99 protein-coding genes, 2 pseudogenes, 4 CRISPR repeat arrays and 1 other annotated feature (2 of these 106 only partly in view) are annotated in these 115,343 nt (G+C 46.0%); of the genes and pseudogenes, 86 read left to right on the top strand and 15 right to left on the bottom strand.

Annotated elements, in window-relative coordinates:
• From pgsA to QMK20_RS10705, 16 genes are all read left to right on the top strand, one after another.
• Nucleotides 1–215, top strand: the 3' end of a protein-coding gene (pgsA, locus tag QMK20_RS10630) for a CDP-diacylglycerol--glycerol-3-phosphate 3-phosphatidyltransferase (protein WP_283655670.1). 373 nt of this gene lie to the left of the window's left edge; only the last 215 of its 588 coding nucleotides appear in the window; its start codon lies beyond the left edge, outside the window; the stop codon is at nucleotides 213–215.
• A 95-nt stretch (nucleotides 216–310) separates the two neighbouring features.
• Nucleotides 311–1,579, top strand: a complete 1,269-nt coding sequence (locus QMK20_RS10635; protein ID WP_283655671.1) for a competence/damage-inducible protein A — start codon at nucleotides 311–313, stop codon at nucleotides 1,577–1,579.
• 247 nt (nucleotides 1,580–1,826) lie between these two features.
• On the top strand, nucleotides 1,827–2,888 hold the full coding sequence (recA, locus tag QMK20_RS10640; protein ID WP_283655672.1) for a recombinase RecA: 1,062 nt from the start codon (nucleotides 1,827–1,829) through the stop codon (nucleotides 2,886–2,888).
• Nucleotides 2,889–3,083: 195 nt separating this feature from the next.
• Nucleotides 3,084–3,833 (top strand): regulatory protein RecX, encoded by a 750-nt coding sequence (locus QMK20_RS10645; RefSeq protein ID WP_283655673.1) that lies wholly within the window; start codon nucleotides 3,084–3,086, stop codon nucleotides 3,831–3,833.
• Nucleotides 3,834–4,210: 377 nt separating this feature from the next.
• Nucleotides 4,211–5,755, top strand: a complete 1,545-nt coding sequence (gene rny / locus QMK20_RS10650; RefSeq protein ID WP_014281153.1) for a ribonuclease Y — start codon at nucleotides 4,211–4,213, stop codon at nucleotides 5,753–5,755.
• Nucleotides 5,756–5,830: 75 nt separating this feature from the next.
• The gene (locus QMK20_RS10655; RefSeq protein WP_283656248.1) at nucleotides 5,831–6,625 is read left to right on the top strand and encodes a TIGR00282 family metallophosphoesterase; all 795 of its coding nucleotides are present in this window, start codon (nucleotides 5,831–5,833) and stop codon (nucleotides 6,623–6,625) included.
• 129 nt (nucleotides 6,626–6,754) lie between these two features.
• Entirely contained in the window at nucleotides 6,755–7,015 is a 261-nt protein-coding gene (locus QMK20_RS10660; RefSeq protein WP_007430104.1) for a stage V sporulation protein S, read from the top strand.
• A gap of 126 nt (nucleotides 7,016–7,141) precedes the next feature.
• Nucleotides 7,142–8,155 (top strand): dipeptidase, encoded by a 1,014-nt coding sequence (locus QMK20_RS10665; protein ID WP_283655674.1) that lies wholly within the window; start codon nucleotides 7,142–7,144, stop codon nucleotides 8,153–8,155.
• A gap of 192 nt (nucleotides 8,156–8,347) precedes the next feature.
• Nucleotides 8,348–9,451, top strand: a complete 1,104-nt coding sequence (locus QMK20_RS10670) for a low temperature requirement protein A (RefSeq protein ID WP_283655675.1) — start codon at nucleotides 8,348–8,350, stop codon at nucleotides 9,449–9,451.
• Nucleotides 9,452–9,563: 112 nt separating this feature from the next.
• Complete coding sequence (gene pduL, locus QMK20_RS10675; RefSeq protein WP_013309962.1) at nucleotides 9,564–10,136, top strand: phosphate propanoyltransferase; 573 nt, start codon at nucleotides 9,564–9,566, stop codon at nucleotides 10,134–10,136.
• A 295-nt stretch (nucleotides 10,137–10,431) separates the two neighbouring features.
• Nucleotides 10,432–11,985, top strand: a complete 1,554-nt coding sequence (miaB, locus tag QMK20_RS10680) for a tRNA (N6-isopentenyl adenosine(37)-C2)-methylthiotransferase MiaB (RefSeq protein ID WP_283655676.1) — start codon at nucleotides 10,432–10,434, stop codon at nucleotides 11,983–11,985.
• Between the two features lie 84 nt (nucleotides 11,986–12,069).
• On the top strand, nucleotides 12,070–12,522 hold the full coding sequence (locus QMK20_RS10685; protein WP_283655677.1) for a YlbF/YmcA family competence regulator: 453 nt from the start codon (nucleotides 12,070–12,072) through the stop codon (nucleotides 12,520–12,522).
• A 121-nt stretch (nucleotides 12,523–12,643) separates the two neighbouring features.
• Nucleotides 12,644–13,066, top strand: a complete 423-nt coding sequence (locus QMK20_RS10690; RefSeq protein WP_283655678.1) for a PaaI family thioesterase — start codon at nucleotides 12,644–12,646, stop codon at nucleotides 13,064–13,066.
• A gap of 65 nt (nucleotides 13,067–13,131) precedes the next feature.
• The gene (locus tag QMK20_RS10695; RefSeq protein ID WP_134910030.1) at nucleotides 13,132–13,920 is read left to right on the top strand and encodes an NUDIX domain-containing protein; all 789 of its coding nucleotides are present in this window, start codon (nucleotides 13,132–13,134) and stop codon (nucleotides 13,918–13,920) included.
• 67 nt (nucleotides 13,921–13,987) lie between these two features.
• Entirely contained in the window at nucleotides 13,988–14,554 is a 567-nt protein-coding gene (locus QMK20_RS10700) for a cysteine hydrolase family protein (RefSeq protein ID WP_283655679.1), read from the top strand.
• Nucleotides 14,555–14,673: 119 nt separating this feature from the next.
• Nucleotides 14,674–16,137: a nicotinate phosphoribosyltransferase gene (locus QMK20_RS10705; protein WP_044644931.1), complete on the top strand. Its 1,464-nt coding sequence runs from the start codon at nucleotides 14,674–14,676 to the stop codon at nucleotides 16,135–16,137.
• A gap of 70 nt (nucleotides 16,138–16,207) precedes the next feature.
• Here QMK20_RS10705 and QMK20_RS10710 read toward each other — a convergent pair whose 3' ends face one another.
• On the bottom strand, nucleotides 16,208–16,723 hold the full coding sequence (locus QMK20_RS10710; RefSeq protein WP_283655680.1) for a MogA/MoaB family molybdenum cofactor biosynthesis protein: 516 nt from the start codon (nucleotides 16,721–16,723) through the stop codon (nucleotides 16,208–16,210).
• A 261-nt stretch (nucleotides 16,724–16,984) separates the two neighbouring features.
• Here QMK20_RS10710 and QMK20_RS10715 point away from each other — a divergent pair, with 261 nt between their 5' ends.
• The 3 genes from QMK20_RS10715 (at nucleotide 16,985) to QMK20_RS10725 (ending at nucleotide 20,606) form a co-directional block, all read left to right on the top strand.
• Complete coding sequence (locus QMK20_RS10715; RefSeq protein WP_283655681.1) at nucleotides 16,985–17,314, top strand: four-helix bundle copper-binding protein; 330 nt, start codon at nucleotides 16,985–16,987, stop codon at nucleotides 17,312–17,314.
• A gap of 78 nt (nucleotides 17,315–17,392) precedes the next feature.
• Nucleotides 17,393–17,647, top strand: a binding site (T-box leader).
• Nucleotides 17,648–17,707: 60 nt separating this feature from the next.
• The gene (gene argS, locus QMK20_RS10720; RefSeq protein ID WP_283655682.1) at nucleotides 17,708–19,432 is read left to right on the top strand and encodes an arginine--tRNA ligase; all 1,725 of its coding nucleotides are present in this window, start codon (nucleotides 17,708–17,710) and stop codon (nucleotides 19,430–19,432) included.
• Nucleotides 19,433–19,637: 205 nt separating this feature from the next.
• A complete protein-coding gene (locus QMK20_RS10725; RefSeq protein WP_283655683.1) occupies nucleotides 19,638–20,606 on the top strand; it encodes an S-layer homology domain-containing protein in 969 nt (322 codons plus the stop codon).
• Between the two features lie 110 nt (nucleotides 20,607–20,716).
• Here the strand turns inward: QMK20_RS10725 and QMK20_RS10730 are convergent, their stop codons facing one another.
• Both QMK20_RS10730 and QMK20_RS10735 read right to left on the bottom strand, forming a co-directional pair.
• Nucleotides 20,717–22,909, bottom strand: coding sequence for an ABC transporter ATP-binding protein (locus tag QMK20_RS10730; protein WP_283655684.1), 2,193 nt, complete (start codon nucleotides 22,907–22,909; stop codon nucleotides 20,717–20,719).
• Nucleotides 22,909–24,666, bottom strand: coding sequence for an ABC transporter ATP-binding protein (locus tag QMK20_RS10735; RefSeq protein ID WP_283655685.1), 1,758 nt, complete (start codon nucleotides 24,664–24,666; stop codon nucleotides 22,909–22,911). Before QMK20_RS10735 ends, QMK20_RS10730 begins: the two co-directional genes overlap by 1 nt.
• 588 nt (nucleotides 24,667–25,254) lie before the next feature.
• Here QMK20_RS10735 and QMK20_RS10740 point away from each other — a divergent pair.
• The gene (locus QMK20_RS10740) at nucleotides 25,255–25,557 is read left to right on the top strand and encodes a HesB/YadR/YfhF family protein (protein ID WP_014281172.1); all 303 of its coding nucleotides are present in this window, start codon (nucleotides 25,255–25,257) and stop codon (nucleotides 25,555–25,557) included.
• Between the two features lie 135 nt (nucleotides 25,558–25,692).
• Here the strand turns inward: QMK20_RS10740 and QMK20_RS10745 are convergent, their stop codons facing one another.
• From QMK20_RS10745 to QMK20_RS10755, 3 genes are all read right to left on the bottom strand, one after another.
• Entirely contained in the window at nucleotides 25,693–26,205 is a 513-nt protein-coding gene (locus tag QMK20_RS10745) for an ADP-heptose synthase (protein ID WP_283655686.1), read from the bottom strand.
• A gap of 203 nt (nucleotides 26,206–26,408) precedes the next feature.
• Complete coding sequence (locus QMK20_RS10750) at nucleotides 26,409–26,852, bottom strand: DUF441 domain-containing protein (protein WP_134910013.1); 444 nt, start codon at nucleotides 26,850–26,852, stop codon at nucleotides 26,409–26,411.
• A gap of 22 nt (nucleotides 26,853–26,874) precedes the next feature.
• Nucleotides 26,875–27,846, bottom strand: a complete 972-nt coding sequence (locus QMK20_RS10755) for a YpdA family putative bacillithiol disulfide reductase (protein ID WP_283655687.1) — start codon at nucleotides 27,844–27,846, stop codon at nucleotides 26,875–26,877.
• A 315-nt stretch (nucleotides 27,847–28,161) separates the two neighbouring features.
• Between QMK20_RS10755 and QMK20_RS10760 the strand changes: the two genes are divergently transcribed.
• The 3 genes from QMK20_RS10760 to QMK20_RS10770 all read left to right on the top strand — a co-directional run bounded on the left by QMK20_RS10760 (nucleotide 28,162) and on the right by QMK20_RS10770 (nucleotide 30,719).
• Entirely contained in the window at nucleotides 28,162–28,758 is a 597-nt protein-coding gene (locus QMK20_RS10760) for a DUF2087 domain-containing protein (protein WP_014281176.1), read from the top strand.
• Nucleotides 28,759–29,206: 448 nt separating this feature from the next.
• Nucleotides 29,207–30,304: a ribosome small subunit-dependent GTPase A gene (rsgA, locus tag QMK20_RS10765; RefSeq protein WP_283655688.1), complete on the top strand. Its 1,098-nt coding sequence runs from the start codon at nucleotides 29,207–29,209 to the stop codon at nucleotides 30,302–30,304.
• 76 nt (nucleotides 30,305–30,380) lie between these two features.
• Nucleotides 30,381–30,719, top strand: a complete 339-nt coding sequence (locus QMK20_RS10770; protein WP_044644795.1) for a L,D-transpeptidase — start codon at nucleotides 30,381–30,383, stop codon at nucleotides 30,717–30,719.
• A gap of 43 nt (nucleotides 30,720–30,762) precedes the next feature.
• Here QMK20_RS10770 and QMK20_RS10775 read toward each other — a convergent pair whose 3' ends face one another.
• Nucleotides 30,763–31,782 carry a flagellar motor protein MotB gene (locus tag QMK20_RS10775; RefSeq protein WP_283655689.1) on the bottom strand — a complete coding sequence of 340 codons (1,020 nt, stop codon included), beginning with the start codon at nucleotides 31,780–31,782 and terminating at the stop codon, nucleotides 30,763–30,765.
• A gap of 216 nt (nucleotides 31,783–31,998) precedes the next feature.
• Between QMK20_RS10775 and QMK20_RS10780 the strand changes: the two genes are divergently transcribed.
• Nucleotides 31,999–32,151, top strand: a complete 153-nt coding sequence (locus QMK20_RS10780; protein ID WP_283655690.1) for a hypothetical protein — start codon at nucleotides 31,999–32,001, stop codon at nucleotides 32,149–32,151.
• A gap of 126 nt (nucleotides 32,152–32,277) precedes the next feature.
• On the opposite strand, the gene QMK20_RS10785 is transcribed toward QMK20_RS10780, so the two are convergent.
• On the bottom strand, nucleotides 32,278–32,517 hold the full coding sequence (locus QMK20_RS10785; RefSeq protein ID WP_081473730.1) for a hypothetical protein: 240 nt from the start codon (nucleotides 32,515–32,517) through the stop codon (nucleotides 32,278–32,280).
• Nucleotides 32,518–32,910: 393 nt separating this feature from the next.
• Here QMK20_RS10785 and QMK20_RS10790 point away from each other — a divergent pair, with 393 nt between their 5' ends.
• The 26 genes and pseudogenes from QMK20_RS10790 to QMK20_RS10920 all read left to right on the top strand — a co-directional run bounded on the left by QMK20_RS10790 (nucleotide 32,911) and on the right by QMK20_RS10920 (nucleotide 73,572).
• On the top strand, nucleotides 32,911–33,231 hold the full coding sequence (locus QMK20_RS10790) for a hypothetical protein (RefSeq protein WP_025685030.1): 321 nt from the start codon (nucleotides 32,911–32,913) through the stop codon (nucleotides 33,229–33,231).
• 67 nt (nucleotides 33,232–33,298) lie between these two features.
• A pseudogene (gene essC / locus QMK20_RS27350) lies at nucleotides 33,299–37,295 on the top strand (type VII secretion protein EssC).
• A 16-nt stretch (nucleotides 37,296–37,311) separates the two neighbouring features.
• The gene (locus QMK20_RS10805; RefSeq protein ID WP_283655693.1) at nucleotides 37,312–38,154 is read left to right on the top strand and encodes a hypothetical protein; all 843 of its coding nucleotides are present in this window, start codon (nucleotides 37,312–37,314) and stop codon (nucleotides 38,152–38,154) included.
• 27 nt (nucleotides 38,155–38,181) lie between these two features.
• Nucleotides 38,182–38,697, top strand: coding sequence for a WXG100 family type VII secretion target (locus tag QMK20_RS10810; RefSeq protein ID WP_283655694.1), 516 nt, complete (start codon nucleotides 38,182–38,184; stop codon nucleotides 38,695–38,697).
• A gap of 244 nt (nucleotides 38,698–38,941) precedes the next feature.
• The gene (locus QMK20_RS10815; RefSeq protein WP_013309990.1) at nucleotides 38,942–39,217 is read left to right on the top strand and encodes a WXG100 family type VII secretion target; all 276 of its coding nucleotides are present in this window, start codon (nucleotides 38,942–38,944) and stop codon (nucleotides 39,215–39,217) included.
• A 207-nt stretch (nucleotides 39,218–39,424) separates the two neighbouring features.
• Nucleotides 39,425–41,449, top strand: coding sequence for a serine/threonine-protein kinase (locus QMK20_RS10820; RefSeq protein ID WP_283655695.1), 2,025 nt, complete (start codon nucleotides 39,425–39,427; stop codon nucleotides 41,447–41,449).
• Nucleotides 41,450–41,523: 74 nt separating this feature from the next.
• On the top strand, nucleotides 41,524–42,276 hold the full coding sequence (locus QMK20_RS10825; RefSeq protein ID WP_025685035.1) for a vWA domain-containing protein: 753 nt from the start codon (nucleotides 41,524–41,526) through the stop codon (nucleotides 42,274–42,276).
• 12 nt (nucleotides 42,277–42,288) lie between these two features.
• On the top strand, nucleotides 42,289–43,125 hold the full coding sequence (locus QMK20_RS10830; RefSeq protein WP_283655696.1) for a hypothetical protein: 837 nt from the start codon (nucleotides 42,289–42,291) through the stop codon (nucleotides 43,123–43,125).
• Nucleotides 43,126–43,372: 247 nt separating this feature from the next.
• A complete protein-coding gene (locus QMK20_RS10835; protein ID WP_283655697.1) occupies nucleotides 43,373–44,182 on the top strand; it encodes an SDR family oxidoreductase in 810 nt (269 codons plus the stop codon).
• Between the two features lie 245 nt (nucleotides 44,183–44,427).
• Nucleotides 44,428–45,874: a CRISPR direct-repeat array (repeat unit 32 nt; unit sequence GTCGCACTCTATATGAGTGCGTGGATTGAAAT).
• A gap of 445 nt (nucleotides 45,875–46,319) precedes the next feature.
• Nucleotides 46,320–48,809 carry a CRISPR-associated helicase Cas3' gene (gene cas3, locus QMK20_RS10840; protein ID WP_283655698.1) on the top strand — a complete coding sequence of 830 codons (2,490 nt, stop codon included), beginning with the start codon at nucleotides 46,320–46,322 and terminating at the stop codon, nucleotides 48,807–48,809.
• A gap of 113 nt (nucleotides 48,810–48,922) precedes the next feature.
• On the top strand, nucleotides 48,923–49,642 hold the full coding sequence (cas5c, locus tag QMK20_RS10845) for a type I-C CRISPR-associated protein Cas5c (protein WP_283655699.1): 720 nt from the start codon (nucleotides 48,923–48,925) through the stop codon (nucleotides 49,640–49,642).
• Nucleotides 49,639–51,591 (top strand): type I-C CRISPR-associated protein Cas8c/Csd1, encoded by a 1,953-nt coding sequence (gene cas8c / locus QMK20_RS10850; RefSeq protein ID WP_283655700.1) that lies wholly within the window; start codon nucleotides 49,639–49,641, stop codon nucleotides 51,589–51,591. The genes cas5c and cas8c overlap by 4 nt, the downstream gene beginning before the upstream one ends.
• A gap of 64 nt (nucleotides 51,592–51,655) precedes the next feature.
• Nucleotides 51,656–52,531 (top strand): type I-C CRISPR-associated protein Cas7/Csd2, encoded by an 876-nt coding sequence (gene cas7c / locus QMK20_RS10855; RefSeq protein ID WP_283655701.1) that lies wholly within the window; start codon nucleotides 51,656–51,658, stop codon nucleotides 52,529–52,531.
• Nucleotides 52,518–53,177 (top strand): CRISPR-associated protein Cas4, encoded by a 660-nt coding sequence (cas4, locus tag QMK20_RS10860; RefSeq protein ID WP_283655702.1) that lies wholly within the window; start codon nucleotides 52,518–52,520, stop codon nucleotides 53,175–53,177. The genes cas7c and cas4 overlap by 14 nt, the downstream gene beginning before the upstream one ends.
• Entirely contained in the window at nucleotides 53,174–54,205 is a 1,032-nt protein-coding gene (gene cas1c, locus QMK20_RS10865; RefSeq protein WP_283655703.1) for a type I-C CRISPR-associated endonuclease Cas1c, read from the top strand. The genes cas4 and cas1c overlap by 4 nt, the downstream gene beginning before the upstream one ends.
• A gap of 8 nt (nucleotides 54,206–54,213) precedes the next feature.
• Nucleotides 54,214–54,504, top strand: coding sequence for a CRISPR-associated endonuclease Cas2 (gene cas2, locus QMK20_RS10870; protein WP_014281197.1), 291 nt, complete (start codon nucleotides 54,214–54,216; stop codon nucleotides 54,502–54,504).
• A gap of 181 nt (nucleotides 54,505–54,685) precedes the next feature.
• Nucleotides 54,686–55,810: a CRISPR direct-repeat array (repeat unit 33 nt; unit sequence GTCGCACTCTGTATGGAGTGCGTGGATTGAAAT).
• A gap of 222 nt (nucleotides 55,811–56,032) precedes the next feature.
• A complete protein-coding gene (locus tag QMK20_RS10875) occupies nucleotides 56,033–58,582 on the top strand; it encodes a LamG-like jellyroll fold domain-containing protein (RefSeq protein WP_283655704.1) in 2,550 nt (849 codons plus the stop codon).
• A gap of 269 nt (nucleotides 58,583–58,851) precedes the next feature.
• A CRISPR array of direct repeats spans nucleotides 58,852–59,898; the repeat unit is 32 nt; unit sequence GTCGCACTCCATATGAGTGCGTGGATTGAAAT.
• Between the two features lie 647 nt (nucleotides 59,899–60,545).
• Nucleotides 60,546–61,448 (top strand): CRISPR system precrRNA processing endoribonuclease RAMP protein Cas6, encoded by a 903-nt coding sequence (gene cas6 / locus QMK20_RS10880; protein ID WP_283655705.1) that lies wholly within the window; start codon nucleotides 60,546–60,548, stop codon nucleotides 61,446–61,448.
• Between the two features lie 17 nt (nucleotides 61,449–61,465).
• Complete coding sequence (locus QMK20_RS10885) at nucleotides 61,466–62,446, top strand: DUF6602 domain-containing protein (RefSeq protein ID WP_283655706.1); 981 nt, start codon at nucleotides 61,466–61,468, stop codon at nucleotides 62,444–62,446.
• Nucleotides 62,447–62,467: 21 nt separating this feature from the next.
• The gene (locus tag QMK20_RS10890; RefSeq protein ID WP_283655707.1) at nucleotides 62,468–66,415 is read left to right on the top strand and encodes an RAMP superfamily CRISPR-associated protein; all 3,948 of its coding nucleotides are present in this window, start codon (nucleotides 62,468–62,470) and stop codon (nucleotides 66,413–66,415) included.
• Nucleotides 66,408–67,967: an RAMP superfamily CRISPR-associated protein gene (locus tag QMK20_RS10895; protein ID WP_283655708.1), complete on the top strand. Its 1,560-nt coding sequence runs from the start codon at nucleotides 66,408–66,410 to the stop codon at nucleotides 67,965–67,967. The genes QMK20_RS10890 and QMK20_RS10895 overlap by 8 nt, the downstream gene beginning before the upstream one ends.
• On the top strand, nucleotides 67,964–68,668 hold the full coding sequence (csx19, locus tag QMK20_RS10900; RefSeq protein ID WP_283655709.1) for a type III-D CRISPR-associated protein Csx19: 705 nt from the start codon (nucleotides 67,964–67,966) through the stop codon (nucleotides 68,666–68,668). The genes QMK20_RS10895 and csx19 overlap by 4 nt, the downstream gene beginning before the upstream one ends.
• A 15-nt stretch (nucleotides 68,669–68,683) precedes the next feature.
• The gene (locus QMK20_RS10905; RefSeq protein ID WP_283655710.1) at nucleotides 68,684–69,631 is read left to right on the top strand and encodes an RAMP superfamily CRISPR-associated protein; all 948 of its coding nucleotides are present in this window, start codon (nucleotides 68,684–68,686) and stop codon (nucleotides 69,629–69,631) included.
• Between the two features lie 20 nt (nucleotides 69,632–69,651).
• Nucleotides 69,652–70,746 (top strand): RAMP superfamily CRISPR-associated protein, encoded by a 1,095-nt coding sequence (locus QMK20_RS10910; RefSeq protein WP_283655711.1) that lies wholly within the window; start codon nucleotides 69,652–69,654, stop codon nucleotides 70,744–70,746.
• Nucleotides 70,747–71,254: 508 nt separating this feature from the next.
• A CRISPR array of direct repeats spans nucleotides 71,255–72,106; the repeat unit is 33 nt; unit sequence GTCGCACTCTGTATGGAGTGCGTGGATTGAAAT.
• 686 nt (nucleotides 72,107–72,792) lie between these two features.
• Nucleotides 72,793–73,368, top strand: a complete 576-nt coding sequence (locus QMK20_RS10915; protein WP_283655712.1) for a hypothetical protein — start codon at nucleotides 72,793–72,795, stop codon at nucleotides 73,366–73,368.
• 24 nt (nucleotides 73,369–73,392) lie between these two features.
• Nucleotides 73,393–73,572 (top strand): hypothetical protein, encoded by a 180-nt coding sequence (locus tag QMK20_RS10920; RefSeq protein ID WP_134912084.1) that lies wholly within the window; start codon nucleotides 73,393–73,395, stop codon nucleotides 73,570–73,572.
• A gap of 75 nt (nucleotides 73,573–73,647) precedes the next feature.
• Here the strand turns inward: QMK20_RS10920 and QMK20_RS10925 are convergent, their stop codons facing one another.
• Nucleotides 73,648–74,136 carry an ArpU family phage packaging/lysis transcriptional regulator gene (locus QMK20_RS10925; RefSeq protein ID WP_283655713.1) on the bottom strand — a complete coding sequence of 163 codons (489 nt, stop codon included), beginning with the start codon at nucleotides 74,134–74,136 and terminating at the stop codon, nucleotides 73,648–73,650.
• A gap of 272 nt (nucleotides 74,137–74,408) precedes the next feature.
• On the opposite strand from QMK20_RS10925, the gene QMK20_RS10930 reads away from it, so the two are divergent.
• The 4 genes from QMK20_RS10930 to QMK20_RS10945 all read left to right on the top strand — a co-directional run bounded on the left by QMK20_RS10930 (nucleotide 74,409) and on the right by QMK20_RS10945 (nucleotide 77,031).
• The gene (locus tag QMK20_RS10930) at nucleotides 74,409–75,827 is read left to right on the top strand and encodes a helix-turn-helix transcriptional regulator (RefSeq protein WP_283655714.1); all 1,419 of its coding nucleotides are present in this window, start codon (nucleotides 74,409–74,411) and stop codon (nucleotides 75,825–75,827) included.
• Nucleotides 75,828–76,124: 297 nt separating this feature from the next.
• Nucleotides 76,125–76,286, top strand: coding sequence for an aspartyl-phosphate phosphatase Spo0E family protein (locus QMK20_RS10935; protein ID WP_200893535.1), 162 nt, complete (start codon nucleotides 76,125–76,127; stop codon nucleotides 76,284–76,286).
• Nucleotides 76,287–76,329: 43 nt separating this feature from the next.
• Entirely contained in the window at nucleotides 76,330–76,524 is a 195-nt protein-coding gene (locus tag QMK20_RS10940) for a hypothetical protein (protein WP_044649082.1), read from the top strand.
• Between the two features lie 132 nt (nucleotides 76,525–76,656).
• Entirely contained in the window at nucleotides 76,657–77,031 is a 375-nt protein-coding gene (locus QMK20_RS10945) for a DnaJ family domain-containing protein (RefSeq protein WP_283655715.1), read from the top strand.
• 9 nt (nucleotides 77,032–77,040) lie between these two features.
• Here QMK20_RS10945 and gluQRS read toward each other — a convergent pair whose 3' ends face one another.
• Nucleotides 77,041–78,036 (bottom strand): tRNA glutamyl-Q(34) synthetase GluQRS, encoded by a 996-nt coding sequence (gluQRS, locus tag QMK20_RS10950; RefSeq protein ID WP_283655716.1) that lies wholly within the window; start codon nucleotides 78,034–78,036, stop codon nucleotides 77,041–77,043.
• 342 nt (nucleotides 78,037–78,378) lie between these two features.
• Between gluQRS and hrpB the strand changes: the two genes are divergently transcribed.
• The 15 genes and pseudogenes from hrpB to QMK20_RS11020 all read left to right on the top strand — a co-directional run bounded on the left by hrpB (nucleotide 78,379) and on the right by QMK20_RS11020 (nucleotide 91,336).
• On the top strand, nucleotides 78,379–80,913 hold the full coding sequence (gene hrpB / locus QMK20_RS10955; protein ID WP_283655717.1) for an ATP-dependent helicase HrpB: 2,535 nt from the start codon (nucleotides 78,379–78,381) through the stop codon (nucleotides 80,911–80,913).
• A 152-nt stretch (nucleotides 80,914–81,065) separates the two neighbouring features.
• Nucleotides 81,066–81,650, top strand: coding sequence for a general stress protein (locus QMK20_RS10960; RefSeq protein WP_283655718.1), 585 nt, complete (start codon nucleotides 81,066–81,068; stop codon nucleotides 81,648–81,650).
• Between the two features lie 189 nt (nucleotides 81,651–81,839).
• On the top strand, nucleotides 81,840–83,012 hold the full coding sequence (locus tag QMK20_RS10965) for an acyltransferase (protein ID WP_283655719.1): 1,173 nt from the start codon (nucleotides 81,840–81,842) through the stop codon (nucleotides 83,010–83,012).
• A gap of 168 nt (nucleotides 83,013–83,180) precedes the next feature.
• A complete protein-coding gene (locus QMK20_RS10970; RefSeq protein ID WP_283655720.1) occupies nucleotides 83,181–83,819 on the top strand; it encodes a CatB-related O-acetyltransferase in 639 nt (212 codons plus the stop codon).
• A gap of 249 nt (nucleotides 83,820–84,068) precedes the next feature.
• Nucleotides 84,069–84,431, top strand: a complete 363-nt coding sequence (locus QMK20_RS10975) for a replication termination protein (protein ID WP_014281229.1) — start codon at nucleotides 84,069–84,071, stop codon at nucleotides 84,429–84,431.
• A 19-nt stretch (nucleotides 84,432–84,450) separates the two neighbouring features.
• Nucleotides 84,451–85,464: a Gfo/Idh/MocA family protein gene (locus QMK20_RS10980; protein WP_283656249.1), complete on the top strand. Its 1,014-nt coding sequence runs from the start codon at nucleotides 84,451–84,453 to the stop codon at nucleotides 85,462–85,464.
• Between the two features lie 234 nt (nucleotides 85,465–85,698).
• Nucleotides 85,699–86,262 carry a DNA glycosylase AlkZ-like family protein gene (locus QMK20_RS27355; RefSeq protein ID WP_349362253.1) on the top strand — a complete coding sequence of 188 codons (564 nt, stop codon included), beginning with the start codon at nucleotides 85,699–85,701 and terminating at the stop codon, nucleotides 86,260–86,262.
• 11 nt (nucleotides 86,263–86,273) lie between these two features.
• Nucleotides 86,274–86,906: a DNA glycosylase AlkZ-like family protein gene (locus QMK20_RS27360; protein WP_349362254.1), complete on the top strand. Its 633-nt coding sequence runs from the start codon at nucleotides 86,274–86,276 to the stop codon at nucleotides 86,904–86,906.
• A 467-nt stretch (nucleotides 86,907–87,373) separates the two neighbouring features.
• Nucleotides 87,374–87,751 (top strand): DivIVA domain-containing protein, encoded by a 378-nt coding sequence (locus tag QMK20_RS10990; protein ID WP_044645601.1) that lies wholly within the window; start codon nucleotides 87,374–87,376, stop codon nucleotides 87,749–87,751.
• A gap of 100 nt (nucleotides 87,752–87,851) precedes the next feature.
• Complete coding sequence (locus tag QMK20_RS10995; RefSeq protein ID WP_283655721.1) at nucleotides 87,852–88,286, top strand: Rrf2 family transcriptional regulator; 435 nt, start codon at nucleotides 87,852–87,854, stop codon at nucleotides 88,284–88,286.
• 23 nt (nucleotides 88,287–88,309) lie between these two features.
• Nucleotides 88,310–88,813, top strand: a complete 504-nt coding sequence (locus tag QMK20_RS11000) for a metallophosphoesterase family protein (protein ID WP_283655722.1) — start codon at nucleotides 88,310–88,312, stop codon at nucleotides 88,811–88,813.
• A 29-nt stretch (nucleotides 88,814–88,842) separates the two neighbouring features.
• Entirely contained in the window at nucleotides 88,843–89,169 is a 327-nt protein-coding gene (locus QMK20_RS11005; RefSeq protein WP_283655723.1) for a (2Fe-2S) ferredoxin domain-containing protein, read from the top strand.
• Between the two features lie 132 nt (nucleotides 89,170–89,301).
• Nucleotides 89,302–89,486 (top strand): annotated as a pseudogene (locus tag QMK20_RS11010) (hypothetical protein); the annotation flags it as partial.
• 105 nt (nucleotides 89,487–89,591) lie between these two features.
• Nucleotides 89,592–90,194 carry a nitroreductase family protein gene (locus QMK20_RS11015; protein WP_283655724.1) on the top strand — a complete coding sequence of 201 codons (603 nt, stop codon included), beginning with the start codon at nucleotides 89,592–89,594 and terminating at the stop codon, nucleotides 90,192–90,194.
• 218 nt (nucleotides 90,195–90,412) lie between these two features.
• A complete protein-coding gene (locus tag QMK20_RS11020) occupies nucleotides 90,413–91,336 on the top strand; it encodes an NAD(P)/FAD-dependent oxidoreductase (protein WP_283655725.1) in 924 nt (307 codons plus the stop codon).
• Between the two features lie 10 nt (nucleotides 91,337–91,346).
• Here QMK20_RS11020 and QMK20_RS11025 read toward each other — a convergent pair whose 3' ends face one another.
• Together QMK20_RS11025 and QMK20_RS11030 are read right to left on the bottom strand one after the other, a co-directional pair.
• Nucleotides 91,347–91,676 carry a hypothetical protein gene (locus tag QMK20_RS11025; RefSeq protein ID WP_283655726.1) on the bottom strand — a complete coding sequence of 110 codons (330 nt, stop codon included), beginning with the start codon at nucleotides 91,674–91,676 and terminating at the stop codon, nucleotides 91,347–91,349.
• Nucleotides 91,677–91,818: 142 nt separating this feature from the next.
• Nucleotides 91,819–92,139 carry a winged helix-turn-helix transcriptional regulator gene (locus QMK20_RS11030; protein WP_044645595.1) on the bottom strand — a complete coding sequence of 107 codons (321 nt, stop codon included), beginning with the start codon at nucleotides 92,137–92,139 and terminating at the stop codon, nucleotides 91,819–91,821.
• A 292-nt stretch (nucleotides 92,140–92,431) separates the two neighbouring features.
• On the opposite strand from QMK20_RS11030, the gene zwf reads away from it, so the two are divergent.
• From zwf to QMK20_RS11080, 10 genes are all read left to right on the top strand, one after another.
• Nucleotides 92,432–93,934 (top strand): glucose-6-phosphate dehydrogenase, encoded by a 1,503-nt coding sequence (zwf, locus tag QMK20_RS11035; protein ID WP_283655727.1) that lies wholly within the window; start codon nucleotides 92,432–92,434, stop codon nucleotides 93,932–93,934.
• Between the two features lie 57 nt (nucleotides 93,935–93,991).
• Nucleotides 93,992–94,885 (top strand): phosphogluconate dehydrogenase (NAD(+)-dependent, decarboxylating), encoded by an 894-nt coding sequence (gene gnd, locus QMK20_RS11040; protein WP_192510466.1) that lies wholly within the window; start codon nucleotides 93,992–93,994, stop codon nucleotides 94,883–94,885.
• Nucleotides 94,886–95,034: 149 nt separating this feature from the next.
• On the top strand, nucleotides 95,035–95,709 hold the full coding sequence (locus QMK20_RS11045; protein ID WP_283655728.1) for an SOS response-associated peptidase: 675 nt from the start codon (nucleotides 95,035–95,037) through the stop codon (nucleotides 95,707–95,709).
• A 420-nt stretch (nucleotides 95,710–96,129) separates the two neighbouring features.
• Complete coding sequence (locus QMK20_RS11050; protein WP_283655729.1) at nucleotides 96,130–97,338, top strand: MFS transporter; 1,209 nt, start codon at nucleotides 96,130–96,132, stop codon at nucleotides 97,336–97,338.
• Nucleotides 97,339–97,393: 55 nt separating this feature from the next.
• On the top strand, nucleotides 97,394–97,840 hold the full coding sequence (locus tag QMK20_RS11055) for an OsmC family protein (protein WP_283655730.1): 447 nt from the start codon (nucleotides 97,394–97,396) through the stop codon (nucleotides 97,838–97,840).
• Nucleotides 97,841–97,907: 67 nt separating this feature from the next.
• Nucleotides 97,908–98,993, top strand: coding sequence for a lactonase family protein (locus QMK20_RS11060; protein WP_283655731.1), 1,086 nt, complete (start codon nucleotides 97,908–97,910; stop codon nucleotides 98,991–98,993).
• Nucleotides 98,994–99,464: 471 nt separating this feature from the next.
• A complete protein-coding gene (locus QMK20_RS11065) occupies nucleotides 99,465–99,830 on the top strand; it encodes a hypothetical protein (RefSeq protein ID WP_283655732.1) in 366 nt (121 codons plus the stop codon).
• Between the two features lie 531 nt (nucleotides 99,831–100,361).
• The gene (locus tag QMK20_RS11070; RefSeq protein WP_283655733.1) at nucleotides 100,362–100,517 is read left to right on the top strand and encodes a hypothetical protein; all 156 of its coding nucleotides are present in this window, start codon (nucleotides 100,362–100,364) and stop codon (nucleotides 100,515–100,517) included.
• 174 nt (nucleotides 100,518–100,691) lie between these two features.
• On the top strand, nucleotides 100,692–101,201 hold the full coding sequence (locus QMK20_RS11075) for a hypothetical protein (RefSeq protein WP_283655734.1): 510 nt from the start codon (nucleotides 100,692–100,694) through the stop codon (nucleotides 101,199–101,201).
• A 213-nt stretch (nucleotides 101,202–101,414) separates the two neighbouring features.
• Nucleotides 101,415–102,389 carry a quinone oxidoreductase family protein gene (locus QMK20_RS11080; RefSeq protein ID WP_283655735.1) on the top strand — a complete coding sequence of 325 codons (975 nt, stop codon included), beginning with the start codon at nucleotides 101,415–101,417 and terminating at the stop codon, nucleotides 102,387–102,389.
• Nucleotides 102,390–102,464: 75 nt separating this feature from the next.
• Here QMK20_RS11080 and QMK20_RS11085 read toward each other — a convergent pair whose 3' ends face one another.
• Nucleotides 102,465–103,091, bottom strand: coding sequence for an FMN-dependent NADH-azoreductase (locus QMK20_RS11085; RefSeq protein WP_283656250.1), 627 nt, complete (start codon nucleotides 103,089–103,091; stop codon nucleotides 102,465–102,467).
• Between the two features lie 273 nt (nucleotides 103,092–103,364).
• On the opposite strand from QMK20_RS11085, the gene murI reads away from it, so the two are divergent.
• From murI to QMK20_RS11105, 4 genes are all read left to right on the top strand, one after another.
• Complete coding sequence (gene murI / locus QMK20_RS11090; protein WP_283655736.1) at nucleotides 103,365–104,168, top strand: glutamate racemase; 804 nt, start codon at nucleotides 103,365–103,367, stop codon at nucleotides 104,166–104,168.
• 95 nt (nucleotides 104,169–104,263) lie between these two features.
• Nucleotides 104,264–105,112 (top strand): phosphotransferase, encoded by an 849-nt coding sequence (locus QMK20_RS11095; RefSeq protein ID WP_283655737.1) that lies wholly within the window; start codon nucleotides 104,264–104,266, stop codon nucleotides 105,110–105,112.
• A gap of 93 nt (nucleotides 105,113–105,205) precedes the next feature.
• The gene (locus QMK20_RS11100) at nucleotides 105,206–106,606 is read left to right on the top strand and encodes an MATE family efflux transporter (RefSeq protein ID WP_283655738.1); all 1,401 of its coding nucleotides are present in this window, start codon (nucleotides 105,206–105,208) and stop codon (nucleotides 106,604–106,606) included.
• 262 nt (nucleotides 106,607–106,868) lie between these two features.
• A complete protein-coding gene (locus QMK20_RS11105) occupies nucleotides 106,869–107,849 on the top strand; it encodes a S8 family peptidase (protein WP_283655739.1) in 981 nt (326 codons plus the stop codon).
• A gap of 363 nt (nucleotides 107,850–108,212) precedes the next feature.
• Here the strand turns inward: QMK20_RS11105 and budA are convergent, their stop codons facing one another.
• A complete protein-coding gene (gene budA, locus QMK20_RS11110) occupies nucleotides 108,213–108,959 on the bottom strand; it encodes an acetolactate decarboxylase (protein WP_283655740.1) in 747 nt (248 codons plus the stop codon).
• A 161-nt stretch (nucleotides 108,960–109,120) separates the two neighbouring features.
• Nucleotides 109,121–110,818 (bottom strand): acetolactate synthase AlsS, encoded by a 1,698-nt coding sequence (gene alsS, locus QMK20_RS11115; RefSeq protein ID WP_283655741.1) that lies wholly within the window; start codon nucleotides 110,816–110,818, stop codon nucleotides 109,121–109,123.
• A 614-nt stretch (nucleotides 110,819–111,432) separates the two neighbouring features.
• On the opposite strand from alsS, the gene uxaC reads away from it, so the two are divergent.
• The 3 genes from uxaC to QMK20_RS11130 all read left to right on the top strand — a co-directional run.
• Nucleotides 111,433–112,857 (top strand): glucuronate isomerase, encoded by a 1,425-nt coding sequence (gene uxaC, locus QMK20_RS11120; protein WP_283655742.1) that lies wholly within the window; start codon nucleotides 111,433–111,435, stop codon nucleotides 112,855–112,857.
• A gap of 150 nt (nucleotides 112,858–113,007) precedes the next feature.
• Nucleotides 113,008–114,408 carry an MFS transporter gene (locus QMK20_RS11125; protein ID WP_283655743.1) on the top strand — a complete coding sequence of 467 codons (1,401 nt, stop codon included), beginning with the start codon at nucleotides 113,008–113,010 and terminating at the stop codon, nucleotides 114,406–114,408.
• Nucleotides 114,409–114,494: 86 nt separating this feature from the next.
• Nucleotides 114,495–115,343: the 5' portion of a LacI family DNA-binding transcriptional regulator gene (locus QMK20_RS11130; RefSeq protein ID WP_283655744.1), read on the top strand. The gene runs 156 nt beyond the window's last position; 849 of the gene's 1,005 nt are visible here — the first part of the coding sequence; it begins with the start codon at nucleotides 114,495–114,497; the stop codon falls past the right edge of the window.

Here is a 115,343-nt window from a genome sequence, read left to right on the forward strand (position 1 = left end):
ATGGCTCTGTGGTCGCTGCAAGCAACTGGGGCAAATTAAAGACCATCATCCAGATCGTTGCCATTGTAGCGTTGCTCATTAATAATTTTCCGTTTGTCTTTCTGGGTATTCCGTTTGATTTAATAACGATATGGGCGGCTGCGTTTATTACTATTTACTCGGGAATTGACTATTTTGTAAAGAACAGCCATTTACTTCGCTCCTCCAAGGTTTAACAGGATAAGTTTCATGGGAACAGCGATAGGGAGTTTGCTTATTGCTGTTTCTTTGCATAATTCCCACAACATTCGCTCTACAGGAGGCAGAAACGATGAAAGCTGAAATCATCGCAGTAGGAACTGAATTATTGCTCGGACAAATTGTGAATACAAATGCCCAATATTTGTCACAAGAGTTGGCTACGGTTGGGATTGATGTATATTTTCAGACGGTTGTTGGCGATAACATGGATCGACTTCAGGAAGCGGTACGTCTGGCTCAGAAGCGTGCGGATATTATTTTGTTCTCCGGTGGTCTGGGACCGACTCAGGATGATTTGACGAAAGATGCAATCGCCGCTGTGCTGGGGCGTAAATTACATATAGACCGTCTCGCTATGGATAAGCTGGAACAGTTTTTCCATAATCGCGGGGTGGAAATGACCGAAAATAATCGGCGTCAGGCGCTTTCCATTGAAGGGGCTACTCCTCTTGAAAATGAGACAGGTCTGGCTGTGGGCGATGCGATTGCACAGGATGGTAAATATTATGTAGTTTTGCCTGGACCGCCGAAGGAACTCAAACCGATGTTTGAGAATCAGGCGAAACCTTGGTTGCTCCAGCAAGCACTGAGTGGTGAGGAACTGCCGATTTATTCGAAAATGCTAAAGTTTGCAGGAATCGGCGAGTCAGCTCTCGAAACCCGCTTATTGGATCTGATAAAATCACAGACAGACCCGACCATTGCTCCTTATGCCAAGGAGGGAGAGGTCACAATCCGTATATCCACCAAGGCGGCCAGCGAGAGCGAGGCACTGGTCAAGCTGGGGGCTACGGAAGCAGAAATTCAGCAGCGTCTTTCGGAATACATGTATGCGAGCGAGGACGTCACGCTGGAGAAGGTTATTGTGGATTTGATGTCCAATCGCGGACTGACTGTTAGCGCGGCAGAAAGCTGCACAGGTGGAATGCTGATGGAGCACATCACTTCCGTTCCGGGCAGCTCAGTTATGTTTCAGGGCGGTATCGTGTGTTATTCCAATGAAATGAAGAAGAAGCTGCTCAACGTGCCTCATGATTATTTGGAGGGGGACAATGCGCCCGGCGCAGTAAGCGAGGAAGTAGCCCTTGTGCTTGCAGAGCAGGCGAGAATGGTCACGGACAGTGATTTCGGACTCTCGGTTACAGGTGTAGCTGGACCCGGATATTCTGAGCGGAAGCCGGTTGGTCTGGTTTATATCGGTATTGCTGAGCGTGATAAGGAGACTGAGGTATACGAGCTGAAGCTGAGCGGGAATCGTGAAGCGATTCGTCTGCGGTCTGTTAAAGCAATCCTGTACAGATTATGGCGCAGACTGGTGGAAAATGAGAAGCTCTCTTAATGATCTGTATCCGACGCGAGTTTTCATAGAGTTGTTTTAGGTAAACGATTAATGATATAATCATACTATCGGAAGAACCGTTGCAAAAGCCTTTTTGCCTGCGGTTCTTTTTTGATTTAAGAGACAGATGGAAGTATAGAAGAGAACTGTCTAAACAAAAAAAACGAATGTATGTTCGAAAAAATGCTTGGCAAGCGTGTCAAAACAAGGTATTATTAAAGTACAAACAACGAAGGATGTGAGTTTATTGTCAGATCGTCGTGCTGCGCTGGATATGGCGCTCCGTCAAATAGAAAAGCAATTCGGTAAAGGTTCCATTATGAAGTTGGGTGAGTCCACCCACATGCAAGTGGAAACGATTCCCAGTGGTTCGATTGCTTTGGATATTGCGTTAGGAACGGGCGGCTTCCCGAGAGGCCGAATTATTGAAGTATATGGACCAGAATCATCTGGTAAAACAACAGTAGCTCTTCACGCTATAGCAGAGGTACAAAAAACAGGCGGACAAGCCGCTTTTATCGACGCCGAGCATGCGCTTGATCCATCGTATGCCAGCAAGCTGGGTGTCAATATTGATGAGTTGTTGCTATCGCAGCCAGATACAGGAGAGCAAGCACTTGAGATTGCCGAAGCGCTTGTACGTAGTGGAGCGGTAGACATTGTTGTTGTTGACTCTGTAGCGGCACTTGTGCCAAAAGCGGAGATTGAAGGTGAAATGGGGGATTCCCATGTTGGTCTTCAAGCCCGTTTAATGTCGCAGGCATTGCGTAAGCTGTCCGGTGCTATTAACAAGTCGAATACCATTGCTATCTTTATTAACCAATTACGTGAAAAAATAGGTGTTATGTTCGGTAACCCTGAAACTACACCAGGTGGACGTGCTCTGAAATTTTATTCTACAGTTCGTTTGGATGTCCGCCGCATTGAAAGCTTGAAAAGCGGTAATGACGTTGTAGGTAACCGCACACGTATTAAAGTGGTGAAGAACAAAGTCGCACCTCCTTTCCGTCAGGCGGAAGTGGACATTATGTACGGCGAAGGCATCTCCAAGGAAGGCAGTTTGATCGACATTGGTACGGAGTATGACATTGTCGATAAGAGCGGAGCCTGGTATTCCTATGAAGGTGAACGACTAGGTCAGGGACGTGAAAATGCGAAGCAATTTTTGAAGGAAAATCCGAACATTGCTAGTACGATCGAACAAAAAATTCGGGTGGCCAGCAATTTGATTACGACGGTAGCTCCGCCGACAGAAGAAGAGTTGGCACAGCAAGCCAAGGAAGAACAGGAATTGCTGGAGCTTGAATAAAGCTTGGTGAATCCTGGTTCGTGAACTGGAGCCAGGGGTTATGGCACAGCCGTTTGAATAGCATGATTCTGATGCCCTGCACAGTTGTGCAGGGTATTTTTGCATCGAATGTGGCCTGCGTGTCGGCTACATTTTACTTTTGCGTGGCGGGCGTTTTCAGCTTGCTTTCGTGAATATCAAAGTGAGGGAAGCACATTGCAATTGGAAGATGAAGGTGAACACACTTCGAAGGAAAATGAGCAGCAAGGAATTTCCCTTTTTCCTGATCATGAGGAATTGATGGTTACGAGGGTGGAACAGGGGCAGGGTAGGCAACGCGGAAGATACACGATTCATTTTGGCCTGTATTCATTGTCCGTACTGGAAGATGTAATGATCAAGTACAATATGTTCAAAGGAACGACTTTCGTCAAAAGGGAACTGGAAGAAATCGTTCTGGCGGACGAAAAGCAACAGGCATACGTGCACGCGCTTCGTTATTTGGGACTAAAGCCACGTACACGTCAGGAGATTGAGCAGCGTTTGACGCAAAAGGAAATGGGTCAAGCTGTTATTGATGAAGTGTTGAACCGTCTGGAGCGGGAGCAACTTGTGGATGACGATCTATACGCCCGTCAGTGGGCAAGGCAGCGCATAACGAGCCAGCGGAAGGGGAAGATGTGGGTAAGGCAGGAACTGCGTCAAAAGGGCATCTCTAAAGCCTCTATCGGGGAAGCTTTAGGTGAGGTCAGCGATCAGGAGGAATGGGAGAGCGCTTTGATAGTCGGACGCAGGAAATGGAATCAGGTGCGTGGAGATATAATGGAGAAGAAACGGAAAACGTACCCCTTTCTCATGAGACGCGGATATTCGGGGGATATGACACGCCGCGTAGTCAATCATCTCACGATGGCCGAGCAAGACGGGGCTTCCGATGACGAGGAATTATCGCTGTGGGATGAATAGCTGTTAAACAGCCGGGCATCCATTAGCTGGCATAAGCGAACAGGATGAGCTGGTTATCACATGGAAAGCCACATGGTAATCTACTAAAGTTTGCATTCCCTTGACAATGCCATTTGTCAAATAATAAAATATATATGAAACGATGCTTGTGGAACACCCTTTTTCCTTCCAAAAAAGTGGAGTCCATGGGTACGTTCTCATCGCCAAATAACAAGTGATGCCGCTATGCCAGGCGGAATTGTACATGTGAAAGCATGTGCATATGAAATGAAACGGCCGCGTGCCGTTATCTTAGTTTGACGATCAAAGCTAATGTGACAATTGCAAAAAGTCCCAAGGAATGCCTTGGAGGAACCAACGGGGAGGTGAACAGTATGATGATGACTGCGATCTGGTTCGTTCTCGTTGCTGTAGCCGCGTTATTCTTTGGGTTCGGGATTGGTTATTTTATTCGCAAATCTATTGCAGAAGCTAAAATCTCCAGTGCGGAAGAAGCTGCCGCGCAAATCGTGGAGAACGCGAAAAAAGAGGCAGAAGCGCTGAAGAAGGAAACGGTATTGGAAGCGAAAGATGAAATTCACCGCATCCGTGCCGAAGCTGAAAAAGAAACTCGTGAGCGTCGGAATGAAATTCAACGACAGGAACGAAGATTGCTGCAAAAAGAAGAATCGCTGGATAAAAAATTGGAATCGCTGGAACGTAAAGAAGAACAAGTGGCCAACAAAGAGAAACGAATCGATGAAACCCAGCAGCAGATTGATTTGATTTACAAGAGTCAGGTAACTGAGCTGGAGCGTATTTCCAATCTGACGACGGAAGATGCCAGAAGTATTATTCTGTCCAACGTAGAGCAGGAAGTTCGTCATGAAACCGCTCAGATGATTAAGGAAATTGAGCAACAGGCCAAAGAGGAAGCGGACAAAAAGTCTCGTGAAATTATCACACTGGCCATCCAACGCTGTGCGGCGGACCATGTGGCGGAAACGACGGTTTCCGTTGTCACGTTGCCGAACGAAGAAATGAAAGGCCGGATTATCGGACGTGAAGGCCGTAATATCCGTGCGCTTGAAACCCTTACGGGAATTGACCTCATTATTGATGATACGCCGGAAGCGGTTATTTTGTCCGGATTTGATCCGATTCGCAGAGAGATAGCGCGTACTGCGCTTGAGAAGCTCGTAGCGGACGGACGGATACATCCGGCTCGTATTGAAGAAATGGTGGAAAAATCCCGTAAAGAAGTGGATGAACGAATCCGCGAGTATGGCGAACAAGCCACCTTCGAGGTGGGCGTGCATAGCCTGCATCCGGATTTAATCAAGATCCTGGGACGTCTCAAGTTCCGTACAAGCTACGGACAGAACGTATTGAAGCACTCGATGGAAGTTGCATACTTGACAGGTCTGATGGCCGGAGAACTGGGCGAGGACGTTACACTGGCAAGACGGGCAGGGTTGCTGCATGACATCGGGAAGGCGCTGGATCACGAAGTGGAAGGATCACACGTTGAAATTGGCGTGGAACTGGCGAAGAAGTACAAGGAACACCCGGTCGTCATCAACAGTATTGCTTCACATCACGGCGACTGCGAAGCGACTTCAGTGATTGCTATGCTGGTTGGGGCGGCAGACGCCCTGTCGGCAGCAAGACCAGGAGCGCGGCGTGAAACACTGGAGACGTACATCCGTCGTCTTGAGAAGCTGGAACGCATTTCCGAGTCTTTTGAAGGCGTGGAAAAATCGTACGCTATTCAAGCTGGACGCGAAGTCCGCGTCATGGTGCAGCCAGAGAAAATTGATGATGCGGAAGCATTCCGACTGGCTCGTGATATAACGAAAACGATTGAGAATGAACTGGATTATCCGGGACATATCAAGGTTACCGTCATTCGTGAGACCCGCGCGGTAGAATACGCAAAATAAAGTAATTTAACGAAAAGTGGCCGCTGTTTGTAGGGCCACTTTTCATTATGTAAGGCATACCAGGGAGGGTTTTCTATCAACGTACTATTTATTGGAGATATTTTCGGTAGTGTAGGCAGAAAGGCATTAAGGGAAAATCTCCCTTCGCTAAAATCAAAATACAACCCGCATATCATTATCGTGAACGGGGAAAATTCAGCTTCAGGAAGAGGCATTACTCCAGCCATCGCCAGAGAATTTTTTGATTGGGGCGTACATGGTATTACAATGGGTAATCATACTTGGGACAATAAGGATATATTTGATTTTATAGATGATGAGCCGCGTATCATACGTCCGGCAAACTTCCCGCCAGGAACGCCGGGGCGAGGCTATACCGTGGTGAAAGGTGGAGGCAAGGAGCTGGCGATCGTTAACTTGCAGGGCAGAACCTTTCTGCCACCCATCGATTGCCCGTTCCGCGCAGCAGATGAGATCGTAGATGAATTGCGCAAGAAGCATAAGCACATTCTGGTTGATTTTCATGCCGAAGCGACATCGGAAAAAATCGCTATGGGTTGGCATCTAGATGGCCGTGCTTCAATTGTTGTTGGTACACACACCCACGTGCAGAGCAACGATGATACGATTTTACCGCAAGGAACTGCGTATCAGACAGATGTGGGCATGGTAGGTCCCTATGAAGGAGTACTTGGCATGCAGAGAGAAGCCGTGTTGCAGAAATTTCAGACTCAGCTTCCGGTACGTTTTCAACCGGACAACGGAAAATGGCATTTTCACGCAGTTAGCGTAGAGTTGAATGACAACGACGGTATGGCACGTAAAATTCAGAAAATTAGACTCAAAGAAGATGAATGGCGGATGGATTAACCTTTTTGGAAACTGCTTAAGGAAAGAATAAGGAAAACTGTCACCAAAAAGCAGGAATTTTTTGCTGACCCTCGAATAACATCTAATAGTGGAATCAAACCATCATCATTCCCAGGGGAGGTACTTACTATGGATGTATTAAAAGTATCAGCAAAATCCAATCCTAATTCAGTTGCAGGCGCACTCGCAGGAGTACTGCGTGAACGCGGAAATGCCGAATTGCAGGCGATTGGAGCGGGTGCACTGAACCAAGCCATTAAAGCTGTAGCCATTGCCCGGGGATTTGTCGCACCAAGCGGAGTGGATTTGATTTGTATTCCTGCTTTTACGGATATTGTTATTGACGGAGAAGACCGGACTGCAATCAAGTTGATTGTAGAGCCAAGATAATAAATGTTAGTTGTTGAGCCTGTTTACGATGGTGTAAACGGGCTTTTTTGCATGGAAGTCGCCCTTTATTACATAGATTGTAAGATAACTTCATCACGCTGTAATCTATGAATGGAGGTAAGATGCATGAACAGTAAACCACACATGAAATGGTCGGTTGCCGATTTGCATTGTGATGTGTTGTGTAAGATGCAGCTTAACCCGCAGGTGGATTTCAGTCATCCCTCGCTTGATGTTACAAGAGAGCGTTTGTTAGAAGGCCATGTGAACTTGCAGACATTCGCAATATATATTTCCCAGGTGCTGGGTACGCCAAGATTTGAGCATGTAATTCGTCAGGTTGAACTCTTCAGACAGCATATGATATCCCCATCTGTCGGGTTGAAGTCGCTATTGTGGAGAGAAGACTTGGAAGAACGTAAGGATACATCAGTGGGACATCTGGAAGGGAATGAAATAAAACAACATCAAGGATCACCGTGGGCTCTGCTATCGCTGGAGGGAGTGGAAGCGCTGGAAGGAAATCCGTTTTATGCTGAACTGTGCTATGCCTTGGGAATCCGATTGATCGGGCTGACGTGGAATTATGCAAATTGGGCGGCTGACGGCATTATGGAGCAGAGGGGTGGCGGGCTGACTCGCAAGGGGCATGAGTTGGTCAAGCGCTGTAATGAATTAGGTTTGCTACTAGATGTATCGCATTTGTCTGAACAAGGCTTCTGGGAGGTGTTGGAGGAGGCAGCTCAACCGCCGATTGCTTCGCACTCCAACGCCTTCGCGGTATGTCCTCACCCACGTAATCTTCGGGATGAACAGATTCGTGCGTTGATCGCGCGTAACGGACGGATTGGTTTGACTTTCGTCACGATGTTTCTCAAAGAGCAGGGTACGGTGACCGCTGAGGATTTGTTGCCACACATTGAACATATTTGTTCACTAGGTGGCGAACGTCATTTGATGTTCGGATCTGATTTTGACGGTATTGAGCATCATGTGCAGGGGCTGGAGCATTCAGGGAAATATCCACGTTTTGCGGAACTGCTGATGAAGCATTATCCTGAGGAACTGGTCAAGGGGTGGCTGGGAGGACATGCGCTGGAATATCTGCAAACGAATCTGCCTTCCAAAATGTCTTCTTAAATAGCTATTTAATAGCAGTTATTTTTGGTTACTTAATACCCTTGACAATGCGAGATATATTACGAAATAATTGGAGCATCCTAGAATGGTATGGTGCTAAAATAACGCTTGCTGAAATATGACAGACATTTGGAGCGAGCTTGACGAGTTACCATGCTGTACCGCCATATCAGAGGGGAGCTCCATTACATAATGTTGATAAAAAAGGTTACCTGGCTTGAACTCTTTTATGACTTATTGTTCGTAGCCGCTGTCTCCAAGGCCACTCATGTTTTACTACATGTTGAACATGATAGTATTTCTTTGGAGAATCTGGAAAAGTTTATTTTGATTTTTATTCCGATATGGTGGGCTTGGGTGGGACAAACTGTCTACAACAACCGTTTTGGTCAAGACAGTATGACGCATCGAATCTTTATGATCCTGCAATTGTTTTTCGTGTTAATTATGACCGCCAGCCTGAATATAGATTTTGACGCGTATTATGTATCCTTTTTTGCTGGCTATATTGGTTTAAGAGGCTTGACTGCCGTTCAATATTTACTTTCGGCACCCAAAGAAGCGGGTCATAAACAGGAAACAGCTCGTTTTTTCGGTACCTATTTTTGGATCGGAATAGTCATCTCCAGTTTCTCCCTCTTTTTTGAGTCCTGGGTTCGATATTTGATTTTATATGTCGGCATTGCTGTTGATATCCTCGTTCCTTTGATGGGTCGTAAAAAATTGGTGATCACACCTATCCATACGGAGCATTTATTAGAGCGCTTTGCACAGTTCACCTTAATCCTGCTTGGCGAATCGGTGATAAGTATGCTTTCTGTTTTACAATCTGATCATTTTACGGTCTCTTCCGTTGTATTTGCTGCCTTGGCTTTTGTATTAGTCATCGCAATCTGGTGGCAATACTTTGAGAATATGGAGAAGCACGTAGATAAATCAAAACAAACAGCAGGACAGACTATTATTTATGGTCATTTGTTTATTTATCTTTCACTTAGCATGCTAGCAGCTTCGATACAGCTCTTGTTTTTGGGACAAGTAGCCTATATCTTTGTTCTTTGCTTTACCTTTGCTTCTGTACTTATTTACTTTTTGTCGGTTTTGCTGGTATTCCATCGCTACAGATTAAGTCATCTTAAACCAAGCCTTAGAGTCATTTTTTTCTTAACTGGAGTCCTCTGTGTCTTGTTTATCCTTAACATATTTATTGTTGTTCCCTCTCATCTTATCGTAGCTGAAATCATGCTGTTCTTTATCCTGTTCGCTAAAATGACAGTTCACGATATTAAAGGCTGAATAGGGCGAAAAACGGAACTTTGTCCCGCTTTCCTTTTCTTTCTTGGCAAAGTAGGAGTATAATAGTATAGATGTGTAAAGTATTGTATAGAGAAAAAGGAGTGACCATACGATGAGTAAAATCGTACCTGTCGGCGTTTCCGCACGCCATATTCACCTGACTCAAGAGCATATTGAAATTTTGTTTGGAGCAGGATATCAACTGACTGAATTTAAACCATTGTCCCAACCAGGACAATTCGCCGCAAATGAAACGGTAGCTGTAATTGGTTCTAAGGGCCAATTTGATAAGGTTCGTATTTTGGGACCAGCTCGTCCAGCTTCCCAGCTTGAAATCTCTCGCACAGATTCCTTTGCCATCGGTGTAAAAGCGCCTGTACGCGAATCTGGCAGCATTGACGGAACACCAGGAATCACAGTAAAAGGACCAGCTGGAGAAGTGGAACTGCAAGAGGGTGTAATCGTAGCTGCCCGTCATATTCATTTCCATACGTCTGATGCAGCGAAATGGGACATTAAGGACAAGCAGTTGCTGAAAGTACGTGTCGGCGGCGAACGTGGTCTTGTATTTGAAAATGTTCTTGCGCGTGTGTCCGATTCTTTTGCTTTGGATATGCACATTGATACAGATGAAGCGAACGGAGCCGGCGTGAAAAACGGTGACAACGCTGAAATCGTTGACTAATATACGTATATAATGCCGAAAGGCAAAGGGTCCGATTCTTGCTAAAGAGTCGGGCTTTTTTACATACTAAGGATTCTCAAAATGGTCATCTATAAAAATATGGACATTAGATTCTCAGTGTACCCCTTTTGCGTTCACGGGGATATATGGCGATGGCTTATAAATCATGCTATAATTTAGTGTAATGCCTTTTTCAAAGGAGTTTTTACGGGCTAAAAAGAGATGTACCCATATGCAAAGATATAGTAAAAGCGTAATTGGCGTGAAATAGATGGTGTAAGGAGTGACCAAAGGAATGGCCAAGGAAACGAAAGATTACTCCAAATATTTTGATTTCTCGGATGCAAAGATCATTTCTCAGGATGAGCATAGCAAGAAGATCCGCATTCGCGGACGTGAAATCAATATTATGGCGGAGCCGAATCATAGAAAAGAAAAGCAACGCGGTAAAGAAGACGTACAGGTATTGTACGATAATGCAGTTCCGGATGAGCTGAAGCATATCGGCGAGGGAAAGTATTACATCGTGTACACATTCGGTTGCCAGATGAACGAGCATGATTCCGAAACGATTAAAGGATTGCTGGAGCAAATGGGTTATCAGGCGACAGAGGATCGTAAGGAAGCGGACATTATCTTGCTGAATACATGTGCGATCCGTGAAAATGCGGAGGACAAAGTATTTGGTGAGCTGGGTCACCTCAAGCATCTCAAGACAGAGAAGCCGGGCATGCTACTTGGCGTATGTGGTTGCATGTCGCAGGAAGAGAGTGTCGTCAACCGGATTTTGCAAAAGCACGGTTTTGTCGACATGATTTTTGGTACCCATAATATCCACCGCCTGCCGCAGCTTGTCAAGGAAGCACTCTTCAGCAAAGAAATGGTGGTCGAGGTGTGGTCCAAGGAAGGCGACATTATCGAGAACCTGCCGAAGAAGCGCGAGGGTATGCGGGCTTGGGTGAACATTATGTACGGCTGCGATAAATTTTGCACCTATTGCATTGTTCCCTTCACACGCGGTAAGGAAAGAAGCCGTCGTCCCGAGGATGTTATTGCTGAGGTACGGGATTTGGCACGTCAGGGCTTTAAGGAAATTACCTTGCTCGGTCAGAATGTCAATGCCTATGGCAAGGATTTGAAGGATATGAATTATAGATTCGGGGATCTGATGGACGATATGCGTAAGATAGATATCCCGCGTATACGTTTTACAACATCACATCCGCGTGATTTTGATGACCACTTGGTTGAAGTGCTTGGTAAGGGCGGCAATTTGGTGGAGCATATCCATCTGCCTGTTCAATCCGGCAATACGGATATATTGAAGAAAATGAACCGAAAATATACACGTGAGCGCGTTCTGGAACTGGCGGCGAAGATCAAAGCGGCTGTTCCGCATGCTTCGCTCACAACGGATATTATCGTAGGTTTCCCGGGCGAAACGGACGAACAGTTTGAAGATACCATTTCTCTCGTGCGCGAGGTCGGTTATGACTTTGCCTACACCTTTATTTATTCACCACGTGAAGGTACGCCAGCCGCGTCTATGGAAGATAATGTGCCTATGTCAGTCAAAAAAGAGCGTCTACAGCGTCTGAACAATGTGGTGAACCAAAACAGCCTTCGTTTTAACGGTAGACTGCGTGGCGAGGTGGTTGAAGTGCTGGTAGAAGGCGAGAGCAAAAATAACAGTGAGGTGCTTGCCGGCCGGACCCGTTCCAATAAGCTGGTGCATTTTGAAGGCTCCAAGGATCTGATCGGGACCTTTGTGCAGGTGAAAATTACGGAGCCTATGACCTTTTACATCAAGGGCGATTTGGTTCAAACCGCTGTGGCGGTTAACGGTTAACAAAATATCATAGCAAGGTTTGCATGTGGATCAAATATGAACTGTATGTACGACCTTATTAAGTGAGCAAAGGAGCGATGGACAGTGACAGAGGAGCGGTTGCAACAGTCAGAGCTTCAACCGGCGGCGCGCCAGCATGATCATTTGGTCAATCGCGATATGATATTGGCGAAAGCCCAAGAGTTGGCGGGTATTTTGGGCAACAGTGAAGAAGTGCAGGTATTTCGGAAAGCAGAAGATAAAATCCGCGATCATGAGCGCATCCAGCTTCTGATTGCAGCAATGAAGAAAAAGCAAAAGGAAATTGTGGCTTTCGAATCCTTGAAGAATCAGACGATGATTTCCAAAATAGAGGCAGAGCTGCAGGAGCTTCAGGAAGAGCTTGACGGTATTCCGATTGTAACGGAGTTTCAGCAAAGCCAGGTAGAAATTAATGAGCTGCTGCAAATGGTTATCATGGCAATTCGTGATACAGTTGCCGAAAAGGTGAATGTAGAAGAGGGAAAAAGTACTTCTTCCTCCAATTGCAGTGACTAGAATGATGTATGGTGTGGAGGCTCAGCCTCCACGCCTTTTTTTCAGGAGCAACTTGTAATCATATGTACTGTATCAGACCTCAAGAGGAAATGGGGCATCATAGAAAGGATGAAAACAAGGAATGGATATCTTGCGTAGTTTGGTAGAGGGTGAAGTAAACACATTTTGGGAGTATTTAGGATGTGAATTAATCGAAGCTGATGCAAATGAGGTACATATCGCTTTACAGGCTGGACCGCAGCATACCAATGTGGTGGGAATTGTTCATGGGGGCGTGCTCACAACATTGATGGATCAGGCGATGGGGATGGTTAGTATGGTTTCACGCAATATGGAATTATGTGTGACGACGAATCTGAACGTTCATTTTCTGTCAGCGATGAAACAAGGGCGATTGGAGGTTAAGGCACGAATTCTCCATCAAGGGGGGCGTACCATAACGACTGAGGCGGAAGTAAAGGATAGTGAAGGGATACTCGGCTGCATGGCTACAGCGACATTCCGGGTATTGCGTAAACAACCAGATCATTTGGATAAGGCCTGACGCTTGACAAAACTTTTTATTATGTCATAATGAATTTATCAAAACGATATAATGTGGTGATGCCAATGGATAACGAACGTATAAACGAAGAGACGCAGAAGGCGTCGTATAACATTAAGAAATATCGCACCCCGGATGGTGCTCCGGCAGATATCGTCATGTTCACCTTAACCAAGCGGGAGCGCAAGACGGTGACAAAGACGTTGCCGATCCGTGAGCTGAAGGTAATGCTTATCAAGCGTCGTAGTTGGCCGTTTGCCGGACGTTGGGCGTTGCCGGGGGGCTTTTGTCAGGAAGATGAATCCATTTACGGAGCTGCCAAGCGCGAGCTGTTAGAGGAAACCGGCGTGGACGGCGGTCATCTGGAGTACCTAGGTGTGTATAGTGGACCTGGGCGTGATCCGCGCGGGTGGATTATATCGCATGCGTTTTTTGCACTGGTAGAGGAATGGATGCTGGAGCAGCGGCAAGCGGCGGATGATGCTTCCGAGGTTGGGCTGTTCACGATCCGTGAAGCGCTGGAGGAATTGGAGCTGGCGTTTGACCATCGGGACATTATTGTGGATGCCTACCGGAAGATTCAGTTGCAAATGCTCCAGACGACGATAGCCAAGCAGTTTTTACCTCTGCATTTTACATTGGGCGAGCTGTATCAGGTCATTCAAAGTGTCGTACCGGATTTCGAAGAGCCGAACTTTATTCGCAAAATAACGTCGACTCGCAGCAGACAGGGAATATTGGAAGAGGTACGGGACGAGAATGGCAAACCGCTCAGCTCCAACCAGTATTCACAGAGACCGGCACAGCTTTATCGCTTTAGTGACAGGGTGCCGCGGTTGTCTATCTACACCTAATGTATTGTAGTAGGTCACGTAAAGAACGCACACTCCCCAACTTGAGGATGAAGGAGCTGACTGAACGATGGAGGCATTGATTGTTATTGATTACACGAATGATTTTGTGGACGGCAATCTGCCTGTTGGACCACCGGCAATAGAGCTGGATGAACGGATGGCAGCCATTACGCAGGCGTATGTGGATCAAGGGGACTTTGTCGTAATGGCAGTGGATCGGCATGAGGAAAATGATCTTTATCACCCGGAAAGCAAACTGTTTCCTCCGCATAATATTCGTGGAACCGGGGGACGAGATTTGTATGGCAAGCTCCATAACCTCTATGCCAATCAGAGTGATTCCATCTATTGGATGGATAAAACACGATACAGCGCCTTCGCTGGCACGGACCTGGAACTCAGGCTGCGCGAACGTAGTATTACAGAAGTTCATTTGATCGGTGTATGCACGGATATTTGTGTACTGCATACGGCTGTAGACGCTTATAACAAAGGATTTGCGATTACGGTATACAAGGACGCTGTGGCCAGCTTTAATCAGGCCGGACATGATTGGGCTTTGGGTCATTTTCAGGGCAGTCTTGGAGCCGCCGTATGGTCGGCTGAGGATACGATTTTACGCCAGAAGAAGTAAATAACTTAACGATTGTGCACCCATATCCGATAACAGAATGGAGTCGGATATTGCTGAATCCAGATGGATGAGGCGGTACGTCGCTGCAAAACCGGGGACAGTCAGAGAGGATGATTATGATGCAGTCAACGAGCCTCGCATTACATACAGATAAATATCAGATTAATATGATGTATGCCCATTGGGTGAACGGAAGTCACCAGCGAAAAGCTGTGTTTGAGGCATATTTTCGCAAGTTGCCCTTTGGCAACGGATATGCGGTGTTTGCAGGTCTGGAACGCATTGTGAATTACATTGCAAATCTGCGCTTTACAGAAGAGGATATCCGTTACCTTTCAGAGCAAGAGGAGAAGTATGATCCTATGTTTCTGGAGGCATTGCGCCAGTTTAGGTTTGGTGGAACCGTTCATTCAATGAAAGAAGGGGCACTTGTTTTCCCGAATGAGCCTCTGGTACGTGTCGAAGGAACGATTATGGAAACACAGCTGGTCGAGACAGCATTGCTGAATTTTATGAACTACCAGACACTGATTGCGACAAAGGCGTCTCGCATCAAGCAGGTGGCAAGCGGCGATACGCTGCTGGAATTTGGCACACGACGGGCGCAGGAAGCAGATGCGGCGATTTGGGGAGCACGGGCTGCTTATGTAGCGGGCTTTGACGCGACATCTAATATGCTGGCAGGTGAGCATTTTGGTATTCCGACGAAGGGAACACATGCTCATTCATGGGTGCAGACCTTTATGAGCGAGCAGGAGGCTTTTGACGTGTATGCGAAGGTTTTACCGGATCAGGTCACACTGCTGGTAGATACCTTTGATACGCTGGAGAGCGGCGTTCCCCATGCGATTCGGACAGCGAAGATGCTGGAGAGTCAGGGTAAACGGATGAATTCGATCCGGCTGGATAGTGGTGACTTGGCTTATTTATCCATTCAGGCTCGGGAAATGCTAGATGCCGAAGGGCTGGATTACGTACAAATTGTAGCCTCTAATGATTTGGATGAAAATACAATTTTTAACTTAAAGGCCCAAGGCGCGCGTATCGATGTATGGGGTGTGGGGACACAGCTCATTACAGCTTCGGATCAACCTTCATTGGGCGGGGTTTACAAGCTAGTCGAACGGGAAGTAGAAGGAGAAATGCTGCCGACGATTAAAATTTCGGGCAACCCGGAAAAGGTATCCACACCGGGTAAGAAGGATGTATATCGTATTATAGATAAGAAGAAAGGGAGAGCTGTCGCCGATTATATTTCTTTTCCGGACGAAGACCGTCCGCGCAATGGAAAGCGGCTGAAACTCTTTAACCCGTTGCATCCGTACATGAAGAAGTATGTGGAAAATTACGAGGCAGTTCCGATGCTGGAGCCTATTTTCGTAAATGGGCAGAAAGTGTATGAACTTCCCGGGCTGGATGAAATTCGCGCATACCATACTTCCCAGCTGCAACTGTTCTGGCCGGAATATTTGCGGAAAATGAACCCGGAAATTTACCGTGTAAATCTCAGTGAAAAGGTATGGGGGCTGAAACAAAAGCTGATCGACAGCTATATGCAGCCAGAAGTGGAAGAAAAGGAATAGTTTTAAGAGGCACCCTGCAAATAATGGGGTGCCTCTTTGTGTTTCAGAGCATAAGAGGAAAATCTGTGTGTTATTTGTAAATTTCCCTCATGACATGCCGCAGCTCAGGTATAATAATGCGCTCCATCGCCAAACGGACGGCTCCACGTGAGCCTGGCATAGAAAATACGGCTGTCCGGTCGACAGTGCCAGCTACAGCACGACTCAATATCGCTGCAGAACCAATATCCTCGGCAAAGCTTAAATAACGGAAGATTTCCCCGAATCCGGGCAGTTCCTTATCCAGCAGAGAGGATACGGCTTCATACGTTGTATCACGCGGGGAAATACCGGTGCCGCCTGTCAGAAGAACAGCCTCAATGTCATCGCGTTCCGCGGCTTCGGATACCAGTTGCCGGATGCCATCATAGTCGTCTTTGACGATAACATATCGGGCCACCTGATAGCCGTTCGTTTCCAACAGATCCACCAGTAGACGTCCTCCGGTATCTGTTTCCACGGTGCGGGTGTCGGAGACGGTTACAACCATGCAGCTAACCTGCTGTGGGGCCTCCCGTCGATGCTCCTCTACAGAAGATATATTCATTTGCAATGCTCACTCCTCGATCTATGGTTAGACATACTCTTTTTACAATAGAGGAATGATTGTCGGTGTGCAAGTCAGGAGCAGGCATTAGGGAGTTGTGTGATTTATCCCCTTGCACGGATGGGATGGAATATAGTACACTTCCTTACATAAGCCGGGATTTTTTGTTTGGTCAAGTTGAAAGCGTGAACAACGGTTGATTAATCTCAATTGTCGACGGGTAATAATACAGCAGGGTCAACAACAGGGAGGTAATGTATTATGAAACATTCATACCAACAATGCGTGGATGCTTGCCTGGAATGTATGAACGCTTGCAACGTCTGTTACGTGGCGAGCTTGAAGGAATATGATTTGGCTATGCTGCGCGAGTGTATTCGAGTGAGCCGGGAATGTGCAGAAATATGCGGGTTTGCTGCTCAAATGTTGGAACGCGGAACGGAATTTGCCGAGCAAATTTGTGAGCTGTGTGCCAAAGCCTGTGAAGTATGTGCTGCTGAATGCGGTAAGCACGCTCATGAGCATTGCAAACAATGTGCAGCAGCCTGCCGCCGTTGTGTTCAGGCATGCCGCCAAATGGTGGCTGTGTAATTACATATAATCGAGCCAGCGCCTGAACAGAAAATAAAACATTGCTTTCTACAGGATAGGTTTGTATAATGATGGGAATTAACGTCTTGGAACGGGAGAGTAGCAGGGGAGCCATATCATTACAGCGAGCCGGAAAAGGTGGAAGCCGGTATGAGGCCCAACGTGAAGCGCACCCGGGAGACGGTTGTTCCAACACGGAGTTCCGTTAGTAGTTCAGCCCGGCAGACACCGTTATTTGTCATTGGAGTGAAATCGGCGATTATGCATAGTTCATTGCACAATCCGATTTACGAAGAGTGGTACCGCGGGGATATTGAAGTTCTCGTCTCTTGAATAATTCAAGAGGCGGGAGCTTTTTTTGTTAGATTCTAATGAAAAAAAGGAGAGAAAGCCATGCTGTTATCGATCGCTACTCAGGCTATTTCTGCCCATACGGGCTTGGAGGAAAAGGAGATTTCCTCTTTATTGGAGGTACCGCCACAACCGGAATGGGGGGATGTAGCGTTTCCCTGTTTTTTGCTGGCTAAAAAGTTTAGGAAGGCTCCGCAGCAAATTGCGTTGGAACTGGCGGAGGCCATAACCCGTAAGGAAGGACTGACTGCTTCGGCATCAGGAGCCTATGTCAATATAACACTGGGGCGTTCCATTCATATTCCACTGATGCTGGCTGAATTGAGCAAACCCGAATTTTTCAAGCCAGATCTCGGACACGGACAGCGGGTAGTGATTGATATGTCTTCGCCCAATATTGCCAAACCGTTTGGTATCGGCCATCTTCGTTCTACTGTCATCGGTGCTGCACTGTACCGCATTCTCGGGGAAACGGGGTATGTTCCGGTTAGTGTGAATCATTTGGGGGATTGGGGAACACAGTTTGGTAAGCAAATTGCGGCTTATAAAAGATGGGGAAATGAAGAGCAGCTACAGCAAGATCCGATTGGAGAGTCACTTAAGCTGTACGTGCGTTTTCATGAGGAAGCCGAGCATGACCCATCTTTGGAGGACGAAGGTCGAGAATGGTTCCGCCGTCTGGAGCATGGAGATACCGAGGCTCAGCAGCTATGGGAGTTTTTTGTTGAAGTCAGCCTGCGTGAATTTGATCGCATGTACCAGCGTCTGAACCTTACATTTGATCATGTACTGGGAGAGAGCTTTTACAATAATAAAATGCAGGCGGTTGTTGCCCGATTAAGGACGAAAGGTTTGCTGGAAGAAAGTGACGGTGCGCTTGTGGTGCGTCTGGAGGATGAAGGGCTGCCGCCTTGTCTGATTTTGAAAAAGGATGGGACTACCATCTATCCGACCCGTGATTTGGCTACGGCGTTCTACCGTCATGAGGTGATGAAAGCTGATCGGTTGCTGTACGTGGTAGGTGGAGAGCAGCAGTTGCATTTCCGGCAGGTGTTTGAGGTGCTAAAGCGTGCAGGGGAGACGTGGGCGGAGCAGTGTGAGCACGTGCCGTTTGGTCTGATGCGTTTTGCAGGTAAAAAAATGTCCACAAGACGCGGCAAGGTCGTGAAGCTGGAGGAGGTGCTGGATGAAGCGGTGGCCCGCGCTCTAACTATCATCACCCAGAAGAATCCCAATTTACAGGATCAACAGGAAATAGCCGAGGACGTCGGCATCGGGGCGATCATTTTTGGCGACTTAAAAAATAACCGCCTGAACGAAGTGGATTTCTCACTGGAAGACGCGTTAACCTTTGAAGGTGAGACAGGTCCTTATGTACAATACACACATGCACGTATACGCAGTCTTTTGGAAAAAGCTTATGCTGGCGCCGGTACGGTGGATGGTTCTGGTATCGACGTTCCTATGAGGGAACATCCAGTATCTGATTTCACCGATGCATCGGATGAAATGCTGGGGGATGCAGGCTGGGCACTGCTTAAGCAACTGGTTCGTTATCAGGGACAACTGGAACGTGCGGCTCGGCAACTGGAACCTTCGGTTATCGCGAGGTTTGCGCTGGATACGGCGCAGGCGTTCAACCGCTTTTACGCCAAGGAGCGGATTGTCGATGGTGGGCCGTGGCGCATTCAGTTGGCTGGACAAACTGCTGATATTTTGGCACATACGCTGCATCTTCTTGGCCTGAAAGCACCCTATCGGATGTAGCCAAATGGCCTGAGGAAGAGTGCCCGCAAAGTGAGTATCCTTAGAATATAGCCTAGGACGTGAGCAGAAAAGAGTTAAACGGGTTACACTAACTGTAAGTATCGTAGGCTTTTTTTACAATCAATTTTTGAGTATCTGAAACATTTGTTGATAGTATTGCGTCGATAAGTATAGAAGAAACATAGTAAATATGGAGGTGCATCTCATGAAAAAAAACAAAAGCGTGACAGCAGCTTTGCTGGTGATCTGTTCGTTGGCAGTGGCTACGTCAGCTTCGGCATTTCGTGATATAAAAGGAACAGAGCAGGAGAAGATTGTAAGTTCGCTTCAGAACAAAGGTATTATTCAGGGCATCACGAAGGATAAGTTTGCGCCTGATCAATCACTTACGTATGCACAAGGGGTGCATATGGTCGTTAATGCGATGGATCTTCAAGTTATGCCGGATTTCACGACGGGTTCATTCGCCAATATTCCGTCTTCGGCATGGTATGCCAAGTCTTACCGGATTGCGGCTCAACACCAAATTCCTTTGTCACCGGATATTGATCCAAGTACTCAGATGACAAGAGAACAATTCGCGAATATACTGTACAAAGCGGTTAGTGCAACCGGAGAATATCCAACAGTCCGCATGTACATTAATGTTGCGGATGGCAAGAAGCTGGACCAAGATTCAAGCGAAGGGGTTCAGTTCCTGTTGTTGACCAAAATTGCTAAATTAGATGAAAAGAGCAACTTTAATCCGGAACGTAAAGTAACCCGAATGGAGGCAGCAGAGATGGTCTATAATGCATCCGAATTTGTGCAAAATCATAAACCGATTGAATCCACTCCAGAAAATCCGGCTGAGCCTTCAGATCCGGGCCAGCAAAATGGTATTAGTATGAGTGTAGAGAAGGTGAATGACCAGCAGAACAAGGTAACATTAACCCGTTTGCAGGCACCCAATCCCGGTTACGGCATTGAAGTGGATCATATCGACTACGTAGATGACGCCACTGCAGTGATTTACTACAAGTTGACAAGTCCAAAGCCGGGGGAAATGAATATCCAGGTCATTACGGATACCCACACAAGTACACTGGTGGACAGCAAGTATAAAGTTACGATTAAGGCGGTAGAGGGAACTGTTTTTCCTCCTACAGGATCAGGCACCTCGGTAGCCCAATAATACTTGTAGCGTACACACGAAACATATATTTAGAAAAAGAAAAACAGCAAGTCTCCATTGTATTTATCCGGAGACTTGCTGTTTTTTTATGCATGCTTTGTGTGCTTACTTTATGCGCTTCCTCCAGCCAAGCCGGGTCCGTTTTGACCTGTGCCCGGTTTCTGCAAGGAGCTGGTACCTGCTCGGGTATCGGCTTTTCCAGAAGTGGCAGCTCCTGCTGCTACAGCAGTTTTCTCTGCAAGTAAAGTTTCTTGTTCCGACGATGCACTAGAGGATGGATTTGTATCTGTTCCCGCCGTTCCTGACTGGAGCTGATACATCTGGAAGTAACGACCGCCCTGAGCCATGAGTTCGTCATGGTTACCGCGTTCGACAATCTCGCCCCGATGCAGCACCAGAATTTGGTCCGCACTGCGGATGGTCGACAAACGGTGAGCAATGATGAAGGTAGTACGCCCTTTCTTGAGCACCTCCAGCGCAGATTGGATAAGCGCCTCGGTTTCGGTATCAATATTGGCGGTAGCTTCATCGAGAATCAGAATCGCCGGATCAAAGGCCAACGCACGGGCGAAGGAAATGAGCTGACGCTGCCCGGCTGATAAAGTACTTCCTTTTTCGATCACTGGCTCGTCAAAGCCTTGCGGCAAATGGGCCAGCAGTTTGTCAGCCCCGACATCACACAGTGCTTTGTTCACCTGTTCTCTGGTAATCCGGCTGTCTCCCAGACTGACATTGGAGGCTACTGTACCTGTAAACAAATATGGATCTTGAAGAACGATACCCATATGATGGCGTAGCCACTGCTTTGGAATGTCCTTGACAGAGGTTCCGTCAATGGTGATCGTTCCTTTTTGCGGATCATAAAACCGGAACAGCAGGTTAATAATTGAGCTTTTTCCGGATCCGGTATGTCCGACGAGTGCAACCGTTTGGCCGGGATGTGCAGTAAAGGAAATATGCTTAAGGACAGCATCCTTTTTGTAGGCAAAGGTTACGTCGTCGAACTTCACCAGACCTTTGTAACGCGGCATCGTGCCGTCTGTTACCTGTTCTCCGGTTTCATCCATCAGTTCAAATACCCGTCCAGAGGATACGATTGATGTATCCAGCACCGCAAGCTGGTTGACCATACCAGTCATCGGTTGGAACAGTCGTCCCAGTACATCGACGAAGGCGTATAGTACGCCTAGTGATACAGCACTGCCTGTCGTGCCAAGCGCCTCTGCTCCGAAATACCACAACACGACGGCAAAGGCAAGATTTCTCAGCACATTGACCAGATTGTGTGAAGTGAAGGCGTTCAAATTCAGCATTTTATTCTGATGCTTCATATAATCATCGTTCAGTTCTTCAAACTCATGTTGCGTTTGTTTCTGGTGCCGGAACACACGAATAATGGACATCCCTTGAATAGATTCATTGATAATCGCATTAATCTCACTGAGCCGGGACCGAATGATCGTATTAAAGCGGGTGGCGACTTTGCGATACAGTACAATCCACAAGATCAGTAGTGGTACAATGAACAGAGAGATCAGACCCAGTCTGAAGTCCAGCAAAAAGAGTGCGACATATACACCGGCCATCGTGACAATACCTGAAGTGAAGTTCGACAGTACGGCCACGAATAAATCTTTTACCGCTTCTGTGTCATTCGTAACACGGGATACGACCTTGCCTGCGGGCAGATTGTCAAAAAAGTAAACTGGCAACCGTTGAATGTGTGCATAGAGGTCAAGCCGAAGTTTTTGAATGACCTTGTTGGCCGAGGATTGCAGCCAGTAGGTTTTGCCAAATTCAGCAAAGATCGAAATGACCAGAAAGAAGCAATACCAGCCAATCAGTTGAAAGATACCGGGCATTTCCGGCTTGTAAAAGCTATACAGCTCATCGGCTGTCAAAGCCTTGGCATCATAGCGAAAGGTGTCGGAGCCGCGTGTCACCGTCAGCGTGCCGTTTGCAAAGGAGCGGTTACCGTCAGCCACCTGCACCGAACCATCAATAAATACGAAGGATTTTCCAACTTGTAAAATCCTTGCTTCACGCCCTTTGGGCTCCCCGGCCTCAAAGCGGTCTTCACGCTTAAAATGGGTTCCGGCATAACTTACGGTGCCGTCCACGCTAGTTGTCTCGTAAAATGGTTTTTCAATAGCGAGCATATGGTCGTCGATCATCGTTTTGGCGATGAAGGGTCCGGCCAGCTCGGCGGCTACCCCGATAGTCAATGCGATGAGTGCCGCGATAAAGCCAGCTTTGCTCGTCAGCGCATACTGGAATAGCCTTTTGCCGATATTGGGTTTCATTAGGATACCTCCCCTGAGGTCAGAACAGATTCCACTTGCTGCCGTTCATACTGTTGACGGTACCATCCGTCCGTCTGAAGCAGCTCGTTGTGGGTTCCTTCCTCAATAATGCGTCCTTGCTCCAGCACGACGATCCGGTCTGCATGTTCTACAGCCGAGAGACGGTGAGTGGAGATCAGAGTTGTTTTACCCGAGCGTTTACGCCGGATATTATCAATAATACGTGCTTCTGTTCGAGCATCAACCGCGGACAGTGCATCGTCTAGCACCAGAATATCCGGATCGCCGATAAAGGCGCGTGCCAGCGAAACACGTTGCTTCTGCCCGCCGGACAGGGCTATGCCTTTTTCTCCGACGAGTGTGTCCAGTCCATCGGACAGGGTGCCTAAATCCTGATCGAAAGCTGCGGTACGGATCGCTTCCATGATATCGTCATCATCTGCACGCGGTTTACCGAACTGAATGTTCTCACGCACTGATTTGGAGAACAGAATTTGCTCCTGTGGCACGTAGCCGATCCAGCTGTGCAGTTGTTCAACAGCAATGTCCTCCAGCCGAGTGCCAGAGATTAAAATGTCACCGCTACCCGTCGGGTATTCATGCAGTAGCTGTTTGAGCAGGGTGGATTTCCCGCTGCCTGTTCGGCCGACGACACCTAGCGTTTCTCCACGTTTCAGCTCCAAATTCACATGTAACAGATTGTCAACAGATGAGGTTGGATAACGGAAGGTAACATCTTTCATCGTAATGGACTCGGGGTGGTTAACCGTTACAGGCTGAGCTGCATCTTGTACGTCCGGCTCCACATGGAGAGTTTCGTTTACCCGATCGAGGGAAGCGCTACCGCGCTGCATAATGTTGATCAGTTCGCCAATGGCAAACATCGGCCAAATCATCATCCCCAGATACATGTTAAAGGATACCAGCTCGCCCAGTGTGATATCGTTATGAAATACCAGATAAATACCATATCCGAGCCCGATAACATAGCTAAGTCCTACGCATAAGCGAATCGTCGGTTCGAAGAGAGCGTCCATCCGGGCGACCGCCAGATTTTTGCGAAATACGTCATCGGTAATATCGGCGAACCGTTTTTCATCCATCCTTTCCTGTACATAGGCGCGAATAACCCGGATACCTGCCACGGATTCCAGCACCTGGTCGTTCATATCGCCAAATGCATCCTGTGCCAGCGTGTAGCGCTCGTGAACGGCTTTGCCATAAATGCTCATTGCCAGTGCGATGAATGGCAGCGGCAGGACCGCCGCCAGTGTCAGCTTCCAGCTAATCAGGGTACCCATGGCGACCAGCACGACGCTCAGGTAAACTGTAGAGTCAGTTAGCGTCAGCATGCCAAAGCCCGCAGTACTAGCGACAGAGCGAAGGTCGTTCGTAGCACGAGCCATCAGGTCACCAGTACGATTGCGTTCAAAAAATGGAGGTGTCATCCGCAGCAGATGGTTCATAAAGCGTGTGCGCAACAGGCGCTCCACCAGATTGGCACCCCCAAACAGCTTGTGCATCCATATGTACGTAATGTAGTAGATGACGGCAAGAATGCCTAAAATATAAAAAATATAATGCCAGAGCGAGGACCATGAAATTGAACCGCGTACGATCTCATCAATAGCGCTACCTAGCAGCCGAGGCGGAGCAAGCTCCAGCACGCCAACGGCGATCAGCAAAAACAGCCCAATCGAGTACCGGCTTCGTTCTCTTTTAAAAAACCAGCTTAAATTTTTGAGTACCGAAAACAAGAGGAATCCCATCCTTTCATGAAAAGCTCATGCGAGAGTTGTTGTGCCATTTTGAATAAACAATAAGGCTTGCTACCACTAGCTTCAATCCGGTAACAGGCGCAAAAAAGGCATACCGTCCGCAGACGATATGCCTTAAATCTCAATATCATATGGCGCGCAGATGTTTTCAGCACACTCACCACTGAAAAACTGCTCAAACGCAGGCAGCCACTCGTATTAAACCATACAACGTGAATGGCCCAATTCTGAAGGATGCGTCAGGGGAGATGCTCCGGTATGAAGTTGTTGTGTTTGTAGAGTTGGGTAAAAGGCGAGATGAATGTTTAGCACCGGTAACACTCCTTTCTTCTTCGAATTGGATTCATTCTGAACATGAGTAATCGTTCAATTTGGTAATTAATTTCAAAATGGATCTCGTATGGTTGAATCTTAACACCGTCTTTTGCGAATTGTCAAACCTTTTTCAAAAAAATGTATATCGCTCGCTGGAGATTTTCACTTGAGTAAGGGGCGGTTGGTGGTCATTCTAAATCATGCTATGATATAGTTAACAGGATGTAATTGTACAAGGAGATGAGCTAACGCATGAGCATACAGGTAACTGAACCAGCGGCACAGTGGTACATCAAGGAGCTTGGTCTGAACCGTGGAGATACGATCCGTTTTTTTGCCCGCTATAGTTCCGGCGGTGGGTTACATCCGGGCTTTTCTCTGGGAATTGCCGTAGAGCCTCCGCAGCACCCCGTATTACAACATGAAGCGGCTGGCATTACGTTTTATATGGAGGATCAGGATTACTGGTATTTGAAGGGTCATCATCTGGAAGTGAAGTATCTGGAGGAACATGACGACATTATTTACACGTATGCCGAGGAAGAGCAGTCTTAAAGCTCTAACGTTAGAAATAGCGTGCAGGTTAACCGTTTAGGGACATGAAAAAGCGGCGGAGTATCGCATTACAGGGGATTAACCTGTATGTGATACTCCGCCGTTTTGTTGTCCTTGGGGCGCGCGTGCTGCATGTTAAGGGTTGTTAGGCATCGGACCATCCACTGCAAAATCAAAATCATCTATGTCGTACACATGTACAGGAACGGAAGCTTCAATAATGCGGTGAATCCAGTCCAGTTGATCAGTCAAAATGGGTAATTCTTCACGCTGGGCTGTTAGTACCAATTCAGTCTCGATTGGATCAAAATATTCTCCGTAATGCGCAGTATCGACGGCATTAATGACGATCAGCGAGGTGTTGGCGTCGAACAGGATGGGCAAGCTTTTGGCCCAAGGCATCTGAAGCGCGCGCCGAATTTTTTTCTGATTCAAAGGCTCCTCAAAATAGCTGATCAGTTCGCTTACCTTTCGCTTCACATGCTGATCGTCAACAGCATTTTCCATGAGCGGTTCCGTGCTATCCTGAAATTCGTATAGCTCCAGCAACGATGTGTAAGGCACTATATATTCCACAGGGGCGGGAGTTGTAAGCAGTTGGCCATATATGGCAACCATTACAGCTTCCGTTACAAATTGTCGGGACATCGGTCAAGCCTCCTGCATTTACCAAATTATGCGATAAGAGTATAACACAAAGCGGGACTGAATTCAGCCCTTCATGCAGATTGCTCCGGTTCATTCGTTTTTTACGTTGACTGCCTTTTTCAATCTTATGTCTGCCGCTGGTCAAATACGTTTTTTTATAGATAGCATCTGCCAGCGGCCAGACAAAGGATACGTGGGAAAGCCTAAGTGCGTCCAATTAACAGCGACAGCAGCCCAGCGGCGATGAGCGGTCCTACAGGAACGCCTTTGAAGAAGGCGACACCAATTACAGTTCCGATAAGCAAACCCGTCACAATGATGGGCTGCCCGGACATCAGGGTTACTCCGCGGCCGCCAAGGTAGGCTACCAGGATGCCAATGGCAATAGCGAGCAGCGACTTCCAGTGAAGGAAGGACTCCATCACCTGGCTAATGCTGATTTTACCGCTGGCCAGTGGGGTCATCACACCAATGGTTAGAATGATGATCCCGATCGTCAATCCATACTTTTCAAGCCAGGGGAAAGCAGTATGAAAATGGGTTACCCGAAGTAGCAGTAGTACTACCATGGCAATGGTGACGGTGGAATTGCCGCTGACAATTCCAAGACCAGCCAGTACCAGCAGTATGAGTGAACTGTAATCCATATATGCGTTCTCCTTAGTTCATTTAGCTTTGAATATGCTCAGCGATTTGGCGACCGTGCCAGCGGCCTGTTTCAATGAACACCTCATTGGCGTTGCTGCCTGAAGCGATGACACCCGCCACATATATACCCGGTATATTGGTCTCCATCGTGGAAGGATCATATTCCGGTTTGTCCAGATCCTCGGCCATGTGGACACCCACAGACTCCAGCAGCTTCCGTTCCGGGTGAAACCCGGTGAGTGCCAGTACAAAATCATTTTCGAGTCGGAAAGCTGCTGTCTCCAACGGGGTGACCACTACATAATCCGGATGAATCTCAGTGATGCGGGCGCCCAGATGGAGCGTGATTTTCCCTTTTTGCACCATACTGTCGAACAGTGGACGAACCCACGGCTTAATGTATTCAGACAGTTCGGTTCTGCGATACACCATGTCAATTGTAGCTCCGACACGTACGAGTTCCATCGCTGCATCCACCGCAGAGTTGCTGCCGCCGATGATTGCGACCCGCGTACCGGTATAGGGATGGGCTTCACTGAAATAATGAGTAACTTTATCTAATTGTTCCCCGGGAATGCCCAAATAGTTCGGATGATCAAAATATCCTGTAGCCACGACGACATAGCGTGACGAATACGTTTTGGCTATTCCCTGCTTGCTCACTGTATGTACAGTAAATGTAGCGTCATCCTGTCGTGTGATTGTTTTTGCTTCCTCGTAATGACGGACGTTCAGGTTATAATGTGTCGCTACCTTGCGGTAATACGCCAGTGCTTCATGACGGTAAGGTTTGTCATTAGGCGTACTGAACGGAACATCGCCAATTTCCAGCAGTTCAGCCGTGCTGAAAAACTGCATGTTTGTCGGGTACAGAAAAATGGAGTGAACAATGTTACTTTTTTCGATAATGACGGTTTGCAAGCCTCTGCGACTGCATTCGATTGCAGCGGACAGCCCGCAAGGCCCGCCTCCGATAATGACTACGTCGTGCATCTCGATGAACCTCCCGTTGTATTGGTCTGTTGCGCCAGTTTTGCAGTAGTATGTAAGAAGTTTCAATGCGCTAATTCACAAAAAATTGAAAAGGCGAAACAATTGAATATATGCAATCTCTGCACAAAAGTCAAGTAATATCATCCTACCGCAATGCGTACACAATATCCAGCCGTTTTCAGAAAGAAGTAAAAGAATGATACGATTGACATACATTTTTAACGTACATATAATTAGATGTGTATCTATTATGATGTGTTTATTTTTTACGGTAAATATACGGAAAGTATGTAGTGATGAAAAGAGGGGTTAACGATGCAACTGGATAAAATGGTCAATTATCATAAAGCGCTTGCTGATCCAACGCGTATGCGTATATTGCTGCTCTTGTCACGTGGAGAGATGCATGGTCAGGCTTTGGCAGAAAAACTGAATTTATCCCAACCGACTGTCACGCATCATGCTTCCAAGCTTCGTGAGGCGGGGTTAATCAAGGAGCGACGTGATAAGAATACGGTATATTTCACACTGAATCCTGAACTGATCCGGCAGCATGCCGAGGCGACAGTGCGGTTTATTTTTGAAAAAGGAGAGGGGGAGGAAGAAATGTCAGAGGTTAATGAAACGCTGGAAGCGACAGTCTTGCGTAATTTTTTTTCCAAGGACGGCAAGTTGCGTCAAATTCCCTCGCAATACAAGAAGAAGCTGATCGTGCTTCAATTGCTGGCAGAAAAGCTGGAGCCGGGTCGCGTGTATCCTGAACGTGAGCTAAACGAGTGGATTAAGCAGTACCATGAGGACTTTGCGACGATTCGGCGTGAGCTGATTATGCATCAGTTTATGTACAGGGAACGTGAAATGTATGAATTGAATCCACGTGAGATGTGGACACGCTGGGATCAAGTGCGCTAAAAGCAACTTGAAAAAGATTTAAAAAAAGGTTTGCAGCAGACTTGACAGACGATTTCAGGACTTGTATGATTAAGGAAATTTTAGGAGGAGGCGATGTTATATGCGTACGAACATGAATGGATTGGTTCAGCAGCAGTATGACGTTGTCTCCCGCACGGATGATGCATAGTTGAAGACTATATGAAATAAGTATAGTTTTTACATGGCATTCGGTTGAGCAGTAGAACCGATGAAATCCGCAGGGAGTGATTCCCTGCGGATTTTTTTATGATTAGGGTCTTGGGATAGCCTCGGCCTGAATCATACACCCTCCGCAGGGGTTTTCCCTGCGGATTTTTTGCGTTTTTTGCTCGCGGGAGAGAACATTTACAAGCACCGAGTAACACGGAAATAAAAAAACATCAACTTTAAACATCAGCAATAAACGATGATTCACAGGAGGAAAACAATGAGTATACATGAATACGGCTGGTCTGATTACTGGAACGGCTTTTGGGATCAATGGAAACAAAGCTTTGAAGAACGAGCAGAAAATACACAGGTACGCCCTGCCCGTCTGATTGCCGATTATGGTCAAAAAGTAAAGCTTATGACTATGGATGGAGAACGCTGGGGAGCTGCTTCCGGCAAGCTGAGACATGCTATTGTCGATCCGGCAGAAATGCCGGCTGTGGGGGATTGGGTGGCTGTCACCGTGCCAGATGGAACCTCGGATGCAGTCATTCATGCCGTGCTGCCACGTAAAAGTCGGATATCCCGGCAGGCTGCCGGCTTTGAGACGAAGGAGCAGCTGATTGCGACAAATGTAGATACGCTCTTTCTCGTCAATGCACTGAATCACGATTTTAATGTGCGCAGGCTGGAACGGTATCTAATTATGGCGTGGAACAGTGGGGTCGATCCGGTCGTTGTGTTGAGCAAAAGCGATCTTTGTTTCGATGTGGAAGAGCGGGTGGCAGAAGCGGAGGGGGTTGCCCCCGGTGTGCCTGTCATCGTTATTTCCGCTTTGCAGAATGAAGGGAGAGAGCAGTTGGAGGCGTTTCTTCAACCCGGACGCACAGTTGCCTTGACAGGCTCCTCCGGCAGCGGCAAATCAACAATTGTGAACTGGCTGTCCGGGGCCGAAGTTCAGCTTACACAGGATGTGAGGGAAGAGGACAGCCGGGGTCGCCATACGACAACTCACCGACAGTTGTTCCCCATATTGAGGCAAGCCGTTCTGCTGGATACGCCGGGAATGCGTGAACTGAATCTGTGGGATGATTCCACTGGGGTCGCCAATACCTTCGCGGATATTACGGAAATGGCACAAAATTGCCGTTTTGCAGACTGCAAGCATCAAGGAGAAGCGGGATGTGCGGTAGAGGAAGCTGTGCAGCGTGGTGAGCTATCTGAATCCAGAGTGAACAACTATCGCAAAATGCAGCGGGAGCTGGAGTATCAGGCACGTAAAGAAGCAGATCGGCGGAAAAAGGATCAACGTTCAAGCACAAATCAGGGCCGAGTCGGTAATCGAAGGGGCTGGAGACGTGATGTGGAGTGGTGAGATGAAGAAAGGTTATTTGTAAAAATCACAAGAGAATCTGCGGTGTGGTCGGCATATCCTGTAGAGGGGTGAGTATATGCCGAATTATAGTATTGTGGTGAGTTTGTCGGATCGTCGTCTGTATTTAAAAGATGGAGATCAGACTGTACTTAGTTATCCGGTCGGTATTGGTAAAATTGCTACACAGACGCCGTACGGACAATTTACCATCATCAACAAACAGCCCAATCCCGGCGGCCCCTTCGGAGCGTTCTGGATGGGGCTGTCCAAGCCGCATTATGGCATCCACGGCACCAATGCGCCTTGGTCCATTGGCAAGCTGGTGTCGCATGGTTGCATACGTATGCAGAACAAGGATGTGCTGGAGCTTCAGGAAAAGGTGAGCATTGGCACGCCGGTCACCATACAGCCTTAGTGACCGACAAGTTACAATACCCTGCAAGCCATGTGCTGTCCAATTATGATTTGGGTTGAATAGGGATACGGGCTTCAACCCGTTTGGAGCCCTCTTTGTCGTCCGCGGATTTAACTAGTGTGCCGGAAAGATGCTCTCCGCCTGCTCCATACACTCGTTTCGCATTCGCCCATATGTCTTCGTTAGGTTCGAAGCTTATAACCATGGTGTAACGATTAGCCAGGCTCGGTTTTTTGACCCTCATACTGATAGAGCCGTCAGGCATGACTTTGGTTTGATCGTCATAGCCAAACTGCCAGCGTCCCGGGAAATCAATGGTAAGCTTGACATCTGATCCTTCCAGTAAATTACTGCGCGCATACACATGATAATAGTTGCCTTCCTGCTTCACATCCGGCTTGATCCACACTTTGGGGCTACCGTAATCCTTTGGTTTGTTCCAGACAGGCTTAACCAGCGGGGTGCTTTGTTCCTGCTCAGGATCAAACTCGGCGCCAATTCGGACTTCTTGCCGAAGCTGCTCCTTTTCTTCGTATTGATATACATAGGGCCCTTCCAATTTCTCACCACCGCTGCTGTAAAGATTGCGTATCGGGTCGTCTTGGTCAGCCGGACGGAACAAAACCGTCAGATCCATGCTGCCCTGTATGCCTGGCCGTTGCACACGAAGTACAAAGCTTCCGTCCTTTTGAACAGTTGCTTCGTCCGTGTACCCGGTGAGCAGGGAGTTTTTGACCGCGAGATTACCCTTAATCCGCGCTCCGGCGGGGAGGTTGGAGCGCCCTGTGACCTTTACGGTTTTTCTGTCTATATTTACATTGCCTGATATTTCGACATAACTGCTGCCTTGTTGATGTACAGGGGTGCGATTGGCAGCTCGTTCATCCAGGGAGGACGTATTCTGATTCGGGTTGCCGGTAACGGTGTAGGCGCGGGCCTCAGCCTCATGTTGGGCCATACTGCGGGTAGAGGCTTTTTCCCTGCTGCATGCAGACAGAATTGTCAGTAACAACAAAGTGTATAAAAATATCCAGACTATTTTAGCCAATCTGTGCTTTTCCATAGTTTCTGCACGCTCCTTGTTCATAGCTTCCAGATTTAAAGCGGTCAATTCTTTGAAACTTTATGTATTTACCCTTTATAAAGGTTATGTAATCCAGCCTACTTTATCCAACAGGTTGCTTACATGTTTAAACCACAAGCGGAATGGTTAAAAATGGATAGTCTGGTCATCCCCTTGGAATGCAGGGGCAGCATGTTGTAAAGGAGCCTGAGCCATATGTCCATTGACCGTTTTATCCTGAAAAAGCTGGACAACTGCCGGGAAGAGCATACACGCGCTAATTTAGTGGAGCTGTTTAGAATACGAATTGAGAAGGCGCAGAAGTTGGAACGAGGCGGAAAAAAAGGTTATCGCAAAAGAATACTATAAGCAGTTTGCTATAAAATGATAGGTTCGGCTAGTTACATGTATCATGTTTCAAGGCCGCTGATACGGAGAGGGTGCATAGTCACTCTCTCTTTTTTGCTATGATTTCGGAACAAAAAAAAGTCCCTCTTAGTAGAGGGACAGTGCCAATGAATCATTTTCACTAACGCTATGCAGGATGGCTTCACAACCGACAATTTCTATACTGATCAAAGAGTTAAGACATTTTTGAAGGGCACGCTTGCCTCTGGAGATTTTGTTCTCCAAAGTGTTGCTTAGAAGTTTTAATGTTTTTTGTACAGGTTGTTTGTTTTCTTGGTTGAAGTATACGGGAATACGTTTGTTTTGAAATGTAATTAATGTTCTCACAAAAATCACCTCGCTTGAGTTATTTCATGACTTTATTGTAGAGCCCGTTTCTTAAAATTACCTTAAAAACACCTTATAAAAACATAAAGGTCTGAAAAATTTACAAAGTGTTCACAATACTCTGGTAAACAATCAAATTTAGTTTAACCCATCGACAAAATGACGTATATGCGAATTCTACAAAACTTTGAAAATATAGTTTATTGATTCATATGACTCTTTTAAGATATAAAAATACAACTAAAGTCATGATTTTATAGTGCGAGTGGGTAGTTTGTAACAAATTGACAGTCTAATAGGCGGATGCTACAGTTACGATAGCCATATTTTCATAGAAAATAGGCTCTTTGTGTGAGTTTTACTGTATATATTAAGGATCGGGAGGGATGACAGATGATCCTGACCGTGCTTTCGGGACGACAGGAAACAGAGTGGTTTGACATCGAGGTGGCTGATGAATACTCGGTAGATCATTTGAAGCTGATGTTGGGTGTGCGTATTTTTGGTGAGCCTCCGGCGGAAGGAATGCAATATATTATGGAAGCAAAATTCCCGGAGGGGCTTTGGTTCAGAGTGGATGACGACCAACTGCTGATAGGAGCGGGTCTGCGGGAAGGCTGTACGGTGCGTATTCAGCGTGCTTTTTCGACAACCCGGGACGAAGCTCCTGTATATGGACGGCGTTCGCTGTTTCAAAGTGAAAAAAATGGGTAAATACACACATGAAATTATATGAAACCTTGGTAAAATGAAATAGTAAGCAAAAAGGGGGACTTTTGTCTTGAATGTATTATACCAGCGCTCCCCGAGATTAAGACCGGCGCTCCGAGAGGAGAAGCTGGAGATTTTACGGCCTCCGGCTGAGCCGAGCAAGCCGTCTTTTTCCATTATATCTATACTTATTCCGTTAATGATGACGTTGGTAACTATTGGTTTTTACGTATATATGAGCAAAACAGGCAAGATGGGCAACAGTAACTACCTGATGTTCCAGATGGTTACTGTGGTCATGATGCTTACATCCTATACCATTCCTTTTTTCGTGTATTTGAACAATAAGAAGGACTACAAGCGCAAGCTGGAGGAACGTGACCGGATGTATCGGGAACAGCTCCAGAAGCATCGGGAAGAGCTTGAATTGAAACGCGAAGAGCAAATTCGCACGCTATATGAAATTCACGGTGACCCGCAAATCTGCGCTCAAATCGTCAAAAACCGTAACAGCTCTCTCTGGGAGCGTTCGCCAGAGGATGAGGATTTTTTGCAAGTGCGTATTGGAACCGGACAAGTTCCGTTTCATATCAAGCTGCAAATCCCACGCCCGGACGGCTATGACCGAGACCCGTTGCTGGGAGCTGCGGATGAATTGGGGGAAGAGTTTCGTCTGGTGGATGCTGCTTCCATTGCCTTGCCGCTGTTTCAATCCAAGGTGGTTGGACTGGTTGGAGAGCGAGAGCATACTCTTGCAGCATTAAGAGTGATTCTGGCACAGGTGACTGTCCGTCACTCGCCGGATGAAGTGAAAATCGCTTCCTTTTATGATGAGCGTGAGGAAAGTGAATGGAATTGGATGCGTTGGCTTCCGCATGTGTGGGACGATGACAGAACTGGGCGGATGATGTCAGACCGCAGCAGTAGCGCCCATCAATTGGCCGACTTTCTGTTTGCCAGATTGAACCGCCGTAAAAACAACCGTAACGAACGTCATGGAAAAGGGATGGAGGTCCCGTGTTATGTGGTTGTTTTATCAGATAGCCAGCTAATTGAGGAAGAACCGCTGCTTCCGTTGCTGTTGGAGGACGGACGGGCAATTGATGCGTGTACCATCGTTCTGGCTTCCCGAAAGGAAGCTTTGCCGATGCAATGTCAGCTTATCGTGGAGGCTTCCAAGGAGCAGGGCGTATATGCCCGCAAATCGGAGTCATCGGAGGTTGAACAGCAAAGTTTTAAACCGGATCGTCTGTCGAGAGAGGAAGCAGATGCATTGGCGCGGTATATGGCTCCTATTCGCTTGAAGCGTTCCTCGGCTTCGGATATTCCCTCTGTGCTGCCACTGTTCGATATGATGAGTGTAGCGGGTGTGGAAGAACTGGACGTGTCAGAACGGTGGCGGCGCAACCGCTATCCTGATACATTACCTGTACCTATGGGTGTCCGGGCAGGTGGCAAGAAGATCATGATTAATCTGCATGATAAAATCGAGCGCCAGGGACACGGCCCCCACGGTTTGATCGCCGGTACGACAGGTTCAGGGAAGAGTGAGGTTATTCAGTCCATCGTAGCTTCCCTTGCTGCTGAGTTTCACCCGCATGATCTTGCGTTTATGCTGATTGACTACAAGGGTGGCGGTATGTCCAATACGTTCGTCAATTTGCCGCATGTGGTGGGCACGATTACGAATTTGGACAATAACCTGATCGAACGCGCCAAAATATCACTAAAAGCAGAACTGGTCCGCCGACAGAAAATATTAAACGATGCGGGCAATTTGCAGCATATTGATGAATATTACAGATTGCTCCGGCAGCGGCACGCACAACCGCTGCCTCATCTGGTTATAATTATTGATGAATTTGCACAATTAAAACGGGATCAACCCGAGTTCATGGATGAGCTAATCAGTATTGCCGCCATTGGACGGACATTGGGTGTCCATCTGATTTTGGCGACCCAAAAGCCTGCTGGCGTTGTGGATGATAAAATCTGGAGTAACTCCAGGTTCCGTATCTGCTTACGGGTGCAGAGCGAAGGCGACAGCCGTGATATGTTGAAAATACCGAATGCTGCGTGGATCACGAAGCCGGGACGAGGGTATTTTCAGGTCGGCAGTGATGAGGTATTTGAAGAAATGCAGTTTGCCTGGAGCGGTGCCCCGTATGTAGGCAACAGCGATATTTCTTCCGCACTGCCTGTTCATGAGGTGAGACTGAACGGGAAGCGTGAAGCGCTGCTGACTGGGGGGCGAACGGGCAAACTCAGGCTTAAAAGGGGAAGAAGCTCCCAAACAGCTTCAGATATTCATTGATTATATTGCAGAAGAAGCTGCCAAGGCAGGGATCGAACGGCTTCAGGGACCGTGGCTTCCGCCGCTGCCTGAATTGCTGGATTTAACTGACTTGCCTCCATGCGCCGAAACGGGCAGTCCAGCATCTCCTCAAGAGCTGAAGGCGGTCATGGGTCTGGTTGATGATTTGCCGAACCAGCGACAGGAGCCGATTTATGCATCACTGGATCATGGTCATTGGGCAGTGTACGGTATGCCGGGCATGGGTAAAACGACCTTTTTGCAAACAATGCTAATGTCGGTGGCTCAGCGCTTTCATGCGAACCGTTGGAACGGTTACATCATTGATATGGGTCGAACGATGCGCGACTTTGGGGAACTTCCCCAGATCGGTGCTGTTATGATGGCAGAGGAGGACGACCGGATCAAGCGGTTGTTCCGTTATCTGTTCAAGCAGGTAGCTGTACGTAAGGAAATGATTTCCGAAGCTGGTGTCAAAACGATAAGCTCTTATCGACGTTCTGCTGTTGAGGATGTGCCACAAATAATCGTAGTCATTGATGGCTACCTTAATTTCCGTAATGCTTATCCAGATGAAAATGAGCTGCTGGAATCTCTTTTGCGTGAAGGTGGCAGTCTCGGTATTACATTTATCATTACAGCGAATCGGATTACCGATGTGTTTGAGAAGTTCCGCAGTAATATTCCGAACGCTGTTTCTTTTGAAATGTCTGACCCAAGTGATTATTATTATGCGGTAGGACGACCAGCCAAAACACCGGGGCCTTTAATTCCGGGTCGGGCTTTGGTCAAAGGGCATATCCCGCCGCTGGAGTTCCAGACGGCATTGCCTTCACCCGGAGAAGATGAAACGGAGCGTTCAGCACGGTTGCGCCGCAACATAGCTGGCATCGTACAGGAATGGAAGGGCAAAAACGCCCCAGCCATTCTTCCGTTGCCCGAGCGAATCCCGTTGGCGGAACTGCTTCAGCAATGGGACCGGACGAGCGGGCCTTCGGGCGCGCTTCCTTATGAGGTGCCTGTAGGGCTACAGAGTGACGATCTGGAGCCTTTCTTACTGAACCTCAAGGAAGGTCCTAATTTTATCGTTGGTAGTCCTATGGAGGGAGGAAAAACCTCTTTCCTGATGAGCTGGATCATATCGCTGGCTTATTACACATCGCCGAGTCAATTGGAAGTCTATACGGTCGATACCCGCTATGGAGGCGGGGGACTATCACGATTGCGGCATCTTCCTCATGTCAAGGCTGCTGCTGAAAGCGAGGAAGAGCTTGGTCCATTGGTACAGCAAATGTATGATATCGTTCAACAGCGGAACAAGGAGGGGAATGATCCCGAATTGCTGCTGGTCATTGATGATGCGGATATGCTAAGCAAGCAATTGAACGATTTTACGATAAAGGATCAGCTCTCCGCCATTGTACGGTTGGGGCGTGATCGCAATGTGCATGTCGTGCTGTCGGGCGTGCCATCTGATTTCCCAACCTTTGGCGTAGACTGGTTTAATGATGTTAAGGCGAGTCAAAGCGGTATGCTTTTCGGAACACTGGATTCGAATGATTTATCGTTCTTTCGTATCCCCTATTCAGAAGCGAATGCCGCCGCTGGTGGCCTAAAAGTCCTGCCCCCTGGGCAGGGATACTACGTACGACGCAAATTTACCAGGATAAAAGCGGCAATTCCCTTCTCAGAGCAAGTGAGCTGTGAGGATTGGATAACGGAAATTCGTGACCGATGGCATGTTGTAGTTTGAAGGGAGGTGGCTCATAATGTTAACGTTTCAAGCTTCCAAGCAGAAGTTAATAACCCTCAAGTCGAAGGAATTGTTTTTCCTGGCAGGCGTTCTGGGTTCTGACAGACTGCTTGGGGTGGAAGATCCGTTTAAGGGCTATCTGGCAGAAGAGTTGGCGGAAGAGTGGGAGCAGGTAAAAGCCTCTCTTCTGGAAAAGGGGTATTTAAAGCGGGTAGATGAGGGTACTGAGTTGGCAATGCCCCCTACGGTTTTTTCGAGGGTTGCTATCGCGGGATTATCTAGCCGGGCTTGCCGCATACGCTATTCGCGGGGCGGTAAGCAGTTCGAAGGTTACCTCCATTGCACGAACGAGCGTGTCGTGGAGCTAGTAAAATCCGTTGATGAACCCGATGAGTACCGTCTGTATGATCTGGGTAATGTGGAGAAGGCTTGCGAGACATTGATTGATAAAATGGGCTGGGTAGATCGGCTTGTGCCTGAATCTCCTGCGCTCATGTTCTCCAAGCAGGCATTTAATAAAATTTACGAGCAATCAGCAGGAGAGAGTGTGTCTCTAATCAGCAGTAAACTGACCGAGGCTAGCGGAGATGCAGAGGGGTCTGCGAGACTTGCCCGGTCATTGAGTTCCCGTATAGCTGAAGGAGAACTGCAATTGCTGGTCTGGAACGGCAGGGAGTGGGAATCACAGCGGGTTGCGTTTGTCCTGTGTCCAACGATGAACTGGATATTTCGTATGAGCTCTAATGGCAACGGAGATTGGCTTATTGCAGCCATGGCATCAAGAGATCAGTTTGTGGATTTATTATTAAATTGGCTGCGACAGTCGGCAGAAACTGAAGAAGCGACAGAAGAAGGGTGATGGATATGCGCATTCGAGTTGAACCGGATGTGCTTCGGGGGGCTTAGCGGGCAGCTACAGCATGCGGCGGAGCAAATTCAACAGTTAACAGCAGGGTTGGAGCAGGCGTTACAATCGATGGATTGGGATGTATCTACACGTGAGACTGTCTTGAATCATTGGATGCAGGCCAAGCGAATGTCGGAGCAAATTCATGCTTACCTCCATACATCAGGTGCACAATTGAATCAAAAGGCAGAACAGTTCCAGTCTGTTGACCACAACTATCATACGATTCTGTCATCTGCCAGCCAACCATTAGGACGACCAGTTACAATGCTGGATTGGTCGAATCAGCAGTCATCGTCTATTTTGCCCGGGCAACCTTCAGAAGGAAGCGGTCCGATTTCGGACCCGCAGTCTGTCGTGAATGCTATTGCTGGTGTACAGTCGTCGGATGCAGGTACGCTGAATCAGGATATTTTGAAGCAGGCGTCCTCCAGCAATCCGCAGGAATGGTATTTTGTTGACCCGGCTATAGTTAGGGATCAGCCTGTCGCTTAGTAGATTCTCGGGACTCTCCTGCCTGGTCACATGAGGCCATATAAATTCAGTTCATGGAATCCTGATTTTTTGGGACTTATTAGGTACTAATTCTATTGATATTATATTGTTAGATGCTGTTTTATAGTCAAAAAGTGGGGTTATTACAATTAGGACCTTCGCCTTTTGTAGGAAATTAAATAAACATAGTACAATTTGAACCAGTTAAACAAAACATTTAATATCATCAAGGAGGACTCATAATATGGCAGGACGTATTTTAATTACCCCGGAACAGGTCGATCAGGTAGCCAACCAATTTAAACAAAGCGGTGAACAAAGCCAGCAGATCGTTTCCAGCTTGACACAATCCATCTCAGGCATGGAAGGTCAATGGGAAGGTATGACCAAACAACGTTTCTTTCAAGAGTTTCAGGAAGCCAGCAAACAAATGCAAGCTTTCGTAACGACTTTGAACAGCATCAGCCAGGAACTGACGGCTATCGCTAATAAATTCCGTACTGTTGACCAAACGAAGTAAGATGCGAGATAGGCATCACCTTATAATATACCACTCTATGAGGAAGCAATATATATGAACCATTTCTTGTGGTTTGTACATTTGGTATAGTGGTTATCAGGAGAAACCGGGCGATCTTCGGATACCCGGTTTTCTTGCCATCCACAGATTGTATATAATAGGGTGTGGAAACTAGCATACTGAACGATGTAAGGAGAGGGATGTTCCATGTCTTTTCAACCGAATCCGGGAGACGAATTGATCATAAACGGCACAGCCTATGTGGTTGGGCGACATCCTGCTGCACCCGGTTTGGCTTATGCTCAAGCAGGGCGGCAGGGGATCGTATACCAGTTGAATGCCAAAAGCGGAGTGCCGCATGAGGCTAAAGCCCTTAAAGTGTTTTTTCCAAAGTTCCGTATCCCGGCTATGGTTTATCAATCAGAGCATATGGAAGCGTATGGGGATATCCCCGGGTTGCAGGTATGCAAGCGTGATGTGCTCACTCCAGAAAGAAACGGAAGTCTGATCGCCGAGCAGCCTGATTTGCTATATGCAGTGCTGATGCCATGGATTCATGGGACAACATGGTTCGATTGCCTCACAGCTCAGCAGCAGCTTGAGGCTTCCGATAGTCTGGCTTTGGCCAGAGCGCTGGCAGGGATCGGCTCAGCTATGGAGCAAAAAGGACTGGCACACTGTGATTTATCTGCGCCGAATGTCATGCTTCCGTTTTTTTCTGAAGTGGAACTGCCTGAAGGCACATCAGCTGTAGAATTGGTCGATGTGGAACAAATGTACAGTACCAAAATGGATCGTCCGGATGCTCTATTAGCGGGTTCGCCGGGGTATGCTGCGCACCGTACCGTTCACAGCGGATTATGGAGCGCGTATGCGGATCGTTTTGCAGGGGCCGTTATTATCGGCGAAATGCTGGGATGGTCAGACCGTGTGGTGGTCGATAAAGCGTGGGGCGAAAGTTATTTTGACCAGCATGAAATGCAGACGCCTTGCGAACGTTATTATATTTTACGCAAGTCGCTGGAAGCCCGTTGGGGAAGCAAAGTGGTGGAGCTGTTTAGCCGTGCCTGGGACAGCCAGGATCTGAGCAGTTGCCCTACCTTTGGTGAATGGCTGGTTGTACTCAATGCACTTACTGAGCAAGAGATTCCTGTTGAAGTAGAGACGGTGGAAACCGAGGCGACAGAGGCAGCAGCATTAGCTACTGGCGAGTCCGGGGAAGCTGCATCCTCCTTGGTTGCACCGCTCCAAGCGGAACAAGCTGCGATACTGAACCAGGCGATTGAGGAGCAAGGGGAGCGTGGGGTGACGGACAAGCTGTTCCGACAGGCACGTGAACTGGAGAAGCAAAACAAGCCTGCTGCGGCCCTAGAGGTATATCGGTCGTTGTATCATTTTGTAGAAGACGGCAGCCCTCTGCATGTGGAGGTATCGGCTGCCATTATGGGGCTGGAGGAGCAGTTGAACCCCAAGCCGCCTGAGCAGCCTGAAAAATCAGCAGCCTGGTACCGCTCCAAAACGTTCATTGTGACAACGGCGGCGGCTGTCGTTCTGCTGGCTGTTGGCATTCCAGCCGTGAATATTCTGGCTGATCAGTCCAATCAGCGGCAAATCGAGGCAACCAAGCAGGAAGAAGCCGCAAAGGCGGCGAAAGCGAAGCTGGCTGCCGAGCAGGAGGCCTCTCAAAAGGCACTGACGGAGAAGCAGCGGCAGGAAGCTGAGCAGCAGGCCAAACAACAGGCTCTTGCTGCCCAAAAGCAGCAGGAAGAGCAGAAAAAACAACAGGCCCTTGTAGCTCAGCAAGTTAAATATGAAGCCTACCTTGCTCAAAAGGAACAAAACAAGCAGGCGGCCGCCAAGCTGGCAAAGCAGAAAGCGTATGATCAGCAGGCGAAATACGAAAAATATTTAGCCTGGAAAAAGAACGAGGCTGCCCGCGCAGCGCAGGAAGAGGCAGCACGTAAGGCGGCGGCAGAGGCGAAGCAAAAGCAAAAAGCATCAATTCATGCAAGTAACAAACAAAATGTTCTCCAGCTTATTTCCCTGTATAACAAGGCTTATGCTTCTCAGGAGGGCGGAAGCACGGCGAAGGCGAAGGGTTTTGCCAATCGTTTTAGAGCGTTGTACGAAAGTAATTCTTCCTATTATCGTTCGGTAGGCGAAGTTGGTTATCGCGCTTCCTCTATCTATAACTTTTTGAGCGATACGAATTTCAGACTGCCTAAAATTTAATTATTCATATTTTCAGATATGGATTGAATGACAGAAGTAGTTTAGAAGGTAACTGAGGGGAGCATGTGTAAACGATGAATTATACGATACAGGCTTCACAACGTACCCCCGCCCTGATCATTTACCTGATTGACATTAGCGCGTCAATGAACATGCTTATGGAGGGGCGGCGGCGAATTGATGTCGTATATGAAGCTATATCACTGGCGATCCGGCAGATGGTTTTCCGTTCGACGAAAGGGAATCGGCTGACTGCACGCTACCGGATTGCGATTTTGGCTTATAGTGACGACGTATATGATCTGCTCAACGGTGTGAAGGGGATTGATGAAATCGCAGCGATTGGTTCTTTGCCCGATTTGACGCCCAAACGGTTTTCAGATTCGGCAAAAGCTTTCTTGCAAGCCGAACGAATTTTACAGGCAGAGCTGCCGGGGATGCAGGATTGCCCTGCGCCTTTGGTTTGTCATATGACAGATGGTGTTTCCACAGGTGATGATCCAGAACCGATTGCGAAGCGTATTATGAGCATGAGCGTACCGGACGGCAATGTACTGGTGGAAAACATATTTTTATCGGACAGACTACTGGAAACGCCTATTCAGGACCCACGCCGCTGGAAAGGTCTTACGCATAATACGCCGTTACAGGATGAACATGCTGTGAAATTGCGTAATATGTCTTCTGTACTTCCTGAAAGCTATCGGGAAATGCTGTTTGAGGCAGATTATCAGCTAGGTGAGGGAGCAGTTATGATGCTGCCTGGAACCTGTCCGGAACTGGTGTCCATCGGTTTTCAAATGTCGGCCGCAACGCCTGTACGGTAAGGAGGAAAACGCATGAATCCACTGCTGTCTCTGCTCCCCACGAGCAAAAGGAAGGGAATAAATGCACGGCTGGCGCAGCGTTTTGCCTACATCAGCTCTCAGACGGGCGATCAGCCACTATCGACGCATCATAGCCGATTTATGTGCCGTTATGGTTACGGAAGGTCTGCCGAATCTGCCAGTATGGGTGAAAGCGGACAGGATTTCGCCGCAGTGCGTATTCATAAATCCGTCTGTTGTTTTGTTCTGTGTGATGGTGTCGGGCTTAGTTACCAGGGAGATTTTGCAGCCCGCTATTTGGGTTCCTCTTTGCTGGATTGGATGGAACAGGGGCAGGATCTGTCTGCCGATAAGCTGGGGCTGTACCTCGAACGCTTGGCGGGTACAGCTGCGGAGGAACTGGATCGGCAGCCTTTACACCATGAATCGGGCTTGATGCGTTCGGTGCTGGAGGATAAACGTCGTCAGGGAAGCCAGTCGATGTATATTTGCGGTAAAATCGAACTGCCAAAGCGCGGCACCCGCGGGCGTCTCAGACTTGCCTGGCAAGGAGATTCACGATTGCGGCTGTGGAACGGGACGGAGGAGATCAGCGAATTGTTTGATCATACCTTTTCCACAGCGGAACGCTGGTCCACAAACCGCGGGCCGATTGGAGGTAAGCCTCATTGGTACGAAAGAAGTATACCCGCAGATATGCCGATGAGATTACAGGTATATAGTGACGGATTATCCGATTTGGACCCTATTCGTGAGCCTGTCCCTGATGAGCAGATACAGGTTTTGCTGGATGCCTCCCATACCGGAGGGCTTGATGATGATGCGGCATTTATTGAATTGCAGTGGTAAATGGAATAAGAAAAGGACGTATGCATCCATACTGATGGCTGCATAACGTCCTTTTTTGATGAATACATAGAAAGAAACTAAAGGTCAACAAGAAAGGAGAAGAAAAGGTGCGATAATGGGTGTATGATTGGTCCTTTTCTTGAATATCGCAAAGGAATAGCAAAAAATGCGCAAAAATGGTGATTATAAAGTATACCTTTTTGGGTAATCTTGTGATTATACAGGATACTGAAAGGGAGCGATACATATGAGCTACACATTGGCAGGAGGCGCGCGCTTTGAAGGCAAAACGGCTCTGATCACGGGGGCTGGTTCTGGTATTGGCAAGGCAACAGCTATTCAAATGGCCAGAGAGGGAGCAAATGTTGCTCTTTTTGATGTCAGTAATGAACGGATTGTAGAGACGGAGAGAGAGATTAATGCTATACGTGAAGGTGCCGCTCGGGCTTTTGACGTGGATATTGCCGATCCGGTGCGTGTGGAAAAAGCAGTTTTGGAAGCAGTTGAACTGTTTGGCGGACTGCATATCATTTTTGCCAATGCGGGGATTAACGGGGTGGTCGGACCGATTGAGGATTTGAGCATCGAGGATTGGCGGCAGACGCTGTCTACGAATCTGGACGGCACTTTCCTGACGGTGAAGTATACCGTACCGCATTTGAAAAAAAACGGTGGCGGCAGCATTATCATTACAAGCTCTATTAATGGAAATCAGCGCTTTACCAGCTTTGGAATGTCAGCCTACAGTACGTCCAAGGCAGGTCAAACCGGTTTTGCTAAAATGGCTGCGCTGGAGCTAGCCAAGTTCCGTATTCGTGTCAATGTCATCTATCCGGGAGCTATTTCGACGAATATTGATGAAACAACGGAGAAATCCGAAAGGTTAAAGCAGATTACCATCCCCGTTCAGTTTCCCGAAGGAGGGCAGCCGTTGGCTGATGGGCCCGGTCAACCCGAGCAGGTAGCTGATTTGGTGACATTCTTGGCTTCCGATCATTCGCGTCATATTACTGGTGCGCAAATTGTGATTGACGGGGCGGAATCCTTATTGTTTTAGTGCTAAAGAATTCTCTGTGAGGGAAAAATGTTTTGTGGTATCCTGAGTGTAACGTCTTGGTTAAGGTGCGAATGTGAAGCTCACATAAAAACCCCGGATCCTTCGCACCTCGAAATTTGTCGAAAAGGATTATAATCCACTTTCTATAATAGAAGTCAAGGGTGGATTCAAGCTTTTTTAGCATCGTTTTTTGCGGAAATGTATGGAATTGATATCATTAGAGTATCAATTGCTGTATTTTCGCTGTCGCACTCTATATGAGTGCGTGGATTGAAATTCGCCTCCACTGTAATTTTTGCGAAAGGTTGTCAATGGTCGCACTCTATATGAGTGCGTGGATTGAAATATCAACGGTCAATGTGAGTGTACCGGATAACGTGGTCGCACTCTATATGAGTGCGTGGATTGAAATTTCTTGCCCCCGCAGATAAGTGACCTCGATTGTGTCGTCGCACTCTATATGAGTGCGTGGATTGAAATTTTGCATAATCTACGTAACGTATACGCCGACATATGTCGCACTCTATATGAGTGCGTGGATTGAAATTTGTTCCTCTCGGTTGTATCCCGCATGGTTTCGGGTCGCACTCTATATGAGTGCGTGGATTGAAATAACAAGCAGGATCAGGAGCCGCAGGACCTACCGTTCAGGTCGCACTCTATATGAGTGCGTGGATTGAAATAGAAAAATAATTAATTTAATTAAATAAATAAAAGTCGCACTCTATATGAGTGCGTGGATTGAAATGCTACTGGATATGCTCCAAGCTATTCGGAGAGCAGGTCGCACTCTATATGAGTGCGTGGATTGAAATAAGTTTTCGTTTGAGAATATGAGGCGTGCCTCCGTCGCACTCTATATGAGTGCGTGGATTGAAATTGCCTACGAGCTGAAACCGGATCCAGCGGCTCGTATAGTCGCACTCTATATGAGTGCGTGGATTGAAATTCCCAACGATCCAGACCCCACGTCGCGGAACTAATGTCGCACTCTATATGAGTGCGTGGATTGAAATTAGAAATAACTCTAAATAAAATTCGTCTTTTACGAACGTCGCACTCTATATGAGTGCGTGGATTGAAATATCAGCGCTCCAAAAGCCGCCTATTCGTTTTACGATCGTCGCACTCTATATGAGTGCGTGGATTGAAATAGCTCGGAGCGCTCCAGGTACGTGCAGGGGAGCTGGGTCGCACTCTATATGAGTGCGTGGATTGAAATCGGTTGTCTGATGCTTGTGGAGTAGGCCACATTTTCGTCGCACTCTATATGAGTGCGTGGATTGAAATATTTTCACTTTATAGAAGACGACGAAATTATTTGTCGCACTCTATATGAGTGCGTGGATTGAAATAGATGAACAATATCGCAATGACAAGAAAGATAGAGTCGCACTCTATATGAGTGCGTGGATTGAAATATCTTGGATGTGCCGCCTGTTATTGACTATTTTGGTCGCACTCTATATGAGTGCGTGGATTGAAATTTCTTGCTCGTCGCACATCTTTTGGAATTGCTCGTGTCGCACTCTATATGAGTGCGTGGATTGAAATCGCCACCTCGAGTGTTTTTCTTACCGTCTGAATCTAACGTCGCACTCTATATGAGTGCGTGGATTGAAATTATTATTACCTGTCGAACCTGGAAACAGCGGAAGAAGTCGCACTCTATATGAGTGCGTGGATTGAAATTAACTGTTATAGTTACTGTTAAATTTTGAATATTAAGTCGCACCTATATGAGTGTGTGGATTGAAATCGTGGAGGGTGTAAGCGAGGGATAGGAACTTAGGTCCCATTCTCTGTTGTATAGAGAGTTCGTGAGTTGAAAATGGGATAGGCAGTTTCATTTAATTTGGGTATACGCCAAGAATCCTCAGAGGGAAGCCTCTGGGGATTCTTAAATGCTTGATTCAGCTTAACTATTGAATTTTTCTTTTAATTTATTTTTTTGGAGGAAAAGGTAAATAAATGTCAAAAGAGTAAAAGTAAATATATCTTTGTTCCTTTTTATCAACATATTGGTAAACAGATCTTAGTTCATAAGCATCGTTCAGCAGAACGTAAAGCCAACATTGAACAAAAGTATAGGCATATTCAGACGAACACCCCAACCATTGAATAAGGAGATTAAAACATGCAATATATCGCCCACATACGGGAAAGTGACCAAGAGATTCAGACGGTAGCAGACCACCTGTTGGAAACTCAACAGCTAGCAGAATCTTATGGAGACAAAATAGGTATCCGACATATTACTGGACTCGCTGGTATGCTGCATGATTTGGGCAAATACACAGAAAATTTTCAAGATTACATACGTTTGGCGGTGCAAAATCCTGACAATCCACCGAAACGAGGAAGCGTAGATCATTCTACCGCTGGTGGAAAGTTATTGTACAATCTTTTTCACATTCAACCTCAAGGGACATTTGATAAGCAGGATTTCATGAACAAAGCTTTATTATCCGAAGTTGTAGGGAATGCGATTATTTCACACCATGCATATCTGCAGGATTTTTTAGACCCCGACCTGGAATCAAAATTTTTGGATCGGGTGCGTGATCGAGAGCTGGAAGGATTTGATCATGCAGTCGGTCTTTTTTATGAGCAGGTGATGGAGAAATCTACATTTTACCATTATGTGAATCTAGCAGGGGCCGAGTTGGCTCATTATATGAAACGGGATCATAATCCAGACGTTGAACTCAAAATGATGTTCTTATCCAAGTTTGTTTTTAGCGCTTTGATTGATGCGGATCGCACGAATACCCGTTGTTTTGAAGAAATTAATATTAAAGGCGAAAAGAATGACAATGAACCGATGAATCGCCAACAGCTATTTCAAACGTATTACGAAAGATTAATGGAGCGTATTAACGCTCTGCAATCAGGAGAGAACGCCGAGACAACCATTAATCTGCTTAGAAAACAAATGTCCGAGCAATGTGAGCAATTTGCAGACAAGCCTTCGGGGATACATACGCTCTCCATACCCACTGGGGGTGGAAAAACGCTGGCTAGTCTGCGTTATGCCCTCAAGCATGCGGTCACATTCAAAAAGAAGCATATCATCTACGTCGTTCCATTCACGACGATTATTGAACAAAACGCTCAGGAGGTTCGCAAAATTATACGGGATGACGCTAACATTCTGGAGCATCACTCGAATGTGGTCATGAACGAGGTAGAAGATATAGATCGGCAGGAGCATGAGCTTGAAGATGTTGTTGTGAATACACATCAAAAATTAAAGCTGGCTAAGGATAATTGGGATTCGCCCATCATTTTCACGACCATGGTGCAATTTTTAAATGTACTTTACGCAGATGGCAGCAGAAATGTCCGCAGACTTCACAATTTGAGTGAGTCTGTCATCATTTTTGATGAGGTTCAAAAAGTCCCCATTCACTGCATTTCATTGTTTAATCAAGCGCTGAATTTTTTGAAAATGTATGCCAGTTCAAGTATTGTTCTTTGCACTGCTACCCAACCGGAATTGGATTTTGTACATAACAAGCTGGACATTGAGCCGGATGCGGAAATAGTGCATGATCTCGATCATGTCATAGAGAAGTTTAAGCGGGTTGAAATTGTTGACAAGGCGACGAACGGCACTGTAAATACGGAAAAGCTTGCCGATTTTGTTGAGCAAAAGCTCGCTGATGAGCCAAGCGTACTCGTTATTCTCAATACAAAAGCGGTGGTCAAAAATTTATATCTTCGACTAACAGAAGGAAACAGTGCAATCCCGGTTTACCACCTAAGTACTTCCATGTGTCCGGCTCATCGCAATCGCATATTGGAGAAAGTAAAACAACATTTAAATGATAAGGAACCTGTCGTTTGTATCAGCACACAACTCATCGAGGCAGGAGTGGATATTAGCTTTACCTGTGTCATTCGATCCTTGGCTGGTCTGGATTCGATTGCACAAGCGGCAGGCCGATGTAATCGCCACGGAAGAGATGAAACAAAGCAGGTGTATGTCATTGATCATGAAGAAGAGAATCTCAAGCGGCTCAAAGAAATTAAAATCGGCAAAGAAATTACCAGAAAAATACTCATTGACTTAAAACGTGACAAAACCTGCTACGGTGGTAACGTATTATCCGCACAGGCTATGGAAATATATTTCCAAAAATATTATACCGAGCTGGCAACCGACTTGAACTATTTTATACCTAAGCTAAGAAAAAACATGACTGAGCTATTAACTGTTAGTCGCAGTGAAAATACGTACTATCGCTCTTATTACGATGAAAAGGGCACGATTCTTCCTTTATTTTTAGCGAATAGCTATAAGACCGCAGCAGAATACTTTCAGGTCATTAAAGATCATACAACAGCAGTTATCGTTCCATATGGAGATGGAGAGAAGGAAGGAAAAGAGATTATCGCTGATCTCAACGGACAGCAAAGCATAGAGGATCTCAGTAGTCTGCTGCGCAAAGCACAGCAATTCACCATTAATATATTGCACCATGAGAAAGAAGAACTGGATCACAATAAGGCGCTGATTCCTTATTTGGATGGAAAGATATGGGCTTTGACTGAGAGGGCCTATGATGATTTATTTGGGCTGAATCTTCACAATGATAGTTTGCATGATGGTTTTATTCTCTAAGAATGCCTTTATGGGAGATAAAGAGCCTATATTTTGCATTGACTGACCATGCCAAAAGTAATATTCTGGTACTATGTTTAGATAAAAAGACCTAGAAAGGAGGAAGATTCCAGTTGAGAAACGCAATCGAATTTAGAGTGTATGGAGATTATGCACTGTTCACTGACCCGCTAACCAAGCTGGGTGGTGAGAAACTAACCTACAGTGTCCCCACCTATCAGGCATTAAAAGGGATCGTAGAAAGTATTTATTGGAAGCCTACCATTACGATGGTAATAGACAAGGTTCGTGTCCTAAATGCTATACGAATGGAATCGAAGGGGATTCGGCCCATTGAATATAGCGGCGGTAATACGCTTGCTAATTATACCTATCTCAAAGACCCTTGCTATGAGGTTCAGGCTCATTTTATTTTTAATCCGCATCGTCCCGAGATGGAATATGATCGTAATGAGAATAAACATCATAACATTCTTAAACGCTCGCTGCTTGCGGGTGGACGCCGAGATATTTTTCTGGGTACACGTGAATGTCAGGCTTATATAGAGCCATGTGTTTTTGGTGAGGCACCCGGGTTCTATGATAACTATGGCGACATTCATTTGGGAAACATGGTACATGGGATTAACTACCCGGATGAGACAGGCAGGAATCAGTTGGAGGTACGCTTGTGGGAGCCTGTGATGAAGGATGGAGTCATAGAATTTATTAAACCAGAGGAATGCACCAAGGTTCGCGTCATAGCAGAGATGCAGCCCAAACGGTTTGATGAAAATAACGTTCAGGCCGCTGATGAGCTGCTTGCAGAGTGGGAGGGGTGGGGCATGAAATGAGCTGGCTGTTAAATCTATATGAAACATATAATTCCAACGACAAATGTGTCGGCGTGATTGAAAAAAAGTATAATGATCGCGAATACACGCTCCTACCCATCGCTCATACAACCCAAAATGCACAAATTGAAGTGGAAATTACCGAACAAGGTGATTTTCATTCAGCCAGAGTGTTGGACAAAACCGAGTTTAGTACATTAATTCCTTGTACAGAAAAGTCGGCCAGCCGGGCTGGCTCTGTCGTAGCACCTTATCCACTGCATGATAAATTAAGTTATGTAGCCGGAGATTTTGTCGCTTATGGTGGAAAGATCAAAAAAGAAGAGCCTTTTGCGGCTTATATCCAACAGTTAGAGGGTTGGGCTAATTCGGAGTTTGCTACGCCCAAGCTGAAAAGCATCTATCGTTACTTGAGCAAGCGCCGACTGATTCAAGACTTGGTAGTTGGAGAGCCTGTTTTATATCTGGATGCGGATCAGAAATTAATAACTACATGGGACAAGAAGTACGAACCTTTACATGGAGAAAAACCACGTATATTTACGGCAGTTCCCGGTGAAGTGGATAGCGTATTTATTCGTTTTAACGTGTATTCACCAGATAAAGCGTTAACTAAAGTCTGGAAGGATACAGAACTATATGATTCATTTATTGGTTACTACAGCCAGCTATTGGGCGAGGAAGACATATGTTATGTAACCGGGGAGAAGCTTCCCGGTACAGATAAACACGCGAATAAAATCAGAAATTCCGGAGATAAAGCCAAGCTGATTTCCGCCAATGATACGAGCGGCTTCACGTTCAGGGGAAGGTTTACTCACAGTCATGAAGCAGCAACCATCAGCTACGAGGTATCTCAAAAAGCTCATAATGCCTTAAAGTGGCTGATTCAACGTCAAGGAAAAATCATGGAAAATCGTGTCTTTCTCGTCTGGGGGAATGATTCCCCGGAAGTGCCATGCCTTACGGACAATGACAACATCTTTGCAATGGAATTTGGTTCTGAATCATCGCGGCCGATAACCCTCAAAGCCCATACTAACCAAGAGTTTGCTTTTGATCTGGCCAAAGCGCTATCGGGTTATCGTAATAAATTGGCTATCAAATCGGCGTCCAAAGCAAACGTCAATATTCTTGTGCTTGACTCAGCGACAACGGGACGCATGGCGGTTCTGTATTATCGAAACTTGGATAAAAAATTGTATTTTGACAAGCTAATAGACTGGCATTCTAAATGTGCCTGGCTGCACCGTTATCAAAAGGACGGGCAAGGTGATCTGCTACAATTTTGGGGAGCGCCGGCGACGAAGGACATTGCTTTTGCGGCCTACGGTTCGAAGGCGAATGACAAGCTTGTTAAAGGGCTGATGGAACGAATGCTTCCCTGTATTGTAGATGGTCGAAGAATTCCGCAGGATATTGTAAGGAGTGCTACTCACCGTGCCTCTAATCCGGTAGCTATGGATAAATGGGAATGGGAAAAGACACTGAGTATAACATGTGCATTGATTAACGAACGGGAGGGATACGATGTGGCATTAGATAAAGAAAATACGGATCGCAGTTATTTATTTGGCAGATTGTTGGCGATAGCTGATGTGATGGAACGAAACGCATTAGACAAGGATGAGAAGCGATCTACGAATGCAATTCGATATATGAGTGTATTTTCACAGCATCCGGAAAGAACCTGGAGAACCATTCAGAATGCTTTGCAGCCGTATCAAGCCAAATTCGGCAAACAACTAAACTATTATTCCAGTATGATTGATGAGGTTGCTTCACAAATCCCGTTTGATGAATTTAATAACGAGCCGCTGACCGGGAAATATTTGCTTGGATTCTACAGCCAGCGCTACAAGCTCTATCAGAAGACGGAGAAAAAGCAGGATGAGGGTAATCATGCAGGAGATGAAGACCATAAGGAAGACAGTAGCTCAGGTATGTGAATGAATAGCAGTAATCATAGCAATCGTTATAAATACAGAGCAACATTAAAAGGAGAATCCTAACATGTCTATTTTGGATCATAAAATTGATTTTGCGGTTGTAATGTCTGTCACAAAAGCCAATCCCAATGGCGATCCGTTGAATGGCAATCGCCCACGGCAAAATTACGATGGTTATGGCGAAATTTCAGATGTGGCTCTGAAACGGAAAATAAGAAATCGTCTGCAAGATATGGGCGAGTCTATTTTTGTTCAATCGAATGATCGGAAGTCAGATGCTTTTCATAGTTTAAGAGAACGTGCAGATGCCAACCCTGAATTGGAAAAATTCTTTAAGGGCAAGGAAAGCTCAAGTGATGAATTTGCTAGAATTGCTTGTCAGGAATGGATAGATGTTCGTAGCTTCGGTCAAGTGTTTGCGTTCAAGGCGGCAAGTAAGGGAGCAGGAGTGTCTGTTGGGGTAAGAGGGCCTGTATCTATACATACAGCAACCAGTATAGATCCTATTGATATTACAAGTATGCAAATTACCAAAAGTGTAAACTCCGAACCCGGCAAAGAAAGAGGCTCCGATACGATGGGGATGAAGCATCGGGTGGATTTTGGTGTGTACGTTTTTAAGGGAAGCATCAATACACAGCTAGCTGAAAAAACAGGATTTACACACGAAGACGCGGCGAAGATCGGGGAAGCGCTGATTAGCTTGTTTGAAAATGACGTATCATCGGCCCGTCCTGACGGCAGTATGGAGGTTCATAAGGTCTATTGGTGGGAGCATCCTTCCAAGCTTGGAAAATACTCATCTGCTAAAGTACATCGTTCTTTGGAAGTGAAACCGAAAGAAGATGTAAGTGCAATCGACAAATCTTTTGACACCCATTATGAATGTATAGTAACACCGCTCGAAGGCTTAGAGGTCCAAGAGTATGCAGGGCTATAACGAAGAAGATTATTTGCTATTATCCGGTATACAGCATTTTAATTTTTGTAGAAGACAGTGGGCGCTTATTCACATTGAGCAGCAATGGGAAGAAAATGTGCGGACGATTGAGGGGGATCATTTACACCGAAAAGCGGATCAGCCGATGATTCGTGAGAAAAGAGGAGATAAACTCATCGTACGCGCGTTGCCTATACATTCCAGAGAACTTGGGATTACCGGAATCTGTGACGTCGTAGAGTTTGTACGGGATGCTCATGGGGTTCCGCTGGCAGGGGAGGAAGGTATGTACCTTCCTTTTCCTGTGGAATACAAGCGCGGCAAACCCAAACGAAATGATTCAGATCATTCTCAGTTAGTTGCACAAGTGATGTGTCTTGAAGAAATGCTCGTGTGTGATATTGCAAAAGGTTACTTTTATTACGATGAGATCAAGCATCGGGTAGAGGTCATGATCACTGCTGCTGACCGTGAACGGGTGCGAGCAAGTATTCAGGAAATGCGGCATTATTTTGAGCGCAATCACACCCCTAAAGCTAAAGCGGGGCCACATTGCCAAAGCTGCTCGCTTCAACATATATGTGTGCCGGAAATTTTGAATAAAAGGTCTGTTTCCAGTTTCATTGAAAGCAGGATAGCTGAATGAAAAAATTACTGAATACGTTGTTTGTTACCTTGCCGGATACGTACTTGTCACTGGATGGGGACAATATCGTTATCAAACAAGAAGAGGCCATTTTGGCACGCTACCCGTTGCATAACCTGGAAGCTGTATGTACTTTTGGCTATGCAGGGGTAAGTCCGGGACTGATGGGTGCTTGTGCATCACGCAATATAGATTTAACCTTTATGACGCGAACTGGACGTTTCCTGGCACGTGTGATCGGAGAGAGTCGTGGAAATGTGGTACTCCGAAAAGAACAGTATCGGATTTCCGATGATGACAAAAGAAGTGCTCTTGTAGCCAGAAATATGATTATAGGCAAGATATATAATAATAAATGGATTTTGGAGCGAGCGACAAGGGACTATCCCCTACGTATTGACGCTGATCGAATGAAAAAGGTGACTGCTTCTTTAGCAGGGGCCATGCAGCAAGTCCGTGAAGTGGAGGATCTGGACATTTTGCGTGGTTTGGAGGGTGCGGCGGCTGTACAGTACAATTCGGTTTTTGATGAACTGATTTTGCAGCAAAAGAAGGATTTTTACTTCCATGGACGCAATAAACGCCCGCCGTTGGATAATGTCAATGCTTTATTATCTTTTGCCTACACACTTCTGTCCAACGATATGAAATCTGCACTGGAAGCTGTCGGTTTGGATGCTTATGTAGGTTTTCTGCATAGAGATCGTCCGGGGCGAGCTTCATTGGCACTGGATGTTATGGAAGAGCTTCGTGGAGTATATGCAGATCGTTTTGTCCTTACATTGATTAACAAAAAGTTGATTCATGGCAAAGGATTTTACAGGAAAGAAAATGGCGCTGTGATTATGGACGATGACACGAGAAAGATAGTATTGAAGGCATGGCAGGAACGCAAACAGGAAAAGATTATTCATCCTTATTTGAATGAGAAAATGTCTTGGGGGCTTGTGCCCTATTCACAGGCTTTGCTCTTGGCTAGACATATTCGGGGAGATCTGGACGAGTACCCTCCATTTTTGTGGAAGTAGGTGTGATCTTGTTAATTCTAATTACGTATGATGTAAGCACAGTAGACAGGGAAGGCAGAAAAAGATTGGCCAAGGTTGCAAAAAAGTGTGTAGATCACGGACAAAGGGTACAAAATTCCGTGTTTGAGTGCATTTTGGATTCGACCCAGTTTCGCCGTTTGAAGTATGAATTAGAAGAATTGATAGACAAAAAAGAAGACAGCCTGCGTTTCTACAATTTAGGAGATAACTATAAAAAGAAGGTAGAGCATATGGGTGCAAAAGAAGCTTACGATATGGAAAGCCCGCTGATTCTGTAAGGTGCGAATGTGAAGCTCACATAAAAACTCCGGATCCTTCGCACCTCGAAATTTGTCGAAAAGGATTAGAATCCACTTCCTATAATAGAAGTCAATAGTTAATTCAGTCTTTTTTAGCATTATTTTGTGCGAAAATGTGTGCAATTGATACCATTAGGGTATCAATTGCTGTATTTTCGCTGTCGCACTCTGTATGGAGTGCGTGGATTGAAATGAGTTTAACGAATACCATCAACGGCAAACTAACAGCCAGTCGCACTCTGTATGGAGTGCGTGGATTGAAATATTGTGCTTCGTAGATCATCCGCAAGGACTTTGAATGTCGCACTCTGTATGGAGTGCGTGGATTGAAATTCTCAACGCGATGATTTTTGTTACAAGGTAATTTGGGTCGCACTCTGTATGGAGTGCGTGGATTGAAATCACAAAAGTATTGTCCGACGAGTTGCGTACTCGTGTCGCACTCTGTATGGAGTGCGTGGATTGAAATTTCTTGAGTTATTTATAATTAACTGACTCCATATAGTCGCACTCTGTATGGAGTGCGTGGATTGAAATCTCCTGTTCAGGATTACACTTACTTAGCAATCACGTCGCACTCTGTATGGAGTGCGTGGATTGAAATATGAAACAGAACCTAATAGATCAACTCATGCAGGCGTCGCACTCTGTATGGAGTGCGTGGATTGAAATCAGCTGCGTCATTACTAGCTGCCTGTACCGTCACGTCGCACTCTGTATGGAGTGCGTGGATTGAAATTACAACACATTGCTTATATTATATCGGAATTACTCAGTCGCACTCTGTATGGAGTGCGTGGATTGAAATACTTCCTTCCCGTTTACGTCTTTTTTTGGTTGTCTTAAGTCGCACTCTGTATGGAGTGCGTGGATTGAAATATCAACCCATCAGCCATAACCTCATCGTAGTTATACGTCGCACTCTGTATGGAGTGCGTGGATTGAAATCTTTATTTGTTGGAATAGAACCTTCTTGGAACCGGTCGCACTCTGTATGGAGTGCGTGGATTGAAATTGCTACTTTGTTAGCGATATTGACCGCCATTTCAGTCGCACTCTGTATGGAGTGCGTGGATTGAAATCGTCCGACCAGCCGTGACCATCCAGAAACTCGCTGGTCGCACTCTGTATGGAGTGCGTGGATTGAAATTTGTCTTCTATGTAATAACCGAATCTGATTTTGGTCGCACTCTGTATGGAGTGCGTGGATTGAAATAATTCTGGATTTAGTTTTTTATACTGATGGAATAGGGTCGCACTCTGTATGGAGTGCGTGGATTGAAATAACATTCAGGGTTCAATTGCAGAGTACAATAAAGCTAGTCGCACTCTGTATAGAGTGCGACCTTTCCATCACACACTGCGTCCATTTTAAGCAAACTATCCTCTTATCTACTCAAAATATATTTTACAAATACCTTTATGATTCTTGAAAACATAAAGGTATTTACTGATCAATGTAGAATATATATCGCTGTACTCCAATTCCAGAGAGGGGCAGATGAGGATGAAAAGGCGGGTTGCAGCAAATGGAATCAAGAGAGGTTTTTTAATAACGTTAGCATTATTACTAATGATTGCAGGGTCTTCATTGGGAATGAGTGATGCTTCCGCTGCACTATCTGAGCAGAAGGATAAGCAGGATGCGCCCGCTTTTTCCGAGGTATCCGTTCATGATCCCTCCATCGTCAAAGACGGCGATACTTATTATGTGTTTGGTTCACATATTTCAGCGGCGAAGAGCAAGGATCTTAAAAACTGGACTTCTTTTGCAAACGGTTACACAACTCCGGGAAACACGCTTTTTGGGGATTTATCGAAGAATCTCGCAGGTTCCTTTGCTTGGGCAGGGGAAAATGATTCGGACAGCAAGGGAGGATTCTCGGTCTGGGCGCCGGATGTATTTTGGAATGAGCATTATGTCAATGACGATGGGACAAAAGGGGCCTATATGATTTATTATAGTGCGTCTTCTACCTACATTCGTTCCGCGATCGGTGTTGCTGTTGCACCCCAAATCGAAGGTCCTTATCAATATGTGGATACGATTGTGTATTCCGGCTTTACGAAAGAGACTGCCTACGACAAGGACAGCAAAGTGGATAAAAAATGGACCAACACGCCAATCCAACAGTTGGTTGATCAAGGCAAACTGCAAGGTCCAAGAGCGGGATGGTTCAACGCAGATGGTTCTTACGCAAATAAAATGTTTCCGAATGCGATTGATCCAGCTATCTTTTATGATACAGAAGGGCGTTTATGGATGACATATGGATCATGGTCTGGGGGGATTTTTTTACTAGAGCTGGATAAAGCAACAGGAAAGCCTATCTATCCAGGTCGAGATGGAACGACGAAAGATGGTCGGCTGATTGATCGTTATTTTGGCACCAGAATTGCTGGCGGATATGGGGAATCAGGAGAGGGCCCTTACATTGAATACAATAAAGAGACAGGCTACTACTATTTATTTGTAACCTATGGCGGACTTGCCTCGGACGGTGGATATAACATGAGGTTATTCCGTTCCAAAAATCCGGCAGGACCTTATAAGGATGCCAAGGGGCAGAACGCCGTTTTACCTGTCAACACCAAGAATGCGGCTTTTGGCAACAAGCTGATAGGTAACTTTTTGTTCAACAGTAAAATTGGTGATCCAGGCGAAGGAATTGGCTATGGCTACGTATCCTCTGGCCACAACTCTGCTTATACCGATCCTGATAACGGGCAAATGTTTGTTGTCTTTCATACCCGCTTTCCTCAGCAGGGAGAGAAGCATGAATTGCGCATACACCAGATGTTCATGAACCAGGAAGGCTGGCCTGTAGTAGCTCCTTACCGTTATGGTGGTGAGACTCTTACAGAACTGGATGAGGATCAAGTCGTTGGAGATTATCAGTATACCAATCATGGCAGTGATACGTCGGCGGCGATCAAGCAAGCGCAGTTTATTCAGCTAAAAGCAGATCACACCGTCACAGGTGAGCTACAAGGAACGTGGCGTAAGGTGGGAGACGCGAGTGTTCAACTGACGCTGGAAGGCACCGTATATGACGGAGTTTTCATTAGACAATGGGATGACTATACCAAGCAATATGTAATGACATTTACGGTTGTATCCAAAACAGGGGAAATGGCCTGGGGGAGTCAGTTCGCTCCTTCCACGGATGCAACAGTGGTTGAAAGTGTATATGGCGATTTGGACCTTGGTGATACAAGTCGGTTAGTAGCCAATGTATCCCTTCCAAAGCAAGGAAGTCGGCAAACCTCGATTACTTGGAAAAGTTCAGGCCCGAGCGTCATTTCTGCGACAGGTGAGGTTAAACGTCCTGAAATCGGAGAAAAGGCTGTATCAGCCACTCTGACCGCCACGATTTCCAAAGGGGAGAGCAGTAAGAACAAAACCTTTCAAATCACAGTATCTCCTTATGAGATGGCAACGCTGACCGCACAATATAAATTTGAAAATAATCTTGAGGACAGTGAAGCTGCTTTTGCGAATGGTGAGGTCATCGGTGACCGGATTGATCGTGAAGGAGGAACTGTCACCTACACGGAGGGTACAAGTGGTCAAGCGGTCCTGTTGGATGGAAAATCTGGAATTAAGCTGCCCCAAGGGATTATATCCAGTTCTGCATATTCCGTGTCCCTGTGGGTTCATCCGAGTGAGCTGACGCTGTATACCCCCACTTTTTTCGGAGCTATGGATAGTAATCACTGGATTAGCTTGCTGCCCAAAGGTCCCGAGGGAGACAACACGATGCTTTGGTCCGGTAGCTCATCTTGGTATAACGGTAGCACCGGTATGAAAATCAAAACTAATGAGTGGACACATCTCGCCTTCACTGTAGACAAAGGAGTGTTATCCGTGTACGTGAACGGCAAACCTCAGTTTACAGGCGCAGGACTTCCAGACGTATTTACATCCAAAGCAGGAACGTTCAGCTTGGGTGTTAACTGGTGGGACCCTGCCTTTAAAGGCGCTATTGATGAGTTAAGTATATTCGCAGGGGCGCTTCCTCCATCTCAGGTGGCAGGACTGGCCAAGGTGAAATGAACCTAGACTGATAGATATGAGAGGTTGAGAAGAAGCATCTCCAGTGAGAGATTACTGTGTATGCTTCTTCTTTTTGTGTAGCATACTCAGTGCGAATGTGAAGCTCACATGAATTCCCCGGGTCCTTCGCACCTCAGATTTTGTCGAAATTCTGTCGAATGTGAATGATTTGTGAATGCATCATAAAGGGAACATGCTTTTTTTGATGCCTTATGGTCAAAATTACGCTAAAATGAATTGAAACGGGTTTGTTTTGACCCTTTTTCGCTGTCGCACTCCATATGAGTGCGTGGATTGAAATCCTACTAACCTCCCAAATTACCACCACTGAGCACCGCGTCGCACTCCATATGAGTGCGTGGATTGAAATTTGCCCTGTGATGGAAAGCGATCTTTGAAATACTCCAGGTCGCACTCCATATGAGTGCGTGGATTGAAATACTGATATATCCCTCCCTGTACCCTGTATAGGCTTAAGTCGCACTCCATATGAGTGCGTGGATTGAAATCTTCTATGGCTGCAGGCTGCATGATAAGGTCCTTTTGTCGCACTCCATATGAGTGCGTGGATTGAAATTTCGCTAGTTCGGACGGGGAACAGATTTGGGATAAGTCGCACTCCATATGAGTGCGTGGATTGAAATCTTGTTCCGATCATGAGATTATTCTAACTTTTGGGTCGCACTCCATATGAGTGCGTGGATTGAAATTAAAAATAAATGATGAAGATAATAAAAGAGAAGAAGTCGCACTCCATATGAGTGCGTGGATTGAAATTTTGTCATGGATCATTCCATCTGCCCATACTGCTGTCGCACTCCATATGAGTGCGTGGATTGAAATTCTACGTCCCAAGATTCCTTGTGAATCGCCTGTACCGTCGCACTCCATATGAGTGCGTGGATTGAAATCCTATACCAAAGGAGAGATACAATGAGAGTCATTTATAGTCCCACTCCATATGAGTGCGTGGATTGAAATCGAACTTAATTTGTACTGAGGGGGTGCGACATGATCGTCGCACTCCATATGAGTGCGTGGATTGAAATTTTAGAGTTGTAGTATGTGTTCAGGAGGTGACCATGGTCGCACTCCATATGAGTGCGTGGATTGAAATTTTCGTCATGGCAGTATCATCCCCCTCACGTCCGACGTCGCACTCCATATGAGTGCGTGGATTGAAATGTTCGCCGTTAAGCAGCTCGCGTACATATCTGCGGTCGCACTCCATATGAGTGCGTGGATTGAAATGGCTTGCTGCGGATCTGGCTGTTGGATAGCCGTGTCGCACTCCATATGAGTGCGTGGATTGAAATTCCGCTCGACTAATGTCAGCAGAGATAATTAATAAAGTCGCACTCCATATGAGTTGCGTAGATTGAAATTACTGTCAGTTCAGCATTGGTATAATCAGTGTAGTGTCTCAAGTATTGACATGAACATATCGTGTGGTACCTTACGCTATTTCACAGGCTGTCGATTGTGGAACCAATTTTTTCATAATAAACATAGTGATTTATCTTGCCACGATGAAGTCCAAGCATTAGTAGAGAAATTATAAGAATTATATGAAGAGCTCATTCGAGACTGTACGAAAATACGGTTGGAATGGGCTTTTTATGATTGATGAAAATCTAGTAAATATGAAAATGTAGAATTACGAAGAATAATATGTCTATTATTGTCTTTTGAAGGTATAATATTTCATATTACTGGTACTTTAGGCTTGTATATTCATCTAATAGGATTTGTATGGAACTAGGTTTGAAGTCGTATTTCTTAGTGGGATATTATTTGTTGAAGAAGCAAGGGTAGGAGAACAAATCTACTAAGTCTATGAGCCAGCTCCTAATGCTGCTTAATAATCCCATGTTATTCTCTCACTATGCTTATGCAGAGGCATTTCAAGGGATCAAAAGGGTACGAAGAATTTCTCTGAAAAAAATACAGTTGGGAGATCAACATGTTTGAACACATCAATACTTTAACACTTCGAGTGGTTTTTACCGCTGAGGGCAAAGGAGAATTACCTCTCTACCTGGGTTCTACGTTACGTGGGATTATGGGTCATTGTATCCGGGAATTTGTGTGCACGCGACCTAATGTACAATGTCATAAATGTGAACTGTCGCCAGACTGTGCTTATGCTAAAAACTTTTGTTCACCAGGAAATGAAGCAGGTGCTGTAAATCCTTATGTGATTCACTCACTTACCAGAGACAAGCTACGATGGGAACCACAGGATGAGTGCCAATTCGATATCACGCTAATTGGTGATGCAACGGAACATGCAGGTCTTTTTATTGATGCACTACTAGAAATGGAAAATAAAGGTTGGGGATCGGCTAGACTACCCTTTCGACTTCAGCAGATCATAGACCCTGAACGTCAGGCTCTGATTTGGAGTTCAAGTAAATTATGGATGAGGAATTGTCTACCACGTCCACTAAGTTGTGAGCAACGTCGTGCTCATACTGCCGTCGTCCGCTTTGATAGCCCGGTTCGCATATTGGTAAGTAAGCAATTGCGCAGGCAATTAACTTTTGCGGAGATGATTCATTCTCTTACGCGGAGGATTGCGTTGCTTTCGCACGCCTATACAGGTCACATCCTGCAATGGGATGAGCAGGCGATGTTGAATGAAGCGAACAAAATTAGAACCGTTGCAGCAGATTGGAAACAGGTGGATTTTGAACGTTATTCTATGACCAGAGGGGGAAAACTGCCTCTTCCAGCCATCAAAGGCTGGGCGCAGTACGAGGGGGATTTAACACCTTTTACACCAATTCTTAAAGCTGGCGAACAACTTCATATTGGGAAAAACGCCACGATTGGATTCGGGCACTATCAGGTGAATTATAATTAGGAAGAGGGAAGCTGAAAATGAGTAAGCTAACACAAACAACAGATCAAAAAGATTCAACTGAATCGCATGTATCACCTGTAGAAACAATTCAAGCTATTACAGAAAATTATACTGATCAGGAGGCAGCGATTGTTAGACAATTAAAGCTCAAAATCCCTAATCATAATCTAACCACTGGGACTACTCGTGAACTAGTATGGGGCGAATTGTTTAGATCTATGATCCCCAAAAAGTTTTGTATTGACCAGGGTGTGTTTATTATTGATTCATTTGGCAACATTTCGGCGGAAGTAGATTTAGCTATTTTTGATGAACAGTACACCCCGTATATTTTTTGTTTTGGAAATATAAAGTTTATCCCTATTGAGGCAGTTGCGGTAGCAATTCAATGTAAGAGTAAATCTACTAGCAATGCTAGTGACTGGGCAGGGACGATAAAGCCACTGAAAACATCCCTTGACTCTGTCTATCGCATAATCGGTGGCTTGTGTGACAATGGACTGGAGCAATCAACACCACCTAAGGGGCAGACCTCGACACGCCCAATCCTGATTCTCTGTACATCTGTAGAAGGTGCAAATATTACTAAAGCTACTTATGAGAAATTTGACATCGTGTTAAATGTGGGTGAGAAGAATGCCCTACAAAAAACAATAAAAAACGAAGATAAAGACTACAGCGAGTGGTATAAAGATTTGAATCATTACGGTCTTGATCGCTATGGGGAAGTGGATGAGGAAAAATATAAAAAACTTGTGAATGAGAACGCGATCAAGCCGATGGGCAAGAAATTATCCTCATTAAAAGTGAGTGACACTGATGAAAAAGTAGAAAACGTTCTTCTGTCTCTAACCTTCCAGCTGAACCAACTACTTATGTTGATCAACAATCCCATCCCGTTTCCACATCAAGCTTATGCGACAATGTTCAACGAAAACTATGCCAAGTACAAAAAAATAGTACAGGAAAAAGAACAAAAGAAGGAACAAAAAAAATAAAGAAAAGGGTGAAACGAAACGATGACAGCCTCCACACAAGGACTGCTTGCGATCTATGACATCAGTGGTATTCAGGAATATATTTTTGCCTCCAATCGACTGCGCGAGAATGTTGGGGCATCTCGTATTGTAGGGGAAATCCTGAAAAATGACTTGCCGGAAGTCATGCAAACTGTTGCTGACCAAACCCAAGCCCAAGTGAAACTCGAATGGTATCAGAGGGTAGGAGAAAGTAAACGAGAAGCCGAGGAATCTTTTGATATTGCACATAAGGATTCTATATTAGCGGCTGAAATTGTATATATCGGTGGGGGGAGTGCCATTGTTGCATACAGAGATCGGAATTACTTTCAACAGGTGAATATTGAGTTTGCGAAGCGGATCATTGAGACAACATACACACTTTCCATGGCAGTGGCGCATATCGAGACTAACTTTGGTAAATCTGATCAGTTCGGTACTGACCGAATGCGACTGGAGGGGGAGTTGGAGCGGGTTAAAGCGGGTATGCTGCGTCAACGTCCGGCGGGTGCTTTTCCCATATCCGAGCAAGAGAGCTTTGGCGGATTACCGGTCACCTCTCATGACAGGAAGAGCGGAGAAGGGATTTCGACAGTCCAGACTCTAAAACGTCAGGCGGCGGATGATGAACGTCTAAAAGTGGGTGATGCTAGCAGCCACTTCAATGAAATATTCCCTTTGCCTAAAGAATTGAAGGGTTTGAAGTGGGGTTTTGAAATGAAAGATATGGTTCGCTCAACTGGAGAGGATGGTTATGTAGCCGTTGTACATATTGATGGTAATGGGATGGGGCAGCAGCTTAAGAATAAGATGGAAGTATTGCAAAATGATAATGTTTCGTATGCACAAGCTGTTGTAGAAATGAGGAAACTTTCGTTGGAGATATCCGAGGGGTACCGTGAGAATTTCTACCGAGTCATCAAACATATTGCATGTGTTGATTCAATCTTAAAGGAAAATATGTTACCCATTCGACCCTTGATTATGGATGGTGACGATTTAACATTTATTTGCCGAGCTGATTTGGCGGTTCCGATGGCGGCGGCGTTTCTACAGGATTTGGAATCAACGAAGCTTAAGTTGGATAAACAAGATAAACGCATTTCGTTGTCTGCCTGTGCTGGAATTGCGATAGTACATAGTCACTTTCCGTTCAGCATTGCCTATGATATTGCCGAAGAATGCTGTAAAGAAGCAAAAAAGAAGAGACACAAAGAGAAGGACTGTCACCGGGAAAGTGATAGCTATTTGGACTTTCATTTGGTTCGGGGAAGCTATGTACAACAGTTGAAGGACATTCGTAACAATCTCACCTTTAAAAAAGATGAACAGTACGGTCGCCCGTATCTCGTGTCGGCTCCAAAATTATCAACAGATCCAATGGCAGCCGATTCATTTAACTTGCTGCATACATGCTTGGAACATATTCAGGGGCATAGCGATCAGGAGAGTACTTGGCCGAGTACGTGGTTGAACAGACTCTATCGTGAGTATCTTGCTAATGGGGAGAAACTGGATATTTTAATCGACGAATTGCGTTCTCGAAACCTGCATCTTAAGCAGCTTTATCAAACTAAGGAGCAAAATAATGTTGGGCAATTGGACTATGCTGAAGAGAAACTGTCTGACCACCCACATGCGACTATTTTTGATGCACTTGAGTTGATAGATTTGTATAAGTCAGCGGTGTTTAGTTTGGACGGAGCGGGGGGAGACTCAATGATACAAGCATGGTTAGAAATTACACTTCATAGTGAATTATGTGCGGCTACAGGTGATAGTATCGCTGGGATGGTGGATACAGATATAGCGACTGAAGCGGGATTGCCTATCATTCCATCCAAGCGAATTAAAGGCTGTCTACGCGCCGTTGGGCAGAATTTGCTCGATTGGGGGATAGCTGGTTCTTCTGAGATGAACGCTCTTTTTGGAACAATTGGGCAACAGCATGGTGGATTACTACAAGTTCATGACGCTCATCTCTACGAAATCCCCGACAAAGATTCAGGAGGTGACGTCGTCCGAATTGAAGATTATGACCGATTTTTAAGTCAGGCTCAAAGTAAGTCCCAACAGGAACAGCAGAATATTCTCAATGAACTAACGGAATTACGTACTCGCACTGCAATGGACCCGATTAGCGGAACAGCACAACCCCATTCATTACGTACAATACGTGTGTTGCATAAGGGGATAGTGCTCAGAAGTCAAGTTATCATTCAAGAAAGTCTTGGTAACGGTAAAGAGAGCGACAAGAAAAATCGGTCGAATAAAACTAAAAACTATGTAAAATTACTAACAGATTGTGTCAATGGCTTACGTGGAATAGGGCTAGGGAATACAAGAGGGCTAGGTGAGGTCAGTTGTCAGCTAATCTGGATCAATGAATCACATGATGAGATGCAACAAGAACAGCAAATAACACCCATTCTTTCCGGTCCTCCAGAGAAAATCACGGAACTGCCGTATACATTGCACCTGGACCAGCCGGTATTAATCCCTGGTCAAGGCGGGCTATATTACAGTAGTGCGAATTGCATTCCAGGCTCGGCTATGTTGGGGGCACTGGCAGGGATGTATATAAACCAGCAGGGGCTGGGTGGAAAAGCCCATACGAATGAAGATTTTGCTCGAATCTTTCTGAATGGAGGCGTGCAGTTCGGATATGCTTTTCCAACCGTAGCTGACAGAGTATTCATTCCTTGTCCAGTTAGCTGGCAAGGTGTTAAAAACGAAGAAGCAGCTTACGATAAGGCAAATATAGCGAACTGGAACTCTAGTAATGAAAATTTGAATAATATGGAGTTTAGAGGCATTAACTCCTATGTCTATCTGGATCAACTTTCAACAGAAGGAAGTTCAGAAACTACACAACTACTGAAATACGAGCCGGAAAAAGAAGTGCGTATGCATCATGCACGACCACTTGATCGGTCATATGGACATGCACTGGGTTCTGATCATGGCCCTAATATGGGGCAATTCTATCAGTATGTAGCACTGAAAAAGGATCAATCCTTCTCAGGGACGCTTCGTGGAAATATAGCAGATTTAAATAAACTATTATCATGTATTAAGCAAAACGGTAACCAGCTTCGGCTAGGGCGCTCTCGTACAGCAGAGTATGGGAATGTCACTTTTAAGGCAGATTCTGTAGCTTCACAGCCTAATCTATTGATGTCCGTGGGTGGGCAGCGGAATCCTTTGAATTGTTTTACAATTAGCCTGCTCACACCACTAGTTCTGGCTGATGCAAGTGGGCGCGTGGAGGCGAATCCTGCTTTCTTCCTGGAAGAATTGAAGACAAGGCTTGCTCTTGACATTAAGACTACAGAACTCCAACTGAAATTTGGTACAGTCTCGGGTTACAACTCGAAATGGCGTATGCCCAAACCGCAACGTCCAATGCTGGACGTCGGTTCGGTGTTCACGATCACACTGGAAGATACACTAACGGTAGGGCCTGAACAAATTGAGCAAATACGCTGGGGAGAGTTGACCGAGGAAGGCTGTGGGCAAGTTAAGGTAATAGCTGCTCCAACAGCAGCAGAAGCATGGAATGTCACTACTATTTATGCTGATGATCATCAACAAGGTGAAGGTCTTTCCATACAAGACGAGCTTCAATCAGATTCTGCGTATGAAAAGCTGGAAAAGCGAATCAGCACGTATGATCGCGATTATGCAAAAGGACGGGAATGTGCTGGAAAAGTGAAAACCGAGGGGCTTGGATTGACCAAGCTTCATCAGCTACGGGACTTATTCCAAAGCTTGACCACTAAAGAAACCTTAGAGAAAGAACTCCAAAAAATGACTGTTGAAGAAGTGAAGTCCCGGTATAAGGGGGTCGTTGAAATTTTTCAAAAAGGGAATTTGAATAGCAAAGCCTTTAAAGAGGGGTACTTTAGAACGCTGATATGGAAGGTGAGGGGAGAAAAGAATGAATAAGCAATCAAAGCCTACAGAGCATCTCAAACTAACGGGTAAGATTACCGAGCGATATTGCATCCAATTAACAGGTCGTCTGGGGTCCCCCTTACTTGCAGGCTCGGGTGATGACCGGAATACAGATAGTGACGTCATTGTCGATTATACGGGTCGTCCTTTCGTACCTGGAAGTGCATTAGCGGGCGCATTCCGTCATTTTTTGCAAGAGAATGTACAAGGGGCAGACAACAAATCTGTTGTTCAGCAGGTTCTTCATTTTCTATTCGGCGGATCTTCAGCAATATCCACTCCAACGGGTCTTACGGATGCTGGACAACAAAGCCGGTTGATCATTTATGATATGTCTTTGGAAGATGAGAGCGCAGTGATAGGAATCCGTGATGGAGTTAAGCTTGATTCCTATAAGTCAGCAGAAGATGAAGGGAAATACGAAGTACAAATGGTTGAAGCGGGCGCAGGCTTTATATTGCGATTGGAATGGCTGCGACGAGATACCGACAGCCTTCATCTTGGACAACAGTCCGGACATGTAGATATTGCTGTATCAGTGGCCAATCTTTTAATGAAATTAATAGATGGTTTGGTAAGCGGTGATCTTACAATTGGAGCCAAAGGTCGCCGGGGGTTTGGTAAATTACAGATTAACCAGGTACATATGCGCCGATTTGATTACACCGACCGAAGCCAAGCAACGAAATGGCTTGTATGGAATTGGCGACATAAGGATGCTTTTGACAAACAAACGGAAATCAAGCAGTGGCAAGCAGGTAGCAGTAAGCTTCCAGGTTTTGTACGTGTGGGAGATCACGATATTTCAAGGTACTGCAAGCTGGTGGTGCCATTGCGAATTCGTCATACCCTTATGATTCGCAGTTATTTGACAAAAGGCTTTCAGGAAAATGGGGTTCCAGTTTTTGAGCAACTTCGTAAGAGTAGCCAAGCAGGGAACGGACAGGAGAATCCAGCAGTGATCCCCGGAACCAGTTGGATGGGTGCCATCAGAGAACGCCTTAATGTTCTGCTCGAAGAAGTGGGTGTGACAGATGGGCAAATGAGACGAGGGAAGCTGGAGAAATTATTTGGGACTCGTATCGGTGCTGAAAGAAATGACAATGGTAGAACCCATTCCAACTCTCTTATCGCATCACTCATTCGAGTAGAGGAATCCGTCGTAGCGGGTGGGCACCCACTGACCATGACGAGGAACAAAATTGATCGATTCACCGGAGGAACGGTTGAAGGTGCTTTGTTCACGTCTATACCTTGGGTGGGTGGAGCTACAGAGCTAGTGCTACGTTGGGAAAGAGCAAGCTACCTGATTTCAGATGCGGCTATTTGTGGATTACTACTGTGGATTGTGCGTGACTTGGAAGAAGGCTTGCTTGCAGTCGGTGGGGAAACAGCAATTGGACGTGGATTATTTTCAAAAGATAGCACTAAACCGATTACCCTGGACGGACAGCCTTTACTAGAATCAGCATATAGCCCTTACTATCTTGCTGCCTTGAAGTGGTGTCAAGCTGAACATATAGAGCAAGGAGCGAATACATGAGTACATTAACCATCATGGAACAAAGAACCTTTGTATCTTACAAGACAGTAGAAGAAAGTAATCTTCTTGAATTGTTAAAGCAGTGGTTTGTCATGCCAAGCGATACCTCAGAAACTTATGTATATGGGGTCATGAATGATCAGGTAGCTATAGGTCGGTATTATAATCAGCAACTATGGATGGGTCATGCTCAGTCTTGGGACGTTAAGGAGTTAAAATCAATAGAAGATGTGAAGCAATTACGTGAGTTGAGAATTTTCAATGTGGATCAGGAGCTTCGAGCCCTTCGTGTGGGTCAACAATTCCGTTTGCGGTTGCTACAAGACAATCATAGTCACGCTTCTGCTTCTGACGATCAGGATGATCAAGTAAATCTATCAGATCAGGTCGAGTTATCAGGTGATTTTGAACAGTCAGGCCCACGGATTTGGAGTAGCCTCGACGAAAAACATAAACTTTGGGGTTCGGCGGATGTTTCCAAATCAAAGCTCAACGACATACAAGAACACAAATGGACACCTTTGGTTGCCGCGCGGGGAACCAGGCTGTATTTTCCAGGAGAACTTAAGCAAGGTGCACAAAAAGCAGTTCAGATTCGGAATTACATTGATTTTAATCCGGTTGCTAATAAGCTTGGAGCCTATACGCCAATTTATCGGTTCGTAGATGAACGTTTTGTTGATTTCGTTGATTGTGATTGAGAGGAGAGAAGTGAAATGAAGTCAAATCAGTATCAGGGAGTAGCTCCAGAAGAGCGATTTATTAATCCCTATAATTTTGTTCCTTTAGAAGCTCAATGTGAGCGACAACCTATAAATGCCTACAAAGAGGGAAAGGAACTTTACTCGGGTTATATAGATTGCTCAATGCATCTGAAAACGCCTATATTCATTCCAAATTCTTCAGGAGAATGTGTCTTAAGTAATATGAAGAGCAAAAATGATGATAAATATGAAAAGAGCTATGATTTCTTTTCTTATGATGATTTAAGCCATTGTAAGCCAGGAGATCGAAAGGAAGTATATAGCGTACCTGTCATTCCTGGTTCAGAGATTCGTGGTGTGGTGAGAAGCGTATTTGAGGCAGCGTTTAATGGGTGTCTATCTACCATAGATACTGGGCGAGTCCTGCACCGGCGTTCAGCGGCAAATGATGTTAAAAAGCCTGGTATATTAAGATATGACACAGATCAAGAAAAATGGTTCGTTTATTCGTGTGATCGAATCATGTTGAACAGGCGGTTTGATAAACTCGACAAAAAAGATAAACATAAACACGGCAAATTTATGAGCAATGAGGAATATAATGGTTATGATGAAGGTCAAAAAATTTATTTTAAAAAGTCTGATAATGAGTATGACAATAAATATTATATGCCTTATGTAGTTGATGATTTTTTTGTAGGGGAACCCACCCAGGACATGGATAATTTATGGCAGGAGGGATATTTACACAAGGGTGAACCTTTTGGAACGAAAAAGCATCACGAGTCCGTGTTTTATTTTGAAACAAAGAATATTAGCAAGAGGCTGACGGTGGATGAGAAGACATTAGACAATTTTCTGGCTGTCCTGAATCTTTATGAGGAAAATAATAAAGAAAAAAAGAGGGTTCACCTCATACCGGATATGCAGCCTATAAAAAGCAAACGTTATCCAAAATAAAGAATAAAGAAGATATCCTTGTGTTCTATTCAGCAGCAAATGGAAATCAAGCTCAATATCTATCACCCTCTATGATCTCACAACAAGTATATTATACAAAAATCAAAGAAATGCTGACTAAAAATGGTGGTTATGAACCGTGTGAAGATCGTCATTGTGTGTGTCCGGCTTGTGCGCTGTTCGGTATGATCCCTCCAGATGAGCAGAACACAAGGAGCCGTACGGCTAGGCAGGCTCTAGGCTCAAGAGTTAGATTTACAGATGCAACCCTATTGGAGTCGAGTCTGTTGAAAGAAAGAAAAGATTACTATCGCGGGGATATTCGTTTGCCAGCGATGGGAGAACCCAAACCTGGGGCCGTGGAGTTTTATACAAAAAAACCGTCGGATTATCAAGAGGGAGCGCTATTTTGGACATATGATTATTGGGTTAAGAAGGAAGGGAAAACAAGGACACCAATAAAAGATTCAGCATTTGGTATTCGCGGACGGAAATTCTATTGGCATAGTGAGAATTGGAAACAGTACAAAGACAAATTACATGGTATATCGACTGAATTTCTGAAAGAAAATATAAATACAAATATGACTGCCGGCGTTCGCCCTCTTAATCATGAAAAGTGTCCAGCTTTTCAATTTAAGGTGTACTATGAACATCTGACATGGGATGAATTGAATCAATTAAAGTGGAGCCTTGATTTTAATGATTCGGCTTGTTCACACAAGATTGGGCGAGGTAAACCCTTGGGTTTTGGAAGTATACAGTTAAAAATTGAACAAGTCATGCAACGAACTATTGATTTACAAACAGGAGAATGGTTCATGAAACAATTCCCTGATACATGTCGTGAGGAGTTGCCTGAAAGTGATGCTATGAAAGATTTGAAGCTTATTACAGGTTGGGAGAGCAAACCCACGGCTACAATTTCGTATCCACAAATAAGATTGGAGAGAACGACAGAGCCTAGAGAACAGCAAAACAATGTAAATGAAGAGGCTTCACATAGATGGTTTACTGAGAACGCGAAGCGTGATAAGAAAGTTCTACCCACTATACAAGAAGAAATGTCGGCTAATGAAGCATCTAATTGGCTAAAAAAGATAAAGGTAAAATAAAAGACAAAACGTAGTAAAAACGACTATAATACTAGGAGATAGTCAATATATTTCGAGGTGAGAATGTGAAGCTCACATGAAAATCCTGCGAGCTTCGTACCCCAGATTTGTCGAAAACATGTCGATTGAGGTACGCTAAATAATGCTTAAATAGGGTCGATATGAACCATGATCTTGTAATTTTAATTACGTATAAATTAGAAGAGTTGATCGATTCAAAAGAAGTCAGCCTTCGATACCGCAATTTAGGAGATAACTAAAAAAAAGAAAGTAGAGTATGTGAGGGAAAAAGAGTCTTTCGATATGGAAAGCCTGCTGATTCTGTAAGGTGCGAATGTGAAGCTCACATAAAAACCCCGGATCCTTCGCACCTCGAAATTTGTCGAAAAGAAATGTAATCAGTTCAATTCGGTAAAAGTCAAGGGTGGATTCAAGCTTTTTTGACATCGTTTTTTGCGGAAATGTGTGAAATTGATATCAATAAGGTATGAATTGCTGCATTTTCGCTGTCGCACTCTGTATGGAGTGCGTGGATTGAAATGAAATGGAAGGTAGTATTGGTTAAGCCCGTCCTATAGTCGCACTCTGTATGGAGTGCGTGGATTGAAATTAAACAGGGTGTAGGTAACACCTGCACCCACTAAGGGGTCGCACTCTGTATGGAGTGCGTGGATTGAAATCGGTGGTGGCTGACGACAAAGAAGATACCCTTACGTCGCACTCTGTATGGAGTGCGTGGATTGAAATCATTATGCGATAGCATGGATCGGCCTAATTGTTATTCGTCGCACTCTGTATGGAGTGCGTGGATTGAAATAGTAGCGATATCGGTATGGGGGAAGAGGAAATACGAGAGTCGCACTCTGTATGGAGTGCGTGGATTGAAATGAGTTAAAGTCAACCTCTAACACTAAAACATCAGTCGCACTCTGTATGGAGTGCGTGGATTGAAATAGCTTGAACAGCGGCTAGAATGTCATGAGTTGCACTTGTCGCACTCTGTATGGAGTGCGTGGATTGAAATTTTAAAGCCTTTACTTACAGAGAAAGTTCGTCGGGTCGCACTCTGTATGGAGTGCGTGGATTGAAATAGGTAGGTGGCAGTAGTCTCGGCTAGTTGGCGCCAGTCGCACTCTGTATGGAGTGCGTGGATTGAAATGTTCTAGCTGATTGGCAAGAAATCGGAGAATAGCATGTCGCACTCTGTATGGAGTGCGTGGATTGAAATACCTCATCCAGTATATCTGGCTTGTTGGTGTCGGTCGCACTCTGTATGGAGTGCGTGGATTGAAATTAAGTATTCATATTCATCATCCTTTCAGGTGAAGTCGCACTCTGTATGGAGTGCGTGGATTGAAATTTCATATTGGGTTATAAAAAATTAGTAGCAGAATCGTCGCACTCTATATGAGAGTGTGGAATGACTCTGGTGAAGCTTGGTTACAGAAGCTCTGCTGCTGCGAGCTACTTGAGCACTGGGGGCGTAGCGATGAGCGGGCCTTTCGACCTGTTGCCTTTAACATAAGCCTTGACCTCGCGGGTATAGTAAACAACGCCTTGACCCTCAACAACTGGATAGCCGCTCATGTCATCAGTTAGTGAAGTTTGTACATGTTTGCCAGTGCTGCTTGGCATGTTTCTCATCGTGAAGATGCAGGATGCCTTCTGAATCCAAAAATGCGAAAGGTGGTAGTGTAGTAGACATGGTTCATGTCCTCCTAATATGGTATTTCGAAAAATCAAAAAGGCCGGCACATTGGCCGACCTGATCACCAAGGCTCGAAAGATGCGGTGTGTTCCTTATTTGATTTTCCATGATACAAATTTACCACAGCTAAAGTCTAACGAACGGCCATCATTCGGTCATAAGTCATTCAATAAACAGTCACTTTTCATAGACTATAATAACCATTTATTATTCAAATGCTATAAATAGCTATTCTTACAACAAAAATCATCTACTATATCCCTCTATTTTACAAAAACATATAATTCATGTTAGTATATTGATGAATATACCAAATTTATGAAGAGAGGATTGATTTTATGCAAAAGTTTAAGCAATTGGGTATCGCGTCATTATCAGCTCTTATGTTGTCATCGTTTACACTTCCTGCTTTCGCCAATGCTCAAGCTGCAAACAACGTAGAATCTTCTATAACTTCAGAGACTAAGATTGACTTGGAAAATGGAATTGTTGATGAAAGAGTAGAGCAAGAATTAAGACAAGTTGATTATGATGACCTTTTCAAAACTGTAGGCACTAATCTTGGACTGGTCGATACTCAACGTCCATCTGGAGAAGTAAGTACACAAGGCTGGAGATCAAAGTTCGCAAAAGAAGTAGCGTTAGAATTAATTTCTAAACTAAAGAATATTGGATCACGTGCTTGGAATGAACAGATAAAAATTTATGTAGATAAGATACCGCTTTTGACCGACGGTGCAAAAGAAACTTTGAAATATTATCTTGGCTATCAAGTAATAATGCAAGCTTTGGATATCATGGTAGATTTCACAGGCACAGCAGAGGATGGTCTTGCTTACGCCTTAAAATATGTTGGATTGCCTGCATGGTTGGCCGAACCCGCATCGAGAGCAATTGTCTTCTTCCTGCTGTAAAACCGAACAAAAGGGGGACTAAACGTGTACATACTCGCATTGATTATACTTATTACTACAGGTTTGGTATCCATTGCTGATATTCTGTTCGATATAAAAGATTCAGGTGAAGGAATCAGGTTGATGGTTAAAACTTCACAGGCTCTATTTTTCTTATCATTGTTGTTTTTTGTAGTAAAAAGCGGTACCAAGAAAAAAGACTGAAATCATCAAACATAGAACAAGGGTGGAGTTGATATATTTTATCAACTCCACCCTTGTTTGTTATGGTAACCTGGCTTAACAAACAACTTCACTTCCATAGTTTGTTTGTTCTTTAATCACTTCCAGTCTCAATGCAGCAGCTAAAATGCTTAATGCCTCGATCTTGATCCTCCTAAACGTACTCTCGCTCATTCCCATCTCCCCGCAACTTATATAATCAAATTCAGCCTCATTGTCTAAATAGCTCCGCTGAATAACCTCTCTTTGTATACTGGACAATTTGCTCATTGCAAGCTCCAACAGCCGATCTTTAGCCTGAAGCTTTGCATCTCTATCCACGTTGTAAATGGCGATGTCCTCCGTCTGCTTACTGATTGCATTGGTAGACTGATGTTCTCTATATGAATAGGCTTGCGTAATTGCCGCCTCGCGCCGCACAAAATTAATCTGTCGATACTGCCGAACTATCTCCAGATATTCCTCCACCGCAAGGCGGGTGGCTTTCTCATCAATCGGCAGAATGTTAAAAGTCAGTTGTAAGTTGTTTTTTCTTCTCTTCCCCATTATCGCTTTCCTCTCACCATTGACCCTCGCGAGCCTGGCCAAGGAATGCGGGGGTTGTTTGTATAGTATTCAAAACCCGTGTGAAATTTTTCCATGGTCTATTAAATTCCACTCCTCTCGTTCGTGTCACCATGTCCTTTTTGGACAACTTATGCCAAAAGTAGTTTTTTCATATGAGTTGCAAAAAAAATGTTGACAGTTGTTAATTTTTGGACAAAAATAGAAATTGATCTTTAAAATTATGGAATTTTTATGTGAAGGGTGGTTATGACTTGAAGCATACACCTACGATTTTAGCGGAGTTTGAAGAGTATCTAAAACAAAACAACTTGACATTGGCTCAATTTGCGGAATTTTCAGGTGTTCATCAAAGAACACTTAGTAATTGGATTACTCAACATCGTCCTGTTTCAGTACAACAGCTTGACCGAATCACGTTGGCTATGGGATTACCGGAGGGCTATTTTTACGAACTATACATAGAAAATTACATCATCGACCTTCCCCCGAATTGGCGGCGAATCGAGCCACTATTATATCGTTGTGGAGAGCTGGACAAGCTGGATGCGATCCGTCGAATGGTTGGACATATTATGGACAGTCCGTTGTATTCGCCCAGACTATATGACATTGCGGAAGCGCTATTTGCACAGGGACGACATGCTGCTGCGTTGCTGCTCTATGAGAATGTAGCAGAAGTGGAAAAATATCAACATTCTGAACGCTTGGCAATCTGTCAATATCGTATATTCACAATTCAGGTTGGAGACGATCAGAACCGAAATCTCAAGGCAGCTACGCTATTTGAACCCTTTATTGAACGGTTGGATGAAATAGTTCAGCTTGATGCATTGAAGGATTTGGCGAATGTGTATCGTTCTTTGCGTCAGTGGGACAGGCTGGATGCAACAGCTCGAAAAATGAGAGATAAAGCGGAAATTCAATATAAGATGAAGCATCGGCAGAAGAAACGAAAACGTGAGGAGTCTAAAAAGAAAGCAAGAAACCCGCTATTCGGATACATTGCTTATGCGGATTTATTGTGTGCCAGTGTCTGTGAAGCTCAAGGCGATTACCAACAAGCTCTACAATTTACATACGCCTACGCAGATTTGGATTGGGTCATAGAGACGGACGAGGGTACTCAACACTGGGTTAACTTGTTCAAGCATTGGTCACAAGCCAATGCTAGAGTGAATAAGCTTTTATCCGGAGATATCAATGTATTAAATGATTATGTTGAATATATGGGTGCGTCGTCAAATACAACTGCTGAAGATAGGGTTACCCAACTACTGAACATTATGATGGTGGCTAACCGATATCAGGTCGATGTGGATGACATACTCCAGCGTTTCGAAATCGAGATTGACTCTATTTCACAGCAACCGTCATCTGCTGATATGTATACTCAACAAGTAATCCCAGAGCAGTCCGCACGTTTGAGCTATGAGTTGGCCTATTATTTTTTGTATCGGGGTATGTATAATGATGGACTTAAACATTTGTGGTATTCCATTCTAAAGTGTCATACACTAAATAATGAGACTTATATTATAAACTGCATGGGTCTGTTCTTGCATTTCAGAATGAACTTAGCTCCTGAAGGGAAGACACAATTCCTAAATTTTATTGAAAAGGTGTGGTTAGACAATGTTGAAAAAAATGCTCCTTTTGATCGTCGTAACTAGCTTTTTGTTTATTCTGATTGTGCCGGATCAAGCTCATAACCACTACCTCAGTATTCAGCCTAATGACCAACATGGAGGTTATTAAACGGAAAAATAACAAACAACACCCGCTAACCTTACGGCTGGCGGGTTTGTTTGTTGAGGGAGTTTCGTAACCTTTACAAAATGAACATAGATCCACATAAAGTGCCTCTGGAGTGTTCCAGAAGCACTTTTTTTGTTGAGCGTATGATTAAAAAATCCAAAAGTTGACGTTTTGCATTAGGATATGACACAGAAGGGGGAATCATGCTGATGATGAATCAAGGTGTGACTTTACTTCGTGTCGAGAGAGCCAGAAAAAGACTGTACCAAGTCCAGAAAAAATACGGATTTTTAACGCATCCCAAAGTGATTGAACAATCCAAGAAACTGGATGATCTTTTGAATCAATACCAAACGTGCAAATTAAAATCTTAACGAACTTATAATTAGAGTAAAACTTAACCTGGAGGTCATAAAGTTGAATAAACGCAATGCTGTAACCCCTTTTGGGTGGAAAATCAAACAAAAGCTGGTTGAGAAACAAATTGACCAGAAAACATTTTGTGAGACATATCATATACCACCTAGCCGATTGTCCAATCTCATTCACGGAACACGTAGGGCCAAGAAACATAGAACACAAGTATCCCAATTGCTTGGAATAGAAGAGTAATCCCTCCCCTCTTTCCCCTTTTCCCCATGAATGCAGGACATCTTCTGGAGATTTATGCTACAGTGACGAAAGACCCCATTTTTATGATCCAATATGGTTGTACATATGTTTATACAGGAGTTGAGTTGACCTATGGGAATGTTCTCCAGAATGGCCGAGCAAAAAATTGCCGAAGCGATGGCGAAAGGCGAGTTTGATAATCTGGCAGGAGCAGGCAAGCCGCTGGTTATTGAGGATTTATCACATGTGCCGGAGGAGCTGCGTATGTCCTACAAGCTATTAAAAAATGCAGGCATTTTACCGGAGGAGCTTCAATTACAGAAGGAGTGCGTCCAGCTACGCGATTTGCTCCATGCTTGTCGTGAGGCGGGAGAGCAACAGCGCATTAGTCGCAAGCTGACTGAAAAATCGCTTCGTCTTCGTATGCTGCTGGAGGAAAGAGGGCTGAATACTTCGCCTGTATTTTATGAATATGAGCCGGCTGTGCGTAAGCGGTTGGAGGAATAGAGGCGGTGATTAACGTTGAAGTGCAGATAGTTTCTTGAGGAATTGCTTCGTAAGAATAACTGGCTCCTTGGGCAGCTTGTCCAGGCGGAAGCCGTTTATCAAATCAGCCGCCTTCACAGGCTCTGGGGAATCCAGCAGTCCGGAAAAATAGACGAGCCAGCCAATTACAGTTTCCGCTGTTATCCCCTGTCGACGCATTGCCCGGAGTGCCACTCCGCCGTGCCGTTTGGCCAACCGCCTTCCGTCTGCTCCCAAGACGAGAGGAACGTGTGCGAAACGTGGCGGCTGCAAGCCCAGAGCTTTATATAGCAATAGCTGGCGGGGAGTGGAATCCAGAAGATCATACCCTCGCAGCACGTCGGTAATGTGCATATCAGCATCATCAACAATGACGGCAAGCTGATAAGAAAACATCCCATCTGCCCGTTTGACGATAAAATCGCCCCCCTCCGCAGCGCCGAAGGCAACATGGCCTGCTACCTGATCATAAAACGGAATAACGCAGTCAGGGTTTTGCGGCACTTTAAAGCGAAGTGAAGGAGTTTTGTGCTGTGCCTTGGATACGGCTTCTTGACGGCTAAGGTTGCGGCACACCCCCGAATAAGCTGGTCCTTCACCAGACAGTCCGTGTGGAGCACGGGCAGCGGCCAAAATGTCTGCCCGGCTGCAAAAACAGGGATACAGCAAATCCTGCCCATGTAGTTTGTCCAGCGCGGATTGGTAGCGTTCCAACCGTTGACTTTGGGTGTAGGAACCATAGGGACCACCTACATCTGGTCCTTCATCCCATTCCAGCCCGATCCAGCGCAAATCTTTCATAATCTCTTGAGCCAACTGGCCGCGAGCCCGGGTCATATCAATGTCCTCCATACGCAAAACATAGGTTCCGCCCATGGAACGAACATGAAGCCATGATAATAATGCGGTGCGGGCGTTTCCTAGGTGTATCCATCCCGATGGTGTTGGGGCAAACCGCCCTCTGATGGGTTTGGCCTGTAGTTCCATACGAAAGTTACCTCGTTTCTATATCCCTTTTTCTGCGAAACCATATTATTCATATTATAAAACGATAATGTCGCGAGTGCATCCCGGCATGTACAGAAGCGGACACGGATTCATTTGCCCTACCAGTGGCGGTCGGACGGAAAAGTAAAATATCTGTATAATAGATTCAGAATAAAGCATTGCAGGGCAGGAAGAAGCCTCTATGAGGCAAACTCAAGGTTCGTCATTCAAACCATAATAATTACAGGTAGTGAAAAATTCACAATAACAAAAGCAAATTCGTTGTTCATATAGAAACAACACTTAGATTCTACGCATCCGCGTATCATTGGAGAGATTTCATTGACAGATACAGATAAACAACTGCCCATCATTCAAATTATTCCCGAGCTTAAAAATGCGCTGCAATCCCATTCGGCTGCCGTATTGATTGCACAGCCGGGCGCGGGCAAGACGACAGTTACGCCGCTGGAACTGCTGCACGAGCCGTGGCTGGCGGGGCAAAAAATATTGATGCTGGAGCCAAGGCGCTTGGCGGCACGTGCAGCGGCGGCGCAAATGGCGAAAGCGCTGGGAGAACAAACCGGGCAGACGGTGGGCTACCGGGTTCGCATGGATACAAAAGTAGGGCCGAATACGCGGATTGAAGTGGTTACGGAGGGCGTGCTGATCCGGATGCTGCAAAATGATCAGGCGTTGGAGGGGATCGGCCTGATCATTTTTGATGAGTTTCATGAACGTAGCCTGCATGCAGATTTGGGCTTGGCGCTTGCGCTGCAAAGTCAGGCACTGTTGCGGCCTGATTTAAAAATATTGATCATGTCCGCGACACTGGAGGCTGAGCCTGTATGCCGTCTATTGGGGGACGCTCCATTGCTGGAATGTCCCGGCACGGTATTTCCGGTAGAGACGTTTCATTTGTCCAAGCCTTCATCGACCCCATTAGAGTCCTTTACGGCAGAGACGGTAGACAAGGCCCTTCATGCTCATGAAGGCGATCTGCTGGTATTTCTCCCGGGGGCCAGAGAAATTCATAGAACAGAACGTGAGCTGGCGTCAAGGAATTTGCCTGCACACGTCAAGGTTATTCCGCTGTACGGCAGTATGAAGCTGGAGCAGCAGGATGAGGCGATACGACCGTCGGCTTTGGGTAGCCGTAAGGTCGTATTGGCAACCTCTATTGCCGAGTCCAGCTTGACGATAGCCGGGATTACGGTAGTGATAGATAGCGGCTTGTCGCGGGAATCCGTATTTTCCGCGCGAACCGGCATGAGCCGTTTGACCACCGTTAAGGTGTCCAAGGCTTCCGCCGATCAGCGGCGCGGTCGGGCGGGCCGCCTTCAGCCGGGCGTGTGCTACCGGCTGTGGAGCGCGCAGGAACACGCCGCGCTCCCCGATGCCAGCCGCCCGGAAATCGCGGCGGCAGATCTGGCCACGCTCGCGCTGGAGCTGGCCGCCTGGGGCGTCCGTGAGCCAGCCGAGCTGGGCTGGCTGGATGCCCCGCCTGAGGCGGCGTACCGCCAGGCCACGGGCCTGCTGCGACAGCTCGGCTGCCTGGATGCCACAGCCGATGGCAGGGCAGGCGGCATTACCGCGCACGGGCGCGAGGTGTCTGCCCTGGGCGCGCATCCGCGCCTCGGGCACATGCTGCTGCGCGCGACCGCCCTCGGCCTGGCGCCGACCGCCAGCCGCCTCGCTGCGCTGCTGCAAGAGCGGGATCCGTTCCGCGCTCATGGCGGAACGGATTTGCGCCCGCGGCTGGACGCCCTGCGCGAGGCGGCTCACGCCCGCAGCACGCACAGCCTGTTGCGGGCGGCAGACGATACGGTGATTCGCCGTATCGTGCAGGAGAGTCGGCAGCTACTTGCTACGCTGCCGAAAGCAGCCGCAGGGCAGGACGAGCCTGACGGCTCCGGGGCCTGCGGGCTGCTACTGGCCTTTGCGTATCCGGACCGGATCGCGCAGGGCCGGGGGGATGGCCGCTTTCTGCTTAGCGGCGGCCGGGGTGCGCGACTCCGACAAGTGGAGTGGATGTCGCGTTCGTCCTATCTCGTCGCCGCCGAAGTGGACGACGAGGGAGCGGACGGTGCCATTCAGCTGGCGGCACCGATTGAACTGCAAGAGCTGATCGAGCATTGCAGCGAATTGCTGCTGGAGAAAGCGAACGTATACTGGGACAACTCAGCGTCAGCAGTAAGAGCCCGTAAGGTATTACAATTGGGCTCGCTCGTTTTAAAGGAAACGTCCTATGAGCGTCCTCCGACAGAGGAAATCGCTGCTGCCTTGATGCAGGGTGTCTGTGAACGCGGTCTAAAGCTGCTGTCCTGGAATCGGCAAACCCTCCAGTTGCAGGCGCGTTTGATTTTTATGCACTTCTCGGCACCCGAGGATTGGCCAGACAGCACCGAGCCAGCGTTACTGGATTCACTGGACTCGTGGCTGCTGCCTTTTGCCCTTGGAGCCAAAAATGTATCCGATCTGCAACGGCTGGACGGTGCTGCATTGCTGTTGGGCAGACTGGATTGGGAACAACGACAGCAGCTTGAGCAGGAAGCGCCGACGCATATCCGTGTGCCCAGCGGTTCCCGTATTCCTGTCGATTATACGAATCCCGAGGCGCCTGCGCTGGCGGTGCGGTTACAAGAGTTGTTTGGTATGCGTGATACGCCGCGTATTGGACGCGGACGCGTGCCAATCGTGCTGCATCTGCTGTCACCTGCACAGCGACCTGTGCAAGTGACCTCCGACTTGTCCAGCTTCTGGAGCGAGGCTTATTTTGAGGTCAAAAAGGATCTAAAGGGCAGATATCCCAAGCATTATTGGCCGGATGATCCACTGGAAGCTGTGGCGACCAACAGAACGAAGCCCAAGCGTTGAACAGCAGCTTTTTTATGCGAATTTTTGGTTTGAAATGAAGCTCTGTTTTCGTTCATCGGCTTTTTGAATTTTCGTAAAATCGTTTAAACGTCAGAACAGCGGGGTAATGAAGGACGAACCACTCAACACCAAAATATTGGGAGGTAACTACCATGGCTAATAACTTAAACGATTATAACGAAAAGAAAATTGTCGGTGTTTTTGATACAGAGCAGGAAGCATCTCATGCGATTGGACAATTGCAAAGCAGAGGCATTCCAAGCAGTGAAATTTCTGTTATCACACGTGACCGTGACGAGCTGAGGACGATTAGTGAAGAGACAGGCACCAAAGCACCGGAGGGTGTAGCGACAGGCGCGGCTACAGGCGGTGTTGTAGGCGGGGTCGCTGGCTTGCTGGCAGGCATCGGGGCCTTGGCTATTCCGGGCATCGGACCTATTGTCGCTGCTGGACCTATCGCGGCTACCCTTACCGGAGCGGCTGTCGGAGCGGGAGCAGGTGGCTTGGTCGGTGGACTGGTCGGGCTGGGCATCCCTGAAGATGATGCGCGTCAATACGAGACCTACGTCGATCAGGGCAAGATTTTAGTGCTGGTGGACTCCGCTGATCATCGCAGGGATGTGTATGATATTTTCCGCACCAACCGTTCTCTGAATGCGGATCGTTACAGAACGTATGATGCTACGGTAGCGGATACCCGGACAGATGCGTACACAGATACCAGAAGAAACCTGTAACTTTATAGCTTACGCTTAAAGCAGCAGTCTCCCCGAAAGGGAAGGCTGCTGCTTTTCCATATGTATGCTCGTTGATAAACCGGAGATAAGTGAAGCTTGCTTGCATTGGCACGTTTATCCTTCTATGTATTTTTACAGAATTGTCGTTATAATAGACTTATATATTGCTAGATGTAACAGGAGAGTGACATGAGTCAAAAAGAGAGAATTTCCGAAGTCGCTTTGCTAAGAGGGCTGGCCTTTGCCGCCGTTGTTCTTCAGCATTCTGTCGCACATTATGCGGTTGCACAGGGGGCGCGCATCCAGGACGGAGTTTTGATGACACTTTTACTGCTGTGTTCCAAATTTGCGGTTCCCGTGTTTGTGTTTATCACCGGGATGGTGCTATTTTACAATTATGATGGAGCTTTAAAGTACGGAACGTTTTTACGTAAAAGGTTCATGGACATCATCGTGCCTTATATCATATGGTCTCTTTTATACGAATTGGGAAATCAGCTTGTCCAAAGTGGAGGGCAGCTTCACCCGCTAGATTTTTTCCAGAAGCTTTTGAATGGGAAAAGCAGCTATCATCTGTGGTATATCGTGATGATTATCCAGTGTTATGTGCTATTTCCAGTGTTTCGTTATGCCGTCCGCCGTTTGTCAGCGGTATTGCCGTCAACATGGCGACCCGCTGCATTGGCTGGAGTCGGCGTGCTGTACATCATGCTCATGTTTGCGGTGGGTCCGATGTACCGGTTGATGGATGGGCTCCAGCTTCCGGTGGTTACTTCCTGGTTCACCATCTATGCTGACCGTAATGTGATTTACTTTTTCTTTTATTTTGTGCTAGGCGCGGCAGCCGGGATGAATGTCCGGCGCTGGAATGCTTGGGTAACCAAGGCTCAAATCATATACTGGCCGTTGTTTATTGTAATTACAGGCTACTTGCTGTATGAGATGATCGGTCTGTTTCAGACGCCGAGAGGCACGGTTCTTTCCTTTAACTACTTGTCTCTGCTGCGTCCGGTCATGGCTGTATATTGTGTCACGTCTATTTTTGTTGCTTACCGTGTGGCGACGTGGATCGCTCATAAGGGCGGGCGTGTGGCGGGGTTGCTGACTGCCATCGGGAAGTTGTCCTATGGAGCGTATCTGATGCACGCCTTTATGCTGCGTGTCACGTACTCTTTTGACGAGGCGTTGTTTGCAGACTGGAGCCTGATTCTTCGCACGCTGGCTTCGTTCGTCCTTTGTATGGTCTTTTCCGTTGCAGGCACGTGGCTGTTGGCACGTCTGCCTCTGGGAAAATGGATTGTGGGGCTTCGGATTCGTCCACGCCCGGCTGGAGGTCCGTCAGCCTTGCATAAGCAAGCCTGATTTGGTAAACCCAATCACATATTTTCACAAAAGGTATCCCGAAGCCCATGTAACAAGGCCGAGGGATATCTTTTATTTTCTCCATTTGTTTAATGGTATGCATACTGTTAGACTTGGACATGCCTTTTCATTTAAGGTGAATCTATAACATTATAGGGGTGTTGCTACATGAGTGGTCCAGATCCAGGAAGCGTTTTCCCGATGAAAAATATTAGAAGTCTGTGTTTTTTGAAAAATGTAGTGGTTAATCCACATATCGAAATCGGGGATTATACCTATTATGACGACCAACATAATCCTCTGGATTTTGAAAAAAACGTCCTTTACCATTTTGATTTTATAGGGGATAAATTAAAAATCGGTAAGTTTTGCGCAATTGCAACCCGGGCCAAATTTATTATGAATGGTGCAAATCACAATACAAATGCATTTACCACTTTTCCTTTTGGAGCGTTTGGTGGAGAGTGGGCAGTTGGTTTACCCAATTTAAGTGGAGGTTTCAAAGGGGATACCGTGGTTGGGAACGATGTTTGGATAGGCTACAATGCTACCATTATGCCTGGAGTCCATATAGGAAATGGAGCGATCATCGCATCCAATGCCGTGGTGACTAAAGATGTCTTGCCTTATTCTATTGTAGGTGGAAATCCGGCAAAATTAATTCGTTATCGGTTTGACGAGGAAACGATTGAACTACTCAATACACTAGAATGGTGGAACTGGGATATCCAAAAAATAACAGAATGTATTCCTGTTTTGACAAGTAACGATACGGATGCCTTAAAGAAATTAAGTAAGTCTTCATAATCTGTAACTCTATTTTTTTAGTCTTTATTATATTATTTCAATATATGAAAAATTCATAATAGAAAAAGACAGAATCACAGACCGCCACTTCGCCGACTATCTCACAACGCTTCATTTTATATCTCCCGCCAACTTCAAACAGGTCACAAGGAAGAGCTTGAAAATCCCCCTATCATTAGTGTATAGGCGCTGAGTGGTTTATAATGGAAGGTAAGATATAAGAGAATGGTGTGAAGAGGAGGCCGTGAAATGGCGTTTATGATATCCCAGCGGGCTTTTATCAAAATTTATCTGATCACAATGGTGGAGAAGCATCGCGGTTATGGATATCAGATGCTCGAATCGATGAAGGATGAGTTTAGTGGCTTTGGATATGTTCCGCCTCAGAGTGAGGTCTATCGGGCGCTGCACGAGCTGGTGCAGGAGGGCGTTTTTTACCGTACCAAACGGTTAAAAGGAACAGATCCCCGCGTAGATTTTCAGGAAATTGTACTTTATCATTTTACAGATGATGGGGAGGAGAAAGCGCGACTGTACAAGAAGCAGGTCAAAACCGATTTGGACCGTTGCTTAGGTATGCTGCACAAAGCGGAACAAGACAACTATTCCTGACCACGAAAGGATGAGAATGATGGGTAGAAAGCTGAAATGGGGAATTTTAGGCACTGCGGAGATTGCCAAAATTGCTGTAATTCCGGCAATTCAGCAATCCGAACGCGGAGAAGTACTTGGGATTGCTAGTCGCAATGCGGATAAAGCCGCTGAGGCCGCCCAGGAGTTCGATATTCCGAAAAGCTATGGAAGCTACGAGGAATTGTTGGTTGATCCTGAAATCGGGGCGGTGTACATCCCGTTGCCGAACCATCTGCATGAAGAGTGGACGATCCGGGCCGCGGAAGCGGGGAAGCACGTTTTGTGCGAAAAACCATCCTCTCTTAGCTCAGCCGGGACAAGCCGCATGATTGAAGCCTGTAAAAGTGCAGGAGTCATTTTTGCAGAAGCTTTTATGTATCGCTATCATCCGAAGCATCGAAGAATTAAGGAAATTATCAATAGCGGGGAAATTGGCGACATTCGCGGCATGCATTGCACATTTACGTTTAACAATGCCGATCAGGCAGATAATGTACGCTTCAATAAAAGCATGGGCGGTGGATCGTTGTACGATGCAGGCGTATATCCGATTTCGGCGGCCCGTATGTATTTGGATCGGGAGCCGGAGGCGGTGACAGTACATGCTTTATTTTCACCAGAGCATGACAATGTGGATATGATGGCATCCGGCCTGCTGGAATTTCCGGGCGGGGTGAACCTTACCTTCGATTGTGGCATGTGGGCAGCAAACCGTTCCAATATGGAGGTTCTGGGTAGCAAAGGGACGATTGCGATGCCTAAAATGTTCGGCTGGGAAAGATCATCTGTCGTCCCGCAAATTTTCGTCCATGTCGGTTCGGTTACACGCGAGGAAAGACTTAAAGGTTACAATTCCTTTGAGCTACAAGCGGATGCTTTTGCCAAAGCGGTGCTTGACGGTGTTCCGTTGCCGTATGAACCCGAAGACGCGGTAAGCAATATGAAGGTGATCGACGCTTGTATCGAGTCGTCCCGCAGCCGGAAACGGGTAGAGATCGGATATACCGGATAAACAGTCCTCAGAAAGCGTAAAAAAGCAGCCTGTCACAGGGACAAGCTGCTTTTTTAGATGAACGAATACATACGCTACAGGTAAGTGTAAATTATTAAACAAATTACATATGTTAAACGTAATCTTTGACATAACATTTGGCGGCTGTGGCAGGCTAATTGGACGTACTGTATTCTAGGACCGCCGTCGCGACTCGATCAGTATGAGAGACAAGAAGAGAAGGAAGGAAAGGTCATGGAGGAGATTCAAGTATCCCAGGAAGAGATGCGAGCGTATCTGCTCGCCTATCAAGGATTGACGTCACTGAAGCCCCTGGCGGACGAAGTGGTTATTGTCGATTTTATCAAAAAAGTAGGGTGTATCCAATATGATCCTCTTAACATGGTCGGCCGTAATCCGGATCTTATGCTGCAATCCCGATTTAGCAATTACGATCCTGTGATACTGGAACATCTGTTGTACGGCAAACAAAAATTGATTGATGGCTGGGATAAAATGATGTCGATCTATTCGGTAGAAGACTGGCCATTTTTCCAAAGACTCAGGGCTAGTAAGGTGAGAGAGATGGAAGGAATATTGGCATATCGACAGTCGCTGGAAGCTATTCAATATGTGGACGAGGTCAAAATGTTTATAGAGAGTCACGGTCCCGCCTCACCTCTGAAGTTGGATTTAGGAAATGCGAAGAATGGACGATGGGGGCATGGCAAACTGTCCAGCGCAGCGATGGATTACATGTGGAACGCAGGAACTTTATCGGTTAAAGAGAAAAAAACACCCAGAAAATATACGATTTAACCGAGAAGCTTTTGCCCAAAGAAATTCTGGACCAAATAGATCCGTTCGAGAATGATCATGATTTTTATAAATGGTATTTCAAGAGAAGGATTGGAGGTATTGGAGCCTATTGGGATCGGAACGGAGGAGGCTGGCTGGGCCATTTCGTCTCGGATAAGCCTTTGAGAACTAAAATTTTACACGAATTGTTTGAAGAGGGTGAACTGAGCAAGGTCAAGGTGGCAGGTATAAAGGAAACTTTTTATATGAAAACTGAGGATGTTACATTTTACAACCATATGAAATCGGATTTTAACAAGACGGTCCATTTCCTTGCTCCGCTCGACAATCTGTTATGGGATCGGAAATTAATCAAAGATCTCTTTCATTTCGAATATAGCTGGGAAGTATACAGGCCAGTCTCCATGCGAAAATACGGGTACTATGTTCTTCCTGTTCTTTATGGAAATCAACTTGTCGCCCGATTTGAACCGGATATGCATCGGGGGACCGAGCCATTGCGGATCAAGAATTGGTGGTGGGAGGAAGGGTATGAGGTAACGGACGCGGTGGTAGAATCGGTAAGAGAAGCCTTGCAGGCGTTCTGTTCTTATTTAAAGGCGGACGGGTTATCCCAGGATTCCAGCCTCAAGATTATCCAATAACTGGGTTATATGCCCTACCAGTTCTTCCGTACAGAAAGCAATGTCTTGAAGCTCTCTTTGGTGCAGGACTAGAGACACGTTGGAGTAATGTTAAGAAAATCTTATCATTGCCGTACCCTCTGAGCGGGTGCGGGCGTTTCTGTTGGGCGACATTATTCGAGGAAATGCTTGAAAGGGAGTGCTCTATAGTTGATTCCACCTTCTATCGAGTACTCTGCATCGCTCATGTTTTGGTCTAGGGACTTTGTAAAAACTAGATAATGACACAGTGAATTGAGAATGGAAAAATAATATCAAATTCACTTGAGGTGTTCTAAGTATAGGCTGAAGGTTGGATTTAGTGGCGCATTAATCGCTTCTTTATACTTTTCTATACCCGCTCACAGGACTGGGCAATCAGCAGAGACTTTTATTCCCAGCCTAGAATGTGATATAAAAAGAATAGTGTGTTAAGGAGGGAATAACCGATGGATGAACATATGAAGCGTCGTCTGGAAAAGCAAAAGCAGTTGTTTAAGCAACTGGGGATTCAGCTGGACGCGCTCTCCATTCATGAAAAACAGTTTAAAAATAAAATGCGTGGCTATGATCCTGATGAGGTGGACGCCTTTCTGGATGAAGTGATAAAGGATTATGAACGCTTCTATGCGAACATAGCCGATCTGATGGACAAGTGGCAGGAGCAGCAGGCAACCATACGTGATTTGAAAAACGCACCCAAGCCTGCCGCCGATTATAACGCACTTGACCGACGCCAACTGGAGGACATCGTTAAGCAACTGGAGTATAGCGTCCGCCAGCTAAAGGTGCGAGTACGCCCTGAAAATGACTATTTTCCGGAGTAAGGCGCAGTAAGCGCTGTGTCGGTGCCTCTCATTGTGGTATGATGGGACTATGCATGTGTACACAAACATTTAATGAGGCACACATATAAAGGTGGTTAACATGAGTACCCATTTTTCCGTTAGTATCCATTGTCTGCTTCTTCTGGCTGAAGGAGCGCCGGAGCGGATGACTTCGACACTTGTCGCTTCCAGTATCAATACGAATCCGGTGGTTGTGAGAAGAATCATGAGCCGACTCAAGCAAGCCGGTCTGGTTGATTCCTCACCAGGAGCACGCGGCTTTCGTCTGAGCATGTCCAGTTCCAATATTAATCTTAAAATGATATATGAAGCGACCAAAGACGACGGCCCGCTGTTCGCTATCCATGGTGACAGCAATCATAATTGCGAGGTAGGCAAGAACATCGACGCTTTGCTGGACGGATTATATACCTTGGCAGAGCAGAAAATACAAGCGTTTTTCGAGACAGTAACGCTGCGGGATCTGGAGCAGGCGCTTCAGCAGCGGGTTGGGCAGCAGAGTTCATCCGTGTAAAGACGCCGGTAAGGAGAATTGCAATGAAAATCATCGTACTTTCAGATACTCATATGCCGCACCGAGGCAAAGCGCTTCCTGGTCGGCTTGTACAGGAGCTCAAAGGCAGCGACCTCATTCTCCATGCCGGAGACTGGACGGACTGGTTCGTATTTGAAAGGCTGTCCGAATTTGCACCTGTGCAAGGGATTGCCGGAAACAATGATGGAGTAGACATCGTAGAGCGTCTGGGCTATCAAAGAATCGTTGAAGTCGAGGGTAAACGGATCGGTATGGTTCACGGTCACGGCTGGCGCGGCTCGACAGAGAATATCGCGTTGAATACGTTTAAGGGAGAAACACTGGATTGCCTGATTTACGGACATTCGCATATTCCGGTTGTCAAAAAGTTGGACGGCCTGCTTGTCCTCAATCCCGGATCTCCGACAGACAAGCGCGGCGAGGACGAATATTCATTTATCGTGCTGACGATTGAAGCCGGGCAGATGGAAGCACAGCTTGTACTTTATCCAGATAAGCATGAATAAACCAACAACCGTTGATTAAAGGGGAAGCTATGGCTATTTTTGAATTGGAACCGATGAAGCATCATGTGTTGATCTGTAATGGAGGCACGTGTATGCGGCATGAAGGTGAAGAAGTTACACAAGCAATTCGGGATGAAATCCGTGAACAAAACGCAGAAGCTTATATTCATACGACCAGAACTCGTTGTAATGGCCGTTGTCACGATGCTGCGGTTGTTATCGTATACCCTCAAGGGGACTGGTATGGTCAGATGACGCCTGCTGCGGGCACAGAACTGGTGCAGAAGCTTGTTGCAGGAGAGAAGCTGAAACCACATCTTTTTCATGAGTGTACAGGGGAATCCAGTTCACAATAATTCAACAATAAACTATAAACAAGAACGTGAGTAGAGAAAATCTTTGCGGAGATTTTCTTTTTTTGCGTTTAATCCCTGACCTGAAAGGTAAAAGTATACTGTGGACACCAATCCGATAGGGAGGGAAGCGAAAATCGGGATCACCCTGAGCAGTATCCGAAGGAGCAGGAGAGCTTGTTCGACCGATTTGAAAGTGAACAGACGGTAGAGGCCATTCCCGTAGAGGATTTAAGATGGAACGTCAGGAGGAAAAAGATAAGGATGTCACCAAGCATACCTCTTCCAGTGAGAAAAAATACAATGCTGGCCCATCATGAATCAAGGAACTGGTAATATTTAAAAAGAAATCTCTTGACTTTAAGACAAATACAATATATATTTAGTTACGAAAAGTAATTAATTTTTCTCAGGAGGTAACAAAAATGGCTAAAGATTTCTTCGCAGCTCTGAAAGAAAGACGCTCCTATTACGGTATTAGCAAAGAACAAGTAATTTCCGACCAACGGATTCAAGAGATTGTAGAGGAAGCTGTTAAATATACACCTACCTCTTTCAACTCCCAAACTTCACGTGCAGTTGTACTGCTCGGAGAGCATCACGACAAATTGTGGAATATTACAGAAAATATTTTGCGCGAAGTTGTAGGCAATGAAGAGCAATTTAAATCTACTGCTGAGAAAATGAACGGCTTCCGTAGCGGCTATGGCACTGTATTGTTCTTTGAAGACAACAATGTAGTGGCTGGTTTGCAACAACAATTTGAAGCTTATGCGGACAACTTCCCAATCTGGTCTAACCAATCCAGCGGTATGCTGCAATTGGTGGTATGGACAGCTCTGGAGCAAGAAGGACTGGGCGCATCCCTTCAGCATTACAATCCTTTGATCGACGAAAAAGTGAAAAATGAATGGAACATTCCTGAGCATTGGAAACTGATTGCTGAATTGCCATTCGGTAAACCGACATTCCAACCAGGTGAAAAAGAATTCCAACCTGTTGAAGAACGCGTAAAAACGTTTAAATAAGCCAGACAATGCAACGACGATTCATGCTCGCCTGATCAAAGCACTGTGGATACCCACAGTGCTTTTTGACATTCCATTTTTAAGGAGTGAGCTTCTGGATATGTACTTTTTTGTGAACGGGATGATTCAGGGGTTAATTCAGGCGGAAGCGGGTGATGCTACGTTTAAATTTGTATGAGAGGGTTACATAGGTGTTATTGATGAGGGAGGAAAAATATATGCCATACGATTGCATTATTGTTGGCGGAGGGATTGCCGGGCTGCAAGCAGCCATTCAATTGGGAAGATATAGCAGCCATCGGGTTCTGGTGATAGATTCGGGCTATGGTCGTTCCACGTTGTGCCATCAGTATCATAATATTTTGGGCTTTCCTGATGGGATTTCAGGTGAGGAGCTGCGACGGCTTGGACGTAATAAGGCCACGAAGCTAGGCACTGAATTTGTTGAAGGTAAGGCGGTGAAAGCTGCCAAGAGAGATGAGCTTTTTGCCATTCAAGTGGAAGAGGGAACGGTGTATTCCTCAAAGACGCTGCTGCTGGCAACGGGGCTGACCGATCGCTTTCCAAAGCTGGAGGGGCTTCTGGCCTGCTTGGGCAATAGCGTGTATGTCTGCCCGGACTGTGACGGATACGAGGTTCAGGATCGCAGTACGGTCGTGATGGGGGCGGGAAAAGCCGGAGCTTCCATGGCTCTGATTTTATCGGCGCGTACCGACCACCTGGTTTATGTAAACCATGAGCGTTCAGAGGTGCCGGACGAGCTGATGATGAAGCTGCGCGAGAAAGGAATAGGATACAAGGAGGAAGCCATTTCCAGGATCATGATCGGGGAACCGGGACATTTTGAAGGAGTTCGGCTGGCTAATGGAGAGGTTGTTCGGGCGGAGCGGGGCTTTTTGGCCTTTGGAGGCAACCAAGTCCATTCAGAGCTGGCCGAGCAGTTGGGCGTGCACTTGCTGGATAACAAGCATATTGAGACTCACCCCCGCAGCAAAATGACCAATGTAGAGAATGTATGGGTAGCCGGAGATTTGGGGGCCCATGCCGAGCAAGCGACTGTCGCGATGGGAGAAGGAGCGATGTCAGCGATCTGGATACACAAAGTATTATCTGGTATGAAAACAAAAGTACCGCAGCTCTAGGAACTGCGGTTTAAAATGGTGGACATATACCTGTGTGAAGATGAAGGCCGAAGCGCTCCAATTGCTCGTTCATGCCATACTTGCGCAAAATTTCCGTTTGTTTGTTGCCGATCAGGTCAAAATGGGGATAGGGCTGACGCTGGTGAATATATTGGGGATCCAATCCATTATTGCTGCACCATAAACGCAACTTGTCCAAATTGGAACACCCCACCTTGGTTACGGTTGTAATACCTGGAAAGCGGTCATCCAGCCAGTAATGCGTCAGAAAAGCAATTTCACCACGACTGACCTCTCTTTTCCAAGCTGAAAGCTCCTGCCGGGTAATGCCAAATGCCATCGGTCTCATCCTTTCTTGGTTCGCTCCGAAATCATGAGCTGCCGGGTAGGCGTACCATTATTTTCACATTATAGCCTGTATTACGATTCCTAAAGGGTAACACAATAACAGAAGACCGTGTATGACGATCTCCTGTTAGCGGTTAGAGCCATCTTTCGGCCCAGCTCTCTACGCCATTCAATGCATCACCGAGCTCCTTACCCTTGCGTGTCAGCGAATACTCGGTACGCACGGGCCGCTCTGTAATGACATTGCGAAGGATCAGGCCGCTATGCTCCAACTCCTTAATACGTTCATTCAGCATACGTTTGCTAAGATCAGGTATGGAAACATGAATCTCACTGAATCGTTTGGGATGTTCCATCAAAGTATGGATGATGAGAGCGGTCCATTTTTTGCTGATGATCTGAAAGGACTGTTCCACCTTGCCGCACAAAAGCTTAGGCTGCCTGTCGTCGCTCATCTGAATCCCCTCAATTTCATTGGTTGTTTTAAACAGTATACTAAAAGTAACTCTGTATACCAATAGTAACTATCTTGGTTTGTGTCAACTGTGACATTTTTAACAGTTTTTCCTCATTCCTTGCGTCAATCATACCACAGAAAACGTTATCATTACAGGAAATATCGAATGTTCACGATTTCGCTAAAATTTGATTGACTTGCCCCTTATTTTGGGTGTATTATAGGTTACGTTAATTCCTCAGGTAACTTTTAATAACCTCATCTTTTATAATGGGAAGAAGGAATAATTTATGGATTCAATGACTTTTGTCTTATTTGGAGCGACAGGGGATTTGGCTAAACGTAAAATCTACCCTGCCTTGTATAATTTGTTTGTAGAAGGTAAAATTCCGGCTTCCTTTTCTGTAATTGGTATGGGGCGTCGTGAAGTGGCTGACGAACAGTTTCAAAGTAACGTAGAACAATCCATTAAGGATTTTTCCAGATACGTGAATAATGACCGTGCACAGATGGATCAGTTCCTGAGCGCTTTCCGCTACAGTGCATTGAACGTCAATCACCCGGAAGATTATAAAAAGCTGTTACAGCTTGCTGAGCAACGTGAAAATGACTTGGGAATTCCGGGGAACCGCATGTTTTACTTATCGGTGGCACCGGAATTTTTTGATGTGATTGCCCTCAACATCCGGGAAAGCGGTTTGGCTGAAACGAAGGGCTGGAAACGGCTTATTATCGAAAAACCATTCGGACATGATCTGGAATCTGCACGTGAGCTGAATGATCGCTTAAGCAGAACGTTTGCTGAGGATGAAATTTATCGTATTGACCATTACCTCGGTAAGCCGATGGTGCAAAACCTGGAAGCCTTGAAATTTGCTAATCCCTTGCTTCAGGGTGTGTGGAACAATCAATACATTGCCAATGTGCAAATTACCGCTTCCGAAACTGTAGGCGTCGAGGAACGCGCAGGATATTATGATCACTCCGGAGCTATTCGGGACATGGTGCAGAATCACATGCTGCAAGTGCTGATGATGGCGGCTATGAATAAGCCGGGACATGTAACGGCAGATCAGGTGCGTGACGAAAAAAGCAAGGTTATGGAGGCGTTGCGTGCGCTCGATCCTTCCGATATTGCTTCCAGCGTGGTGAGAGGCCAATACACGAACGGTGAGATTAACGGAAAAACAGTTCCTTCCTATAAAGAAGAGCCGGACATTGGACCGGACTCACAAAATGATACTTTCATTTCAGCTCGTCTGTGGATTGACAATGAGCAATGGTCAGGTGTGCCGTTCTATATTCGCACAGGCAAACGCATGAAGGAAAAATCTACACGTATCGTCGTGGAATTTAAAAAGGATAGCACAGACCCGTATGCGGCTCAAGGACAGCCTTCCGAGCCGAACTTGCTTACGATTCATGTGAATCCGGATGAAAAGGTAACACTGCGTCTGAACAGTAAGGACCCACTGAATAATGGTCAACTGGAGACGGTGCTGATGAATTACACATCAGAGGCCAAGGATGTACCGGAAGCTTATGAGCGCCTCATCTTTGATGCGCTGCGCGGCGACTCCACCTATTTCGCTCACTGGAATGAAGTTGAGCTTTCATGGATGTGGGTACAGCCAGTGCTGGAAGCTTTTGCTCGCGGCGAAGTTCCGCTTCATACGTATGCGGCAGGCTCCTACGGTCCAGAGGCTTCTGACCAATTGTTGGAGGAACAGGGCTTTACATGGTGGCTGGATCAAAAGTCAGAACGTTCTGAAAAAGCGGTTGTTCGTTCGTAAACATGTACACATCACTACATTGAGAATATATTTTTGCTACGGCAGGAGGCCTTTACAATGCAAGTTGGATTAATCGGTTTGGGAAAAATGGGCTTGAATCTCGGAAAAAACTTGATCGATCACAAGCATGAAGTTGTCGCTTACGACGTCAATGCAGCAGCGATTCAAGAAATGAAGGATTACGGTGCTACAGGTGCTTCCACACTGGAAGAGCTTGTGCAGGCGACCCAATCCCCAAGAGTACTGTGGATTATGGTTCCCCATCAAATTGTTGATTCCGTGCTGGATCAGCTTCAACCGATTTTGTCCAAAGGGGACATTATTATTGAAGGCGGTAACTCTCATTACAAAGAGTCGATTGCTCGTCATGCCCGTCTGAAGGAATACGGTATCAGCTTCATGGATGCCGGAACCTCCGGTGGTATGGAAGGTGCACGTAGTGGCGCTTGTTACATGATTGGCGGCGACCCGGAAGCATGGGCGTTTGTTGAGCCTATTTTCCGCGATACAGCAGTTGAAAATGGTTATCTGTATGCAGGTAAATCCGGTAGCGGACATTTTCTCAAAATGGTTCACAACGGTGTGGAATATGGTATGATGGCCTCCATTGGTGAAGGCTTTGAAGTGCTGGAGAAAAGCAGCTTTGACTTCGATTATGAGCAAGTGGCACGCGTTTGGAACAACGGTTCCGTTATTCGCTCCTGGTTGATGGGCTTGACCGAACGTGCATTTTCCAAGGATGCAAATCTGGATGAAATTCGCGGGGTTATGCACTCTTCCGGCGAAGGCAAATGGACGGTTGAGGAGGCATTGGACATTCAGGCGGCTACTCCGGTTATTGCGTTGTCCCTGCTGATGCGTTACCGTTCTCTGGATGCAGATACGTTCAACGGGAAAGTCGTTGCCGCGCTGCGCAATGAATTTGGCGGTCATGCAGTAGAAAAGAAATAGTAACGATATAGCTTAGCATCGATCCCCGTAGCTTCAAAACTGCGGGGATATTGCTATATGTTCTTGCCGTGCGCTTTTTTGCTATATGCATATTTTTCCTTGTATAACCGCACAATAGATGAAAAAGAAGGCGGAAGGATGAATAGCATATGTGCAAAAGGTTTTCGTTATCGGCTGATTTGGACGAGGTAAGGGATCATTTTGGCATACAACGGGTGATGTATTATTATAAAACACGTTACAATATGAGCCCTACCCAGCATGTTCCCATCGTGCTGCATCAGGAGGGGGAACGGGTGCTAGATGAATTTCGCTGGGGATTTATCCCCTACTGGGGCAAGGATTGTGTCAACGCCGATTTGAATACGGTACGAGTGAATCCGAGTTACCGCAAAATGGCCGAAACCCGACGTTGTGTCATTCCTTGCAACGGCTTTTATTATTGGCGAAAGCTTGGTAAACGTATGTGTGCGGTGCGGGTGGTGTTGCCAGGACAGAAAATGTTTGCGGTCGCGGGATTGTATGAGGTATGGCAGGATAGCCGTAAGGAGCCGCTACGTACCTGTACGATGATGACGGTGCAGGCCAATGCGGATATTCGTGAATTTGACGGACGTATGCCCGCCATTTTGGAACCCTCGAATATGGATTCATGGCTGGACCCGTCCATTAAGAACATAGATGAGTTGCTACCGTTGCTGTGCACGTATGAACAGGGCGATATGAGCATCTATCCGGTGACCCCGCTGGTCGCCAATGATGAACACGATAACCGCGAATGCATTCAGGAAATGGATTTGCAATGGTCCTGGATCAAGCCTTAAATGAATATGGAGAATTTTCATTCACTACAGATCATAAGCTTCCCGCCGCCTGCATAGGTATGTATTGGGGAACAAGTGTCATGATCCGGGGGAGAGGGGAAACGGCCGAAGGAGTATCTCATATGGGATGGAGGCGATTGGAATGAGCAACGATACACTCATCCAACTGCTGGTGCTCATGGTGACGATCATCGGTCTGGTCCAAAACCGGTAAGTGGCAGGTTCCAGAAGGCGGGAGAATTGCCCTAGGCAATCTTCCGCTTTTTTTCGTTTTCCTTTCAACAGTAGCAACAAGAGATGTTATTACTTTAAAATGCTCGCAGATGGAGGGAGCTTGCGGTACAATAGATGCTAAGCTACAGGTGACAAGACACCTGAATATACGGCTATATATAATGCATTTTTAAGGGAGAGCGAATCATGAGTGAATTGACTTCATTACCACCATCCAAAAAGCGAAAGCTGCTGTTTAGCGCAGGACTCAGTTGGCTGTTTGATGCCATGGACGTTGGGCTGCTTTCGTTCATAGCCGCAGCGCTGGCTAAGGAGTGGCATTTGGGATCAGAGCAGATTGGTCTGTTGACTGCGATGAATTCGATAGGGATGGTGTTTGGGGCCGCTTTAGCGGGGATTTTGGCTGATCGCTACGGCAGGCGTGCGATATTAGTGTGGACGCTGTTGATCTTTTCTATTGCAAGCGGCTTGTCAGCTTTGGCGACCGGGCTCGGTGTACTGTTGGTGCTGCGCTTTATTGCAGGCGTAGGCTTGGGAGGGGAATTGCCTGTAGCTTCGACGCTGGTGTCGGAATCGGTGCCGGTTCAGGAACGGGGAAAAGCGGTCGTTTTGTTGGAAAGCTTCTGGGCCGCGGGATGGATTCTTTCTGCGCTTATTGCCTATTTTGTTATTCCAAAGTACGGCTGGCAGATGGCCTTTATTCTCGGCGCAGTACCAGCCCTGTACGCCCTTTATTTACGCAAAGCGGTAGAGGATTCACCACGATACAAGCAGCAGAGTGTCAAGCTTCCACTGCGTGAAAGACTGGCTTCCATTTGGTCAGGGCCGAACCGCAAGTCCACGCTCATGCTGTGGATTTTATGGTTTACGGTTGTATTTTCCTATTACGGAATGTTTCTGTGGCTGCCAAGCATTATGTTTATGAAGGGTTTTGAACTGGTTAAAAGCTTTGAGTATGTCCTGATCATGACGCTGGCGCAATTGCCAGGATATTTTACTGCGGCATATCTGATTGAAAAGCTGGGCCGCAAATTCGTGCTGATCGTCTATTTACTGCTAACGGCGGTGTCTGCTATTTGGTTCGGTACCTCGGAAACGGCAGGAATGCTGCTGGCTGCCGGTATCTGCTTGTCCTTTTTCAATCTCGGCGCGTGGGGAGCCATGTATGCCTATACCCCGGAATTGTACCCAACAGCCGTCCGTTCTACCGGAGTGGGTATGGCGGCTGCGTTTGGTCGTATCGGTGGCGTGATTGGACCGTTCCTGGTCGGAATGCTGGTTGGACAGGGCATGGCGATACAATCTATCTTTGTCATTTTCTTCGTAGCGATCCTGATTGGAGCGGCGGCGGTATGGTTGCTGGGTACCGAAACGAAAAATCGGGAGATCGACTAACCTTTACATTCACCTCTATAAAGATTCATAATATAAGAGAGAGGAGTGACCTGAAATGGAGCATACCTTTCTGCTCAAGGCAGACTGGAACGGGGGGCGCAACAGCGCTGGGTATATTGAGGCCGGACAGCTGCGGACAGCGATTTCGATCCCGGCAGAGATGGGTGGTCCCGGTGTGGGTACCAATCCGGATGAAATGCTGCTAGGCGCTGCCGCGACCTGCTATTTGATTACATTGGCGGCGATGATGGAGCGCGCTGGTCTTACGGTGGCTTCACTGGCGCTGGAATCCGAAGGGATTGTCGATGTAACGAACAATATTTTTACATATCGTCGAATTATCCATCGTCCACGAGTTCATTTGGCCGCCGATGCGACAGAATCGCAGATCGAACAGGCAGTGCGGCTGGCAGAGCAGGCAGAGAGCTCTTGCATGATCTCACGTGCCGTAGCGGGAAATGTAGCTTTATCTACAGAGCCCGTCGTGGAACGCGCCTCTTAGCGCTATTTGAACCAGGAGTAATCATTCCAATTGCCCATTATTTTTCTAATTTGAGGAGGACACAACCATGACAGCACAACAAAAATTGCTCGTTTTCGCAGGCTCTTACGCCGAATTGGAAGGCAGCGGAGTTTATGCGTACACTTTTAATGAAGAGACAGGGGTTCTTACATTACAGGATGAGTTCTCCGGATTGAAAAATCCAACCTTCCTGAACGTAGACGTGAAGAACCGGAAGCTGTATTCCATTGGAGAAACGACTTCTGCTACTGGAGCGAAGGTGGGCGAAGCTGCTGCTTTTGAAATTGATCCGGTCAAAGGGACATTTACATTGCTTAACCGGGCGGAAAACGTTGGCGCAACAACCTGTCACATTCAGCGTGATCCATCCGATCGCTACCTGATCGTAGTCAGCTACCACGGAGGAATGGTGGGACTGGTGTCTCTAACCGAGGATGGCCGTATCGGCGAGTTGCTGGATGTTAAACAGCATGAGGGCAAGGGAGCGCATCCTGAGCGTCAGGATCGTCCGCATCCACACTCCAGTTTCTTTAGCCCTGATGGTCGTTTCCTCTTCGTACAGGATCTCGGTTTGGATCTGATCCGTGTCTACACCATTGATGACAGTAAAGGACAACTGGTACTTCATGGCGAAACGAAAACCCATGCAGGTGCAGGTCCACGTCACTTGACGTTCCACCCGAACGGTAAATTTGCTTTTGTCATTAATGAGGTGGATTCTTCCATTACTTCTTTTGCGTATGACGTAGAAGCAGGCAAGCTTACCGAGCTTGAGAGCGTACCGACTTTGCCGTCTGATTTTACGGGCGAAAACACAACCGCTGAGATTGCTATTTCGGGGGATGGTGCTTATGTGTACGGTTCCAACCGTGGGCATGACAGCATCGTAGTGTTCGCTGTAGACGCTGCAACAGGCAAGCTGAGCCTGGTAGAGCATGTTTCTGCCGAAGGAGAGCATCCACGTCATTTTGCTTTGACTCCAAACGGCGAGCATCTGCTCGTGGCAAACCGCGATACGAATAACATCGTTACATTTAAAGTGGACAAGGCTAGTGGACGACTAACCTATACGGGACAACAAGTAACCGTGTCCAAGCCGGTATGCGTTCAACCTTTTTACTTTTCTGTATAAAGTTTGATAGAGGCTGGGTGGCTGAGTAACGGTAAACGGTATACGGGTAATGACCGCTACGAGGACGGATCATTCTTCCGATCGCTGTTGCCCCCGGATTTCTTGATTATATGTTCAAGGGTAGAAATCCGGGAACAAAGGCGAACGCTAACGCTTCTTCAGAACGATTCCGTCCTCTCCGCTCTTTTGTGCTTCTGGGTAACTGTTCATAGAAAATTCTTGAGAATTACGGTCTGTAGGTTAAACCTGCGGCCGTTTTTCTTTTTATAGCTGGCTATTTTTATAGAAGTCATTTTCTATTTCATATGATATATAACAATATTTAATATGGATATATTGTAATATATAAACATAATTTGTTGAATTATGTTGAAAAGCGCAGAAAAAGCTGGTATGTTCATCATGGAAATCAGTGGCTAATATTCTGGTTTTTTTATTCTTATAAAATAAACAGAGAAGGTGATCGATATCATGAGTGAAACCCTTCAGGAAAAGGTCGATCGCCTTGAATTGTATGTGGATTTGTTGAGACAGATTGCTGTAAATCCCGAAGAAAATGTAATATGGGATTGGGTGATTTCTAAAGGGCTCAACCGTGAACAGTACAACAATTTAAACTCTGTTTTAAAAGAAAACACCAGGATTCTTTTAAAACAAAAAGAGGGGGGGAATCCCACTGTTTTAAGCTTTCAGGAGTTCTCTAGTCAAGTCATCGGATCTATAGGCTTAAATGATGACGAAGTGGGCAAGAAAGCGGTTGCTCAAGTGTTAAGGAGTGCTGTTAGGATGCCTGCTTTTGCTATACTTAATCATTACGTAAACTTAATTGATAAATAGAAGCTTGATAGTTTAGGACTCACTTATGTGGGTCATTTTCTTATTTTAATTAGACTAGGGGAGACTCTAACTAAAGAATAGAGCAAGCAAAGGAATTCTCCATGAAAAATAACAAATCACATGTATAAAATTTTAAGGTTACAAATAAGAAGCGAATAATCTCGGCAGTAAAAGGGTACATATGTTATAAGTGGGACAAGAATCCCTTGGGTAAATTTAAGATGAGCATTGTAAGATCAACATAAGTGTTAGAAGTTTCTTAATCAAAAGCATACATTTTAGGAGAGACGAGAGCTGTTCATATCGGTAGTTTTGTTCGTGGTGTGCTAGAGATAAGCTGAGTAACGGAGCGGGCAGATGGATTTCGGAGAAGTGATAGCGTTCGCCTTTGGAACTTGATTTTAACCATAAGAACCTAATTCAAAAAATCAGGTTTCAACAGTGATCGGAGAAACCATCTGTTCGCGCAGTGGGCCACATAGACCAAAAACTGCCGATTAAACACATTTTACACAAGGAGGAGGAAATCATATGAAAATTACCATTACGCAAAAGGAAGCCGCCGACAAAGGAATCTGGACAGAGATCATGGGTATGTTCGCTGTAACCAAAGAGGACGAGGTGTGGCAAAATGAAGAGTTTATTCTCACTGAAGAACAGGCGCGTCAGGTCGGATTGATCAAATAAAAAGCTGTAAATAAGACATGTAAGCAAGTTTTAAGACCAAGTCTTAAAAAATCGTAACTTCTTTTTTATGTATCTGATACACTTTTTAACCGTACAACGTTTATAGTAAGTGCATAAGGGTAATGAAGCTTACAGACACCGTGTACATACCCAGACGGTAAGGAGAGATCAGACATGATGAGACTAGCTTCGAAATGGACAGTATTGGCTTTAATGATGATGCTGATGACGGCGGCGGGAGCAACAGCACAAGGCTACACGCCCGTAACACCTGCTGAAAATCAGGAGACCGTATATATAAATCAATTGGAGATGCGTAACGGACAAATCTATTTGTCGGCAGATCCGATTGAATGGTATGAAGGTAAGGCAGCAGACAAGGCGTTCTTGGAGCATGAAGGAAACACAGGGTTGGACGGAGCACCAGACGGTTACTACATCGTGAATAATTCCGTGCAAAATGACGTGTACCAGGTTGCCCCAGATGCTTCGGTAGAGGTACAAATTTATGATCATACAGGTCGTATAGAAGATACAGATGTAAAATGGAATGAATCGATCCCTTTGGCACAGTTTGAAAAAGATTTTGCCAAAAAAGATGTATTGGATCTCAGCCAATTTCCATACCATGTGACGTTGCGTGACGGTAAGGTCGTTAAAATCGTGCAGCAGTTCATTCCTTAAAATAGAAGTAATCGCATAGCAGACACGTGCTTTCATTTGATCGTAGATCAGTGGGAGCACTTTTTTTATGCAAAATTTGAACGAGTTCATCAGGATAGCAAGGAGATGAAAAAGCGCATGTCGAATATGTGGAAAACAGGTTCGTGCAACAAACTCATCGTTTTTAAGTAGTAACGATATCACATTACTTTTTGGAGAGAAAGGAATGAAGAGATGAAGGCCATTATAGTCGAACAATTCGGATCGCCGGAATACATGAAATATGTAGATATTGAAATTCCATCCCTTCAATCCACACAAGTGTTAATCCGGGTTCACGCAACCAGTGTTAATTATGCGGATATTAAAGCCAGATACGGGAAGAAGGGGGAAGGCAAGCTACCTTTTTTGCCTGGACTGGAGGCATCAGGGATTGTGGAAAAAGTGGGTGCTGATGTGAAATCTATACGTGTGGGTCAACGCGTCATTGCCTTACCACATCATGGCTCGTACGCGGAGTATATCGTTGCAGAAGAAAATCTGACTTTTGTGTTACCTGATCGTGTGGATATGGACACAGCAGGAGCGAGCGGCATTGTATCCTTCTTATCTTATAAGCTCCTTGCTGATGTGGCCCGGTTAACCAGAGGGGAAGCTGTACTAATCCATTCGGCGGCTGGCGGCGTAGGAACAACAGCGATACAAATAGCCAAGTTGTTAGGTGCAGGAAAGGTCATAGGAACGGTGGGGAATGAAAACAAGATTCCCGTGGCCTTAAGTGCAGGTGCAGATCATGTTATTTGTTACGAAACAGAGGACTTTGCGGAGAAAGTCAATGAATTGACCGCAGGCAAAGGCGTTCAAATTATTTTAGATTCTGTGGCAGGCGATATAACGCAGAAAAGTTTAAACTGTCTGGCTCATTTTGGACGCTTGGTGATGTTTGGTAACTCCAGCGGAAGAAGCGCACAGCTCCAAACAAGCGATCTGCATGCAAGCTGTCGTTCTGTTCTTGGATTTAGTTTGAGCACGACCCGAAAAGAACGGCCTGAAATGTTACGGGAAATTGCAGTTCAAGTATTCAAGCTATTGGAAAATGGGCAATTAGACATCAAGATCAGTGAAAGATTTCCGTTAAAAGAGGCGGCGTTGGCGCATCAGTGGGTTGAAAGCAGAAAAAGTACGGGGAAAGTGCTGCTATACACGTAACACGATATCCATAAAAAAAGAGGATATCCATCCCAAATAGGGGGCGGATATCCTCTTTTTTTCATATATATGGATTTAGAAGGATTTTGCAGCTTCTGTTGCACTTTGTACAGCAGCTTCAACAATGGCTTGTGCTTGATCTGGAGCTTGGTTATGTCCTTCCAGTACAACCTTCACGATGTCTTTCACACCGAAGAAGGATAAGATGTTGCTCATGAAGTTCAAAGACATTTCGGCAGCAGCAGCAGGACCTTCAGAGTATACGCCGCCTCTTGCATTCAACAGGGCTACTTTAGTTTCAGTTACGAGACCAACTGGACCCTCAGCAGTGTATTTGAACGTTTTACCAGCTTGGTTCAGGTAGTCAATGTAAGTATGCAGTACTGCTGGAATCGTCATGTTCCAAAGCGGGAAAGCGAATACGACTTTATCTGCTGCTAGGAATTGATCAAGGTAGCCGTTAGCTACGCCCGCCAGGCGAGCTTCTTCAGCGTTCAGCTCCAAGCCTCTAGCGGATTTGAACGTACCGTTAATCATGTTGGCGTTCAAATAAGGAAGCTCGACGGAGAACAGGTCCAGTTCAGTGATTTCATCGGATGGATGGGAAGCTTTGTAGCTTTCCAAAAAGGCATTATACAATTTAACGGTTGCGGATTCTTCGGCTGTACGATCGTTAGCTTTGACAAATAGTACTTTAGACATCATTTATTTCCCCCTAGGTAAGTTAAGTAAGTCATTTACCTCGTAATATTACAATATAAAGATAATATCTGTCAACACTTTTATATTAAATTTATTTTAACAAGCTACTTTATTTTTTACACTGTAAAATTTATGTGTTTCTTTTGCAAAATATCAGTTTTGCGGTAAAATTTAAGTATGAGCCGATTAGAAGAATGGTCCATAGGCGAAGAATGAAATTACCATGTGGTCAACAGGATAGGTACAACAGATGAACGAAAAAAGGTGAGTAGCTTGAAGATTGGTTTTTTTGATTCAGGATTGGGTGGAATTACGGTATTATCTGAGGCCTTACGACGGCTGCCAAACGAAAATTTTGTATACTTGGCAGATACGCTTCATGTTCCTTACGGGACGAAAACACCGCAAGAGGTGTGCGGATACGTCAAGGCTTCGGTACAAACTATTTTAAAAGAGGACGTTAAGGCGTTGGTCATTGCCTGCAATACAGCCACGAGTATCGCGGTTGCGGAGCTGAGGAACGAATACCATATCCCGATCATTGGCATGGAGCCGGCCGTGAAGCCTGCGGTGGAGATGAATCGAGCGAATGGTAAAAGAGTGCTGGTGTTAGCCACGCCGTTGACATTAAAACAATCTGGTTATGCAGCGCTGGTGTCCAGAGTCGATGATCATGGAAGTGTAGATTCGTTGCCCTTGCCCGAGCTGGTGCATTATTGTGAGCAGTTAAATTTTGACCGGACATTAATGGCCGAATATTTTAACCGTAAGCTGTCTGCGTTCGATCTGAACTTATATGGTACGGTCGTTTTGGGGTGCACACACTATCCTTTTTATAAGGAGATCTTGAAGGGGCTGCTGCCTTCCCATATTCAGCTAATCGACGGGAGTCAGGGAACGGTCAGACGGTTAAAACAGGTGTTGTCTGAGCTCAATTTGCTGGTATCTCCGGCAAAAGCGGGTCAATCGCAGGAGGGACACATTACGTTCCTGTGTACCAGTCAGGATGAGGGCTATGTCCACAAAATGGAGCGTGCGCTTGAAATTTATGCGGAGCATGAAAAGATTTCTTTTTAAAGCAGGTGCGACTGGCGAACGGATTGAATCATAGCGATGAATCCCAGCGTCAGTCGCGTAGTGAATCAGAGGCATAGATGGAGGGGAGGCTTTTGATGGACGTTCAACTGATCCTAAAGGAGCTTCAGGAAGCAGGTATACTTGAAGGCCATATGCAAGAACTCAAATCCCTGACTGGAGGAACCTCAAGCGAAGTGATTGCCATCATGGACGGAATCAGGCCTCGATATGTGATCAAGCAGAATGATCCGGTTATTGTAGAAGCGGAAGCAGAATTTTTACATACCTATTCACAGATTGAAAAATTAACGCGTCTGGTTTATGTTGATCCGCTGCATCGTTATTTGGTATACATGTTCAAGCCAGGGCTGACCCGCTATCATGGAAGGAACAAGAGCGACCTTCTGTTCAGTCTGGCGACGGAGCTGATCGCGCACTACAAGCCACTGGGAGAGGAACGCCATTATGGTTATCCAGACCATCCGTTTGTGGAATGGAGAGATTTTCTGCTGCACAGGGTAAAGGAATCCAGAAAGATCATACAGGACGTTTTATCTCTAGAGGATCATCGGTTTGTTCATGCACTTGTGGCGGGAATACCTCATCGGAATCTGAAATACTTGCTCCATGGCGACTGTGGGGTACATAATTTCGTGTTTGCCGAAAATGACACTTTAACGGGCATTATTGATCCTGATCCGGTGGTAGGAGAACCGTTATATGATCTGATATACGCCTTTTGCTCTTCACCGGACCTACTGACTGTCGATACGATTTTGCCAGCGGTAGAGAAGCTTGAGCCAGAAATGACAGGGAGTTACGAGCTAAACAGGGAAGTGCTACAGGGATTATACTTTCGAATAGCTACCTGCATTCGGCATCATCCGGGGGATCTTGAAAAGTATGTAGAGGCGTGGGCGTATTGGTTGAGCAGGATGGGTTGAGAAAAAGCACATGACTTTTTATGATTGAGTAAGCGGTATCAATAATAATGTCTGAGCATATACAGGGTTCACATCTGGGAGGAATACAGAAGTATGTCACTTTCGCAGGAAAGCGGCTCCAAGCAAGCACAAGTCGTGAAAACGATGACAGTTTTTGCAATCACTTGGCCGATCTTTATAGAAATGTTGTTTCATATTTTGATGGGTAGCGTGGATACGTTCATGCTGAGCCATGTGTCGGACGAGGTTGTGTCGGCTGTGGGTGTGTCGAGACAGCTGATTGAATTTACGATTATCTTGTTCAATCTGCTTGGTCTTGGAGTAGGTGTCATCATCGCTCAGCTATTGGGTGCACAAAAGCATGTGGATGCGAGCCGTGTAACGGCCTCGGCCCTGACCTTCAATCTGGTATTCGGTTTGGCGCTGAGCTTGATGTTTATTGTAAGCCGGGATTTTCTGCTGTCCTTTTACCATATTACCCCGACGATTAAGGAAAATGCCAAGATTTATATGATGCTGGCAGGGGGCTCGCTGTTTCTGGAAGCGCTTATGCTAACCGTAGGTCCGGTTATTCGTTCGCATGGTTTTACGAAAGATACGATGATCGTGGGCATTGGTATGAACATTTTGCATATTGTGGGGAATGCGTTGCTGATTTACGGCTGGTTTGGTCTGCCGCAAATGGGCGTGGCCGGAGCAGCGATTTCAACGGTGATTAGCCGTGCTGTAGCCTGTGTCTGGATTTTTATTCTGTTATACAAACGTGTAAGTGCGCCGATCCGTATCAAGTATTATGTACAGCTTCAATGGAGCAAGCTGGTGGCCATCCTGAAAATCGGCATTCCGGCGGGACTGGAATGGTTGTCTTATCAGCTCAGCCAAATGATGGTGACCCGGTTTGTCAGCTTCATGGGGACAACGGCGATTGCTACTCATTTTTATACGAATACGATTGTGTACTTTTTTATGGTGTTCGGAATGGCAGTGGGCGAGGGGACGGAAATTATTGTTGCTCGCTTGATAGGTGCAGGAGATAAGGAGAAGGCGTATCACCAACTGCTGCGCAGCCTGAAATGGTCTCTGGTCATTACGATTGCGGTGATCGTGGTGGTATCCTTTTTCCGATATGAAGTGATGGCGATCTTTACGGATGAGCCGGCGATTATTCAACTGGGAGCAGCGATTTTGCTGTTCTGTATATTGCTGGAGCCAGGCCGCGTGTTCAATCACGTCGTCATTAACTCCTTGCGGGCGGCGGGGGATGTACAGTTTCCCTTGATAATGGCGATCATATCGATGTGGGGGATCAAAATTCCGTTGGCGTATGTGCTGGGCATTCATCTGGGATATGGTGTGCTTGGGGTGTGGATTGCACATGCCTGCGATGAGTGGGTACGAGGTATTTTCCACTACCTGCGCTGGAAAGGTCGGAAATGGCAGCACAAGTCGCTGTTGTCCAAGGCTGAACTTCAAGCGGATTCATTGTCAGGCTGACACTTGAAGCTGTAGTTGCTCAGGCACCTCTATACATAGGCATTCTCCATAGATATGGGGGGATGTCTATTTTTTTACAAAAAAAAGCAAAAGGGGATGTTCAAACTTTTCAAAAATTGCTAGAATATAGTAACCTCAAACAAGAGTTTCAGTAGAGGTTTTCAAAGTTTCGGTTTTGAAAGTTTTGGTTTTTGAAGGTTTTGGTTTTTGAAGGTTTCAAAGACGGATGGTTTCCGATTGAATCCATGAAGGAGGGAATAGGATGGAACGTAAAGTGCATATCATTCCTTACCAAGTGATCAAGCAAAAGCAACAGGTGAATGAAATACCGCGAGGAGTGGAGCTGATTCAGGCCCCTGCGGTGTGGAGCCGAACCCGAGGCCAGGGAGTGAAGGTGGCAGTACTGGATACGGGCTGTGATGCGGACCATCCTGATTTGAAGGAACGCATTATTGGTGGCCGGAACTTCACGGATGATGATGACAGTGATCCAAATATTTTCACGGATTACAACGGTCACGGTACGCATGTGGCAGGCACAATCGCGGCAGCAGAAAATGAGGATGGTGTGGTGGGTGTCGCCCCGGAGGCGGATTTGCTCATCATCAAGGTACTGAACAAGCAAGGCTCCGGTCAATACGACTGGATCATTCAGGGCATTCATTATGCGATTGAGCAAAAGGCAGACATCATTTCAATGTCGCTTGGTGGTCCCGAGGATGTGGCTGAGCTGCTTGAAGCGGTGCAGAAGGCGGTAGCGAGCCAAATTTTGGTCGTCTGCGCAGCAGGTAATGAGGGAGACGGTGACGACAGAACGGACGAGCTGGGCTATCCTGGCTGCTATAATGAGGTGATCAGCGTAGGCGCTGTAAACTTTGGCAGACATGCTTCAGATTTCAGTAACTCCAACAATGAGGTGGATTTGGTTGCGCCGGGAGAAGATATTCTGTCTACCATTCCGGGAGGCAAATACGCGACCTTCAGCGGTACTTCAATGGCTACCCCACATGTCGCTGGGGCTTTGGCGCTGATTAAGCAGTTGTCGAACGCGAGCTTTGAACGGAATCTCACCGAGCCGGAGCTATACGCCCAACTGATCAAACGCACGATTCCACTCGGCCATTCTGCAAAGCTGGAAGGCAACGGTCTGCTGTACTTGACGGCAGTCGAGGAGCTTTCCCGTATTTTCGACGCTCAGCGTGTAGCGGGGATATTGAGTGCAGGATCATTACATGTTAAATAAGCCGTAACTACGGTTATATAGCGGTTCTCATGAGAGAGAGCCGCTTTTTTGTATTTCAGGATTTGATAAACCTTATTTACAGCGTAACCATTATCGCGCATTTTCAGAATTGCATATTCAGCATTTTTCATCATTCGATCCCCAATGCTCGAAAGTACAATATATAGACGAACTAAACCGTTTCGATCTAAATATTGCTGATTTGAAATCGTTCTTGGGATTTATGCAAAATGCTCTATTATAAAAGATCGCAGCCGGAGAGCATCAAGCATCTCTTCCAGGCTGCGATCTTTTGGTTTCTGTATGAGATAGAATCTCATTTATAACAAATTCCGTTGTACCTTGTTGAGTCATGCCCTGCGATTATTGCGCACCTTCAGTAATGGCGATTTCTTTTTCCAGATTTTCTCTGGACAGATTGGCGGTCAAATAATCCGGTGTATCGGGCAGGACGAGGTGCAGATTGGATTTTTGACAAACACGGATTGTGCACTTGTCGACAACAAAATCAAAGACATGCCCGCCTCCGGTACGATCGTCGTTAATAAAGTGCAAATGGAACCCGGCCACTCCAATTCCTTGAGCATATGCAGGTGTCCAAAACCCGGTAATCACGCCGGAAGCGTCGTTAAAAGAGAAGGTGGGCTGTGATTTGGTCGCTTCGATAAAAGGTTTGTAAGGCTTCACTTGGTGAGGCACGGTGCGTGTCTTCACTTCACGAAAAGTGCCATCCATACGGAAGGCGTAAAACAGATTACGACTTGGAAACAGCTTTAGCAGCAGGGCTTCCAGCTCTTCACGATGCATGGGATGGTCAATAGTATATGTGAAATCTTCACGGAAAAAGGTGACAGTGGAAAAGGGAGTTGTCTCTTCCGGTTTTACACGATGGGCCGTACCGTCTGGAAGCAAGTGATAAAATTCGCCATCAAACGCAATCATCTCACCATTCAGTTGATCAAAGGTACCGAGCCCGAAATCCCCGTGCTTTTGCAGTTCCTTGAAGGCAACGACTCCGTCATAAAGACCATCCAATAAAGCGAGCATGGTGGACGTTTGGTAAATATCATGATCAGTTTTTTGCTTTGTTTCCAGTTCTGCAACGGTCATGGAAATACACTTCCTTTTGTGATTGTATGCATTTATTTTCTTTCTTTTTCAATAATAAACGTATGTTTTCAGTAAATAACATGAATAACTCAAAAAACTCATGAGAAAACGTTAAACTCCATTCAATGTCACGAATTCGTCACGTTTGGGTAACTGTGAAGTCAGTTTAACTGATTGGGCAGCAGTTTACGTCCCAATTGGATATTATCCTGATAATCAATCGGAATATCGACGACCACGGGGCCATCGGTATGTAGTGCCTGTTGCAATACGCTTTCCAGTTCTTCAGGGGAATGCACACGCAATCCGGTTGCCCCGAAGCTTTCGGCATATTTCACGACATCCACATCTCCGAATTCTACGCCGGATGTTCTGCCATATTTAATCTGTTGTTGAAAAGCGACCATGTCGTAGGTGCCGTCTCTCCATACGATGTGTACAAGTGGGGAGTTGAGACGTACCGCGGTTTCAAGCTCCATGGATGAGAAAAGAAATCCCCCGTCGCCGGAAATGGAAACGACTTTTTGACCGGGATTAACGAGAGTGGCAGCAATGCCCCAGGGGAGAGCTACACCCAGCGTCTGCATCCCGTTACTGAACAGAAGGCGACGCGGCTCATAGGATCGGAAATACCGGGCCATCCAAATGTAGTGGGAACCAACATCGCAGGTGACCGTAACATTATCATCAATCAGGCTGCGCAGAGTACGAATGAATTGTAATGGATGAATCAGATAGTCGTGCTTGCGGGCAGGGACGGCAGCTTGTTCGTTTAGATCGTGGCGGAGACGGTTCAGTTGGGCGCATGAGGTTTCAGACAGCTTTAATGCAGGCAATTCTTCTGCGAGACTGCGCACGATCAGAGCTATATTACCGATCAGTTCGTAATCCGGTTGATAATCATGGTCGATATCCGCCTGATGATCATCAAGATGAATGAGGGTTCGGTTTGCAGGAATGTTCCAGTTTTTCGGATCGTATTCAATGGGGTCATAGCCAATGGTCAGCACCAGATCAGCGGCTCCAAGGAGCATGTCACCCGGCTGATTGTGGAACAAGCCCACTCGGCCAAAATAATGGTCCTCCAGTTCGCGGGAAATGGCTCCGGCAGCCTGGAAGGTTTCAACGACAGGCAGATCTGTGTTCTGAATGAGTGCGCGGATGGCTGCTGTAGCTTCGGGAGTGCTGGCTTTCATACCGAGTAAAAGAACAGGTAACTTGGCATGGCTGATTTGGCCTGCTACTTGTTTGATAAGTCCGGCTGGTGCGGTTCCAAGCTGTGGAAGGGAAAGCTTCTCAATGGCGGTTACTTCGGATGACGAAGTCAACACGTCCTGCGGTAGACTTACAAAGGTTGCTCCAGGCTGTGCTGAGGTCGCAATCCGAAATGCGTTGGTAATGGCTTCTGGCACACTATCGGGATGCTCCACTTCCACACTGTATTTGGTGATAGGCTCGAATAACCCGGCGTTATCCATGGATTGGTGGGTGCGCTTCAAACGTTCGGATCTTGGAACTGCACCAGCGAGAGCCACGACGGGATCACTTTCCGCATTTGCGGTGACAAGTCCTGTAGCCAAATTCGACGCACCAGGGCCGGAGGTAACGAGACATACGCCCGGTTTACCAGTTAGGCGACCGACGGCAGCTGCCATAAAGGCGGCATTTTGCTCGTGACGGCATACGATCAACTCCGGGCCGCGTTCTTGAAGGACATCAAATACCGAGTCAATCTTGGCACCTGGAATACCAAAAATGTGTGTTACACCTTGTTTAATCAAGCAATCGACAACGAGGTCAGCTCCTTTTGTACCGGTTTTAGTATGGATAGCTTGCACTTTTGTGCTCAACGCGATCACCTCTTCTTTGGAATATGATAATGAATTACTTTCAATGTAAAACATTGGTTGTATATGACAATTATAATACAGAAACTGGTATTTTCAAGAGCAATATTTTCTGAAAAAGCGCGAAAATTCATAAAAACGTTTTCAAAGAGCGGTTCAAGAGGAAAAATAAAAAAGTGCATAGATTTGGAAATGAAGAATTTTCAAACCATGTCTATGCCCAAAAATAAGTGAGGGGGCGTATGTCAGAGTGACAAAACAAGTGTTGCGAACCGAGTCTGTGCAAGTCGGGCTATAGTCTGAAATAAAGTTGGACGGAGGAAACAGATCTGCCGAAGTTGAGGCCAGGTCTGTTTTTTTGTTCCTTCTCATGATAAAAATCACTTTCCTCTGCAAAGGATAGCGGTTACAATGTAATTGTTGTTAACGTAAACATTAAATTTAAGGAGAAGTAATCAAGGGTGATTCGACATACAGGTATCGTATTATAGCGGTATAATCTGATATAATCAGGTAACCTGCTATGCGTTATTGAATGCTATTACTGGATAGCAGAAGTATCGAATTCATTTTTGTTCACGTTAACAATTATCCGGAAACATGATTATAGAAGGGACGAATGAGCCATGACCAAAGCATTTTTAGACGACAACTTTTTGTTGAGCAATCCGACCGCTGAAATTTTGTATCATCAGTATGCCAAGGATCTGCCGATTATCGACTATCATTGTCATTTAAGTCCACAGGAAATTTACGAAAATAAAACGTTCAAAAACATTACGGAAGCATGGCTGTACGGGGATCATTACAAGTGGAGACTCATGCGGGCCAATGGAGTTGAGGAACGCCTGATTACCGGAGATGCGGAAGACTATGACAAATTTTTGGCTTGGGCCAAAACCGTGCCTACACTGATCGGCAACCCGCTGTATCATTGGACGCATTTGGAGCTTCAGCGCTTTTTTGGTGTCCATGAGCTGCTGAACGAACAGAATGCGCCTGTGATTTGGGAAAAGGTGAACCAAAAGCTGCAAGGAAAGGGCTTTGGGGCACGTGATCTGATTGTGAATTCAAAGGTAACCGTTGTGTGCACTACCGATGATCCGACAGACCATCTCGAATATCATAAGCAAATCAGCAAGCTGACCGATTTTCCGGTGGTTGTACTGCCAAGCTTCCGCCCGGACAAAGCGCTGGAGATTAACCGTGAGACATTCCAGCCTTGGGTAGCTCGATTGGGTGAAGTGAGCGGACTGGATGTTTCCGGTCTGGAAGGATTTTTGAACGCGCTGGCGAGCCGGGTGCGTCACTTCCATGCTGTCGGAGGACGGGTGTCCGATCATGCGCTGGATACAGTCGTTTATGAAGAAACGACACGTGAGGAAGCGGCAGCGATATACAGCAAGGCGCTGGAGGAAGGCAATGTAACTCCATTAGAAGAGGCGAAATACAAATCGTACGTCCTGGTATTCCTTGGAAAACAGTATGCAGAGCATGGCTGGGCTATGCAGTACCATATTCACGCGCTGCGTAACAATAACACTGCCATGTTCCGGCGCTTGGGACCAGATACAGGCTATGATGCGGTTAATGACGGCTCCATCGCTCGTCCGCTGGCGGCATTGCTGGACGCACAGGAGCTGGCAGGTGGTCTGCCGCGAACAATTTTATATTCGCTCAACTCAGTTGATTATCCGGTGCTGGCAAGTCTTGCAGGCTGCTTCCAGTCCGGCGGAACAGCAGGCAAAATCCAGTTTGGCACTGCATGGTGGTATAACGACCATATCGAAGGCATGCTGGAGCAATTGAAGCTGCTCGCAAACTACGGTGTGCTGTCCCGCTTCATTGGTATGCTGACGGATTCCCGCAGCTTCCTGTCCTACACACGGCACGAATATTTCCGTCGGATACTTTGTGATCTGATCGGAACATGGGTACAAGAAGGCAAGGCGCCTGAGGATCTGGAGCTGCTTGGAGAGATGGTACAAAATATTAGCTACAACAATGCCGAGCAATATTTTAATTTCCCGACGGTTGTTCACAGCAAGTGATGATATACAGGATGAACTTGTAAATTCACATTTCAATAGATGCCCTTGCCTGGAGTATTTTCAAGCTCCGGGTAAGGGGGATTGAAAACAGAATACGTATTCATTAATAATGTGAAAATAATCACAAAAAAATAGAGGAGTGAGCAGGGTATGGGAGTGCCTATCGTTCAGGAGAGCATCCAAACTGACAACAAGACAGGTGAGCATATCAGCCTGAAAGAAAAGATTTCTTACGGTATGGGTGACTTTGGAAACGGATTCATGTTTGATTTGGGGCAGTTGTACCTGTTGAAATTCTTTACGGATGTAGCAGGCGTTTCAGCAGGAGCAGCCGCAGGTATTTTTCTGGTCAGCAAGCTGTTTGCTGCCATCTGCGATCCTATTGTCGGGTCCTTTGTCGACTATCGCAAGCATATTGGTCCACGCGGGAAATTCAGACCCTTTCTTATCGTTGGAAGCGTTCTCCTTGCTATTCTTACGGTTCTTACATTTATTTCGCCGAACATCTCACCAACGGGCAAGCTTATTTATGCCTATGCGTCCTATATGATCTGGGGGATTGGATATTCCATTGTGAATATTCCGTATGGTTCACTGGGGGCGGCTATTACGCAGGATACCATTCAACGTGCTTCATTATCTTCCTTCCGTCAGGCAGGCTCACTGGGAGCATTATTCGTAACCAGTGTCATCGTTATGCCGCTTATTTTGCTGTTTCCCAACCATCATGTGGGATATCCTGTTGTGATGGGAATCATGTCATTCATTGGTGTGATCGCTTTTATGATATGCTATCGGGGAACGAAGGAACGTATTGTTAGTCAGTCGGGTCCAAAGGAAAAACTCTCTTTTGGCGTGATCGTGCATACCTTTACGACGAACAAGCCTCTGCTGGTACTCGTTTTGATGACGATTTTTACCATATCCGCGTACAATATCAAGTCCGCGCTGCTGATCTATTTTGCCGAATATAATTTGGGGCATGTAGAATTAATGGCTTATATGAATTTTATTATTATCGGTTCATCGTTGCTGGGTGTATTGTTCTTGCCCAAACTGGTGCGGCGCTTCGGTAAACGAAAAACAGCGATGCTTGGGATGCTGGTCAGTGTCATTGCCGACTCTATGAACTTCTTTATGCCATCGAATGTATATATTTTCACCATTCTGGCCAGTATTTCGTTCATTGGTATTAGTATTCCTAACGGGGTTACCTGGGCCTTTGTCTCCGATATCATTGACTACGGTGAATGGTCATCCGGGGAGCGGAAAGAAGGGATTACCTACTCGCTGTTTAATTTTTCACGCAAATTGGCTCAATCCTTATCCGGCTTTCTTTCCGGTATCGGGCTGGCGCTTATCGGGTATGTCCCGAATGTGGTTCAAACCTCTGGAACGCTGCTCGGAATTAAGGCGCTGCTGTGTCTCTATCCTGCTGTTGCCCTGCTCATTGCCATGCTGGTAATCGGTAAACTGTACAAGCTGACAGACAGCAGACATGCAGAAATGGTTCAAGAGCTACAGCGTCGACATGCTGATAACCGCGTATAATTTGTGAAAGTCTTCTTTTCCGGGCGGCTCTTGTGGTATGGTGGGTATATAATTTTTTAGAGCCTCAGTAAAGAAAGGATACGTATATGGCAGCTACCATTAAAGACATTGCCAAATTGGCGAATGTTTCCCATACGACCGTCTCCCGGGCGCTCAACAACAGCCCATTGATCAAAGAAGATACCAAACGCAAAATTATGGAGCTGGCGGAGCAACTCAATTACATTCCGAATTTTAACGCCAAAAGCCTTGTCCTCCAGCGCTCGCATACGATTGGCCTGTTTTTCACCAGTATTTCAGAAGGCACCAGCTCCAGCTTTTTTGCGGACACCATCCGTGGAGTTAATCATGTCATTGGGGTGGATTACAATCTGTTTGTGGGAGGGATTGACGATTACGCCGATTTTTCGGCTATTCACCGCAAACGTTTTGATGGCATCATCCTGATGAGTCAGAGCGAGGCGGACAACCCGTTTATTTATCATGTGCTCGGTCAGGGCATTCCGCTCGTCGTGCTGAATCGGCAGGTGCCAGGGGCAGGCATTGTGAATGTCATTTCGAACGATAAGGAAGGATCCTATGCGGCAGTTTCTTTTCTCATTGAAAGCGGTCATGAACGCATCGCGATCATTGAAGGGGTAGAAGGCTTTAAGTCCACCCAGCAACGGCGCGAGGGCTTCATGAATGCGCTGATTGACAGCGGCAAGCCGATTAGGCACGAATATATTATGCATGGCCATTATGACACCGAAAGTGGAAGCCAGGCGATGAAGCAGTTGCTTTCCTTGGAGGAACCACCGACGGCGGTGTTTTGCTCTAACGATGATATGGCTATCGGGGCGATGAACGCAGTATTCGAGCACGGCTTAAAAGTGCCGGACGATGTCTCGGTCATTGGATTTGACGATATCGGCTTTTCGATGTATACGACCCCG

The organism is Paenibacillus sp. RC334, from assembly GCF_030034735.1.
In the GTDB taxonomy this organism is placed as follows: domain Bacteria; phylum Bacillota; class Bacilli; order Paenibacillales; family Paenibacillaceae; genus Paenibacillus; species Paenibacillus terrae_A.

What these genes read in the sequence shown, in the direction of transcription:
- QMK20_RS10635 (WP_283655671.1), top strand. Translation starts at nt 311, where the DNA reads ATGAAAGCTGAAATCATCGCAGTAGGAACTGAATTATTGCTCGGACAA.
- rny (WP_014281153.1), top strand. Translation starts at nt 4,211, where the DNA reads ATGATGACTGCGATCTGGTTCGTTCTCGTTGCTGTAGCCGCGTTATTC.
- QMK20_RS10660 (WP_007430104.1), top strand. Translation starts at nt 6,755, where the DNA reads ATGGATGTATTAAAAGTATCAGCAAAATCCAATCCTAATTCAGTTGCA.
- QMK20_RS10665 (WP_283655674.1), top strand. Translation starts at nt 7,142, where the DNA reads ATGAACAGTAAACCACACATGAAATGGTCGGTTGCCGATTTGCATTGT.
- QMK20_RS10670 (WP_283655675.1), top strand. Translation starts at nt 8,348, where the DNA reads ATGTTGATAAAAAAGGTTACCTGGCTTGAACTCTTTTATGACTTATTG.
- pduL (WP_013309962.1), top strand. Translation starts at nt 9,564, where the DNA reads ATGAGTAAAATCGTACCTGTCGGCGTTTCCGCACGCCATATTCACCTG.
- miaB (WP_283655676.1), top strand. Translation starts at nt 10,432, where the DNA reads ATGGCCAAGGAAACGAAAGATTACTCCAAATATTTTGATTTCTCGGAT.
- QMK20_RS10690 (WP_283655678.1), top strand. Translation starts at nt 12,644, where the DNA reads ATGGATATCTTGCGTAGTTTGGTAGAGGGTGAAGTAAACACATTTTGG.
- QMK20_RS10695 (WP_134910030.1), top strand. Translation starts at nt 13,132, where the DNA reads ATGGATAACGAACGTATAAACGAAGAGACGCAGAAGGCGTCGTATAAC.
- QMK20_RS10700 (WP_283655679.1), top strand. Translation starts at nt 13,988, where the DNA reads ATGGAGGCATTGATTGTTATTGATTACACGAATGATTTTGTGGACGGC.
- QMK20_RS10705 (WP_044644931.1), top strand. Translation starts at nt 14,674, where the DNA reads ATGCAGTCAACGAGCCTCGCATTACATACAGATAAATATCAGATTAAT.
- QMK20_RS10710 (WP_283655680.1), bottom strand. Translation starts at nt 16,723, where the DNA reads ATGAATATATCTTCTGTAGAGGAGCATCGACGGGAGGCCCCACAGCAG.
- QMK20_RS10715 (WP_283655681.1), top strand. Translation starts at nt 16,985, where the DNA reads ATGAAACATTCATACCAACAATGCGTGGATGCTTGCCTGGAATGTATG.
- argS (WP_283655682.1), top strand. Translation starts at nt 17,708, where the DNA reads ATGCTGTTATCGATCGCTACTCAGGCTATTTCTGCCCATACGGGCTTG.
- QMK20_RS10725 (WP_283655683.1), top strand. Translation starts at nt 19,638, where the DNA reads ATGAAAAAAAACAAAAGCGTGACAGCAGCTTTGCTGGTGATCTGTTCG.
- QMK20_RS10730 (WP_283655684.1), bottom strand. Translation starts at nt 22,909, where the DNA reads ATGAAACCCAATATCGGCAAAAGGCTATTCCAGTATGCGCTGACGAGC.
- QMK20_RS10740 (WP_014281172.1), top strand. Translation starts at nt 25,255, where the DNA reads ATGAGCATACAGGTAACTGAACCAGCGGCACAGTGGTACATCAAGGAG.
- QMK20_RS10745 (WP_283655686.1), bottom strand. Translation starts at nt 26,205, where the DNA reads ATGTCCCGACAATTTGTAACGGAAGCTGTAATGGTTGCCATATATGGC.
- QMK20_RS10750 (WP_134910013.1), bottom strand. Translation starts at nt 26,852, where the DNA reads ATGGATTACAGTTCACTCATACTGCTGGTACTGGCTGGTCTTGGAATT.
- QMK20_RS10755 (WP_283655687.1), bottom strand. Translation starts at nt 27,846, where the DNA reads ATGCACGACGTAGTCATTATCGGAGGCGGGCCTTGCGGGCTGTCCGCT.
- QMK20_RS10760 (WP_014281176.1), top strand. Translation starts at nt 28,162, where the DNA reads ATGCAACTGGATAAAATGGTCAATTATCATAAAGCGCTTGCTGATCCA.
- rsgA (WP_283655688.1), top strand. Translation starts at nt 29,207, where the DNA reads ATGAGTATACATGAATACGGCTGGTCTGATTACTGGAACGGCTTTTGG.
- QMK20_RS10770 (WP_044644795.1), top strand. Translation starts at nt 30,381, where the DNA reads ATGCCGAATTATAGTATTGTGGTGAGTTTGTCGGATCGTCGTCTGTAT.
- QMK20_RS10775 (WP_283655689.1), bottom strand. Translation starts at nt 31,782, where the DNA reads ATGGAAAAGCACAGATTGGCTAAAATAGTCTGGATATTTTTATACACT.
- QMK20_RS10780 (WP_283655690.1), top strand. Translation starts at nt 31,999, where the DNA reads ATGTCCATTGACCGTTTTATCCTGAAAAAGCTGGACAACTGCCGGGAA.
- QMK20_RS10790 (WP_025685030.1), top strand. Translation starts at nt 32,911, where the DNA reads ATGATCCTGACCGTGCTTTCGGGACGACAGGAAACAGAGTGGTTTGAC.
- QMK20_RS10805 (WP_283655693.1), top strand. Translation starts at nt 37,312, where the DNA reads ATGTTAACGTTTCAAGCTTCCAAGCAGAAGTTAATAACCCTCAAGTCG.
- QMK20_RS10810 (WP_283655694.1), top strand. Translation starts at nt 38,182, where the DNA reads ATGTGCTTCGGGGGGCTTAGCGGGCAGCTACAGCATGCGGCGGAGCAA.
- QMK20_RS10815 (WP_013309990.1), top strand. Translation starts at nt 38,942, where the DNA reads ATGGCAGGACGTATTTTAATTACCCCGGAACAGGTCGATCAGGTAGCC.
- QMK20_RS10820 (WP_283655695.1), top strand. Translation starts at nt 39,425, where the DNA reads ATGTCTTTTCAACCGAATCCGGGAGACGAATTGATCATAAACGGCACA.
- QMK20_RS10825 (WP_025685035.1), top strand. Translation starts at nt 41,524, where the DNA reads ATGAATTATACGATACAGGCTTCACAACGTACCCCCGCCCTGATCATT.
- QMK20_RS10830 (WP_283655696.1), top strand. Translation starts at nt 42,289, where the DNA reads ATGAATCCACTGCTGTCTCTGCTCCCCACGAGCAAAAGGAAGGGAATA.
- QMK20_RS10835 (WP_283655697.1), top strand. Translation starts at nt 43,373, where the DNA reads ATGAGCTACACATTGGCAGGAGGCGCGCGCTTTGAAGGCAAAACGGCT.
- cas3 (WP_283655698.1), top strand. Translation starts at nt 46,320, where the DNA reads ATGCAATATATCGCCCACATACGGGAAAGTGACCAAGAGATTCAGACG.
- cas8c (WP_283655700.1), top strand. Translation starts at nt 49,639, where the DNA reads ATGAGCTGGCTGTTAAATCTATATGAAACATATAATTCCAACGACAAA.
- cas7c (WP_283655701.1), top strand. Translation starts at nt 51,656, where the DNA reads ATGTCTATTTTGGATCATAAAATTGATTTTGCGGTTGTAATGTCTGTC.
- cas4 (WP_283655702.1), top strand. Translation starts at nt 52,518, where the DNA reads ATGCAGGGCTATAACGAAGAAGATTATTTGCTATTATCCGGTATACAG.
- cas1c (WP_283655703.1), top strand. Translation starts at nt 53,174, where the DNA reads ATGAAAAAATTACTGAATACGTTGTTTGTTACCTTGCCGGATACGTAC.
- QMK20_RS10875 (WP_283655704.1), top strand. Translation starts at nt 56,033, where the DNA reads ATGAAAAGGCGGGTTGCAGCAAATGGAATCAAGAGAGGTTTTTTAATA.
- cas6 (WP_283655705.1), top strand. Translation starts at nt 60,546, where the DNA reads ATGTTTGAACACATCAATACTTTAACACTTCGAGTGGTTTTTACCGCT.
- QMK20_RS10885 (WP_283655706.1), top strand. Translation starts at nt 61,466, where the DNA reads ATGAGTAAGCTAACACAAACAACAGATCAAAAAGATTCAACTGAATCG.
- QMK20_RS10890 (WP_283655707.1), top strand. Translation starts at nt 62,468, where the DNA reads ATGACAGCCTCCACACAAGGACTGCTTGCGATCTATGACATCAGTGGT.
- QMK20_RS10895 (WP_283655708.1), top strand. Translation starts at nt 66,408, where the DNA reads ATGAATAAGCAATCAAAGCCTACAGAGCATCTCAAACTAACGGGTAAG.
- csx19 (WP_283655709.1), top strand. Translation starts at nt 67,964, where the DNA reads ATGAGTACATTAACCATCATGGAACAAAGAACCTTTGTATCTTACAAG.
- QMK20_RS10905 (WP_283655710.1), top strand. Translation starts at nt 68,684, where the DNA reads ATGAAGTCAAATCAGTATCAGGGAGTAGCTCCAGAAGAGCGATTTATT.
- QMK20_RS10915 (WP_283655712.1), top strand. Translation starts at nt 72,793, where the DNA reads ATGCAAAAGTTTAAGCAATTGGGTATCGCGTCATTATCAGCTCTTATG.
- QMK20_RS10925 (WP_283655713.1), bottom strand. Translation starts at nt 74,136, where the DNA reads ATGGGGAAGAGAAGAAAAAACAACTTACAACTGACTTTTAACATTCTG.
- QMK20_RS10935 (WP_200893535.1), top strand. Translation starts at nt 76,125, where the DNA reads ATGAATCAAGGTGTGACTTTACTTCGTGTCGAGAGAGCCAGAAAAAGA.
- QMK20_RS10945 (WP_283655715.1), top strand. Translation starts at nt 76,657, where the DNA reads ATGGGAATGTTCTCCAGAATGGCCGAGCAAAAAATTGCCGAAGCGATG.
- gluQRS (WP_283655716.1), bottom strand. Translation starts at nt 78,036, where the DNA reads ATGGAACTACAGGCCAAACCCATCAGAGGGCGGTTTGCCCCAACACCA.
- QMK20_RS10960 (WP_283655718.1), top strand. Translation starts at nt 81,066, where the DNA reads ATGGCTAATAACTTAAACGATTATAACGAAAAGAAAATTGTCGGTGTT.
- QMK20_RS10965 (WP_283655719.1), top strand. Translation starts at nt 81,840, where the DNA reads ATGAGTCAAAAAGAGAGAATTTCCGAAGTCGCTTTGCTAAGAGGGCTG.
- QMK20_RS10970 (WP_283655720.1), top strand. Translation starts at nt 83,181, where the DNA reads ATGAGTGGTCCAGATCCAGGAAGCGTTTTCCCGATGAAAAATATTAGA.
- QMK20_RS10975 (WP_014281229.1), top strand. Translation starts at nt 84,069, where the DNA reads ATGGCGTTTATGATATCCCAGCGGGCTTTTATCAAAATTTATCTGATC.
- QMK20_RS10980 (WP_283656249.1), top strand. Translation starts at nt 84,451, where the DNA reads ATGGGTAGAAAGCTGAAATGGGGAATTTTAGGCACTGCGGAGATTGCC.
- QMK20_RS27355 (WP_349362253.1), top strand. Translation starts at nt 85,699, where the DNA reads ATGGAGGAGATTCAAGTATCCCAGGAAGAGATGCGAGCGTATCTGCTC.
- QMK20_RS10990 (WP_044645601.1), top strand. Translation starts at nt 87,374, where the DNA reads ATGGATGAACATATGAAGCGTCGTCTGGAAAAGCAAAAGCAGTTGTTT.
- QMK20_RS10995 (WP_283655721.1), top strand. Translation starts at nt 87,852, where the DNA reads ATGAGTACCCATTTTTCCGTTAGTATCCATTGTCTGCTTCTTCTGGCT.
- QMK20_RS11000 (WP_283655722.1), top strand. Translation starts at nt 88,310, where the DNA reads ATGAAAATCATCGTACTTTCAGATACTCATATGCCGCACCGAGGCAAA.
- QMK20_RS11005 (WP_283655723.1), top strand. Translation starts at nt 88,843, where the DNA reads ATGGCTATTTTTGAATTGGAACCGATGAAGCATCATGTGTTGATCTGT.
- QMK20_RS11015 (WP_283655724.1), top strand. Translation starts at nt 89,592, where the DNA reads ATGGCTAAAGATTTCTTCGCAGCTCTGAAAGAAAGACGCTCCTATTAC.
- QMK20_RS11020 (WP_283655725.1), top strand. Translation starts at nt 90,413, where the DNA reads ATGCCATACGATTGCATTATTGTTGGCGGAGGGATTGCCGGGCTGCAA.
- QMK20_RS11025 (WP_283655726.1), bottom strand. Translation starts at nt 91,676, where the DNA reads ATGGCATTTGGCATTACCCGGCAGGAGCTTTCAGCTTGGAAAAGAGAG.
- QMK20_RS11030 (WP_044645595.1), bottom strand. Translation starts at nt 92,139, where the DNA reads ATGAGCGACGACAGGCAGCCTAAGCTTTTGTGCGGCAAGGTGGAACAG.
- zwf (WP_283655727.1), top strand. Translation starts at nt 92,432, where the DNA reads ATGGATTCAATGACTTTTGTCTTATTTGGAGCGACAGGGGATTTGGCT.
- gnd (WP_192510466.1), top strand. Translation starts at nt 93,992, where the DNA reads ATGCAAGTTGGATTAATCGGTTTGGGAAAAATGGGCTTGAATCTCGGA.
- QMK20_RS11045 (WP_283655728.1), top strand. Translation starts at nt 95,035, where the DNA reads ATGTGCAAAAGGTTTTCGTTATCGGCTGATTTGGACGAGGTAAGGGAT.
- QMK20_RS11050 (WP_283655729.1), top strand. Translation starts at nt 96,130, where the DNA reads ATGAGTGAATTGACTTCATTACCACCATCCAAAAAGCGAAAGCTGCTG.
- QMK20_RS11055 (WP_283655730.1), top strand. Translation starts at nt 97,394, where the DNA reads ATGGAGCATACCTTTCTGCTCAAGGCAGACTGGAACGGGGGGCGCAAC.
- QMK20_RS11060 (WP_283655731.1), top strand. Translation starts at nt 97,908, where the DNA reads ATGACAGCACAACAAAAATTGCTCGTTTTCGCAGGCTCTTACGCCGAA.
- QMK20_RS11065 (WP_283655732.1), top strand. Translation starts at nt 99,465, where the DNA reads ATGAGTGAAACCCTTCAGGAAAAGGTCGATCGCCTTGAATTGTATGTG.
- QMK20_RS11070 (WP_283655733.1), top strand. Translation starts at nt 100,362, where the DNA reads ATGAAAATTACCATTACGCAAAAGGAAGCCGCCGACAAAGGAATCTGG.
- QMK20_RS11075 (WP_283655734.1), top strand. Translation starts at nt 100,692, where the DNA reads ATGATGAGACTAGCTTCGAAATGGACAGTATTGGCTTTAATGATGATG.
- QMK20_RS11080 (WP_283655735.1), top strand. Translation starts at nt 101,415, where the DNA reads ATGAAGGCCATTATAGTCGAACAATTCGGATCGCCGGAATACATGAAA.
- QMK20_RS11085 (WP_283656250.1), bottom strand. Translation starts at nt 103,091, where the DNA reads ATGTCTAAAGTACTATTTGTCAAAGCTAACGATCGTACAGCCGAAGAA.
- QMK20_RS11095 (WP_283655737.1), top strand. Translation starts at nt 104,264, where the DNA reads ATGGACGTTCAACTGATCCTAAAGGAGCTTCAGGAAGCAGGTATACTT.
- QMK20_RS11100 (WP_283655738.1), top strand. Translation starts at nt 105,206, where the DNA reads ATGTCACTTTCGCAGGAAAGCGGCTCCAAGCAAGCACAAGTCGTGAAA.
- QMK20_RS11105 (WP_283655739.1), top strand. Translation starts at nt 106,869, where the DNA reads ATGGAACGTAAAGTGCATATCATTCCTTACCAAGTGATCAAGCAAAAG.
- budA (WP_283655740.1), bottom strand. Translation starts at nt 108,959, where the DNA reads ATGACCGTTGCAGAACTGGAAACAAAGCAAAAAACTGATCATGATATT.
- uxaC (WP_283655742.1), top strand. Translation starts at nt 111,433, where the DNA reads ATGACCAAAGCATTTTTAGACGACAACTTTTTGTTGAGCAATCCGACC.
- QMK20_RS11125 (WP_283655743.1), top strand. Translation starts at nt 113,008, where the DNA reads ATGGGAGTGCCTATCGTTCAGGAGAGCATCCAAACTGACAACAAGACA.